The following is a 115,343-nucleotide window of genomic DNA, read 5'->3' as shown; positions in this document are numbered from 1 at the left end:
CAAAAATTGTTACAAATTATCATAGCGGCGGAACCCCTATGGCGCTGGAGCGGTTAATGAGCGACCATACCAACTCATCAGAGCTGACTGCGTTCAAAAACAGATTGAGAAAACTAAGTATTGCCATCGCAAAAAATCTCGAGGCTGCTTACCCTAGCATAAAAGAATTAGGAGTCGACATTGCAATTGATGCCAATCTTCATCCATGGATTTTAGAAGTCAATACATTACCTGATCCTTTTATCTTTCGAAAGCTGCCCGACCAAAGCGTATTTCATAAGGTATACCGCTATGCGGTTGCCTATGGCCGTTTCAAAAAAAGAAGCAGACGTCCATAATTGGCGGCTGCTTCTTTACCATTTACACGCTTTAGAAATCTAGATTCGTTACGTATCTAGCGTATTTCTGAATGAACTCACGGCGCGGTTCGACGTTATCACCCATAAGCGTATCGAAAACGACATCAGCTTCAATCGCATCTTCGATCGTTACCTGGAGCATCGTACGGCTTTCCGGGTCCATCGTTGTTTCCCAAAGCTGAATGGCGTTCATCTCGCCGAGTCCTTTATAACGCTGGACGTTTACTTTGACGCCTTCGCCAAATTCAGCAATAATCCGATCGCGTTCCTTCTCGGTTTGCGCGTAACGAATCACTTTATTGCGCTCAATTTTAAATAGCGGAGGCTGAGCAATATAAATATAGCCCGCATCTATAATTTGACGCATATAGCGATAGAAGAACGTCAGCATGAGCGTTCGAATATGAGCGCCATCGACGTCGGCATCAGTCATGATTATGATTTTGTGATAACGAGCCTTAGCCAAATCAAACTCATCGCTAATGCCCGTACCAAGCGCTGTAATGATAGCCCGGATCTCCGCGTTGCCCAAAATCCGATCCAAACGTGCTTTCTCTACGTTCAAAATCTTACCCCGAAGCGGCAAAATAGCTTGGAAGTGACGATCGCGACCCTGTTTAGCAGATCCGCCGGCAGAGTCACCTTCTACGATGTAGAGCTCACTGATTGAAGCATCCTTGGAGGAGCAATCTGCAAGCTTACCAGGCAATGATCCTACTTCGAGTGCACTTTTCCGTCGAGTCAGCTCACGCGCTTTGCGCGCTGCTTCACGGGCACGTGCGGCTTGTAAGCCTTTCTCTACGATTTTGCGTGAAACCGATGGGTTCTCCTCAAGGAATTCCTGCAGTTTCTCGGCAAAAAAGGATTCCACAATTCCGCGAACTTCACTGTTACCAAGCTTGGTCTTTGTTTGTCCTTCGAATTGCGGCTCCGGAATTTTGACCGAAATAATCGCAGTCAAGCCTTCACGCACATCGTCTCCGGAGAAGTTGGAGTCATTGTCTTTAATCAAGTTCGATTTGCGTGCATAGTCATTAATAATACGCGTAAGAGCACTCTTAAAGCCGGATTCATGCGTACCGCCCTCATGCGTATTGATATTGTTTGCAAAAGAATAAATGTTCTCTGTATAGCTGTCGTTATACTGCAATGCGACCTCTACATGGATATGGTCCTTCGAGCCTTCGACATAAATCGGCAGCTCATGAAGCGGCTCGCGATTGCGGTTTAAATATTTTACAAATTCGATGATTCCGCCTTCGTAAATAAACGTATTCGATACGCCTGTGCGTTCATCGGAAAGAACGATCTCAATGCCTTTATTCAAAAACGCCAGCTCACGAATACGCGACTGCAGCGTTTCATAATCATAAACGGTTGTTTCCGTGAAAATCTCGCTATCCGGCGTAAACGTGACCTGTGTGCCCGTTTCCGTCGTATCGCCAATTATTTTAATATCATACTGCGGAGCACCCTTGCGGTACTCTTGCTGATAGATGTGGCCCTCGCGTTTTACTTGAACAATGACGAGCTCGGACAGCGCGTTTACGACAGATACACCGACGCCGTGCAAACCGCCGGATACTTTATAGCCCTCACCGCCGAATTTACCCCCGGCATGCAAAACGGTCATAACGACCTCTAGTGTCGATTTTTTTAGTTTTGCATTCTCGCCTACAGGAATACCGCGGCCATTATCAATAACGGTTACGCTGTTATTCTCGTGTACGATAACCTCGATTCTTGAGCAATAACCAGCCAAAGCCTCGTCAATACTGTTATCGACAACCTCCCATACGAGATGGTGAAGACCTTTGCCACTGGTGGAGCCAATATACATCCCCGGACGTTTGCGTACCGCCTCTAATCCTTCCAAGACCTGTATCTGACTCTCGTCATACGTATGCTGCTCCAAAGACATGCAACTTCACTGCTCCTCTCAACTGCTGTTCCTGATCGCCTTCGCTCTAGCCGTTCGCCGCAAAATGATGGGCGCGTTTCTTCAACGTAGAGGATGAAATAGGCGAATAATATATTTTTTGCTTCGTTACAACGATCGATTTCGGATCTTCCTCGCCTATCGTTTCAACGTCCTTGCGCTTGCGTGCTCCTGCAACAAATTGCTTGGAAAGTTTGGAGGATTGCTCGATAGAAATATCAAAAATGGCCACCAGCTCCGCAGCCCTAATTATTTTCTCGCCGCCCAAATGGATGTACATGTCCTCTTCCTCACCTCTCCTATTCGCACCTAACGCGTCACTCGGCCGCCATGCACATGGTAGATGCCGGCATCCTGAAGCCTGCTTACATTCACGCTTTCAAGGCCGGTCGTTGTAATAAAGGTTTGTACTTTGCTTTGAAACGTCTCAATAAGCTGTGTTTGACGGTTCTGATCGAGCTCCGACAGCACATCGTCAAGCAGTAAAATCGGATATTCACCGATTTCCTCGTTAATGAGCTCTATTTCTGCCAATTTTAAAGATAAGGCCGTCGTTCGCTGCTGCCCTTGGGATCCGAATGTCTGTGCTTCTTTGCCGTTTATAAAAAACGCCAGATCATCGCGATGCGGCCCCACTAGCGTAACCCCTCTGCGAATCTCCTGATCTTTCACCTGTGTTAACTTTATCATAAATTGATCAAATAAAACAGGTTCATCTTGCTGGGCATCCGTATCGAAAGAAGGGCGGTACTCAATTGTGAGCTGCTCAGCACCGTTCGTTATGCCCGCATGGATTTGTTCTGCAAACGTTTGTAATTTATGTATGAAGTGTTTCCTTTTTTTCATGATTTTAACACCATGCTCTGCCAGCTGCATATTCCATACATCCAGCATCGTCTGATTTGCCCCTCCAGAATACGAAGCTTTCAGAAAATTATTTCGCTGCTGAAGCACCTTCCCGTACTGCTGCAGGGTATATAAATAGCCGGGCTGCACCTGACCGATTTCCATATCGAGAAACCGTCTTCGCACACCCGGCGTTCCTTTTACAATTTCCAGATCCTCCGGCGCAAACATTACAACGTTGACCGAACCGATAAAATCACTCAGCTTACGCTGCTCAAGCCCGTTAATTTTAGCCCTTTTCCCCTGTGCCGAATAGAGGAGATCGAGCTTAATCGATCCGTATTTCTTATCGACCTCACCTGAAATGCGCGCAGCATCGGCTTGCCAGCCAATGAGCTCTTTATCTTTGGAGGTTCGATGCGATTTCGTTAATGCCAGTACGAAGATGGCTTCCAGCAGGTTTGTTTTTCCCTGGGCATTGGGCCCGAGAAACACATTTACCTTATTGGGCGTTTGCAGATCAAGATCACTATAGTTCCGATAATTTTGCAGCTGTATGTTCGTTAAAAACACGTTTCGACCTCCCGGTCCATTGGTGCGCTACGCTTTACCGACCGTAAATACGCCGCAGCCTTCAACCTCTACTTTATCCCCAGCATACAACTTTCTGCCTCGCCGATTATCTGCTTCTCCGTTAATGATTACGGTACTCTCTTGAAGAAAAAACTTAGCGTGTCCGCCGGTTGAGATGCAATCGGACAGCTTTAGAAACTGCCCTAGCGTTATATATTCTGTGTTGATGCCAATTTCTTTCATCGAAAATCTCATTCCTTTCTTGGCCTGGACCTGGTATTAACCGGTTGTGCGGTAAGGCAGGATGACATACATGCTGAATGCATGATCCATAGGACGAATAATAATCGGGCTCATAGCCCCTGTAAAGCCGATGAACAACTGCTCGCTGTCAATAACTTTAAGAACATCAAGCATATATTTGGAGTTAAATGCGATTCTAAGCGGCTCGCCATTGAACTCTTTTGCTTCAAGCTGCTCCGTAACCCGGCCAAGCTCCGTGGAGCTAGAAGAGATTTCAATCGCTCCGTCTTCCAGTGTTATAAGGCGTACGATATTGGTTTTTTCTTCACGGGACATCAGATAGGCACGGTCGATCGCATCCATCACATTTTTTGTATCCAGAACAAGTTCTGTTTTGAAGGTTTGCGGAATAATCTTAGAAGTATCGGGATAGGTGCCGTCAAGAATTCGCGTATAGAACAATACGTTGCCAAGCTTAAATAGAACCTGATTGTCTGCTACAACGATATCTACAAGAGCGTTATGTTCCGGAACGAGCTTTGAAAGCTCAATGAGCGTTTTTGCCGAAATAACGACATTGCTGAATTTAAATTGTGCGTCCGTATCTACTTGAGCCGTGCGGCTTGCCAGCCGATGGCGGTCGGTTGCTACAAATTTGAGCTCGCCTTCGAGCAAGTTCCAAAGCACACCTGTCAAAATTGGCGTTTGTTCGCTTGCCGAAGCAGCTAGAACGGTTTGACGAATCATCGCTTTTAATAGATCGCCCGGCATTTGCAATAATTCATTTTGCTCAATGGAAGGCAGCACCGGGAATTCTTCTGGATCGAGTCCGACCATTTGGATTTCAGTCGAGCCGGAGCGAATGATGGTTTGATAAGTATTGCTTACGTCAATAACGACTTGCTCGGAAGGGAGCTTTTTTACAATTTCGACAAAAAACTTAGCTGGCAGTACTACGCTGCCGGGTTTATCCACATGTGCAATAACGAATTGATCTCTTTCCACAGGGATGAAGCTTTGAATGGAGATGTCCGTGTCGCTCGCGGTAAGTGTTACGCCAAGATGGGTAACCTCGATTTTGATACCGCCGAGAATAGGTATGGCAGGACGTGAAGAAGCAGCTTTGGCTACTTGCTGGATCGCATCGTTTAATTCATTTTTTGAGATTGTTAATTTCATGGTTTCACTCCTAGCGTTCTTATAAATTCATCCAAGTATGAGCTTGCACGAAACGATAGTTTTTAGAAAAGGCGTTTGCCGTTAATTTTGAAAAGATGATCATATTAATTTGAACGTTGTACAAAGCTTGTATAACGTCGCGAAACGAGCGTTTATCGCTGAAGGAAGGAATCTTCCGTTTACGCTTATTTGATGATGTTTTTTTAAAGATTTTTAGTAGTCGTAGTAGTAGGGGCCCTGAATATGTGGATAACCCCTTGGAAGACCGATAAAGCAAGCCTATCCACATGTGCATAGCGTGTGCATAGGCTTGCTTAGTTGTTCACATATGATTTTTGATTTTTTCGGTCAGGTTTTGGACGATTTTGTACAGGTCCTGATCGATCTTCAGCTGCTGCGTAATTTTCTCATGCGCATGAATGACTGTCGTATGATCACGGCCGCCGAATGCTTCGCCGATTTTGGGAAGCGAGAAGTCGGTTAGCTCTCTCGATAAATACATGGCGATTTGCCTCGGATACGCAACGGCTTTTGTCCGTTTCCGCGCTTTAAACTCTTCTAGCCGCAGCCCGTAGAATTCTCCAACCTTCGTCTGTATGTCATGCATCGTAATCATTCTAGGCCTGCTGGACGGAATAATATCCTTAAGCGCTTCTGCAGCCAAATGTGACGTAATATCCGCATTTATTAAGGAGGAATAAGCGACAACCCGTATGAGGGCGCCCTCCAATTCACGGATGTTCGTATCGATCTGGTTTGCGATATAGATCATCGCTTCGTTAGGGATATCTAAATTTTCAGCTCTAGCTTTCTTTCGCAGAATTGCAATCCGCGTCTCCAGGTCCGGCGGCTGAATATCGGTAATGAGCCCCCATTCAAAGCGTGAGCGAAGCCGTTCTTCCAACGTCGGAATTTCCTTTGGCGGACGGTCACTCGAGATGACAATTTGCTTACGTTCCTCGTGGAGTGCATTAAAGGTGTGGAAAAACTCCTCCTGCGTTTGTTCTTTCCCAGCGAGAAATTGAATATCATCGATTAGTAGAACGTCGATGTTGCGGTATTTTGTACGAAAGCTTTCGCCCCTGTTATCACGAATGGCATTAATGAATTCATTCGTGAATTTCTCTGACGAAATATATAGAACCTTCGTATTTGGGTTGTGATCCATGATGTAATGGCCGATTGCGTGCATTAAATGGGTTTTTCCAAGCCCAACGCCGCCATACAAAAACAATGGATTATAAGCTTTGGCCGGTGCTTCCGCTACCGCAAGCGATGCCGCATGCGCAAAACGGTTGTTTGCCCCGATGACGAATGTATCGAACGTATACTTCGGGTTAAGCATATGAGTAGGTGTCGCTTCTTCGTTCATAACAGGGGAATTTACCGTTTTTGGCTGGAACGTATAAGCTGGCTCCGCACCCTTAGGTTCCTCAATAGAGAAGCGAACATCGACTTGTCTGCCCAAAAATTCAAACAATGTTGTTCTTATTAGCTTCGTATAACGGCCTTCCAGCCATTCGGCCGCAAATGTTGTCGGCGCTGTTACTTCAAGCATAGAATCATCGACAAAAGAAGCCTTCGTTGCTTTGAACCAGGTGTCAAAGCTCGGTTTGCTTAATTTAGTCTGGATGATCGACAACACTTGCTGCCATAAATCATAGGTATGGCTGTCCACAGACTGTCACTCCTTATCCAATCGCCACGAATGGCGCAGTTGCAAGAAAAAATGTCGAAAATCAGGGTATTATAACGAAAACATCCACATTATACAGAATAATAATCGGATGAGTTATAAATAGGGGATGAGTTTGTTCACAATGTTATCCACAGGCTGTTGATAAAACTGAGGCAATAATGATCTAATCCACAATGAAAACATAATTATCATAGCAAAAGATCCCTTATATTTCAACGAATTCGCATATTTTATCCACATTCTCAACTGCTTGTGCATAAAAGTTATCTACACCACTACATATTGTTTATATCTTGTTAAGATTTCGACAAAGTTCGTTCAAGGTGCCTGTGGATTGTGCACATGTTATTAGTTTTTGATAAAAGGGGATATTTCATGCGCTTATCCACAGAGGTATCCGAAATACATTTATCAACAATTTGGCGTGAGACCTGATCATTGACTTTTGGCGGCCAACATGGTTTAATAAAAAAAGCGTTTTTTTAAATATAAGACTTTATAAGTAGCACACTTATATCGCTGCTTATATTACACCGCGAAACGATGCTGCTCCGTCCATTAAGACGGCGAGAGCCGTTTACGCTTAATTGGAAACACGCAGTATAGGAGGTGCAGAACGATGAGACCTACATTTAGACCTAATGTTAGCAAACGTGCGAAAGTGCATGGATTCCGCAAACGGATGAGCTCGAAGAACGGACGTAAAGTTTTGGCAGCGCGTCGTCAAAGAGGAAGAAAAGTACTGAGCGCATAAGCAGAAGACCACGTCCGGTGGTCTTTTTTTTTTGCTTATGAGGATGAGGAGTGGGTGAGCAGCTGCTTATGCTGCTCATTTGCTGGTGATACTTAGAAGATCAATGAGGGAACGGTGGCCATCAGTCGTGCATAGAAAATTGCGTCTTCGCAACCGTGAAGACTTTAGCCGTATTTATCGAGGCGGTAAATCGTTTGCGAATGGGCAGTTTGTCGTTTATTGGTCTAAGCAGCCATCGGCGGATCCTTTTCGTTTAGGTGTGTCCGCGAGTAAGAAAATAGGCAATGCGGTTGTCCGCAACCGGATGCGCCGAATGATAAAGGAAATCGTTCGTCATCAAGCAAATCGAATTGTTCCAAGGACTGACTTCATTCTAATAGTAAGAAAGCCAGCTACATTGATGAAGATGAAGGAAATGGAGAAAAGCGTTCTTCATGTATTGAAGAAAGCCGGTTTGCTGAAGAGCACAGCGAACACAAAGGAAAAGCAGGCAGATTGACGTGATTTTGCCGGCTTGCTTCGTGTGCTTAAAAAGTCTTCTACAACATGTGTAAAGAAAGCGGATGCAAGGAACGACTCGTTGTTTCTTTGTCCCATAAATTATGGTATAGTCGAGATTGAAAATGTAGTATTGTATAAGTTATACAATGCCTGTATTTTGTCTTGAATCAAATGCTGCGCCGCAAGGGTACGGACTTAGCCGTTAGAGCTTGAAATGTAAGAAAGGTATAAGCTTTTCTTCTATACATAACTTATGTTTCATTGCGATACGCGTTTTGCCGAAAGGACGGCATCAGCCGTTTACGCTTGATGTAATTGCTCTCAGAGAGGAGTTTTAATGTTGTTGTTTTGGACTAAAAACAAGAAATGGATTTTAGTGCTTGGTCTTGTTCTGCTTATGGGTGTGCTGGCAGGATGCGGCGCTCCAACAACCCAGACGACGGAGACCGCCGATTTATTGAAGGGCAACTTCTGGGAGAAAAACGTTGTCTACTATTTTGCCATAACGCTGGATACGTTCGCAGGCTGGTTTGGCGATTCCTACGGACTTGCTATATTGCTCCTGACGATTATTGTAAGAACGTTGATTTTACCATTAACGCTGAAGCAGTACCGAAGTTCCAAAGCGATGCAAGCTCTGCAGCCTCAAATGGCTGAGATTAAGAAAAAACACAAAGACAATCCGCAGAAGCAGCAAGAAGAGACCATGAAGCTGTTCCAAACCCATAAGGTAAATCCGATGGCGGGTTGCTTGCCGCTTATTGTTCAAATGCCGATTTTTATCGCTTTGTACAATTCCATTTACATGAATCCGGATATTCGTGAGCATACGTTCTTATGGCTTCAGCTTGGTGAGAAGGATCCTTATTATATTCTTCCGATTCTCGCTGCCGCTACGACTTTTGTTCAGTCCAAAATGATGCAAAAGCAACAAACACAAACCATGCCGGGTATGGGTATGATGCTGGCGATCTTCCCTGTGCTTATTTTTGTAATGGCACTTTCATTCCCAGCAGCACTGCCGTTATATTGGGTTTACAGCAACATTTACACGATTGTTCAAAACTACTTCCTGTACGTTCGTTCATCTGAAAAGGGTAAGGAGGTCCCTGCGAAATGAAGAAAATCGTCGCATCAGGGAAAACGGTAGAGGATGCTGTACGTAATGGATTAACACAATTGCAAGTCACTGAAGACCGCGTTAAACAAGTTGTGCTTGAGCAGCCCACAAAAGGTTTTTTTGGACTGTTTGGCGCAAAAGAAGCGAAAGTCGAGCTTGAGCTTATTCCCGATCCTATGCTGGAAGCGGAGCAATTTCTCCGTGAAGTAGCTGGTACGATGGGGCTGCAAGTAAACATCGATCGAAAGCAAACAAGAGAAGGAACCCACCTGTCCGTAACTGGAAGTGGCGACCTTGGTATGCTGATTGGACGTCGCGGACAAACGTTGGATGCATTACAGTACTTGGTTAATATTGTGGCTAATCGTTACTCTGACAGTCATTTGCGTATCGTGCTTGATGCAGAAGATTTTCGAGAGCGCCGCCGCAAGACGCTAGCGGATTTATCCGATCGTTTGGCGGGACGAGTCATTCGAACTAGGAAAGAAGTTGTCCTGGAACCCATGTCTCCGCATGAGCGCAAAGTCATTCATTCGCAGCTTCAGAATCACCCTAAGGTGAAAACGTTCAGTAAGGGCGATGAGCCTAACCGGCGAGTTGTCATCGCTTTGCGACAATAAGTTACACAACATAAATCAATACGAATCAATACGCTATCCACAGCAATGGCTCATAATGGTCATTGCTGTTTTTCCATTTGAGAGGTGCTGACAGCAATGGTACATGATACGATAGCAGCCATTTCGACAGCCGTCGGAGAAGGCGGTATCGCTATAATAAGAGTTAGCGGGCCGGAGGCAATTGCCGGAATCGCATCGGTTTTTCGTTCGAAAATCAATTTAAATGATGCGGATACGCATACGCTGCATTACGGGCACATCCTTGACCCTGCTTCAGGTGAAGAAGTGGAAGAGGTGTTGGTTACGCTAATGCGCGGACCACGTTCCTTTACTGCGGAGGATGTCGTTGAGATTAATGCACATGGCGGCGTCATTGCCGTTAAGAAGGTCCTCGATGTGGTGCTGCAGCTGCAGGGATACCGCACGGCGGAACCGGGAGAGTTTACGAAGCGTGCTTTTCTAAATGGGCGAATTGACCTCATGCAAGCAGAGGCGGTCATTGATTTGATCCGTTCCAAGTCGGATCGCGCTTTTTCGGTTGCAAGGAAACAAGCAGAGGGTATTTTATCGAAGCGGATTAAAGCTTTAAGGCAGACGGTTATTGAGCTGCTAGCCCATATTGAAGTGAACATTGATTATCCGGAGCATGACGTAGAGGAAATGACGAATTCTTTTATTCGTGACCAATGCGATTCTGCTATTGATGAAATAGATCGTTTGTTAAAAACCGCAAATGAAGGCAAGATATTAAGAGAAGGTATTGTAACAGCAATCGTGGGCCGCCCCAATGTCGGAAAGTCATCGCTTATGAATGTACTGACGCAAGAAAATAAAGCGATTGTTACGGATATTCCTGGAACGACCCGTGATGTCATTGAACAGTTTGTGGCGTTAAATGGCATACCGCTTCGGCTGCTCGACACAGCTGGTATCCGTGAAACGTCGGATGTTGTCGAACGAATAGGCGTAGAGCGTTCGCGTAATGCTCTTGAAGAAGCGGATCTCATTTTATTGGTGCTTAATTATAATGAACCGCTGCAAACGGATGACAGGGAACTTTTGCTCCAAATGAAGGACCGTCCGGTCATTGCGATCATAAATAAGACTGACTTGCCGCGTCAATTAGAAATTGAGGTGGTGGAGGAGTCGATTCCTGCGGATTCCATCGTAAAAATGTCGGTTCTTGAGGAAGACGGGCTTGATCGTTTGGAGAAGACGATAAGTGAGATGTTTTTTGAGGGTCAGCTCGAATCCGGTGATTTGACATATGTAAGCAATGTTCGACATATTGCTTTATTGAAGAGAGCGAGACAATCGCTTGTCGATGCTATTGAAGCATCAGATACCGGGATTCCAATCGATCTTATTCAGATTGATGCGAGATCCGCTTGGGAGTCGCTTGGAGAAATTCTTGGAGACGAGGCTGGAGACTCATTGATTGATCAGATATTCTCACAGTTCTGCTTAGGGAAATAGTTGGAAGTAGGCTTTTTTAGATCATTTGCATTATGCTTACTGAAGACAGTTGGGGATTAGTGGTTGTTATCATGCAAAACATTACAGCATTCGAGCTTTTTTTCCATAGAAATGTTCATCTTTAGTCTGAGCTATAGGAATGAAAGAGGCTATCAGGCTTACATTGAAAGCCTGATACATGCTTAAGAGGTTTGTTTTCTCGAAAACCTCTGCTTAAGCTTACGAAGTAGGTTTTCTTTGAAAACCTTTAGGAGGGTAAGGATAATGAGATATATTGCTGGTGAATATGACGTTATCGTCATTGGAGCGGGGCATGCGGGTTGTGAGGCTGCGCTTGCTGCTGCACGAATGGGATGCGAAACACTTCTGCTTACGATAAATTTAGACATGGTTGCATTTATGCCTTGTAATCCATCAATTGGCGGTCCGGCTAAAGGCCACGTTGTCCGTGAAATTGATGCTTTAGGCGGAGAAATGGGCCGCAATATCGATAAAACATTTATTCAAATGAGAATGCTTAATACGGGCAAAGGTCCTGCGGTACACGCCTTGCGCGCACAAGCTGACAAGTTTGATTATCAGCATTTAATGAAGAAAACAATTGAAGAAACACCGCAATTAACACTTCGCCAGGGTATGGCGGAGGAGCTTATCGTAGAAGATGGCAAATGCTTAGGTATAGTAACCAAGACAGGTGCAGAGTATCGTGCTCGCACGACCGTTGTTACAACCGGAACCTATTTGCGCGGTAAAATTATTATGGGCGAGCTGATGTACGAGAGCGGACCGAATAATCAACAGCCTTCGGTTAGGCTTTCAGCAAGCTTGAAGGAAAATGGCCTCGAGCTTGTCCGTTTTAAAACAGGCACACCGCCGCGTGTCCATAAAGACACCATCGATTTCTCAAAAACAGAGATTCAGCCCGGCGACGACAAACCTAAGTTTTTCTCTCATGAGACAGAGTCTTCTACCAATGAACAGCTGCCTTGCTGGTTGACGTATACTTCAGAAGCAACCCATAAAATTATCAATGACAATTTGCATCGTGCTCCGATGTTCTCTGGTGCGATTGAGGGAACGGGTCCACGTTATTGTCCATCGATTGAAGATAAAATCGTGCGTTTTGCAGATAAGCCTAAGCATCAAATTTTTTTAGAGCCTGAAGGCAAAAATACGTCCGAATACTATGTGCAAGGTCTATCGACAAGTATGCCGGAGGATGTCCAGCTCGGCATTTTACGATCAATTCCAGGTTTGGAAAAAGTTGAAATGATGCGTAACGGCTATGCTATTGAATATGATGCGGTTGTTCCTACGCAGCTGTGGCCGTCTTTAGAGACAAAGGTTATCGACAGTTTATTTACGGCAGGGCAAATTAACGGAACTTCCGGCTATGAAGAAGCAGCTGGTCAAGGTGTTATGGCCGGCATAAATGCTGCACGCAAGGTACAAGGAAAAGAGCCGATTATTATCGGTCGTTCAGAAGGCTATATTGGCGTAATGATTGATGACCTTGTAACGAAAGGCACTAATGATCCTTACCGTCTGCTTACTTCAAGAGCGGAATATCGTTTGTTGCTTCGTCATGATAATGCGGATTTACGTTTAACGCCAACCGGTTATGAAATAGGGCTTATTTCGGAAGAACGCTACAATAAATTTTTAAGAAAAAAAGAATTGGTTGAAATCGACATTGAAAGGCTGCGCGGAACAAAAGTGAAGCCTGATCAAGTGAACGATATGCTGATTGCTGCAGGAACTGCACCGATGGAGCATGGAACAGATGCGCTTTCCTTACTTAGACGTCCCGAGGTTACCTATGCGATGCTTGAGACGGTAGTGCCTTCCGTACCGGAAATGACAGAGGAAATGAAGGAACAAGTCGAAATTCAAATTAAGTACGCGGGATATATTGAAAAGCAGTTAGTACAAGTGGAGCGCTTGAACAAAATGGAGAAAAAACGGATTCCGGACGATATTGACTACAATGACGTACGCAGCTTAGCTTCTGAGGCAAAACAAAAGCTTTCTGTTATCCGGCCTTTATCCATTGGGCAAGCTTCCCGAATTGCTGGTGTAACGCCGGCTGACATTTCCATACTGCTTGTTTACTTGGAACACTATAATCGGGTGACTGCGGCGAGAGGTTCTTAATATGGATGAGACATTGCTCTGGTTTACAAAACGAATGGAGGAGAGCGGCATTCCGCTTTCCTCTGCTCAGCTTGAACAATTTGAACTGTATTATCGTTTGCTTGTTGAATGGAATGAGAAAATGAATTTAACGGGAATTACCGAAAGAGATGCTGTTTATGAAAAGCATTTTTATGATTCAGTATCGCTTTCCTTCTATATGAAGATGAATAGCGTTCGCAATATTGCAGACATTGGCTCGGGAGCGGGTTTTCCCAGTATTCCTTTGAAAATTTGTTTTCCTCATCTGAAGGTTATGATCGTAGATTCTTTAAATAAAAGAATTCAATTTTTATCTTTCCTTACAGAGCAGCTGGGTTTACATGATGTTTTGTGTTTGCATGGACGAGCTGAGGATATTGCGCAGTTACCTGAACATCGTGACAGCTACGATTTAGTAACAGCAAGAGCGGTTGCGCGTTTGAATGTGTTAAATGAGTTCTGTTTACCTTACGTAAGAAAAGGCGGCGTATTCGCTGCCATGAAAGGTTCACAATCGGATGAAGAAGTTGGCGAGGCAGAATATAGCCTAAGAGAGCTTAAAGGGAAAATCAAATCGCAGCATCAACTATCCCTTCCGAACGAACAATCAGAGAGGCACATTGTTTTAATAGAAAAGTTTGATGCTACTCCGCGTAAATACCCAAGAAAAGCGGGCACTCCACTTAAACAACCGCTTATGTAACAATCATTGCAATGTTCCACGTGAAACAAATGAGAGATTATATTAACAATTATCATTCATATATGAATCGCCATATTTATACAACAATTATTCATTCAGAACTAGTGTCAAGCAGGAGATCGTCCAGCTATAGTCGAATTCTTAAGATAGATGAAGAGACTGGACGACACCGTTAGGCAGCGAACAAAATAGCATGTCATGAAAAGGCAGCTGTTCGCAGCGCGGATAAATATAAGCATCGTATAAGTTACACAGCTATACTTGATTATATTTGAAACAAAGCCTCTCCTATCATTTCCGAATGAATTTTGTTATGGATGTTCGCCGTGCAGTTGACGATTATTACCTGAGATAGGTTCTCGTAACCGAATTAATCCAATTGGCAATGAACCAATCTTACTGCTGAAGCGTATTTATTGCAAAAACCTTGTAATTGCTTTTTAATAGAATAGCAGCCCTTCTTACTACATAACTGTCTGGGTGCTGCATTTTATATGAAACGCATGATTTCTATGACCTTTTGGAAAGAATGGTTTCATTTGAAGTGATTAAAAACAAGGTTTATCTCATGATCGGGTGGTAATTATCGATATGAAAGAACAATTTTCTCGATTGTTCGGCCTGTCCGAGCAGCGCATACCGCAAGAAGAAGTTCGACAAATACCGATTCAAGAAATTGACGCTAGTCCATTTCAGCCGCGTACAATTTTTGATGACGACCGAATTGAAGAATTATGTCAGACGATAAAAACACATGGTGTTATTCAGCCTATAGTTGTACGTATGCGAAACGGAAGATATGAAATTATTGCTGGGGAGCGCCGTTGGCGTGCGGTTACCAAGCTTGGTTATGATACCATCCCTGGTATCGTTCGTGAATTCAATGACTCGCAGACGGCATCTATCGCATTAATTGAAAACCTTCAAAGAGAAGGCTTGTCGGCTATTGAGGAAGCGATTGCATATCAGAAACTGATCGAGCTTCATCAATTAACACAAGAAAGTCTTGCCCAGCGACTAGGAAAGAGCCAATCCACTATTGCCAACAAATTGCGATTGTTAATGCTAAATGATACGATTAAGATGGCATTAATGGAACGCAAAATTACAGAACGACATGCTCGTGCATTATTGTCATTAGATAATGAAGAGCTTCAGCTTAAGGTACTAGAAGAGATTATCACAAAAGACTTAAATGTAAAGCAAACCGAGGTTCGAATTGCCTTCTTAAAGGAATCGACTAAATTAAAGAAAGCGAAGCGTATCTCTTTTACAAAGGATGTACGTTTGGCTCTAAATACAATTAGGCAATCGATTGAGATGGTTTCTGGCTCTGGTCTGCAAATTAAAACGAACGAAAAGGATCACGATGATCATTATGAGATTGTCATCAAAATCCCTAAACGATAGAATTAAATTAAGCATTTGCCATAATAAAACGTTTATTTTGTGCCGCCCTCACCGAGGGCGGCGATGCCATTTATAGCAGAAGTCATTTTTTAATAGAGTAATCATTTTAATATTGAAATCACTATTAAAATCAACGGGTATTGATATATCATATTTAAATCTTATCAACTTAGGTTTAGACTTTCTTATACTTCTTAGAAATAGCACATAAAAGCTGTACACATTGAGGTGAGCCGGTTTTGTCGAAAATTATTGCAATAGCCAACCAGAAGGGCGGTGTCGGAAAAACGACAACGTCTGTCAATTTAGCTGCTTGTCTAGCATCGCTTGGTAAAAAAGTACTGCTAGTCGATATTGATCCACAGGGGAATACAACGAGTGGATTAGGTATTAACAAGGGCGATGTAACGAACTGCATTTATGATGTGCTTATTAATGATGTCCATCCGAAGGATGCCATGTTTGAAACCAGTGTCCCTGGATTGAAAATCATTCCGGCAACCATTCAATTGGCTGGCGCGGAAATTGAGTTAGTTCCTACAATATCAAGAGAGCTTCGCTTGAAAAAATCCTTACATATGGTCAAGGATGATTTTGATTATGTTTTGATTGATTGCCCTCCTTCACTGGGTATTTTGACGATTAACTCGTTAACTGCAGCGGATTCTGTTCTTATTCCAATTCAATGTGAATATTATGCGCTTGAAGGGTTGAGCCAGCTATTGAATACGGTTCGACTCGTTCAAAAGCATTTGAATACATCTCTTCAAATCGAAGGTGTTCTTCTGACCATGCTGGATGCAAGAACGAACTTAGGCATTCAAGTAATTGAAGAGGTTAAAAAGTATTTTCAACAAAAGGTATATCAAACGATTATTCCACGTAATGTTCGTTTGAGTGAGGCGCCATCACATGGACAAGCTATTATCACATATGATCCACGTTCTAAAGGTGCGGAAGTTTATCTTGAACTCGCAAAGGAAGTGATTATGTATGAGCAAGCGGCTAGGTAGAGGGCTGGATGCGCTTATCCCATCGCTTTCTGTGAATGACGATGACAAAGTGATTGAAATTTCTTTAACGCAGCTAAGACCTAACCCGTATCAGCCAAGAAAAACATTTGATGAGGATTCCATAAAGGAATTAGCAGAATCCATAAAACAACATGGCATTATTCAACCTATTATCGTTCGTACCGTTTTGAAAGGTTATGAGATCATTGCAGGGGAGAGACGTTTTCGCGCTTCTCAATTTTGTGGAAATGCAACCATACCTGCTGTAGTTAGATCCTTCACAGACCAACAGGTAATGGAAATAGCTTTGATAGAAAATCTTCAGCGTGAAGATTTGAATGCAATTGAGGTTGCCGTTGCTTATCAAGCTCTTATTGATAAGTTCAAACTCACACAAGAAGAACTTTCGATGAAGGTAGGTAAGTCTCGCTCGCACATTGCAAACTTTGTAAGGCTGCTTTCATTGCCAACGGAAATTAAAGACAATGTTTCACGTGGAACAATTTCCATGGGACATGCAAGGGCATTGGTGGGTATCAAGGATGACAAAACACAGAAGGAATTAGCTGATCTGACCGTTTCACAAGAGTGGAGCGTACGTGATTTGGAAGAGGCTATTCAAAAACTCGATTCAAAGCAGCCTGAAGATATAACCAAGCCAACCCAACGGAAGCGTGATCCTTATATCGATCATCTTGAGGAATCATTGCGTGAACGATTTAAAACAACTGTTAAAATCAAACAGCAAAAAGATAAAGGCAAAATAGAGCTTCAGTATTATAGCAAACAGGATTTGGAAAGACTGCTAGAGCTGCTTCAAAATATGGCATAATCTATACCAAACAATGGCATACCTAAGTTGTAATCTTGCTTTTGAAAGATTAAACTAAGGTATGCCATTGTTGTGAAAAGATAGCTAGGAAAGGTGTGAATTTGTGATTAATAACGAACAATCGGTCATTTACTTAGATCATGCAGCAACCTCTTGGCCTAAACCGCCCGAAGTAACAGAAGCAGTCATTAATGCTATGTTGAATGACGCCGCTAATCCAGGTAGAGGAAGTCATGCTATGGCAGTGCGGGCCAGTCGTATTTTATTTGAGACGCGCAAGCATCTAGCTAAGCTATTCAACATAAAAAACCCGAATGATATTGCATTTACCTCCAACACAACCATGTCATTAAATATGGCGATAAAGGGCTGGCTAAAACCAGGCGACCATGTAATAGCAACTTCGGTTGAACATAACTCAGTAAGACGACCCTTATATTACCTAGAGCAAACAATCGGTATTGAAGTTACCTACGTGGAATCGGATGAACGTGGATTTTTGAACATTGATGATGTTGCCAGCGCCATACGTTCAAATACAACGCTCATCGTAGTTAATCACAGCTCAAACTTGCTTGGAACGATAATGCCTGTTGCAGAAATTGGGGAGCTTACAAAAAAACATGGCATTAAGCTGCTTGTAGATGCGGCCCAAAGTGCAGGTATAATTCCTATTGATGTTAGAGGGATGGGAATTGATATGCTGGCTTTCCCAGGACATAAGGGTTTGCTTGGCCCACAGGGCACAGGAGGGCTGTACATCAATCCGGAGTTTGATTTAGTGCCGTTATTACATGGCGGAACCGGGAGTCAGTCAGAGGCGCGTGAGCAGCCTCTAGTTAGACCTGATCGATATGAGGCCGGGACACAAAATACACCAGGTATAGCGGGACTCAAAGCCGGTGTTCAGTATGTTTTGAATGAGACGGTTGAGAAAATCCATACTAAGGAATGGACATTGACACAGCGGCTTTTGGAAGGTCTTAAGTCTGTTAATGGTGTCAAATTATTGGGGCCTGATCTTGGTGAGCAGAGAACAGGAATTGTGGCTTTTAACTTAGGCGGAGTTGATCCATCGGAGCTGTCATTTATTCTGGATCAGCATTACCGGATTGCCGTGCGAGCCGGCTTTCATTGTACACCGCTCGCACATGCTTGTGCTGGAACAACGGAGACGGGAGCTATACGTGCTAGTGTTGGTGTATTTACAACAAACGAGGAAATCGATGCTTTAACAACTGCCATAAAGGAAATCGCACAGCAGTATGGGGTATAGCAATGAATTGGGGGCGGATTAACAACGATGGAAGACTGGACATCAAATCCGATGAATGCTGTTACGGTGGGATTAGCTTTACTTGTCATCATATTATTTATTTGGATAGCAGTCATAGGCGGGCGGCTGAAAAAGCTGCGTAAGCAGTATACAGCGGTCATGGGGAACACAGGAGTAACAAATTTTGAAAATGTGATTGTTGAATTGAAGGAAGGCCTAGCTGAACAGCAACAGGAAAACAAACAATTAAAATCACAATTAACCGAAGTACAGGCAACTTTGCCTAATCAAAAAGGAAAGATTGGCGTTATTCGATATAATGCTTTTGCCGAGCAAGGCAGCGACCTTAGTTTTTCAATTGCCATTATTAATGATGAAAAGGACGGAGCCGTTTTCTCGGGTATACATAGCAGAGAAACTAGCTATGTGTATGCTAAGCCAGTGGAAAAAGGCGAATCGGCTTATCCTTTGACACCAGAAGAGCGTAAAGCCATTTTGGAAGCGAAGTAAGCAATCGGTAAGCAATCGGTTATCCTTAAATATTATCCGAGGCAGCGGTTTGTTCAAGAGCAGTATTGATAAGATGCGCGTTATTTGCAATCGCCGTAAAGAGACTAAGGGATATAATATCCGACATTTTCATTACAAGATGCAGACGTGTGTTCTGCAGCACGAAATATTCCATGAAGCCACCTACGTTAACGATGCCGGTAATATGAATATCGCCAACCGGAGGGAGATCTTTATTGACGCCTGCACCGGGACGCACAGGGCCGACACCCACTTGAATACTGCCTACGCTTGAGACTTGACCGAGGCAAGCATCGATACCGATAACAAAAGGTTTATGATAGCGACGATTGATCTCTATAAGCGTATCATCTAAATTCATGGCGTGGACAGGATTTTCTAATGTGCCGAATAATGAAAAATGAGGACTGCGGTATTTGGATAAATTCGTTCCAATGAGAGGCCCTAATGAATCACCCGTTGATCGATCTGTTCCAACGCATACGACCACGATGGGGCGGTTGCCGGCCATTTCTTCCAGCATAGCGGTTAAGCGATTAACAAGCATACCTATAACGTTAGCTGTAGTGTAAGGTACCTTCAAAGGCGTTTCTTTAATAAATGAAAGTTTCATAGAATCCCTCCGATAATACCGATATGTTACTAGTATATGGATGGGACAACCATTTTATACGTCAGATAGTTTTGATATTTTGTTTGCAAAATGGTTTGTCATCTGAAAAAATGGAGGTCTTGCACGTGTTAATTGCGTTTGACTCTACGCAGCAGGCATTGCGTGCGGAGATGCTGCTCGAATATGCTGAAATCGAAATTGATATTTGTCCAACGCCAAAAGAAATAACAGCTGGTTGTGCGTTGTCGATTCATTTTCCGGAAGAGGATTTATTGATGGTGAAGGAAGTCATCGTTCAGGAAAACGTAGAGGTTAGAGGCATCTTTAAAGCAATTGATTCCGGGTACGAGCAAGTTATGATGTAGCGCTAATCATGGTTAGATAAGGGAGGAAAAACGATGTCAACGATGTCAATCAAAGAACGATCTGATAAAATTGTTGCATGGTTGACAGATAATGAGTTATGGACTGCTTTCGGCAGCTCAGCCTTGCGCGTCATATTATTTTTGTTTATTGGACGATTAGTTGTATGGGTTATACATAAAACAATTGATCGGGTTATATTGGAACGTGAGAGTAAAAGGCCAGTTAGTCATACACGAAGAATGACAACTGTAGGCAAACTCTTGAAAAATGTAGCTTCGTATGTTGTTTATTTCATTTCCGTTATGCTGATCCTTTCTGAGTTTGGTATTAATTTAGGACCGTTGCTTGCGGGAGCAGGAGTGCTGGGGCTTGCGATTGGTTTTGGAGCTCAAAGCTTAGTAAAGGATATTATTACAGGATTTTTCATCGTACTGGAAGATCAATTTGCCGTCGGCGATGTCATTCAAACGGGACAGTTTAAAGGAACAGTGGAAGTTATCGGACTCCGCACAACCCGTATCCAAAGCTGGACGGGGGAGGTTCATATCGTTCCTAATGGTATGATTAATGAGGTCACGAACTTCTCGATTAATAACAGCATCGCTGTTGTGGATATTTCGATAGCCTTTGAAGAAGAGGTTGACCGCGCGCTTGAAGTTATTCGCCATACGATGATATCGATGCAGGACGAGAATTTAATTAATGCACCAGAGGTTCTCGGGATTCAGACCATCGCTCCTACTGGCGTGACATTGCGCGTTATTGCTGAATGTCGCCCCAATACTCATCCGGTTGTGGCTCGTAAATTAAATATGGAGATTAAGAAGTCATTAGATGCTAGCGGCATTGAAATTCCTTACCCGAGAATGGTTACTTATCATCGCAATGAAAAAGGGGGCGTGAAAAGTGGAGCGTAAGCAGTTTGAGCTGGGCGATGTTGTTCAAATGAAAAAGCAGCATCCATGCGGCTCTAATGAAATGGAAATCATTCGGATGGGTATGGATATTCGCATTAAATGTGTAGGCTGTAAGCACAGCGTTCTTATACCGAGAGCGAAATTCGAAAAAAACATGAAGAAGGTGCTTCGTTCCAAAGCAGCAGGCGAAAGCATGTCCGAAAGCTAGTAAGCATCAGTTGTTAAAAAAATCCGAATAAGTACTTGCATGAAGACAAGCTGTATGATAAAATAATTTTTACATGCGGAGAGGTACCCAAGAGGCCCAAGGGGGCTGACTCGAAATCAGCTAGGCGGGTCAAACCGTGCGTGGGTTCGAATCCCACCTTCTCCGCCATACAACAACAGTCAAACGATTCGATTGCCGAATCGTTTTTTTTTATTTATATGAGTTTTCGGGGAGGCCATTATTATTATGAGTGCACCCAGGCTGCCCTTAACGGATGATGAGCGCAGGCAATTAAGACAAGCAAAGATTAAGCTCATTGATTTTAAAGATTATTCCGCAAATGAACTAAGCGTCATATTAGAAATGCCCGTGAAGAGAGCCGAGCAGTTACTTGCGCTTGCTATCTTTCAAAGCGTGCCATCCATTGGGCCAAGACTGTCCGTTAATTTAGTTGAGCTGGGCTTTTATTCATTGGAACAGATTAAAAGCGGCGGGGAAAGCGGAGCACAGCTTGTGGAGCGTCTGGAGCGCCTGCACGGCGTTTGGATGGATCCATGCGTGGAAGATGTGATGAGACTTGCCGTGCATCATGCGCACCATCCAGGGAGCGATAAGCAATGGTGGGACTTTACGCAGGAGCGAAAGTTGTACCGAGCGCAGCATGGCTATCCTGCTGATCGCCCAAGTAAAGGCTGGCACGAGTAAAAATAGAGAAGAGGGCTCTCGTGAGCCCTCTTCTTGACGGTGGTTGATGGTTGAGTCGATCAATTCTCACGACAAGCATATGAAACCTTGGTTTCTTCATTCGTCAATCGGAGTAAATCAGCCAGGGCTTTCCTTTTGAGCACAATGTTAGGTGGCCGCTTGAACGGTTGTTCCTAACGATGCTCGAATGCGCATGTGTTACAGACATGTGTCTTTGGCACAACCCTCCGCTTCTATCCTGTGTGAACGAAATCCTCTTGAGGCTGTACTCGTTGCGAAACGAATGCTGATCCGTCAGAAGACGGGGCCGGTCGTTTACGCATGCCAAAATGGTTCAACGGAACCACACCTCTCTTACACCGTCGATAATTAGAATGACCAAGGAAGCCCTTCACCATTCATTAAAACAGAAAAAACTAATGCCCCATACGCTTCCATTTGCGTTCATGGTTGCTTGTTTCCGGAAAGCGTTCTCCCTTGTTAAGCCTAACTTTTTTCGGATTTTGAATGCCCATGTGAAATGAATTCACTCCATCCTCGATATAAGTGCCATCGTTCGGAGCTCTGTCTCCCGGCGAAAAGATTGTACCTTCACCCATCATGATCATCCTCCAGCATAATTTTGGCGCGTTATAGAGAAGCACGCTTCATCTGTCCGCTGGGGTAGTATTTGCAGTAAGGATGATTTGCATAAGTAGCAGATATCGGCTAAAAAGCGTATTTGAGCAAGATCTCTGTTATTTTTGCTTGTCATAGGCGTGTAGATTTGATATAGTATTGAGATGCGAGCAGAAGCTCGTTCCTTGCTCCATTTATGGGGCCGTTAGTCCAAGAGGAGGTGAAACAATATGCGCAAATATGAAGTAATGTACATCGTTCGTCCAGACGTTGAGCAAGAAGCCTTGCAAGCGATCGTTGACAAATTCCATGGCATTATCTCCAACGGCGGAGAGGTCACAAAGCAAGATGTGAGCGGAAAACGTCGTCTTGCGTATGAGATCAATAAGCTTCGTGATGGGTACTTTGTACTGGTACATTTCAACGCAACGACTGAAGTTGTGAATGAACTTGACCGCATCATGAAGATTACGGATGAAGTTATCCGTTCGTTGATCGTCAGAGACGTCGCTTAATCCACGCTGGATTGTTCGATTGGGAGGTCAGAAACGATGTTGAATCGTGTTATACTAATTGGTAGATTGACGAGAGACCCAGAGCTTCGCTATACGCCTGCAGGTGTTGCGGTTACACAGTTTACGTTAGCAGTAGATCGTCCGTTTACGAGCGGCGGTCAAGGCGAGCGTGAAGCGGATTTTATTCCGGTTGTAACATGGCGTCAACTGGCCGAGACTTGCGCCAACTACTTGCGTAAAGGCCGCTTAACGGCGGTTGAAGGACGCATTCAAGTGCGGAATTACGAGAACAACGAAGGCAAACGCGTCTACGTAACGGAAGTTATCGCTGATAACGTTCGGTTTTTGGAATCCAATAAAGACGGCGGCGGCTCGCGCGAAGAAGGCGGAAGCAGCTACAGCGGCGGTACAAGCAGCGGCGGCGGATCTTACGGCGGCAACGCTTCCCAAAGCGGCGGTAACCGGCCATCTGGCAATAACTCACGTAACGACAGCCGTGATCCTTTCCAGGATGACGGACGCCCGATTGATATATCAGAGGATGATTTGCCCTTTTGATATCGAAGGAGCTTCTACTTCGTGTATCAATGGAACGGTTATGCGGCCTTTATTGAAACATAGAGCAGCTGCGTAATTGTAAAATTTTCAACGATAAGGAGGATACCTATCATGGCTTTCAAGCAAAGAGATAACGGCGGCGACGAGCGTCCAGAACGTAAGTTCAGCGGACGTAAAGGCGGACGCAACAAACGCCGTAAAGTGTGTTTCTTCACTGTAAACAAAATCACTAAAATTGACTATAAAGATGTAGATTTGCTGAAAAAGTTTATCAGCGAGCGCGGCAAAATCTTGCCACGTCGTGTGACTGGTACAAGCGCGAAATACCAACGCTTGCTTACAATCGCAGTTAAACGTTCACGTCAAATCGCATTGCTTCCTTACACGACTGAATAGGTCGATAAGTGAATATGTACAAAACGGAGGAGCCTGTCACCAAGGGCTCTTTTTGTTTTATTTAGGGGCCTGTATGTATACAGGCCTTTTTTTGTTGCATGCTAATTCAATCGATATGGGAGGCGTACGTGTATGCAGTTTATATTTTATCTTGCTCTTATTATCGCAGCTACAAAGGCGGCAGGGCATTTGTCAGTACGATTAGGGCAGCCTGCAGTGCTTGGAAAGCTGCTCGCGGGGATTATCCTTGGGCCAGCCTTGCTCGGATGGGTACATCCTGATGATTTCATTGGTCATTTTGCAGAAATAGGCGTTCTTTTACTCATGTTCATAGCGGGTTTGGAAACGGATTTGGAACAGCTTCGAAAAAATTGGAAAGCATCATTTGCCGTTGCGATAGGCGGAATAATTCTTCCGTTTATTGGAGGGTATGCCATAGCCGCTGCTCTCGACATGTCAAATACAGAGGCATTATTTCTTGGATTGCTGCTATGTGCGACATCGGTCAGCATATCGGTTCAAACGCTGAAGGAAATGAACCAGCTTAATTCCAGGGAAGGAACGACGATCCTAGGGGCAGCGGTTGTAGACGACGTCGTAGTCGTCGTACTATTAGCTGTGATGATGAGCTTGCTTGGCGCTTCGGACGATGTATCAATACCGGCTTTAATTGGAAAAAAGGTCGTGTTCTTTATCATTATCGTAGTCATTTCCATTTGGGTCATTCCATTCTTTATGAAGCAGTTTGCTCGGTTTAGAATAACGGAAGCGGCTATGAGCGGTGCACTAATCGCCTGTTTCGCGTTTTCTTATTTTGCTGAGAAAATGGGGGTAGCCGGTATTATTGGCGCCTTTGCAGCGGGAATTGCCATTTCGCAAACCTCGTTTAAGCATGATGTGGAATCGAAGGTGGAGCCGATCGCCTATACGTTATTCGTGCCTGTTTTTTTCGTAAGCATCGGTTTAAATATTACATTCGTCGGAGTAGGCAATCAGCTCGTCTTTATTCTGCTGTTATCCCTTGTTGCGGTTCTGACGAAGCTGTTAGGCGGAGCCTTAGGTGCAAGATTGACAGGTTTCAATAATCACTCATCTATTGCAATTGGCGCTGGAATGGTATCAAGGGGTGAGGTTGCCCTTATTATTGCGGCATCAGGTTTGGAGTCGGGGTTACTGCTTCCGCAGTATTTTACGGCAGTGGTCATCGTGGTGATCTTGACGACGCTTGTCACGCCGCCAATGCTGAAATGGTTATTTAAATAGAAGAGCAGTATCCTATTTGGGATACTGCTCTTCCTTTGATTGCAATGGGGTGGTGAAGGGTCTTGTTTAACGCCTCCGCGTTATTCTGCTTTTTCCGGTCTTCACGGAAGGTTTTGATATACGCGGCTTTGTGTACACTTTATTTGATTTGCTTGATTTATTGGTTTCCCTTACAATTTTCCCCTTTGAGGAAGGCTTGGAAGTGATTGTATTTTTATCGGCATTCGTTGTCGTTGTTGATCCGACATTGGATTTGCTACCTGTTTGCGTTCCTGAACTTGCTGCCGCTGACGAAGCGGATGCGTTGGCATCCTTGGATCTTTTAAACACCGAGCCGGTTCGATTCACCGTAACGGGAGGTGCCAGCTTCTTATCTTCTACCGTAGGGGTTCGGTATGAGGTATTTGGCTTATATTTGTCCTTGGTTGTATATCCGCGATATTTGCCTTTGCCGTACTTGCCGTGGTCGAACAAGTCGTCAAGAACACTGGCAATGAGATAACCTTGGAGAAAGCTTGAACTGTAATTTTGACGTACATATTCGGTTGAGTTAATCTCGATGAGTGTGTCTGCCGGATCGTCAGGAGCTTGATCCAGTTGAATGACTTCATCCGAATAAACGAGAAACATCCGTTCCGTACTCACATCGCTCTGCTGCTCGGGCGTACGTTGATCGATGAAATTTTTAGCGACATCAGGAACAGAGATATTATCGGCACGATACACATAAGAGGTTTCGTTGCCGGAGCCGTTGACCGATTGTAAAGGATATTGATCCTTCACGCTATCCGAAACGGTGCAAGCTGTGAGAAGAGGGATGATAAAGCTCAGTAGAAGCAGGTACTTAATCGATTGATGCCACCATTTATTCATCCTATCCTCCTATCCGCCCCGCAGCACGCGTACATCGGCAGGCAGAACGCTTTCTCCTTCATAAAGCATGAAGCGTCCGTCTTGCCATTCGATACGAAGTAACCTCATATCATCTGATTGATATTGCCAGACATGCTGTTCGCCTCCCTGCATGTAAGGCGTTTTGCCGCTAGCCAAAATAATGCCGGAGAATTGCTCCTCCATGTGATAATTACGGTCATCTAGCTCCAAAATGGTTGGTACCTCATCAATGGAATCCAGCCGGCCGTCAATGGGATCATAGAGTGCAAATACCGTTTTTTCCCGTTCCTCTACAGTCAGGTAGCGGATGGTTATGCCGTCTTGCAGCGTAAGCACGATCGCATTGCGGGATCGGTTATGTGTTCGGCCTGTTACGTTATAAGTAATTAAGGAAACCTCGCACACATCGCCAGGAGACAGCGTCATAATGCTTTTCTCAGCAATGGGCGCTTCAACGGGAGTTAGCAGGTTTTTGATCCTTTTGAACAAGCTCATCTTATATGCTCCTTCATTTCATTAGATAGACCCGATGATTAGTGCGCCAGCAATATGCAGCGATCCGGCAAATAATGCGTATCCGATCTTGCCTTCATGTATCCCTTGCTCAAGCTTCATTCCGCTTATAGCAATGACAACCTTCTCCACGATCCACTCCAATACGAGCAAGAGGACAAAAGAGACGAGGGAGATGACAAGAGCTTCCCACATTTCACTGGATTTGCTGATGGATTGGGACAAAATGTACGCTTGAGCAAATAGCTTAAGCACAAAGCGAGTCGTTACGGCTGTATTCCCGTTTTTAATTTCTTGCAAATCGTTGTACTTCGTAAACCGGGAGTCCAGAAACATAATGATGACGAGTAAAAGGGCACCTGCGCCTGTCCAAACCGGAATACGGATAAGATCAATCCATGACATCGACAATTCCTCCAAGGTTTCTAATTTATAAAAATGACCGCTTTTTGTTAAAACCGGGGAGTCCGATTCCTAACACCAGCGGTCATACTATACAATATTTCCTAGTTTATTGGAAGAATTATTGTTTTTCGTACTGCTTCATCAGCGCGGCTAGCTCATCTTCGACTGCTTTGTCCTTGCCGAGCTTCTCAAATTCATCATCAAGCGATTTGCCTTTAGCGTTAATCTCATTACTTGCTTCGGCTTGAGCTTCCATTTGCAGCATTTTTTCCTCCATGCGTTTCATGCCAGCTGCAGCAGAATCGGTGCCAAAGCCCGACATCGCTTTATTGATTTCCGTTTGAGCCTTGGCCGCATTATAACGAGCCACGAGTGTTTCACGCTTGTTCTTCAGATCGGTAAGCTGTTTACGCATTTCATCAAGCTTGCCGCGCAAATTGTCTGCCAGCATTTTATTTTGGTCAAAGCTGGCTTTGTATTCAGCAGCCTTTTGTTCAGCGGATTTCTTTTCTTCCAGCGCGCGGCGCGCAAGATCGATATTTTGGGACTGTGCCGCAAGATGCGCTTGCTCACCACGCTTCTCTACAAGCTGTGCTTGCTCTTCATACAGCTGCTTGAACTTCTTCTCGATAGCAATTTGCGCGGCAACGGCTTTCTCTGCATCTGCAAGATCCTCTTGCATATCGCGAATATATTGATCGGTTAGTTTTATTGGATCCTCTGCTTTCTCGATTAGAGAGTAAACATTCGATAAAGTAAGGTCACGCAGTCTTTTAAATATAGACACTTGAATCCCTCCTAGGATGGTTGATCACATAAATAATGATACGCCAAATAAAGGGAATAAGTTGCAAGTAATAATCGGCCATCGTGTGATTCGCGTTTTTATTTGCAGTAATGCTACAATGAATCAAATTGATTACCTTTCGGAGAAGAAAGAGGGCATCACGATGGAAAATACCAAATCTGGAACAGAGCGGTTCAAACGATTTATTTTGAATAACAAATTCGTATTGTTTCTGCTCGTACTGCTGCTCGTTGGGCTCAATATCATGGTGCTGACGAAAATATCCTATATTTTCACGCCGGTTACGGTGCTTCTAAAAACCTTGCTGCTGCCTGTCATCTTAGCGGGAATCGCGTATTATCTCTTGAACCCCATTGTCGATTACTTGGATCGAAAGCATGTGAAACGAGTTTACTCCATAATATTGCTCTTTCTGGTGGGAGCAGGACTTATTACGATCTTGTTGGTCGCGGTAATCCCGTTTCTGAACGAGCAAGCGGTAAGCTTCGTTAATAATTTTCCTAGATACGGAGATCAATTGCAGCAAAACTTTGAGGATTTTATGGACAGCGCCGGTTTTATGCAAATTCAAGAATGGTTCAATATGAATCCGGCTGAGCTGTCTGGCAATATAACGGAGCAGGCGACTTCGCTGCTGAATGGGACATTGTCGAGCTTGGGCTCGTTTGTAGGGGCGCTTAAGGAGATTATATTAGCCATCGTAACGCTTCCGTTCATTCTTTTCTATCTGCTCAAGGATGGAAAGCAGCTGCCGCAAACGATTGTGGGGTTTCTACCGAATAAGCTGCAGCCGCAAACCAAACGGATCATGTCCGAAATGAATGGTCAAATCAGCAGTTATATTAGAGGGCAAATTATTGTGAGCTTCTGTATAGGCATGCTGTTGTACATAGGCTATTTGGTTATCGGACTTGAGTACTCTTTGGTGCTCGCCCTAGTTGCGGCCTGCACGAGTGTCATTCCATACCTAGGACCTGCAATAGCGATTACGCCTGCATTGGTTGTGGCGTTAGTTACTTCTCCTGTTATGCTGCTGAAAATGGTTGTCATCTGGACGATTGTTCAGCTTATTGAAGGGAAGTTCATTTCACCGCAGATTATGGGCAAAAGCTTGCAGATCCATCCGATCACGATTATTTTTGTTATTTTAACGGCGGGCAATTTGTTTGGGCTCGCAGGGATTGTGCTTGCTGTGCCGGGCTACGCGGTTTTAAAGGTTATCGTTATCCATTCGTATGAGTGGTTCAGAAGCCATTCATCGCTCTACCAAGAGGAGAAGAGGGACGAACAGCCTTTATAAACCTTATACAATTCGGGATCGCTCCAGCAGCTTAAAGTACAGGTATACGATGCTAAAAGCGAGTAAGTAAGACAGGAAGGTAAAGCCTACATTCCAGCCGTTGCCGTAGGTTACTTTACCAACGAGTATGCCTATATATTCTAGCAGCGTTGTACACAAAACAAACAAAAGCAAAACAAGCGCTGTTTTATTCCGGTGGGCTTGAATCGTCCAAATCAGGTAGCTGCCGAGTACGGGATAAAGGCCGACATCAAGCGGTAAAGCTGAAACGGATTCGTCATTGGGTATAAGCGGCGTGAAATCCCAGAACATCATTTGGAAGCCAAAAGAGTTGATGACTAAGGAAACGACTGCGCCAATGGGAGAAATGAGCAGTAAGGTTTTCGGTTTTTTCACAGCAATGGGAATGGCGGCAAGCCAAGGAATAATGAAACCACAAATGAGATTAATTACCATTTCATAATGCATCTCAAATTCCTTTCTTGTACATTTTTTTATTAAGGTGCCCCATAAACGACTTTGCATACCCATAAAAAAACAAGGCAGATGCCGTTGTGGCAACTGCCTTGTTTTTAGCTGACTTCCGGTTTCAGCAGATTCGTGGGCGGAGCTATCGTCAGCTCCACCTTATTAATCCGGTGCTTGCTTACTTCTCGGATGGTAAAGGTTAAATGATGGAATCCGAATTGTTTCCCGGGCTTTGGCTCTTCCATTTCACTGTACAGCCAGCCGCCGATCGTATCTACTTCTTCATGCGCGAGCTCCGTACCGATCAGGTCACCAAGCTCAGTCAGCGATACTTTGCCGTCGAGAAGATAAGACGTTTCAGACAGCATCTCAATGTCTTTACGCTCATCAGCATCAAATTCATCCCTAATGTCTCCGACAATTTCCTCTAATATATCCTCAATCGTCACTAGTCCGGATGTACCGCCGTACTCATCGACTACAATCGCAAAATGGACGCGCTCTTGCTGCATTCGTGTCAGAAGCGTTTTTACGGGCAGAACCTCAGCAACAGACATCACAGGCTGGATTAACGTTTGCATATCGATATCTTTATCCACATGATATTGCAAAAATAATTGTTTCGTATTGATCATGCCTACAATATTGTCTTTACTGTCACCTGCAACGGGGAAGCGGGTATACTGTTCTCGGCGAATAATTTCCATGTTTTGCTGCAGCGTGTTGTTCTTATATAAGACGGCCATATCCGTACGCGGGACCATGATTTCCTTTGCCAAAATTTCGTCAAATGCAAAAATCCGGTTTACGTAGCCATACTCGGTATTGTTGATTTTACCACTCTCGAGGCTGTCGCTTAAAATAATTTGAATTTCTTCTTCGCTGTGGGCATTCTCATGCTCCTTTGCCGGTTTCAAGCCAAACAGGCGGACTAAAGCATTAGCAGAACCGTTTAGAAGCCATATAAACGGGTACATGACTTTGTAGAAGAAAATGATCGGTTTAACGACAGCAAAGCTGACGAATTCGGCTTTCTGAATCGCAATACTCTTTGGCGCAAGCTCACCGATAACTACATGGAGAAAGGTTACACCGATGAAGGCAATGAGAAACGATAATATATGACTGATATCGCTGTTCAGCTGCCATTGATCGAAGAGCGGGAGAAGAAGCTTTTCCACTGTTGGCTCTCCCAGCCATCCGAGGCCGAGCGCCGTAATCGTAATACCAAGCTGACAGGCGGATAGATAACCATCTAAATTACTGACTACACGTTGAACGGCAAGCGCATTTTTCTTTCCTTCAACGACTAATTGATCGACTCGGCTGGTCCGAAGCTTAATAATGGCAAATTCCGTAGCAACGAAAAAAGCAGTCAGCACAATTAGTAAAGCAAATAATAATAGATTAAGTCCTATACCCATATGAAATCGTCACAATCCTTCTTATTTTTATTTTATTCATTTAATAATACGAACATTCTGTTGATTCATCAAACAGCTAGATTAAGGAATAAAAGTGTTGTATGGCCGATTACCTCCATATTGAGCGTTCAGCAGTTGGATATTAGCCTATATCTCCAGATTACGAGGCATTATGATTATGTATATGACAAGTTCTTTTGAACTTATTGTGAGAACAAAAAAAGAACGGCATAAGGCCGTCCATTTTTTGGAATATAAGAAAGTATAAATTTTAACCTTATACCATGCTTATATTTCACCGCAAATGAGCTTTTGCCGCCAAGGACAGCGTCAGCCGTTTACGCTTGGGCAGCAAGATTAAAACTTATTGGCTTGCTGCTCGGACCAGTCGCCGATAACGGGAAGCTTGTTCAGCTTGCCTTGCAGCGTCAACAGCATAAGGCCGATCCACAAGATGAAGCCGATCGGCGCAAGCAGCAATCCCAGCAGCCAGCCGATAACAGGGATAAAGCCGAATAAGATATTAAGGACGATGAGTGCAACAGAAACAACAATCGACTGAACAGCATGCAGTCTGACAAAGCGACTATTCTTCTCGATTACAAGAAATATAATGCCAGTTATGAAGCCTCCCAAGTAACATAACAAGCCTGCTACTTTTGGATCAAGACCGGTGGAGGAGCTGTCCGGTTTTAAGGATGGAGGTAGATTCAAACGTTTCACCCTTTCTATGCTTACATATTCTTGCAATGATTGTATTCGTCATTTGCTATTCATAGACCTTTTTATTTATATATAAGAATTTATATGTTTTCACATATAAATGTGCTTATATATCTCCGCGAAACGACTGCTTTTGCCACAGAGGACGGCGGCAGCCGTTTACGCTTGTATAAAATAATATCCAGAATTGGTATGAATACATTGTAAAAGATTTGTAACCTGTTTCGACAAATTATCGTCTAAAATAAGAATGCATATTTATAAAAGATTCGTTTCAGATAGGAGAAGTTATCATATTATGAATAAACGCAGATGGTTGTACGCGGCATCCGCCGCCGTCGTTATCCTTGTCGTTGCAGGTTTTTTTAATCGAAGTGCCTTGGCTATGCTGGGCTTTGATTGGTTCCTTGAGGGTCATGTAACAAAGCAGCTGGAGCAAACCTATAAACCGATAGATGGACGGGAGCCTATTCCGGTTAGTACAATAGATAAGAATCAGGATCCATTTTCCGTGCTTTTGCTTGGCGTTGATCAACGCGGCAAGGAGATTGGACGCTCCGATACCATGATTTATACGGTCGTTCGTCCGAATGACGGAGAGCTTCTTATGGTTTCGATTCCTAGAGACATGTATGTGGACATTGTCGGGAAAGACAAAAAGGATAAAATTACGCATGCTTACGCATTCGGCGGAGCAGGAATGGCTATGGATACCGTTGAAGAGTTTCTAGATGCTCCAATTCAATATTACGCTTCTATTAATTTCGAAGGGTTCCGACAAGCGATCGATACGCTTGGAGGAATATCGCTGCCCATTGAAGAGGACATGGTCAATGATGACCCTGACCATGAGAAATTCGTCATTAAAGCGGGTCAAGACAATTATAATGGTCAAGATACCCTAAACTACGTGCGTTACCGCGAGGATGCAGGCGGAGATATTAATCGTACTGAGAGACATCAAATCTTCTTGAATCTTCTGATGGATAAAGCGAAGCAAATGAATCAATGGTCAAAAGTACCTGAGCTTATGAATATTATGGGTGATAACTTTAGTACGGATATGCGTCCGCAGCAGCTTGTCGACTTAGGCCAAGGCTTGCTGCAGGCAAAAGAACGCCATATTTACAGCCACTCGCTGCTTGGCAACGGGCATCGCCTGAAAAGCGGGGGCGCTTGGTATTATTTTGCTGATGAAGATGATTTGGCGAAGGTACAGACGATGATTAAGAGTTGGTTAAATGCAGACACGCCTGCTTCCAGCCTTATATTGCCGGATAAGTACACAGTGAACAAGGTGAAAGAGGTAGGCACGCTTACAAGCAGCGAGGAAACCTCCAAGCAGTAATTGAACTGCTTGCTCCGATCCGTCTGCTGCCTTCGACCATAAGTAATGGAATGAGCAAACGGAACGGAGTTGTTGGTGAAAATGAATATCGCGTTTTTTTTATTGCCGAAGCAAGAGGTTGTTTGCCTCACACAGGATGCGACCTTAAGACAGACGCTGGAGAAAATGGAGTACCACCGCTATACGGCAGTGCCTATTATTAATGATGACGGCGGTTATGCAGGCACCGTTACAGAAGGCGATTTATTATGGTATGTCAAGGATCATGCCGATCTGACGCTGGATCAGACCAATAAGGTGAGGCTCATCGATGTGCCGCTTCGTATGAACAATAAGACCGTCCGGATCGATGCCAATATGGATGATCTCATCTCGCTGGCGAAGGTGCAAAATTTCGTGCCCGTCGTTGATGACCGGAACCGGTTTATCGGAATCGTGCGCAGAAGTGAAATTATCGACTACTGCCAGAAAATTATTATGGACCAGCATAATATTTTGCAGGATTAATAAGAAATATTAAGTATTCGGTACGTCAGCAGGTACTATTTTCAAATCGCCCAGGGCAAACTAAAAAGAACAGAGACGGAATGGAGTGACGGTTCCGTCTTTTTGTTTTTTTGGGAAGTGCAGTCGCAGGCGGGAATGTACGTGATATGTTTAGCTTTTATGCTATAATGAGTTGTAAAAGTTTCGTAAGAAACCAGATTATATGAGCAAGAGGTGAACGGTTTGAGAACCGGCTTGAAACCAGTGCTGTGGAGCTGTGCGGCACTCCTTTTATTATTGTCCCTTCTAGTACCGCTCTTAAATGTCATTACCATGCTGCTGCTTATGGTGCCTTATGTCGTGCTCTATACGACCCTGTCGCCAAAGGCGTTTGTACTGCATCTGCTTCCGGTATGGGTGCTGGCATTCATTATCGGTGGACCGGCCACGCTTATTATCGGGTTATTTTTTCTCATACCGTCTATCGTGATGGGTCACTTGTATATGAAGCAAGCACCCGCCTCAAAGGTTATTCGAACGGTTGGCGTTGTCGTTCTCGCGCAATTGATGCTTGAGCTGCTCATATTCGAGGTGTTCTTGGATATTTCACTCATTAAAGAGCTGAGCTCATTCGTTCGCGTTTCCGTAGAGGATCTCATGTCACAGAGCTACCTTCCAACAGAATGGGATTCAGAGCTGACGGATATCGTGATCCATACGATGGTGAACTCTATTCCGATCACCTTCATTATGATTTCACTCATGATCACCGTTGTTGGGCAGTTTGTGGCCCGCAGGGCGGTAAAGTGGAGCGGTGGACCGGATGTGCCAAGGTTTACACGTGCAAGAGAGTGGCGTTTGCCGCGTTTGCTGGTCGTATTGTACTTGATTTCTTACATCATGGAGATGTTCTCGTCAACGACAAATGATTCTTTTTTTGCTGTCGCATTGCTTAACCTGGTTCCGTTGCTTAGTTTTGTTTTTGCGTTTCAGGCTGTCGGATTTTTCTTTTTCCTTGCCCATCAGCGAGGATGGAATAAAGCGGTACCGGTTCTTATTGCGATTCCGGTGTTATTGATCCCGCCGTTAAGTTTAATTGGCGTGCTGGATACTGCTTTTCCAATCCGCAAGTCGTTTACGAAACCATAGCACAGGAGCGGATAGGAAATGCCGAAGTTTTTGGTTACACGTTGGCATGGCATGCATCAGGTATGGTCGTTTGTACTGATGGTGCTTATGTCGGTGACGCTTGCCTGGTTCGAGTGGCTGTTAGGCCTGCTCGGACTGCTGTTCACCGGCGGTGTTTTATTTTATACGGTAATGGCGGAAAAAGCCTTTCGCAAAGACCTTAAATCGTATTTGGGCACGTTGTCTTATCGAGTAAAGAAAGCGGGCAACGATGTTGTCAGCGAGCTTCCTTTCGGAATTATTTTATATAATGAGGATCGAATCGTAGAATGGCACAATCCTTATATTGCAGGCATGGCGAATCGGGAAACGGTCATCGGCATGCCGCTTGCGGAGCTCTTTCCGTCCCTGCAGCAGGTGAAGGAGCGGGAGGGTACCATTGAAGCAACGGTAGGTTCCCAAGTATACCAACTGATCTTCAAACCGAAGGAACGCATTCTATATGTCAAAAACATTACGGATCTTTGGCAGCTTGGCCGAAAATACGAAGATGAGAAGCTTGTTCTCGGCGTTGTGATGATCGATAATCTAGAGGAAGTTACACAGGGCCTGGATGATCACCAGCGCAGCTCGATGCTGGCGAAGGTCACCACGGAAATTACCGAATGGGCGCAAAAATTTCAAATTTATTTGAAAAGGCTCACCTCGGACCGCTTTCTTTTGGTGACCGATCAGCGAACGCTCAAACAGCTTGAACAGTCACGATTTGTCGTTCTTGACGAGGTAAGGGAGATTACCGGTGACCATAAAATCCCGGTTACGCTCAGTATCGGATTCGCGGCGGGGGCTGGGCATATTACCGAGCTTGGCCAGTGGGCGCATACAAGCCTTGATATCGCGCTCGGGCGCGGCGGTGATCAGGCCGCAGTTAAGGTCGGAAGCCGGCAATCCTTTTACGGTGGCAAGTCGAATGCAGTGGAGAAGCGGACACGCGTACGCGCGCGGGTCGTTGCCCATGCGCTTCGCGATCTGATTAAAGAGAGCCACAATGTGGTCATCATGGGGCATAAGATGCCCGATATGGATGCCATCGGAGCAGCGATCGGCGTGATGAAGGCTGCGCAGCTATTCGGCAAGGAAGCCTATATCGTGCTGGAGGGCGTTAACCCCGCCATTCAGAAAATGATGGAGCTTATCCGGGAAGACGAGAAGCTGTCTAAGCGGTTTGTTTCACCGGAGCAGGCATCCGCATTGATTACCCCGCAGACATTGGCTGTGGTTGTGGATACCCATAAGGTATCCATGGTGAAGGAGCCAAAGCTGCTTACGCAGACTGAGCGTATCGTCGTTGTCGACCATCATCGCCGCAGTGAGGAATTTATCGCTAATGCCATCTTAGTCTATATGGAGCCTTATGCTTCTTCGACTTGCGAGCTTGTTACAGAGCTGCTTCAGTATATTCATGACCGTGTCGTGCTTGATGTCAGGGAATCAACGGCACTCCTTGCCGGCATTACGGTCGATACCAAGAGCTTTTCACTTCGTACGGGAGCGAGAACGTTCGAGGCTGCATCATTCCTGCGCCGAAATGGCGCCGATTCGATGATGATTCAGCGGATGCTGAAGGAAGACCTTGAGGAATATGTGCGCAAGGCGGAAATTATCAAGCATGCCGAGGTGCTTTATGAGCATGTGGCTATTGCAGTAACAGAAACCGGTCGTAAATATTCGCAGCTGCTCATCGCCCAATCAGCGGATACGCTGCTGAATATGACGGATATCCTTGCTTCCTTCGTTATTGGGGAGCGGGCAGACGGTCTCATTGGCATTAGCGCTCGTTCGCTTGGCCATATGAACGTACAGGTTGTCATGGAAAGAATGGGCGGAGGCGGTCATTTGACGAATGCTGCCGCACAGCTTGAGGGGTCCGTAGTCGAAGTAGCAGAACGTCTAAAGAAGGTTTTGGACGAAATTGAAACGGAAGAGGGGTTATTTGAATGAAAGTGATCTTTTTGCAGGATGTTAAAGGACAAGGGAAGAAAGGGCAAGTGAAGGATCTTTCCGAAGGGTATGTACGTAATTTTCTATTGCCGCAAGGACTGGCGAAGCTGGCATCGGACGGCAACCTGAAGACGCTTGAGGTACAGCATGCTTCCGAACAGAAGCGTAAGGAAAAGGAAAAAGAAGACGCGCAGGCGCTTGGCAAGAAGATGGAAGAAATGACTGTCGTAATCAAGACGAAGGCTGGCGAGGGCGGAAGATTGTTTGGCGCCATCACGAGCAAGCAAATCGGCGAAGCATTGGCAGCGCAGGGCATTAAGATCGATAAACGCAAAATCGAGCTGGAGGATCCAATCCGTACGCTTGGCGTCACGCAGGTTACCGTAAAGCTGCACCCTGAAGTAAAAGCAAAGCTGAGCGTTCAGGCGGCTGAAGAATAGAAAGCGATTAGGCTTGTGAAGCAGCATTGCTACGCAAGCCTTCGCTTATGCTTAAGAAGCAAGTTTTTGTTTACGAAGGAGGTTCCCATGAGTACTGAGCTGATGTTTGACCGTGTTCCACCGCAAAACCTAGAGGCTGAACAAGCTGTCATCGGAGCTATATTGCTGCAATCGGAAGCGCTCATCACAGCGATGGAGCGGGTGCGCAGCGAAGACTTCTATAGCGGTCCTCATAGACAAATTTATGAAGCGATGGTCGAGATTGCCGAGAACAATCAACCGGTCGATCTCGTGACCTTGACCGCGCATTTGCAGGATCAGCATCTGCTTGAAGAAATCGGTGGAGTCAGCTATTTAGCGAAGTTGGCCAACTCGGTTCCAACGGCAGCTAACGTTGACTACTACGCACAAATCGTTGAAGAAAAATCAATGCTTAGGCGCTTGATCCGCACCGCAACGAACATCGTATCCGACGGTTACGCCAACTCGGAGGATGTAGGCGTCCTGCTTGGGGATGCCGAGAAGAAAATTCTTGAAATATCGAACCGACGCTCAGGCAGCGGGTTCATCTCCATTAGGGATGTGTTAATGGAGGTATTCGAGAAGGTTGAGCAGCTGTATCAGGATAAAGGAGGCACGACGGGTATTCCGTCGGGCTTTACCGATCTAGACCGAATGACAGCCGGCTTCCAACGAAGCGACTTGATTATCGTTGCTGCCCGTCCTTCCGTAGGTAAAACAGCATTCGCGCTTAACGTTGCGCAAAATGTCGGCGTTCGCGCCCGGGAGACGGTGGCTATCTTCAGTCTGGAGATGTCAGCGGCTCAACTGGTTCAACGTATGATCTGTGCCGAAGCGAATGTTGATGCACAGCGCATGCGTACAGGCCATCTGGAAGGCGATGATTGGGAAAAGCTGACGATGGCGATCGGCTCCTTGTCGGAAGCACAAATTTTTATTGATGATACACCGGGGATTACGGTAGCTGAGATTCGTGCCAAATGCCGTCGCCTGAAGAAGGAAAAGGGGCTTGGCATGATTATGATCGATTACTTGCAGCTCATCTCCGGCCGCGGTAAAGCGGGCGAGAACAGGCAGCAGGAGGTATCCGAGATTTCACGGACGCTGAAGCAAATCGCACGTGAGCTTGAGGTACCGGTCATTGCACTTTCGCAGCTTAGCCGGGGTGTTGAGCAGCGGCAGGATAAACGCCCGATGATGTCCGATCTTCGGGAATCGGGTTCGATTGAGCAAGATGCTGATATCGTGTCCTTCCTTTACCGGGATGACTATTACGATAAAGAGTCCGAGAAAAAAGATATTATCGAGATCATCATTGCCAAGCAGCGGAATGGGCCGGTAGGTACGGTCGAGCTCGTATTTCTCAAAAAATACAATAAATTCGTTAGCATTGACCGTGCGCATCAGGATCCGATGCAGGCATCTTGAATTTCCGAACAATTGCATGGGTAACTATGCAATTGTTCGTTTTTAGTTTGACTTCTCGCAGATGGACTGCTACACTATTAATGCTGTCTTTTGACTTGTATCACGATGCGATTGAATCCTTTAAATAAAGGAAATCTCGTGCTGCAGCATTTGAACGGTAATTTTCGGTGCTTATAAACACCGGACGGGGGTATAATTATGTCTACGGTTGTTGTTGTTGGTACACAGTGGGGAGACGAAGGTAAAGGCAAAATCACTGATTACTTGGCAGAGGGAGCCGACGTCGTCGCTCGTTACCAAGGAGGAAACAATGCCGGACACACGATCCTTATTGATAACAAAAAGTATAAATTGACGATGATTCCATCGGGTATTTTCAATCATAATAAAACTTGCGTCATCGGTAACGGAATGGTTATTAATCCGGAAGCGCTGATTGACGAAATTAACTATATCCATGATAACGGCTTCTCGACGGACAACTTGAAGATCAGTGACCGCGCGCATGTTATCATGCCTTACCACCTCGTGCTTGACGGGCTTGAAGAAGACCGTAAAGGCGATAACAAAATCGGTACGACACGCAAAGGGATCGGCCCTTGCTACATGGATAAAGCAGCGCGCAACGGTATCCGTATCGCTGATTTAATGGATGCAGAGGAATTCGAAGCAAGAGTTCGCAGCATCATTATCGAGAAAAACCAATTGATCGAGCAAGTATACGGCGGGTCGCATTTAGATGCGGATTCCATCGTGCGCGACTACCTTGGTTATGCGGAAATTTTGCGTAAATACGTAACGGATACATCGGTAGTTCTTAACGACGCTATTGATGCAGGACAGAAGGTATTGTTCGAAGGCGCTCAAGGCGTAATGCTTGATATTGACCAAGGAACATACCCATACGTTACGTCTTCTAACCCGTCTGCTGGCGGTGTATGTATCGGTTCTGGCGTGGGTCCATCGAAAATCAAACAAGTTATCGGTGTTGCAAAAGCTTACACGACTCGCGTAGGCGATGGTCCTTTCCCAACGGAGCAGGATAATGAAATTGGCCAATTGATTCGTGACAAAGGTCATGAATACGGCACAGTAACAGGTCGTCCTCGCCGTGTAGGCTGGTTCGATACGGTCGTGGTTCGCCATGCGCGCCGTGTCAGCGGAATTACCGGTCTTTCCCTTAACTCGCTAGACGTTCTTACAGGCCTTGAAACCGTGAAAATTTGCACAGGCTACAAATTACGCGGCGAAGTGATTGAAACGTACCCTGCAAGCCTGAAAATGGTTTCTGAGTGTGAAGCAGTTTACGAAGAACACCCAGGCTGGTCAGAGGATATTTCAGGCGCGAAAACGCTTGATGATCTTCCAGTCAACACACGCAACTATTTGAACCGTGTTTCTGAGCTTACCGGTATTCCAATTGCGATCTTCTCTGTTGGCCGTAACCGTGAGCAAACGAATCCCGTTCGTCCAATTTACGAATAGAATCTTTATTGAAAAAGGATGGCTCATTGGAGCTATCCTTTTTTTTGTTTCCTGCTTAGACAGATTGACCGTGCAGCAGGCTGATATTAGCAGGCAAAGAGGCAGACAGTACAGTAGCATGCAGTTGACGCTGTTTTGCAAGAATGGCTGTCAGCCTGTGATCAGGCTGCTGCTTTTCTTGTCCAGATTACTCGTTTTCAAATCATTCTCCCTCTTAGCCTAAACAGATAGATTGCACAGATGAGGCCCAAAACATGCAGACAATGGGAATATAATGCGGTGGAAGAGAATGTCTGCCCCTAATCTTGACCATAATGGTATATAACAGATTATGGTAACTACAGCTGATATTTTCCGTGGTAGAGGCTGTGGGACGAAGGGATTGTTGCTTATGTTAAAACGAGTGGGATGGCTGGCTAAGCTGGTTGCCTCAGGGCTGATTTTAAGCTTTTTGTGTATTTGGACAACGGGATATATTGTCACAAGCTATGTCGAAACGATATTAAAGCAATTCAATTTGCCGCTTGAGGTGCCGCCAATGGCCATGTCGGGTGTATGGGGTAAGCTTTGGGGTGCAGATCCGCTGGTTACAACCGATACGGCAGTGAAGGAAGAAATAAAAACGACTGACGAAAAAGAGCAGCAAACCAATGCGGAAGAGACCAGCCAAAGCGACCCTCCGGCCTCGGTAGACGCTTTTAGCCAGGCACCCGATCCTCCGCTTACCGATATCGGAATCGGCGGCGGCACCCAGGCGGGCAGCAGTGCTGCACCTGAGGATACCGGGAACGTAGAAGAAGGAACCTCGGGAGCAGAGGGTACCGAAACGGCGATGACGACAGAGGAATTAACGGAAGTAAAGGAACAAATGAGCGATGCCGACAAGGATGAGCTATTTGGACTATTAATGAGTAAATTGCCCCAGGAATCGTGGCAAACCATCTCTCAATATATCGAAAATGGGCTGACGGAACAAGAATTGACAGCGATTCAACAGATCATGGCACAGCATCTCGACAAGACGGAATATACCCAAATGATGGACATTCTGAAGAAATATTAATATTTTGAATGTTGTGTAAAGGTTGCCCCAATTGTTGGGCATATGTTAAAGTATTAGGCGAGCGATCCGACGGGATAATTCGCCTTTTTTTATTGTCGGAAGCCGGAAAAATAGTAGCATAAGCGCGAAAAGGAGACAATCATGACCGATTTCAGGGACCAAGGTCGGATTCAGAAGGTATGGAATCAAACGATCCAGTACTTTCGGCATGACCGATCGCAACACTTGAATGGCAAGACACAGCAACAACCCGTAAGCGATAAGGTCAAAACGCCATTTTGGCGCAAGAAACCGGTTCAGCTAGCGGGCGGAGCTCTCGTACTCCTCACAGTAGCTGGATTTAGCGGAATCCAATATGTCCAAGCAAACACAGTCGAATTTTATAACGTATATATGAATGGCACAGCAGTTGGAACCGTGAATGATCCACAGGAAGTAGAGCAGCTCGTTCTGCTGGAAACCGAAGTGGTTCAGCAAGCCAATCCTGGAATTAACATGGTGCTGGATACTGGAACAATAACATACGAAGCGGATCATGCTTTTAAAGGAACACCGGATACGGATGGTACGTTGGACAAGCTTGAAGGCTTGTTTGCTTCCCATGCGGTTGGTGTCGAAGTAAAGGTTGATGGTAAAGTCGTTGGGATTGTGAAGGATCAGCAGACAGCGGATGAGGTTTTATTGCGTGTGCAGAGTAAGTTTGCACCCGAGCTTGCCGCAGCGAAGAAAGATACAAAGGAAGTCAAATCTCTCTCCTTTGACGCCAGCAAAACCGCTGCTCCAGCGGCGGAGACTAAGCCGGCATCCAAGACACCTGGCCGCGAGGTCACCGAGGTTGAGTTCATTGAGGCAGTTATGACCGAGTCTATTGATACGGATCCCGAGCAGATCATGGAAGCGGAATCGATTTATAAGATGCTCGTGCAAGGCAGTATTCAGCCTACCAAATACACGGTACAAGCTGGAGACTGCGTAGGCTGTATCGCACAGAAGTTTGACATTTCCCCAGAGGTTATTTATAAGAACAACGCATGGATTAAGGATGATAAGATTACGATCGGCGACGTGCTTGATTTGACGGTGCTTCAGCCTGAGCTTACGGTGAAGACGACGGAAAACCAGGTGGAGATTGAAACCATCGAGCCGCCAGTTGAAATTAGGAAAAATGAGGATATGCGCGTAGGTGAGTCCAAGACATTATCTGAAGGAGCGTCAGGCTCGAAACGATTAACGTATCGCATCGTCAAGCAGAACGGTTATGTGGTCTCCGAAGAGCTTCTTACCAAAGAGGTCATCAAGGTAGCTACTCCGAAAATTGTCGTGCGGGGCACAAAGGTTATTATCGGCGAAGGAACGGGCAACTTTGCATTGCCGGTTTCCGGTTCGCGGCTAACCAGCAAGTTCGGTCAGCGTTGGGGCCGTATGCATAACGGCGTCGATTTAACAGGGAACAAGAACATTCATGCTTCCGATAACGGTATCGTCGAATTCGTCGGAACGAAGCCAGGTCTAGGCAATACGATTATTATCAATCATAAAAACGGTTATACCACGGTTTACGGCCACCTAAGCTCATACAAAACAAAGGTAGGCGCTGTGGTTGAGCAGGGCGACACGATTGGCATTATGGGCAGCACGGGAAATTCCACAGGCGTTCATTTGCATTTTGAAGTGCACAAGAACGGCGTTCTGCAAAATCCGTTAAAGTACTTATAATATATACCCAAATTAGATCAGGAAGAATCACTCTCGCATAAGGCGAAGCGGTTCTTCTTTTTTTGTATAACCCCGCGAAACAACAGCTTTTGCCGCAGAGGACATCGACAGTCATTTACGCTTGTTTGACCAAAGAGTGTCTTATATAAGATTAGAGGAAAAACCTTGCTAACATGAGGGAAGTTTCATTGTGAAGTAAAGGATAACGTGTGTTAAAATAGAAGTTACAAGCGTAAACGGCTGTCGCCGTCTTTTGGAGGTAAAGTTCGTTGCGCGGTGAGATATAAGAAGACAATAAGACGGAAAATTAAAACTTATCAATTCTTGTATTTTTACAAAGGACAAGCGACGGGCGGGTGTGGCGATGCACGGAAAAATATTAGTGGTCGATGACGAACAGCCGATAGCCGATATTATAAAGTTTAATTTAGAGAAGGAAGGGCATCAGGTCATCTGCGCTTTCGATGGCGGAGAAGCGGTGCGCCTTGCGTTTGAAGAGCTTCCGGATTTGATTTTGCTGGACCTCATGCTTCCGGTAAAGGACGGTATGGATGTTTGCCGCGAAGTGCGGGCCAAGCTGCAAATGCCGATTATTATGCTCACAGCCAAGGATACGGAAATTGATAAGGTGCTTGGTCTTGAGCTGGGCGCTGATGATTATGTAACAAAACCGTTCAGTACAAGGGAGCTGCTTGCCCGGGTTAAGGCGCATTTGCGCAGACAGCAGAAGCCGGCGGCGGGAGCAATCGGCGATGAGCATGCGAGTGCGGCAGGCGGGCCTGCTGAGCAGGAACAGCAGGGCTTTAAGCTGTTCAATCTGTTTATCGATACGGATATGTACGTGGTATACAAGGATGGCGAGCCGCTCGACCTGACTCATCGGGAGTACGAGCTCGTTTATTATATGGCTCGCAACAGCGGTAAGGTCATGACGCGCGAGCATTTACTGCAGGCCGTATGGGGATTCGAGTATTTTGGCGATGTGCGGACAGTCGACGTTACGATTAGGAGACTCCGTGAGAAGATCGAAGATGATCCAAGCCGTCCGGAGTACATTATGACCCGGCGCGGTCTCGGCTATATGATGCGCAATTCCAAGTCTGGGGGCTTCGCGTAGGATGAAGGGCAAGAGCTTCTTCCGAACCATTCAAGTTAAGCTGGTCATTATCTATTTGCTGCTTATACTCGTAGCGATGCAGCTGATTGGCGTTTATTTCATCAGCACGGTAAAAAACTCGCTGATCGACAGCTTCACCAAAAATTTAAAGGAGCAGGCCGATATTCTATCGAAGTTTGCTGCTCCGAGCTTAGCGGCTAAGCCGGATACCGAAGGCGATTCATCAGAAAGCACGACGGAGGATCTTAGTCTTGTGGTACGCAATCTGTTCAGTATCAGCGGCGCTGAGGTACAGGTGCTGGACTCGAACGGCAAGATGGTAGCAACTTCTGTCCAGGGCAACCAGTCATATATCGGCCAGAAGAACAAGTCGCTGGCCGTGAGCAGGGCACTCCAAAACATAACCGACAACGAACAAGAAATTATTGATGAAGATAATACGCGCAAGAAGATGATTGCGCAGCCGGTGACGATTAACGACAACAAGGTGGTCGGGGTCGTATATGTCGTAGCGTCTATGAATGAGCTCTATGAAACGGTGAACCGGGTCAATCAAATCTTTTTTTCGGGGACGTTGATAGCGCTGGGACTTACGGGTGTGCTGGGCATTCTGCTGGCACACACCATTACGAGTCCGATTCAGGGTCTGACGCGGCAAGCAGAGGCAATCGCGCAGGGGAAATTCGATCTTCAGGTTCCGGTGCTTGGCGATGATGAAATCGGCAGCCTGAGTGTCGCTTTTAACGATATGACGATTAGGCTGAAGGAAGCGCTGTCGGTTAATGAAGAGGAGAATGAGAAGCTGGCTTCCATTCTATCGAATATGAGCGATGGCGTCGTTGCGGCTGACGAGAACGGCAAGGTCATTGTATGGAACAGGCGGGCACTGGAGCTTCTTGATGTACGCACCTTTGAAGGGCTTTTATTATCTGAGCTTTTCGATTTGTCGGAGCAGCGTTTGGACGAGCTTCAGCAAGGGCGGGGCCAGACACTGCTAATTGAGCGGAATATGGATGAGCAGGATATGAACGTCAGCGACGAGGGACATCTGCGGGCGACTTTTACACCGATTCATCGCCGTGACAAGGGGATAACGGGAACTATTGCGGTACTTCAGGATGTAACGGAGCAAGAGAAGCTGGAGCAATCGCGACGTCAGTTCGTAGCAAACGTATCACATGAGCTGCGTACCCCTCTAACGACAATCAAGAGCTATGCAGAGGCTCTCAATGACGGTGCGCTCGAGGAGCGGGAGCTGTCGGAGCGCTTTGTCGGCGTTATCCGCAACGAGACGGAACGTATGATTAGGCTCGTTACCGATTTGCTGCATCTCTCGCGGCTTGATTCGAATCAAGCACCGCTCCGCCGGCGGCAGACCAATGTGCATGACATGCTGGACGAGGTAGCCGACCGGTTCTCATTCCAGCTTAGACAAAAGTCTATCAAGGCTGCGGTTCGCGTGGATTATGGGCTTGAATCAGCTTGGCTGGATCGTGACCAAATTGACCAAGTGCTAGATAATTTATTTTCCAATGCGATTAAATACACGCTGGACGGCGGCACCATTGAGCTAACGGCGATGACCCCGGCAGATTCGGCATTGCTGGCGATCAGCGTTAAGGATACGGGAATCGGGATCCCTAAAAAGGATTTGGATCGTATTTTTGACCGGTTCTATCGGGTGGATAAGGCACGTTCGCGCAATATGGGCGGTACAGGTCTCGGACTTTCGATTGCCCGGGAAATTGTGAAGGCACATGGCGGTACAATTTCGCTGCATTCCGAGCTTAATGAAGGAACAACGGTTACGTTCACACTCCCGCTGCTGCAGGAAGGGGGTGTGCCGGCATGAGGGAAAAAATAAAGACAACCATGCTTATTGTTCTTGTGGCACTGAGCCTTTTGCAAAGTTATTTGCTGGCTTACAGCATGCCCGGCCTCGGCGCAACGGTGAGAAGCGACCAGGATTACGTCAATTCCGAGCTGATAGGTACGGCAACGAGCGTAGAGAGCGTTATTTTTCCGGAGGAGCTTGTCATTCATTTGGGCGGAAATAAGCATACCGTTATTTATCCAGGCACACAGTTCTACGAGATGATTCTTAATCAGCGTATTCAGGGTAGAGAATTTAAGGGGTTCCAGCGGAGCCCGTCGGATGTGCTGGACTGGGAAGAAATTCGAAAGAATGATATCGGGATCGAGCTGCGGTTCGAAAACGGTATTCCGGTGGAGCTTCTGCAAAAGCTGTTGAAGCTGGAGGGAGATCTGCTGTTTTTGAACGAGACGATTGACCGGATCTGGATATTCAAGACGACCGGTACGGAGGAAATCCGAACCTTCTTCTTTAGTTCAGACGGCGAAATGGTCTACGAATCGGTTCGCGCGGATTTGACGGTACGTGACGTGCAGGATTACGTTGGCTTCGGGCAGTATCAGCCGAAATATTCCATGACGGGTGACGGCCTCTATATCCCGCTTACACCGCTTCAATCAACCGAAATGCTCTTTCCATACGAGACCTACTCGCCGGATTTGATGCAGCGAAGCTTGTTTTTTGATCCAAGCACGACAAGAGCGCTGGAAGACCGAGGTGGCTCACAAATTTACACAGATGGCAAACGTGGCTTGCAGGTTGAGCAAAACGGCAAATGGATCAGCTATACCGATCCGAGTGCGCCGCAAATTACAGAAAACCTGTTAAGCGATAATGTATATGCATCTGTGGACTTTGTAAACCAGCATGGCGGATGGGATGGCGTACACCGGTTCGTGAACGCGGTCTCTGGGGGCGAAGGCAAGGATATCAGGTTCAAGCAGTATGTGGAGCAGTATCCGGTTATTCAGACGCCGCCGTTCCGGTATGGCTATATGAAGCTTACTCTCCAGCAAGGCGTTGTAACGGAATATTCAAGATCGCTCATTACGCTGGGCCCGCAGTCGGAATCCCGAAGCGTGCGGTGGCTGCCGGGTGGCGATGAGCTGCAGGAAATTCTTAAAGCTTACAAAAACCGCAACGAGGTCACTGCCTTGTTCCCGGCTTTGCAAACAGCGCCGGTTGATGAGAAACAGCTCCGGCTCACTCCCGTTTGGGCAGTCCGCTTGAAGGATGGTACGGAAGAAATGCTGACAGCTGCGTATCCGAATGGCTACGAGCCGCCTGATCAGCAGCTGGATTCGTCTGCGCAAGGTTCGGTTGACGGCGGCAGCGCAGATACGGACTCGGCAACAGCAGCGCTCGGAGCGGGAGCAGCGGCATTGTCTGGCAGCGGAGCAAATCAGCGCTTCTTCGGAGATGGGAAATAGCGAGATTATGGACGGTCGGAGGTGAAGGCGGGTGGATTGGGGAAGAGCGAAAACCGTGCTTATTATTTCGTTTTTGCTGCTTAATATATTGCTGGGGTATCAGCTTTGGCTGGATATTAGAGAGCAGCTGAACGTGAACGTTAACACGGCAGAGCTGCCGCAGGATAAGGTGCTGCTTATGCAGCAAAAACGTATTTCGCTTGAAGCCAATCTGCCGCTGGAAACGCCGGAGCTGGGGGATCTACCCTACATTTTGCACTCCGACAGCCGAAAAAACGCAGAGCCGATTATTTTGGACAAGCCGGTAGACAGCACAATTATTTATTCGAAAAAAGAATTATTAAAGACGCTTGGGGATCATATCCCCGAGCTTGACCAATATGAGTTTGATTTGTTGAACAGCAGCGTGGATCAATTTGTCCTCTACCGGGTCGTAGACGGGCGTCCGATGTTTGATGTGAAGCTGATGCTGTATATCAGCGACCAAAAAATCATTTCGTTCCTTCAGGACCGGGTAGAGCTGCTTGGATCCGGCGAAGCGAAGCAGGTATTGCCTGCAGCGAAGGTCGTGGCGAGCTTGATTGAGACCTATTTGCCGGATGGGGCGGTCATTTCTGATATTCAGCTGGGCTATAAAGGTCAGATCTTTGATTCGGAGAAACAAGTATCCGCACCGTCATGGCGTGTCATGCTGGAGGACGGCCATTTATTTTATGTGCATGCGATTAACGGCGAGGTTGCAACGGATGAAGAGCAAGGGGAAGCGGCAGCGAACGGTTTACGTTAACGGGAGCGGGAGAAGGGACAGGAAAGAGCATTATGGGACTTCGATTTACGGTTTTGGGGAGCGGTTCAACCGGCAATGCGACAATTGTTCAAGGAAACGAGAAGATGGTCATTGTCGATGCAGGAATGAGCGCAAAGAAGCTGGATGAGCTCATGCGCGAGCGGGGAGTGGCGGGCCATCAATTGGACGCGCTGTTTGTTACGCATGAGCATTCCGATCATATTAAAGGCTTGGGCGCCTTTGCCCGCAAGTATGATTTACCGATTTATGCAAACGAGGCAACATGGGCCGCAATGGAAAGACATGTCGGCACGATTGCCCCAGAGAAACGCGTATTTATGGAAACGGGCGAAGAAGTAACCTTTGGTTCAATGGCCGTGCAGTCCTATCCAATCTCGCATGATGCGGCTGAGCCTGTTGGCTATTGCTTCGTTGAGAACGGCGAAAAGCTAAGTTTGGCGACCGATCTTGGCTATGTCAGCGAAAAGGTCAAGCGCCACATTATCGACTCGGATGTTCTGGTGCTGGAGGCGAATCATGATACCGAGATGCTGAGGATGGGCCGCTACCCCTGGAATACAAAACGCCGGATATTGAGCGATGTCGGCCATTTATCCAATGTGGCAGCAGGCGAAGCGCTGCTGGAGCTCATGACGGATCGAACGAAACGTGTCTATTTGGCTCACTTGAGCCTTGATCATAACTTAATGGATTTGGCGATGCTGACCGTGAATACTATCTTGGAGGATCACGGAATATTTTATAAGAAAGAGGAGCATCCGCTGCGGGCAACGTACCACGATAAGCCTACGCCATGGGATGAAGTGAAGCGGAAATAACCGATTCCAGCTGGGCATCGAGTGCATCGGCTTTGGCGCTTAGCTCTTCTCTAGTTAGAATGCCCTTATCTATGAATAACTCTAGCATAGCGCTTAAGGTCAGAACGGTACGATAATGGTCATCCTTCAAATCTGCTAGTTTTGCAGCAAGCAGCACATGCTCCCATGCAACGGGGGTTTTCGCTTTCATCTTAGCAACTCTCCTTTGGCGGATCGACTATTTACAAACAAAAAGAAATATTTTTTTTGCAACGTTCGAATCTATTATTATTTTAGTCATTTCTTCCGAAAACATTCCTAGATTGAAAAAAATAGTCTTGATGTCTCAGACATCGAGAGGAGCGATAGTCATGAGCTTATTCGACGACGATTTTTACTCGACCAAAGTTTCCAAGCGTGCAGCTCGCGAGAGTAAGAAGAGAGACTTTGTTTTTCCATATAGAAGCGGCGTGCGTAAATGGTCCAATGTCCGCATTGCGTTCGTATCCTCGATTACAAGCGCGGTTGCCGCTACGTTGTTGTTCGGCGTTGTTTTTGGAGGCGGCGGGGGTACCGGCAATGGCGCAGGTACAGTAGCGACTGCTGGCGGCGTTCAAGCGATTGATCCGCTCGAGCGTCCCATACAAGCTTCCGCGAAAGTAAGGCCGGCCGTCGTAAGCGTCATTAATCAACAGATGTTTGCACTAGGGATCGGCAATGGCGAGGCGCTTCCTGAGGGTTCGGAGGAAAAGGGGACGCTGCGTGAGGTGGGCGTCGGATCTGGCGTCATTATTAGCAAGAAGGATGGCAAAGCGATCATCATAACGAATTATCATGTCATAGACCAGGCGCATACGGTGACGGTCGTTCTTATGAGCGGCGAGGCCCGTGAGGCCCGCGTCGTCGGCAAGGATCAAATTACAGATCTAGCTGTGCTTGAGATTGATGGCAAGGATATAGATGTCGTTGCGGAAATTGGCGATTCATCCGCTTTGCGTCCAGCTGAATATATTATTGCGATCGGTAATCCATTAGGGCTAGGGGAGTCTGTTACAACGGGCAGTGTGAGCAAGATAAAACAAATCGTGCCGGTATCGCTGAATCAGGATGGCGTGTACGACTGGGAGCAAGAGGTTATCCAGATCGACGCTTCCATCAACCAAGGAAATAGCGGCGGGCCGCTTATTGATTTGAACGGACGCGTGGTTGGGATTAACAGCATGAAAATAGCTGATCTCGGCGTTGAAGGAATCGGCTTTGCCATTCCGATTAATCTGGCTATGCCTATAGTGGAATCCTTGATCAAGCTTGGCCATGTACCGCGTCCTTACCTTGGTGTCTATACGATGGATCTGGAGCAGTATTGGGAGCAGCAGGGCTTTGCAGACGCCGGTGAGGGAGAGCTGCCGGATGCTGAAGGCGGAGCGACGGAGGAAGACGCAGAGGGCGTTACGGAAGGGGCTCTGCCAGAGCTTAAACTGCCCGACGAGATCTATGACGGCGTTATCGTACTCGAAGCTGTGGGTCCCGCTAAGGATGCAGGGTTGTTGTTTAACGATGTCATCGTTAAGCTTGATCGGCAGTCGATCGCCAGTACGATGGATCTTCGCAAATATTTGTATGGACAGAAAAAGATTGGTGATGAAATCGAAATTAGCTTTTACCGGGACGGAGAGCTGAAGGTTACGCATTTCAAGCTGGGTGAGAAGGAAGAAGAGGAATAAGCTTTTCTAGATGCTGCAATGTGCGAATGGGCAACCGTTTGGGCACTGCAGCTTTTTTTTGTTTTTGGGTCGAGTGCGAAAATTGTCGTCTTCACATGGGGAGGCGTTTTCTGCTATGCTGTGTATAGATATTTTGGACAGACTGGTAAGACGGAAGCTTAAACAAAAACGTAAAAACAAATGCGCGGGTATGCGCGGTTTAGAGGAAATGGAAGACAATCAACTAGGATAGGAAGCGTGCAGACGATGTATTGTGTATGTAAAGAGCATATGGAAACGGCATTGGACCGATTTGTAGATGAGTATGAGGATGCGCCGGATGTTGTCGATTTAAAGGAAACCCAGTTCGCAGATTGGGATCCGCCGCGGAAATGCGACTTTTGTGTGGAGCCGGCTACTTTTTTGGTGGTTTAGGGAAGATGAAGCGGAATTATGCGTAAAGGCATGAGTGACGTGGAATAATGAGATATAAGAGATGTAGAACAAGGAATAATGAGACATAAGAGATGTAAAACAAAGAATAATGATATATAAATTAATGTAAGACATGGAATAATGACAGATGTAACGGATGTAAAAAATGAACAAATAGGTTAGTAGAATTTTGGAGCCAGCAAAAGGGAAGTGTCAGGTTTGCATATACAGATCGCTGCCGTCGGCAAGCTGAAAGAAAAGTATTTGGTGCTTGGCATAGCGGAATATGCCAAGCGGCTAGGGCCTTACGTGAAGCTTACGCTCACGGAAGTGCCCGATGAGAAAGCGCCGGAGACGATGAGTCCGGCGGAGGAAGCGATTGTGTGCGAGCGAGAGGGCGAGAGGCTTCTAGCGCAGCTGAAGCCTGATGCGCACGTAGTCGCGCTCGCGCTTGAAGGCGAGCTCTGGTCCAGCGAGGATCTCGCGGGCCAGCTCGATAAATTAGCCACGTATGGGCGCAGCCACGTGGCTTTTGTTATTGGCGGGAGCAATGGTCTTGCTCCCGCGGTGTTGAAGCGTTCCCAACAGAAGCTTAGCTTTGGGCGCATGACCTTGCCGCACCAGCTGATGCGTCTGGTGCTGGTGGAGCAGATTTATCGGGCTGTGAAGATAAATCGGGGTGAGCCTTATCACAAGTAGGGTGAAATTTTCAAAAATACTCGAATATACGCTTGGGGATTCCAAGCGTATATTTCTTATAACATGGCATTAACGAGCGCCGAGGCGGAGGTTTAGCCGTTAGATACAATAGCTTGTGTTCAAAATCAGGGGCGCAAAAAAATTCTGGTAGAGCGTCACGATTTCACTTGAACTTTACGTAATGTAATGTTTTACAATAGAGCTACCAATACATAGCTAGCGCCAAAGAATGGAGATGGTTCATGAAGAGACATTGGAAGGTAGGGGATATAGCCAAGCTGACGGGGCTTACCATACGAACCTTGCGGTTTTATGATCAAATCGGGTTGTTCTCTCCGTCGGGACAAACGGAATCCGGCCACGAATTTCGGGTAACGGCTACCTTTGAGGGCTTCGAAGGCCGCACCAGGGTCACCTTCCGTCAGCTTTTCAAGCCACTTATGTGATGACTCTAAAATTGTCGCCGTTCAAGATTCCTGTCGGGATTCGGACGGCGATTTTTATTTTAATAACGGGAGGACGGTGGTGGAGAGCTGGCAGCCTATCTAGGCAAGTTTTTCACCGATACTTCGAAAAGCTCTGCATGAATAATATTTGAAGCATTCCCAATTGTGCCATCCTTGTTTGTTCATAAAAAGTCAGCAAAGTGATAATAGAAAGTCAGTAAACCGTTAGAGACGATTTCGGCAATGCTTTATGATGAATACAGCTGGAACAGAAAGAAGGAACGAGGGGATTTATTTGACAGAAGCGACAGTCACGATTAATAATCGCAAAAAGCCGGCAAAGTTCAAAATGAGGGGATTCAAAAAGTTTATTCCGCTAACACTGATGACGATTCCTGGCTTGCTTTATCTCTTGCTCAATAATTATTTGCCTATGTTCGGAATCGTTATTGCTTTCAAGGATATCAATTTCTCTCAAGGAATATGGGGAAGCGATTGGGCCGGACTCAAAAATTTCGAGTATTTGTTTAAAACTTCGGACGCTTACATCATTACGAGAAATACGATTTTGTACAATGTGGTGTTTATTATTCTAGGGATGTCGCTGGCTATTGGGGTCGCGATTCTCTTGAATGAAATCAAAAATCGGTTCATGTCCAGGTTGTACCAGAGCATTATTTTACTTCCGTTTCTTGTATCTATAGTCATTGTCAGTTATTTGGCTTATGCGGGACTGAGCTTGGAAACTGGTTTTCTAAACAAAACGATACTTCCGCTTTTCGGAATGCAGGATATCAATTGGTATCAGGAATCCAAGTATTGGCCGTACATTCTGACGTTGGTTCATACTTGGAAAGGCATCGGTTTCAACAGCATTATTTTCTTCGCAGCCATCATCGGCATCGATGATGAATATTATGAAGCGGCGAGACTGGACGGGGCCGGCAAATGGAAGCAAATTCGGCATATTACGATGCCGTCGCTGATGCCGACGATTACGATGTTGACATTGCTCAGCATCGGAAAGATCTTCTACTCCGACTTCGGTTTGTTCTACCAGGTGACGATGAATTCAGGAGCTATCTATTCGACGACGAACGTTATCGATACGTATGTGTATCGGGGGTTGATGGGGCTCGGGGACATCGGAATGTCTGCTGCGGCCGGTCTATATCAATCGCTCGTGGGCTTTATTCTCGTCATTGCATCTAATTATTTAGTACGCAAAATCAACAAAGAAAACGCATTGTTCTAATAAGGTGAGGTGACTTCCATGAAAAATGAAAATAAAGCGATGCAGTGGTTCGGACATAGCTTCATGATTTTGCTTTCCTTGGCTTGCGTCATTCCTTTCGTGCTCTTGCTCATTTCCTCCATTACGTCTGAGAACGAAATTGTAAGCAATGGATATTCCTTTTTCCCGCAGGAGCTCAGCATGGAGGCATACAAGTATTTACTGGGAGAAGGCTCGGACATTTTCCGGTCTTATGGCATCACGATTCTGATTACGGTCGTCGGAACGTCGGTCAGTCTTGTGATTACGTCCTTATTGGCTTATCCGATTTCCCGCAAAGATTATCCGCTTCGCAACGTGCTGGCATTTTTCGTCTTTTTCACGCTGCTGTTTAACGGGGGGCTTGTGCCTACCTATATGATCTACTCGCAAATGCTGGATATCAAGAATACGATTTGGGCATTAATAATCCCGGGTTTGCTGATGAACGGCTTTAACATCATGCTGATGCGGACGTACTTTCAAACGTCGATACCGATGGCGGTAATCGAATCCGCGAATATAGACGGAGCAGGGGAAATTAGGACTTTCGCATCGATCGTGCTTCCGCTTTCCATGCCGATTCTGGCGACAGTCGGACTTTTCCAAACGATTGCTTATTGGAACGACTGGATGAACGGCATGGTCTATATAACGGATCCGCAATACTACAGCATTCAAAATTTGCTGAACCGCATATTGCAGGATGCCCAGTTTATGGCAAGCGGCCAGTTTAACAGCTCAGGCGCCAGCGCGTCAACGGAGGCGCTGCCTACTATGACAGTCAAGATGGCGATCGCGGTCATCGGTATTATTCCGATTTTGATCGCTTACCCTTTCTTCCAAAAATATTTCGTGAAAGGGATTACGATCGGAGCTGTAAAAGGATAACCTATGCGCTCTAGTACCCTGACATGGGAGAGGGATAGAAGAAGATGAATGAAGATTCTATCAGATATTTAAATCCAGCGCTTTCTGCGGAGGAAAGAGCGGACGACCTCTTGCGGAGAATGAGTTTGGAAGAAAAAATGGGGCAAATCGTCGGGTATCTGCCGATCAAAGACTCCTTGGAACAACTTGAAAATGACAATCCACAAGGCGTAGGCGAAGTTTCCATGTTGTTTGCCGGCATGTCGGGTGACAAAGATGTTGTCGTTGAGAAAGTCACTCGCATACAGAAGAAGATCATGGAACTGAGCGAGCACCATATTCCCGCTTTATTCCATATGGAGACGTTAACCGGCGCAATGATTCCGGGAGCGACAAGCTTTCCTTCCGGCATCGGGCAAGGATCAACTTGGAATCCGCAATTGCACAAAAAAATGGCGGTAATCGCGAGTAGACAAGCGCGTGCAGTCGGAGCCTCGCACGCATTCGCTCCGGTACTGGATATTTCGCGCGATTCTCGCTTCGGGCGCCAGGGAGAAGCCTATGGGGAAGATCCTGCCTTGGCGTCGGCTATGGCAACAGCTTATGTATCCGGCCTTCAGAACGATGGAGAGCTTAATGAAGGGGTTCTCGCTTGCGCTAAGCATTTTGTAGGTTATCATGCCGCACAGGGAGGCATCCATGCGGCATCGACTTCAATCCCCCCAAGATTGCTGAGGGAAATCTATGCCAAGCCGTTCCAAGCAGCCATTACGAATGCCAACATGAAATCCATTATGAATACTTATAGTTCGATTGATGGTGAGGCTGTGGCAGGATCCTCTAGCATGCTTACCGATCTTCTGCGAGGAGAAATGGGATTCGACGGCCTGACTGTATCCGACTACACATCGATCTTGGAGCAACATACGCGACTAAAAGTCTCGGCGAGCAAAACCGAGGCGGGCGAGCGCTCCCTAAGGGCTGGAATGGATGTGGAATTGCCCTCCAAGGAATGCTATAACGATGAACTGATGATGCGAATAAAGAACGGGATTGTCGAAATGGAAGTCCTTGATCGAGCTGTCCGAAATGTATTGATTGCTAAATTCGAATTAGGTTTGTTTGAAAATCCGTTTGCAAAGTCGAAAGAGGAAATCGAACTTATTTATACAGACCGCAATAATGAGCGGATTGGTCTGGAAATGGCTAGACAATCTCTGATTCTGATGAAAAATAACGGCGTGCTCCCGTTGAAGCGGGCCAAGCAGAAAATTGCCGTGATCGGTCATCACGCTTCTTCAACAAGATCGCTGTTCGGAGGTTATTCCTTCGCTACGTTGGCGGAGAATATGCTGGGTACCGGAAATACGATGGCAGGCGTCGATTTTGAGGAAATATCGAACCTGAGTTTAGACGAGTTTGGTGCAGGCCGAGATCATTTTACGTATCCTGGCAGTCAGGTGAAGGTTGAACTGTCCGCAGTAGAGGGCCAAATGAAGAAGTATTATCCGGGGGTCAATAATTTGTTGGAACAAATTATGCTTGCGTGCCCGGAGGCAGAAGTGACCTACTCTTATGGATATGCCTATGCGGGCAGCGATGCTTCCAAGCATGAAGAAGCCTTGGCAGTCGCGGCGAAAGCCGATCTTGTCGTATTGACTTTAGGCGGCAAGCATGGGTGGGGGATGTCCGCTACGACGGGTGAAGGAGTTGATTCTACCAGCATCCAGCTGCCAGAATGTCAGGAAAGCTTCATCAAGAAGCTTGCGGATCTGAACAAACCGACGGTTGCCGTTCATTTTGACGGCAGACCGATTTCAAGCGACATGACGGATCAGCATATCGATGCTATAATCGAAGCCTGGAATCCGGGACAATATGGCGCGATCGCGATTACCGACGTATTATTCGGAGATTACAACCCGGCAGGGAGGCTGCCTGTATCGGTAGCCTATAATGCCGGGCAGATTCCGATTTTTTATAACCATGATAACGGCTCCAGCTATAACGTAGGAACATCGAGCGATTTGAACGGTTATGTGGATTGTCCGCGTGAACCTAGATATTATTTCGGTCATGGGCTATCCTATACCACATTCGCTTATTCCAATCTGCGTATTAGTCAAGCCGAATATGAGCCCAACGAACAACTAAGAGTCTATGTGGATATTACGAATACAGGGGAGGTATTCGGGGAGGAAGTCGTTCAGCTCTATATTCGGGATTCCTATGCAAGCATGGTACGTCCGGTGAAAGAACTGGCTGGATTCGTCAGAGTTCCGCTGGGGCCGATGGAGAAGAAAACAATTGCTTTCACCATGGAATTGAGTCAATTCGCTTTCCTGGATGCGGATATGAAGTGGAAGATTGAATCCGGCGAAATGGGAGTCATGGTTGGGGCATCCTCCCAGGATGTCCGCGCATCAGGAAACTTTAGCATCGCTTCTGATTTGTTTATCGATGGAAAGACACGAGGGTTTTATGCAGAGGTTGAAGTATTAATCGATAAAGAATAACCGCCCGCGCTATACTATATAAATCAAGTCCATTATGATCAAGCTTTCACGAGCTTGATCATAATGGGCTTTCTTTCCATTAGGAGTGAGGTACGATGAACGCGTCAGATCTGAAAAGGAAGTACTCGTTTAATTCGATCCGGATGAAATTAATATTCGGCGTCGTTATATTAACGTTCCCGTTGATTGCGATATTGATTTATTACAGCGTGTATTCAACGGAGGTCGTTCGCAATCAGGTAGCGGATTCCTATAAGAACATGATGATTCTCTATATGAGCCAGGTGGATAATGCTTTGGAGGACATCGACAAGTATATGAATAACACGATGGTGGCCGATTCCGATTTTGTCTCCTATCAACTGGCGAATACGGATTATGACTATTATTTCAGCAAAATATTAATGTCCAATAAATTATCGAACGATATCGGCATGTTTAAAGCCGTTGATTCCTTTTTCTTATATGCTCCGAAGCGTGACGATCTGATGCGGATCACTCAGGAGAGAAGCACGGTTGAGGAGGAGGAGGCAATCTTCGCCGTTATCAGGCAAACGGCGAATGAGAATACGGATCCTAATCGGTTTAATAAAAAGAATTGGTATGTTCAGAAGATCGAAGATACGTATTACATGATGCACATTTATAAGTCTGGGGATGTCTATTTCGGCGCAGGGATCAAGGCTTACGAGCTGATGGTTCCGTTCAGAACGACTGATTTCGGCGCTAACGGCGGCGCTTTATTCGCGAAGCGAGACGGAATTCCTATGACAAACGTCGATCTTGTCAATCGGAATGAAGTACAGCTGAGATCAGGTATGGAAAATTATTATTTGTCAGGAAATCAAAGTCGTTTTTTGGTCGTTGGAGAATCATCCGCCAAGGGGGATTTCAACCTGGTCGCGCTCGTGCCCGACGAGAAGATTCTAGAAAAGCTGCCCTATTTGCAAATAATCGTAGCGCTTATTGCTCTGGCCTGTCTCATTTCGCTGCCGTTAGGGCTGTATTTGCTGCGTAGAACGGTATTGCTGCCGCTTAACCAATTGATGGCTGCGATGAAGCGTCTTCGAGGCGGGAATTTCGAAGCCCGGATTGAAGCGAAGCGCGCCTCAGATGAATTTATACTCGTGAACGAAACGTTTAACAATATGATGACGCAAATAAAGGAGCTTCGCATTCACGTCTACGAAGAGCAGCTAAGCAAGCAGAAGGAAGAGCTATTGCGGTTGCAGCTGCAAATTAATCCTCACTTTTTCATGAATTCATTGAACGTTCTGTACAATTTGGCCAAGGTGGGAAATGTCGAGTTGATGAAAGGGATGTCACTGTCCCTCATCCGGTATTTCAAGTACATGTTCAGGAGCAATCTGAGCTTTGTGAAGCTGAAAGAAGAGCTCGAACATACGAGAAATTATTTCCGTATTCAGGAGATGCGATATCCGGAAAGTTTAACCTGCGACATCCATGCGCCCGAGTTTCTAATGGACACTAATGTGCCGCCTCTTGTTATTCAAACCTTTGTTGAGAATGCGGTTAAGTATGCGGTTACGCTGGATGAGCCGACTAATATTTCAATCGCCATTGATGTCGTTGAGCTGGGGGGCGCTCCAAGTATGAATATCGTGATCCAAGATTCAGGCAAAGGCTTTCCTGAAGAAGTGCTGACTGTTCTGCAAAAAGGCGAAAGCCTATTCACGGAGGAAGGGGAGCATGTCGGCATATGGAACGTGCAGCGGAGATTGCGGCTGCTGTACGATCATGACGCGCATATCTCTTTCTCCAACGGTTCGCCGCGAGGGGCGGTTATTGAGATCACGATGCCGATTCATTCGAAACTATAAACGGGAGCTGCGAACGATGTACCGACTATTAATCGTCGATGACGAGAAACACATCATTGAAGGCATGAAGTTCGATTTGGATTTGAGCAAAAACGAAATCTCCAAGCTGTATACGGCAAACAATATGCGGCAAGCGATCCAAGTTTTTAACGAGCATCCGATCGATATTATGATTTGCGACATCGAAATGCCGCAGGGCAACGGCTTGGAGCTGTTGACTTGGGTTAGGGAGCATCACCCGGCGACGGAGACGATCTTCTTAACCGCTCACGAGGACTTCAAATATGCCAAGCAGGCGATTCAATTGGGAAGTCTGGAATATTTGATCAAGCCGGCGTTAGTCGACGAGCTGGAAGCGGCGATTGCAAAAGCGAAGCAGAAGATATCCAAGCAAAGCGAGCTTCATCATGTGAATCAGCTGTGGTCGCAAAATCATCCGTTGCTGGTGGAACGGTTCTGGATGGATTTGCTCGATCAAACGATCCCGTCCCATAAGAAGGTCATCCAGGAAGCAGCGGAGCAACGGAATCTCATCTACTCCGAAACGATGACGTTCCTGCCTGTGCTTATTAGCGTTCAGCGCTGGCATAAGCAAGTGAGTATGCGCGATGAAAAAATTTTGGAGTATGCGCTTAAAAATTCAGCGAAAGAAATGATCGTGCAGCAAGTGACGGACGGGCAACTGATTCCGGTAGGCAGAGGGAAAATTCTCGTTATCCTTTATTTCGAAACCTTTAACGAAGAAATCACGGAACATTTGGTTCGCTGCGCCGAAGCTTATATTGCGTCCTGCGCCCAATATTTTTATTGCGATTTATGCTGCTATATCGGAACTGACGGTTATATGCACGAGGTTATGTCTATCGTCCACGACTTGATCGCTCTGGATAACAACAACGTGGCATTTAATAACAAGGTTTTCTCTTTATTCGGGGAATCCGCCTCCTCCGTACAGATTAAATTGCCGGATATGCGAGTTTGGTCAGCCATGTTGAAGAAGGGAACAAAAGAAAAGATAATCGCGGAAGCGACAGAATTTCTGGAAAATTCAGTGCGAACAGAACATTTGGACGCGAACGCGCTGCGTCAATTTTATGAGGATTTCCTTCAGATGACGTATTTTGTGCTGAATCTGAAGGGGATACAAGCCCATCAATTGTATTGCGACGAGGTATCTTTGGCGCTATCCCGGAATGCTACGCGTTCGGTAACGGACCTGATCGCTTGGATTCGGCATACGGTCGAGAAAGCGAAGGATCAAGCGGAGGCGGTGGAAGAAGCGACCTCGGTTATTGAGAGCGTCAAAAAATATATTGCCGCACATTTGGCGCAGCTCGATCTTTCCCGCGAGGAGATGGCAGAGCACGTTTATTTGCATCCCGATTACTTGTCCCGTTTCTTCAAGAAAGAGACGGGCATGTCCATAACCGATTATTTGCTGAATGAAAGAGTGAATATGGCCAAGGAACTGCTGAGCAAGAGCGATATGGCGATCGGAAGTGTCGCATTATCTGTAGGCTATTCGAACTTCTCGCATTTCTCCAAAATGTTCAAGAAAGCCACGAACATGAATCCGAATGATTATCGTCAGCAGAGCCAGAAGGGATTGACGTTCGAATAAAGTCATAAAAGCGGTAACAAGAAAGTCAGCAAACTGTTAGATCGCTTTGGATCTATAGGCTATTATTTAAGCAAGCAACGCCAATCATCTTCAAAAAGGGGATAAAACATGAGAAAACAGACCAAAATCATTACGATAGTATTGTCCGTAATGATGGCAACGACGCTTTTCCTTTCGGCATGCGGAGGGGGAGGCAATAATATTAAGCCAAACGCCGAGTCCACGGACACGTCCTCTCCGGCTGCGAGTCCGGGAGCCGAATCGGCATCGTTAGAGCCGGAAGAGCTGACGATTGCATTTCCGATTTTCGGCGCTGTGCCAAAGGATATGAACCTCATTCAGGACGAAGTGAACAAAATCGCCAAAGCAAAAATTAACGCAACGGTAAAGCTCCTTCCGATTAGCTTCGGCAATTGGAATCAGCAGACGAATCTTATGATGACCAGCAATGAAAAGCTCGATTTGATGTTGATCCTCGGGACTTATACGTCGCAAGTGGCCAAAGGTCAACTGCTCCCGCTCGACGATCTCCTCGAGAAATACGGCGAGGGCATCAAAGCGGCGGTTGAGCCTGAATATCTCAAAACACCGCAAGTAGAAGGCAAAATTTACGGCGTTCCGACAGTCCGGGAGTTCGCCAGAAGCTTCGGATTTATGATGAGGAAGGACATTGCGGAAAAACACAATATCGATGTCAGCGCAATCAAAAATTTGGACGACGTCGAGGCGGTTCTGAAGGTTATTAAAGAAAAAGAGCCGAATATGACGCCAATTGCTCCAGGCGGCAGTAATACAACTTTCATGCAAACGTATATTCCTTATGACGGTTTGGGCGACGCTTATGGCGTACTGCCGAATTACGACAACGATTTGAAGATTGTCAATAATGTCGAATCCCCGGAATACGCGGCATACATGAAAAAATTCAGAAGCTGGTACACGTCCGGTTACGTGCTGAAGGATGCCGCAACGAACCAAACGTCGTCGGTTGATCTCGTAAAAGCAGGCAAGCTGTTCGGCTCGTTAATGCCGCTGAAGCCTGGTATCGACACGATGGAATCCCGAAACACGGGTTTCCCGATGGTTTCTGCGGAACTGATCGAACCGGTTGCGACGACGTTCACGACGACCGGCATTATGTGGGGAATTCCGCAACAAGCGAAAACGCCTGACCGCTCGATGATGATGCTTGATTTGCTTTACAAAGATAAAGATCTAATTAATTTGCTCATCTGGGGTATCGAAGGCAAGCATTACGTGAAAGTGTCCGATAATACGATTGACTTCCCTGAGGGCGTAAATATCAGCAACAGCGGATATTATATGCCGCTAGGCTGGATGTGGGGCAACCAATTCGTTTCGTACGTATTCAAGGGCGAAGATCCGGATATTTGGACGAAGACGGCGGAATACAACAAGAACGCCAAGAAGTCCAAAGCGCTCGGCTTCAGCTTTAATGCCGATCCGGTGAAGACCGAAATTACGTCAGTAACCAACGTTACTAACCAATATCAAAAAGGGCTTGAAACAGGCACGCTCGACCCGGATAAAGCGCTTCCGGATTTTATCGCCAAAATGAAGTCGGCAGGCGTCGAGAAGATTATCGCAGAGAAACAAAAGCAGTTGGACGAATGGGCGAAATCGAATAAATAAGCGAGTAACGACGACCCCAATCAACTCTCTGTAGTTGATTGGGGATCGTATTTTAGGCGGTATGTACGCAATCATCAGTTAGCAATTTGAAGGAGAGATACATCAATGAAGTATGTCAATCCCGTCATAAGCGGCTTCCATCCCGATCCGAGCATTTGCAGAGTGAACGAAGATTATTATTTGGTCACCAGTTCATTCGGATATTTTCCGGGAGTGCCGATATTTCATAGCCGAGACTTAATCAACTGGAACCAGATCGGCCATTGCTTAACGAGAGAAAGCCAGCTGAAGCTGACCGAAGGCAAGCAGCATAAATTTACTGCGGTTGGCTTTACGGGCATTTTTGCTCCTACTCTGCGTTATCATGAAGGCAAGTTTTACATGATTACGACGAATGTGGCAGTTGCTAAAAACTTCATCGTTTCGGCCGATAAACCGGAAGGCCCTTGGTCCGATCCGGTTTATTTGGAATGGCCGGGTATCGACCCCTCTTTGCTGTTCGATGAAGATGGCAAAGTGTATGTAACAGGAACAGCAGTAAATGACGAACCGACTGGCATTTATCAAGCGGAGATCGATCTGGAGACGGGCAGCCTGCTGTCGGAGCGCAGGAACATTTGGCAGGGGACAGGCGGCAGATTTCCCGAAGGTCCTCATCTTTACCGGATTGACGGCAAGTACTATCTGTTGATCGCCGAAGGCGGCACCGAATACGGCCATATGGTTACTATAGCGAGAGGCGATGCTCCTTACGGGCCCTTCGAGAGCTGCCCGCATAATCCGATATTAACCCATCGAAGCACGGGAAGCCCCATTCAAGCGACTGGACATGCCGATATCGTGCATGCGCATGACGGCAGCTGGTGGGCGGTCTTTCTCGGAATACGCCCTGTCGGGTATCCGTACCACCATCATCTGGGACGAGAGACGTTCTTGGCCCCGGTTACATGGACGGAAGAAGGCTGGCCGATCATTGGGCGGAACGGCCATGTAGACATGGAAATGGAGGCCCCTTCATTTGCGGCAACAGCGCAGTTATCGGATACGGGATTCGGTCGAGAAGATTTCGATTCGTTAGAATTGCCGTTTCAGTGGAATTTTATCCGAAGCCCCCGCGATGGCTCTTGGTCGCTTCAGGAACGTCCGGGATGGCTGACTTTATTCGGCCATGAAGTTAGTTTGAACGATCAGTATTCTCCGGCCTTTATCGGACGGAGACAGCAGCATCTAGATTGCGAGGCATCCGTATTCATGGAATTCGATCCAGCCGAAGACGGAGAGGAAGCCGGACTCACGGTTATCATGAACGAGTCCTCACATTATGAGATTGCAGTCATTCGAACGAATGGCCAAAGAAGGTTGATTTTCCGCCGGCGGATCGGAACGCTGTGGAAGATAGAGCGGGAAATCGAATATGAACAATCTGGCATTATTCTTGGCATCAAGGCAAATAGACAGTGTTATACGTTTACCTACTCGCACCCGGATGGAGAGCCTGTCGAATTCGGCAAAGGCGAGTGCAGCTATCTTTCGACGGAAGTAGCAGGCGGATTTACCGGCGTCTATATCGGCATGTATGCGACTGGCAATGGCGCCAGCTGCAAGGCTCCGGCTTACTTTGACTATTTTGACTATCGGTCCTTATAACATACAATTCATACAAGAAAAGAGGAAACACATATGACAATCAATAAGTTTTTCAACGCCCATCATTCGCCGATCGGCGCCTTCGCCAGCTTTACCCTCGGGTTTCCAGGAAGCGGCGGCGGGCTTGATCTCGAGCTCGGACACTCGCCACGCCAGAACGTATTCATCGGCGTAGAATCGCCTGAGCGAAGCGGGATTTATGAGGCTCTTCCGTTCTTTGAGTCTGCGGAGGACGAGAGCAAGCGGTATGACATTGAAGGCTCGCAGCATTTGAAACTTAAGCCGCAGATCATTAAGCCGTTCGCGAAAGAGGCGATTCAGCGCGATTTTCGGTTGGGCACGGATACTTGGCAAGCCGGCGATTTGACATTTACGATCTATACGCAAGCTCAGCCGGTGCCGGACCCAGCAACTGCGACCGATGAGGAGCTCAAGCTGGCGCTGATGCCGGCGGTGCTCGCAGAGCTGACAATCGACAATACTCGAGGCGACAGCAGCCGCCGGGCGTTCTTCGGCTATCAGGGCAGCGACCCGTACACTTCGATGCGACGTTTGGATGATACATGCGACGGGATCGCGGGAATCGGCCAAGGGCGGCATTCGGCGATCGTCTCGTCCGACCCGGGCGTTCGTTCGGCGAACTATTTCAGCTTGGAATATATTCTTACGGCTAAGCATGAAGAGAACTGGACGTTCGGCCTTGGACCAGTCGGCGCTTTGATCATGGACGTCCCTGCCGGCGAGCGCCGGACGTATCAGTTCGCGGTATGCTTCCACCGCTCCGGCATCGTGACGGCGGGAATGGATTGCTCCTACTGGTATACGCGTTACTTTAAAGATATCGAAGCAGTCTCTGCGTTCGCATTGTCGAATTTCGAAGCGGTTGCCGACAAAGCCCGTCAGTCGAATCGGATGATCGATGAAGCGGCGCATCTTTCGGATGATCAGAAGTTCATGATGGCGCACGCGATCCGTAGCTATTACGGCTCCACGCAGTTCCTTGATGCAGATGGCGAGCCGTTCTGGGTTGTCAATGAGGGCGAGTACCGGATGATGAACACGTTCGACTTGACCATCGATCAGCTGTTCTTCGAGTTGAAGATGAACCCGTGGACGGTCAAGAACGAGCTCGATATGTTCGTCAAGCGGTTCAGCTACGAGGATCGCGTCCGCTTTCCCGGTGATGAGACCGAATATCCGGGCGGGATCAGCTTTACCCACGATATGGGCATGGGCAATACAGTGTCGCGTCCTCATTACTCCTCGTATGAGCTGTATGGGCTGAGCGGCTGCTTCTCGCATATGACCTATGAGCAGTTGGTCAACTGGGTGCTCTGCGCGTCTGTATATGTGGAGCAGACCGGGGACCGGCAATGGCTCGAAGCGAACATGGACGTGTTCGTCCGCTGCTTCGACAGCATGCTGAACCGCGATCATCCGGATCCGGCGCAGCGCAACGGAATCATGGGCCTCGACAGCACGCGCGTCATGGGCGGCGCAGAGATTACTACCTATGACAGCTTAGACGTGTCGCTCGGGCAGGCGAGGAACAACATTTATTTGGCGGGCAAAAGCTGGGCATCCTACGTTGCGCTCGAGAAGCTGTTTGCGGAGAACGGAAGACCGGAGCTGTCGATGGCTGCAGGCGAGCAGGCGGAGAAATGCGCGGCAACAATCGTCAGCCACATGACCCCGGACGGCTACATTCCAGCGGTGATCGGAGAGGGGAACGACTCGAAAATTATTCCGGCGATCGAAGGGCTTGTTTTCCCGTATTTCACGAATTGCAAGAATGCGCTCGATTCGAACGGGCGGTTCGGACCGTTCATCCAAACGCTCAAGCGGCACCTTGATACGGTGCTGCAGGAAGGTATCTGTCTGTTCCCGGACGGCGGCTGGAAAATATCATCAACAAGCAACAATTCGTGGCTTAGCAAAATTTATTTAAGTCAATTTATCGCCCGGCAAATTCTCGGACTTCCAAAGGACGAGAAAGGTGCTGCAGCGGACGCCGCGCACGTGAAATGGCTTACCCATCCGACATTGTCGGTGTGGAGCTGGAGTGACCAAATCATCTCCGGCGAGATCGCCCTTAGCAAATATTATCCTCGCGGAGTCACGAGCATCCTTTGGCTGGATGAGAACTAAAGAGGAGGCCGATACAGATGGCACGAGACATTCATAATCTCATAAAGCAAATGACGCTGGAAGAAAAAGCGGGGCTGTGTTCCGGGCTTGATTTCTGGCATTTGAAAGGGGTCGAGAGGCTTGGGATCCCCTCGATCATGGTTACGGACGGCCCCCACGGCCTTCGCAAGCAAAGTCCTAAACCGGACGCCGAAGGCGATCATCTTGGCATACTCGCAAGCGTCCCGGCGACATGTTTTCCTTCCGCCTCCGGGCTCGCCAGTTCTTGGGACCGCGAACTCGTCGGCAAGGTCGGCACAGCGCTCGGCGAAGAATGCCAGGCCGAGGACGTCGCGGTGCTGCTGGGACCCGGAGCGAACATTAAGCGCTCACCGCTTTGCGGCCGCAACTTCGAGTATTTCTCCGAGGATCCGCACCTCAGCTCCGAGCTTGCCGCAGCCCATATTAACGGTGTGCAAAGCCAAGGCGTAGGCACCTCGCTCAAGCATTTCGCCGCCAACAACCAAGAGCATCGCCGCATGACCGGCAATTCGGTTGTCGATGAACGCACGCTGCGGGAGATTTACTTGGCAAGCTTCGAAGGAGCGGTCAAGAAGGCGCAGCCGTGGACCGTTATGTCCTCGTACAATCAGGTGAACGGGACGTTCGCTTCGGAGAACCATACGCTGCTCACCAATATTCTGAAGGACGAATGGGGTCATGCCGGCTTCGTCGTTTCCGACTGGGGCGCCGTTAACGATCGGGTGAACGGTCTCGCCGCCGGCCTAGAGCTCGAGATGCCTTCGAGCCGCGGGATTGGCGAACGAAAAATCGCAGAGGCGGTGAGGAGCGGGCGATTGGCCGAAGAAACGCTGGATCAGGCTGTCGAGCGGCTGCTTCGCATCATCTTCATGTCCGTCGACAATAAGAAGGCGGTCGCCAGTTACGACGCAGAGGCCCATCACCTGCTAGCGCGTGAGGTCGCGCGCGAATGCATGGTCCTGCTTCGCAACGAAGACGGCTTGCTGCCGCTTCCGAAGTCGGGCCGCATCGCCGTTATCGGCGCACTGGCGGAGGATCCGCGGTATCAAGGGGGCGGCAGCTCTCATGTGAACCCGACGAAGGTGGATCGCATCCGCGATGAGCTTGCGAGCGTTGCCGGGGCGCAAGCCGCGTTCACGTACGCGAAAGGCTACGATCTTGCGAGCGACGCTTCTGATGCGGCGCTTGTTCAGCAGGCGGTTGCCGCCGCCCGCACGTCCGACGTCGCAATCGTGTTCGCCGGATTGCCTGAGCGTTACGAGTCGGAATCATTCGACCGCGCTCACCTGCGTATTCCGGACAATCAGACGAAGCTCATCGAAGCGATCGCCGAGGTTCAAGACAACATCGTCGTCGTCCTGAGCAACGGCGCACCGGTTGAAATGCCTTGGCTGAGCAAGACGAAGGTGGTGCTGGAGGCTTACTTGGGAGGACAGGCGCTCGGCGGCGCGATCGCAGACATTCTGTTCGGCGATGTCAGCCCTTCGGGCAAGCTTGCCGAGACGTTCCCCGTTCGAGTGGAGCATAACCCTTCGTATTTGCATTTTCCGGGCGAGGGAAATACGGTCGAATACAAGGAGGGTCTGTTCGTCGGGTATCGGTATTACGATGCCAAGCGCATCGAGCCGCTGTTTCCGTTCGGACACGGGCTCAGCTATACGAGCTTCGCTTATTCGGACCTGCTGATCGACCGAAAGAACATGACGGACGAAGAGACTGTTCGCGTCAGCGTCAAAGTGAGAAATACCGGATCGCGTACGGGCAAGGAAGTCGTACAGCTCTACGTTGGGGATAGCGTCAGTGAAGTCGTCCGGCCCGAGAAGGAGCTGAAAGGCTTTGCCAAGGTCGAATTGCAGCCCGGCGAAGAGAAGGAAGTCACGTTCGAGCTGGACAAACGCTCATTCGCCTTCTACGACGTCCAGTTGAAGGATTGGCGCGTCGAGACCGGCGAGTTCGCCGTCCTGATCGGCCGCTCTTCGGCGGATATTGTCTTGTCGGACACGCTCGTCGTGCAATCGACGACGGTCATTACCCGAACGTATACGCGAAATTCCACCATCGGAGATTTGATGGCCGATCCGAGCGCCAGAGCTGCGGCAAGGGAACTATTGACAAATACCCCGTTGCCGATGCCTGCCGAAGGAAATGATGCTCAGAACGACATGTGGGCGGCATTTACCAAATATATGCCGTTAAGAACGCTGGTGGGCTTAAGCCGCGGCGTTATTACGGAGGAAGCCTTGGAAGGCTGGATAGAGAAGCTAAACGGTTCACAAACCGAAAATTGAAGGAGGAATCAGCAATGAACAAACAAGCCATCAGATGGATTTCAAGCACCGAGACTGCGCGTTGGACGGACAAACCGGTTTCCGCGCCTAGTGAGGCAACGGAAGCCGGCGCGGCAAGCCTGACGGTAGTCGCTGAGGATCGGCGTCAGAACGTGGAAGGGTTCGGCGGATGCTTCAACGAGCTGGGATTTACGGCTTTGAGCTATCTTAGCGACGAGCGAAGAGCCGAAGTTCTTTACGCCCTGTTCCACCCCGAGGGAGAGCAGCGGCTTAGCATTTGCCGTCTTCCGATCGGCGCGAGCGATTACGCCCATGAATGGTACAGCTTGAACGAAATGGACGGGGATTTGGAGATGGCGCATTTCTCTATTGAACGGGACCGTCAGTACTTGATTCCTTATATCAAAGAAGCGCTGAAGCTGAATCCGAATCTGAAATTGTTCGCGTCGCCGTGGAGCCCGCCGACTTGGATGAAGTTCCCGAAAGCATACAATTTCGGCACCCTCCGTTGGGAGAAGGGAATTTTGGAGGCGTACGCTCTCTATTTCGTGAAGTTCGTGGAGGCGTACCGCGAAGAGGGTATAACGATTCATCAGGTGCACGTGCAGAACGAAGTGGTCGCCAATCAGAAGTTCCCGTCCTGCGTCTGGACCGGCGAACAGCTTCGCGAATTTATCGCCGATTACTTGGGACCGGCGTTCGAGAAGCATGGGCTGGACACGGAAATCTGGCTCGGCACGATTAACTCGCCGGAGCCTTGGGACGAATGGCTGAAGAAAAAAACGGCGGACCACGACGCGTACGCGCATACGGTGCTCAGCGATCCGGAAGCGTACAAGTACGTTAAAGGCGTCGGTTATCAGTGGGCAGGCAAGTATGGCATACAGCGGACCGTGCTCAGCTATCCAGAGCTTCGGTACATGCAAACGGAGAACGAGTGCGGCGACGGGACGAATACGTGGGCGTATGCCAAATACGTATTTAATCTGTATCAGCACTATTTCACGAATGGAGTCAACGCTTACATTTATTGGAATATGACGCTCGAACCGAAAGGCCGCAGCACGTGGGGCTGGGAGCAGAACGCGATGATTACGGTAGACCCTTCAGCGCGGGAAGCCGTCTTCAATCCGGAATATTACGTAATGAAGCATTTCTCGCATTTCGTACCCGAAGGATCCAACCGGCTCGGAACGCGTGGACACTGGACTGGCAACGCGATCGCGTTCGAGACGCCGAGCGGTGAAGTCGTTGTTGCGATCGCCAACCCGTTCAAGGAATCGCGGATCGTTAGTGTATCGAACGGCGGAATGTTGCAATCGTTCGAGCTGGAGCCTGAATCGTTCAATACTATCGTATTCGGGAAGTCTTAGTGATAGATAAAGGACGGGGGAGAATGGTTGGAGTGCAACTGAATGGCGAGGAGGGAGAGATGCCGATGAACGCACCGGTTTATCTGTACCCGCAGCCGCGCCGGTATGAAGCTTCGGGCGGAAGTTCAACGGGGGCGGTACGGTTCAACATGCAGCCGATCGGGGACGAAGCTGCGCGTCTTGCCGCCAAGTCTGGAGCCGCGGACCGCCTTGCAGTGTCGCTCGCGTCCGCCGGCGGCGCGCGTCCGGAAGCGCGGCTGGGACAGGCCGCCACTCTGGCTCTCGTGGAATACCGCGCCGATCTTCATCCCCAGGGTTATATCCTGGAGTGGGGCGAGGACGGTCTGCATCTTACCGCCGGTACGGCGCAGGGCCTGCATTACGCGTTGCTGACGGCCGGACAGATGATGGACGGGCAGCGGGGGCTTACGGCGTGGGCGCACTGCCGGATCGAGGACGAGCCTGACTTCCCGGTCCGGGGGGTGATGCTTGACATCGGACGGAACAAAATCCCGAGGATGACGACGCTATTCGCTCTGATCGACCGGCTGTCCGAGCTGAAGTTCAATCATCTTCAGCTCTATATGGAGGGCTTCTGCTTCGATTACCGGTCGTTTGCGGCCCTTTTCCCTGAAGCGACACCGATCACCGCAGCCGAATACCTCGAGCTGGATGCCTACGCGAAGGCGCGCTTCATCGATCTCGTGCCGAACCAAAACTGTCTCGGGCATATGAGCTCGTGGCTGGCGAAACCAGAATTTCACGAGCTGGCCGAGCATCCGGACGGCCTGCCGACTTCGCTACCGTTGTCGTTCAAGCTGCCGTCGACGACGTTGAACCCGGTTGACCCGCGTTCCGTTGCGCTCGCCAAGGATCTATTCGACGAATTGCTGCCGAACTTCTCTTCTCCGTACGCCAATATCAACCTGGACGAGCCTTACGGCCTCGGAACAGGCAAGAGCAAGGAGACAGCAGACGATATCGGCGTCGGGGAGCTGTACCTGGCGTACGCGGAGCGGATGTTCGAGATCGTTCGCGGACACGGCAAGAAGCCCATGTTGTGGGGCGACGTGCTTGCTCATCATCCGGAGCTGGTCAGCCGACTGCCGGAGGACGTCACCGTGCTTCACTGGAACTACGACGCCCCGATTCCATACGGACCGTGGTGTCGAATGCTTCAAGAGAACGGCGTTTCGTATTTCGTATGCCCCGGAACGAGCTCCTGGTCCTCGCTATCGGGTCGTACGGACAATATGCTGGGCAACATCGTCGACGCGGCAAGGAGCGGCAAGGCATATGGAGCGCGAGGCCTGCTCGTTGCCGACTGGGGCGACGCCGGACACTGGCAGATTCCGGCCGTCAGCTATCCGGGCTTCGCCTACGCGGCAGGCGCGGGATGGCAGACGGAGGGCAATCTGGATCACATGGAACCGCTGGAGCATCATGTCTCATACCGGATGCTGCAGGATCGCAGCGGCGGCGGCGCGCGGTTTCTGATGGAAATGGGCCGGTACTATCATCTGGAGCGCAGCACGATAGAAAACATGACGTATACGAGCTACCTGCTGAGCCGCGGATTATCCGACCGGCAGAAGCTGGAGCAGGAGACCGCGGTCATGGTGGAATTGCTGAAGCTTCTAGGCGGCAGCGGAATGCCGTTTCGGATAGATTACCATTATGTGGAAATGGAAGAATGGCTGCAGCGGCGTCGCGAAGAGCTTGATCGCCTCGATCTCGCAGGCACGGACGCCGTTAATCTCCATGATGAGCTCGCGAACACGCTCAGCTTGATCGGGCAGGGTGCCGGTCTTCACCGCTATATTTACCGCCAGGATTTACCTGATAATGCGACGGAGATCCTTTGGCTGGAGCGGCTGCAGGAGCAACTGAAGACGGCAGCCTCGGAGTTCAAGCGCTTGTGGCTCGCGCGCAATCGCGAGGGCGGACTGGCTGCCAGCACGGCGGCGTTCGATAAGCTGCTCGGGCAATACGGGGAGCGTTTGCGGGAGCTCAAGTCGTAAAAGCCGTCTGCGGAGGGAACCCGTGAAGAAGATTTATAGCATCAAGGTTCCCCAACCGCAAGGCACGAAACCCGAAGTTCCATCCAAAAGGAATGACCCCGAGTTTCGGCTAGATAATCCAAAGAAAGCACGCAGAAAGGTTCCTGCGAAATAACAATTGGCAAAGCTCCCTTCGAACTGCTCGGAGGGAGCTTTCTTGCAATAATATAACGCTGCTCTGTTATAGTTATAGCTTCTGCGCAGCACATTTCGCGTGATAACGTTAAAGTTGGATTCTTCGCTCATGTGGGCAACTCTATATGTCCGTGCTAGACCAAGTTCCGAATGAGGATATGTTTCCGAAGATCCCGGGCTGGACGGAGGAAGCGCAGGGCAAACCGCGCAGGGTGCAAGGATCAATTTAAGCCTCATATAAGGTTGTAAACTCATGATTTCTTGACACCGAATCGCCAGCTTGCCGTGCAGATTATGAAAATAAAAATCCATAAGAACATCAATAAAGGAGCATGCCGCAGCATGCTCCTTTCGCATTTTTCGCCGATAGACCGGTTAAGCTGAACCGTATCACAAATAGGGCGAAATTTTGGGGCTAGTGAATCAGAAGGTATTTCGACTTGATCGGATAATAGTCGGGTCCAGTCATGTCCGCTGCGGTTTTTTGTAATACTGCGCTTATACTTATTTGTATAATCAGGAAAGATGGTGACAAGGAAGTATGGAAGGAGAAATGCTAGATGGATACATCCGAGCAATCAGGATTCATCGATTTTACTAATCCTGCAGACTGGGAAGCATGGCTCGCGAATCATTACGATCGACAAGAAGAGGTTTGGCTTAGAGTCGCCAAGAAGGATTCGGGGATCGTGTCGATCACGATTCCAGAAGCGCTGGATGTAGCCCTTTGTTATGGTTGGATCGATAGTCACCGTAAAGGATTCAACGAGGCGTATTACTTGCAGCGGTATTCACCGAGGCGGCCGAAGAGCCCTTGGTCCATGATTAATGTGAAAAAGGCTGAGAAACTAATGGAGTCCGCACGAATGAAGGCTCCTGGTTATGCTGAAATACGCCTGGCACAGGCGGATGGAAGATGGAAAGCGGCCTATGAATCGCAGAAGAGTGCAACAATTCCGCCCGCCCTTGCGGCAGCGCTTGAGGAGCATGGACAGGCCAAACAAGCTTTCATCCAGCTCGACAAGACTGCTCAATATGCCGTTTTCCTGCCGCTCCTGAAAGCAACAACAGCAAAGAGTCGGGTGACTCAACTGCAAAAAGCGATAGCGAAACTGGAAGCCGTTCGATGACTTTGTTATTTCAATGCTTGCAAGCTCAGTTCTTTCTTGTATTGCAACGGTGTTTTGCCAAGCACGCGTTTGAAGTCGGTAATAAAATGTTGTTGACTGCTGTAACCAAGATCATAGGCCATATCCGCCCAATCGGGGTTATCACGTTCACGAATGAAGCTCGCTGCCGCAAGCAGTTTATTCCTCTGAAGCTGCCACTTAATCCCGATCCCCACATACTCTTGAAAAAGCTGCTGGAGCCAACGCTCGCTTTTGCCAACCCACTGTGCGACATCCTTGACGGTCTGCAAGCTCTCGGTCTCAAACGCGGCGATGATGTTGTTTATGATCTCTATGTTAGGGTCAACTTGCGGGTTTTGTGCTTGAAAGAGTTCGGCTAGAGCGCCAACAGCAGCGTCGTCATGTAAGGCTAGCGTGTTCTCGATAAAATGTTGGTCTGCTTCAGGAAACACTTGCTGCAAAGCAATCGTTTCATTGTGCAAGCCTGCCAAGGAAATCACGGTTTCCACCGTGACTTTTGCATGGGCTTGCCGCTGAGGTGTTTTTTGTTCGTCAAACCCTATATTATAACGGTCATAATGCCTTTAGTATCAAGGCTCTAGAGTTGTTTTGGCTCTGCGAAAGTTGAGTTATAACGTCTAAAGCAGAGAACAGTGTGTGACACTAATGTCGGGTGACAAGATCATTATCTCATTAAATGCCGCGTAAATCGCGGTTTTTTTGTTTTATGGGATAAAGTTGTTGTCACGACCAATTGACAAGAACTTTATCCCATTCCCGATTTTGACAAGAACATTATCTCATTCCCGACGATCGACGATACAGCAATCAATTTTGAAGGGAGCCTTCTGTGGTCTTATCGCCGTTGCGCCGCAAATGTGGTCAGACATATTACGCATTTTAGATCTTAAGTCTCTTCATAGTTGAATAAACCAGGGTATTCCCTTATTATTCCAATATAAATATGGTTGATTATTGGAAATGAAAGTACAGAAAATAAAGGGATTTTCAACCCTATTTATTCACTCAATAAAATTGTTTTGATTACGCATGATAGGTTGATTGCGAGGCAGGCAAAGCGCATTATTAGTTTTAGAGATGGGCGAATGTATGAAGAATAGGGGCTGGCGAATGCCTACCGTTAGAGCCAAGAGCCAACCACGACATGCTCATGGCGAGGATCGCGCGGAAAGTGACGAACAAGCGCGTCCTTAAACTGATTCGGGCTTACTTAAACACAGGGGTCATGGTGGATGGGGCAATTAATTCCAGACGGGATGCCTGGGAAATGTCTCGAAACACAAATAACGCCCTTCCGACTTCCTATTGGGAAGCGAAAGGGCTGAAAAGTATGCTCTCTCATTACTTGTGCCAACCCTCATTTGATCAACAGGAGGCTTTCTTGTTTGCTTTTAAAAAAGTCAGCAAAGCGATAACGAAAAAGTCAGCAAACTGTTAGTGACGGTTTCAGCATTGTTTTATGATAAGCATATAGAGAAACAAAGAAAGAGGGAATGAGGGGATTTACTTGGCAGAAGCATCAGTCATAATGAATGAAGAAAAACAGACGAAAAAGATAAAAAAGAGAGGTTTCAAAAAGTTTATTCCGCTTACACTAATGACGGTACCGGGATTGCTGTATCTTGTACTCAATAATTACCTGCCTATGTTCGGAATTGTTATTGCTTTCAAGAATATCAATTTTTCCAAAGGGATCTGAGGCAGCGATTGGATAGGTTTCAAAAATTTCGAGTAGGCGTTAACCGGTGCGTTGATGCCGGAAGCGACAAGCTTTCCTCCGGTATCGAGATTGGCTCGACATGGAATCCGGGATTTCACAAAGAAATGGCGGAAATCGTGAGTAAACAGGCACTAGCAGTAGGAGCTATGCATTCATTCGCTCCGGTACTGGATATTTCGCGCGATTCACGCTTCGGGCGTCAGGGAGAAACCTACGGGGAGGACCCTGCATTGGCATCGGCAATGGGGACGGCCTATGTATCCGGGTTGCAGAATGATGGAGAGCTTAAAGAAGGGGCGAACCGATCTGGTGATTGAAGTAGCGGATAACGGGCCGGGCATTCGTCCTGACCGTCTAGCGGAGATCAACAGTATGCTGACTCTGCTATCAGAAAATGCCCAGCTTGGGTATGGGAGACAACAGTCACTAGGTATTGCTAATGTACATGCACGGATTGTTTTGCAGTATGGAAGTCAATACGGGGTGCGCAAGGATTCATTCGAAAGCCGCGGTACGGTAGTCTCTATTCGCTTGCCATTAAATATGCTCCAGATACATTCAGATAAATAGACAATTCTTGAAGGTGAGGGAATACGATGAAGGCTATTATGCTTATGTTTGACACGTTGAATAGACACATGCTTCCTCCTTACGGATGCGATTGGATTCATGCACCGAATTTTGCAAGGCTGGCCGAGAAAACCGTTGTTTTTGACCAGGCTTATGTGGGAAGTATGCCTTGTATGCCTGCGCGACGGGAGCTTCACACGGGGCGATACAACTTTCTTCACCGCAGTTGGGGCCCGATAGAACCTTTCGATGACTCCATGCCAGAGTTGCTCAAGAAGAATGGTGTTTACTCGCATCTGGTAACCGATCACCAGCACTACTGGGAAGACGGTGGCGGCACCTATCACACCCGATACAGCTCATATGAGCTGATTCGCGGGCAGGAAGGCGATCCATGGAAGGGGGAGGTAGCCGATCCGCAGATACCGGAGATGATCGCCACGAAGCAAAAGGACCAGTGGATGCGGCAAGATTGGGTTAACCGTAAATATATTCGGGAAGAGCAGGATTTTCCGCAAGCGCAAACGATGGAGAAGGGCTTGGAGTTTATACGGACGAACCATATGGAGGACCGATGGTTCGTCCAGATAGAAACATTTGACCCGCACGAGCCTTTCTATGCGCCGCAAAAATATCGCGACTTATATCCGCATAAGTACGAGGGAAAACATTTTGATTGGCCTCCTTACGGCCCAGTAAAAGAAACGAAGGAAGAAATCGAACACGTCCGGTTTGAATATGCGGCCCTACTCAGCATGTGCGACCACTATCTCGGCAAAGTGCTTGATACCATGGATGAATTGGATCTGTGGAAGGACACGATGCTTATAGTAAATACCGACCATGGGTATTTACTAGGGGAACATGATTGGTGGGCCAAAGTAATCATGCCGTTCTACAACGAGATTGCCCATATGCCACTTTTCATATGGGACCCGCGAAGCGGAAGATGCAATGAACGCAGGAACAGCTTGGTGCAGACCATCGATTTAGCTCCAACTTTGCTTGAATTTTTTGGACTGGACATTCCTGTGGATATGCAGGGGAAGGTTCTTAAGGAAACGATAGCCAGTGACCTTCGGGTACGCGAGGCCGCTCTTTACGGAGTGCATGGCGCACATGTGAATGTGACGGACGGCCGCTACGTCTATATGCGTGCTCCGGTTTCTAAGGATAATACTCCGTTATACAACTACACTCTGATGCCGACTCATATGCGCAGCAGGTTCTCATTGAAGGAGCTGCAGGAGATCAGTTTACAAGAGCCGTTCTCCTTTACGAAGGGAATACAAACGTTGAAGGTTGAGTCAGCCGGGCATGGCCATTTCCATTCCTTGGGAACATTGCTATTTGACGTTAACGAGGATCCGTTTCAGCAACATCCTATTCAGGATCAGAATGTCGAGACAAACATGATCGGAATGCTCAAGCAGCTTATGGAAGCAAATGAAGCTCCGCTTGAGCAGTATGTTCGATTAGGTTTATAGGGGGAAAGTGAGGCCATGAATATGACAGATCCGCTTAAGCCTTCTTGCTGCTCTGTTTCCCGAACTCAGGCTTCCTTGACGTCCATTTTTGACAGAAGGGAAAAAACGAATGAAACGAATCCGGGGTCTCTTTTAACACAACCTGTCAAACAAAATATGATTTACTTGCCGGGCGGGGAGTTTCTGATGGGTACTGACGATCGAGAAGGTTTTCCTTCCGATGGAGAGGGTCCGGTGCGGGCCGTCACTGTGGCTCCATTTTATATCGATCCGTATACGGTAACGAATTTGGAATTCAAGATATTTGTAGACGCAACCGGGTATGTATCGGATGCGGAGAAGTTCGGATGGTCGTATGTTTTTCATCTGTTTGTGCCCGAAACCGGAGTCAAGATCATAGGCTCGACCAGGCAAACCCCGTGGTGGCTGGCCGTCGTAGGCACCAACTGGCGCGCTCCGGAATGGCCCGGCTCCGGAATCGAAGAAAGGCTCGACCACCCGGTCGTTCATACCTCTTGGAACGATGCGGATACTTACTGCAGATGGGCAGGCAAACGGTTGCCGACGGAGGCGGAATGGGAGTTTGCAGCCCGGGGAGGTCTCGTTCAGAAACGATATCCATGGGGAGATGAGATCAAACCCGACGAGAAGCACATGTGCAACATATGGCAGGGGAAATTCCCGAAAAAAAATAACGCCAGTGACGGATACGTCGGGACGGCACCCGTACAAGCCTTTGAACCGAACGGATATGGCCTGTACCATATGGCCGGTAATGTCTGGGAGTGGTGCGCGGACTGGTTCAGCCCGGCCTTTCATGTGAACGGGCAGCGGGTGAACCCAATCGGTCCGTCGAGCGGAACAAGCCGTGTGATGCGCGGCGGATCCTATTTATGTCACATATCCTACTGCAACCGCTACCGTGTAGCTGCCCGCAGCCAGAATACACCGGACAGTTCCACGGGTAATATGGGCTTCCGCTGTGCCGCCGATGCTTAAGCTATGATCTTTAGTTCATACAGAAACTCAAATCAGCAGTCAACGATAAAATTATCGCAGAAAAGCAAAAGCAATTGGATGCATGAGCCCAATCCATACTTTGGAGCCGGTAGGGCTCAGCTTCGGGGACGGATCGGACACCCATACAATGCCTCCGTTTTCCTTAACCGCTTTCTTATACCACGATTCAGCCTTAAGAGAATCAAGGCCAATCTTTCTTCCCTCATATAGCGTGTGCAATTCGAACCCGTTCGTTCCGAATAAGGTTGTATTGTAATCCATCCATGTGTAGGCGTATTTATAATTGATCATCGTCGTGGTCAAGAAATCGCGTTTGGCTTTCTCTTCGTAGATCCCCAGCCCATTAGGCGGTTTCAATAGTTCATACAGATTGCTGTTGGCGAAATAAAGATTGGAGATGGCCGTCAGATTAGATGCCATAATGTGTAGTTTATCCGAAATCAAATCAAGCATACTTAGGTTCGAGGCAGTCGCCTTCTCCCTGATTGTATCCTTAGAAATCGTTAGGGAGACATAACCGAATAATACGAGAGGAAACATGATCAAGCACAGGAAGGAGAGCAATATCTTTCTTTGAACGCTGCTTTTTTTGATAATCAAACTTTTCCACATTTTCTTCCCTCTTGTCGAAGTTTTACTTGAAATAGTTCCCCGTTTGATTGACCGTTTCGATCACTTCCTGGAGCGATTTATATCTTTCGTATTCGGATATACGAGCGTCATTGCGAAGCCAATCGCGTATTTTGGAATCCAGAAAATAAATATTCGATACTGACAGCATGTTCTGATTGATCGCTTCCAGCTTCTCTGACACTTGCCGTAATATAAGCAGCTATGATTGAATAACTCGAAATCCGCAATTCCCGGTAGAGCTGTCCGGCGTATTCGAGCTTCGCGCCGCAACCCTATAGCGGTTGCAGTAGGAACGGTGGCATAGGTACGAGCCCCCGCGCATCGACCGTCTCCCTGTAGGCTGGTTGAACAGCGGATTTGTCCCGGAGGATTGCCGGTGATATGCAGGACTGAACCAATCCTGGCACCACTCCCACACATTACCAGACATATTGTAAAGGCCGTAGCCGTTCGGTGAATAGGCATGTACAGGGGCAGTCCCTACGTAGCCGTCGCTTGCGTTATTCTTAATCGGAAACTTTCCTTGCCATATATTGCAGCGATGCTCGCTGTCAGGCTTCAGCAAGTCCCCCCATGGATACGTTCTTCTCTCCAATCCCCCGCGCGCCGCGTACTCCCACTCTGCTTCCGTAGGCAGACGCACCCCCGCCCAGCGGCAATAAGCGTCCGCATCATTCCAAGATACATGAACGACCGGGTGATCCAACCGATCAACGATACTGGAATCGGGCCCCTCGGGAGCAGCCCAATACGCTCCCTTGACGGCCAGCCACCAAGGCACGGACTGCGGCACGTCCGTGACTCGCGCTCTCGTCTCTTCGGATGCTAATAAATGAAAAACGTAAGACCAGCCAAATTGCTCCGCTTCCGTCACATATCCGGTAGCATCCACGAATAGCTGAAAATCGGCGTTTGTAACCGCATAAGGCGATATCTGAAAACCATCGACCGTTACCTGGCGCATCGGACCTTCTCCATCAGCAGGAAATCCGTCCCCAGCATCGGTCCCCATCGTGAAAGTTCCCTTTGGTATGGTTGCCATAGTGTCCCACGTCGGCTTATCGAAAACCTCAGGCTTTTTAACATGGAATTGTATCTTTTCTTTTTTTGCATGCGAAGCTTCCCTGGCTGCTACGCAGCATGATGTTTTTTTTTCCAACTGTCTGACCCCCAATGGCAAATGTTTCAAATGTCGGAGACGTCTATACCGGCTTGTCCTGACACTATAATAATGTAAATAGTTTGTATACGGAAGCAAGCAACGCTGAAGGTGGCGGAATTAGCTTTCTCAAGCTCTAGCTACCGACAAAAAATTAGGTTATGATAAGAATATAAATAATTCCCCCCAAAATAAATGGGATAAGTAAGGATAAAAATGGATAACCAATTATTCAGGCAAACTTTTAAAAAAAATCTTTATCAGCGTATAGCCGAGCAGGGAGTCGTATCAAAAGCTGATCTCCTGTCCTTTTATAAAATAACAACCAGCACGATGAATCGGTTCCTCGAGGAACTGCTTGAGGATAACCTGATAGAGGAATCTGGCCTTGGCCCTTCTAAAGGAGGGAGAAAACCTATCCTTTTTCAGATCAACCCCTTTTATGGATATTTTTTTGGATTGGAGATATCACGGTTTTATTCCTCTTTGGGCTTGTTTGATATGCAAATGAATCCCAAATCCTTCATACGGTGGAGGATGGACGATGACATGACACCAGAGCTATTCGTCAAATACGTCTCGAAGCAAATGCTGTCGCTGTTAAAAGATCATCGGCTCGAAAAAAGTCAGGTCATTGGCATCGGCATTGGTGCGGTAGGTCCTCTCGATAGAGAAAAGGGCATTATTAAGAAACCACTCTATTTTCCCGCCAACGGATGGACGGATGTATCAATTTGCAGCCTTATCAAAGAGGCGACCGGCATTCCCGCTTATTTGGATAATGGTGCGAATACAGCTCTCCTTGGCGAGCATTGGGCTATGCGCAGTGAGCATGTACAACATATGCTTTACGTACATGCAGGAGTCAGCTTGCGATCTGCTATGATGTCTTACGGTCGAATTGTTCATGGAACGGTCGATATGGAAGGCTCGATTGGTCAAATGATTATTCAAACAGACGGTCCCAGATTGCAGGAGCATGGGAACTATGGCGCATTGGAAGCTTTTGTCTCCGTACAAGCACTGGAGAAGCAAGCGCGTTCCGAAGCCAAGATGGGAAGAGATGAACTTGTATCTCGTTACCATGTCGCTCCCGATAAGATTCAGTATGACATGCTGCTGAGAGAATTATCCCAGAACAGCCCTTACGCTATAGAATTATTCCTTCGAGCTGCGAGACATTTCGGCATTGGACTGGCCAACTTAATTAATGTGTTTCATCCTGAGACGATTATACTTGGCGGCACGCTGGTTAATTCTCATGATCTTTTCTTCCAGATCGCCGTTGAGACTGCCCAAAAGAATACGTATTATTTTCCTGAGTATGTTCCCGTATTTTCCAAAGGGCTGTTGAAAGAGGATGCCGTAGCGACCGGCGCGGCGCTTATGGTGTGGAAAGCAATGGACATATTTTAAAAAATAACAATGCCAATAACCCCTGACAGCAAAATAACGATAAACGGATGCAGCTTGAACTTCAGTATGCCGAACACTGCCCCTGCGCATAGCATTAAGGTTGCTATTGATGTCCAGCCTATCGACTGTCTATCCATCTCGGTCAAGCCAAAATGGATAGCCGCATACACGATTAACCCGACAATAATAGGCCGTAGACCATAAAAGGATGACTTCACCCATTTATTCTGATTCATTCGGTAGAACAAACCCGCAAGGATGATAATAACAAGCAATGAGGGCAAAATGATGCCCAACGTGCTGGCAATGGCTCCCCAAATCCCATACGTATGATAACCGATTAACGTAGCCGTATTCGTGGCGATTGGGCCTGGGGCCATTCCCGCCAATGAAACAACCTCTTGAAATTGATAGCTCGACATCCAATGCTCTTGTTCAACTTTATATTGAATTATTGGAATGACCGCATAACCGCCTCCGAATGAAACAAATCCGATTCTAAGAAAGGTCAAAAACAACTCCCATAACAGCATACTTGCCTCCTTAAATATAATACTCCGGATAGACCAGCTCGGTCTTGCGGACGTAAGCCAGCGGCTTCTCGGTATTCACCTTTACCCCAAGCCATTCCTTTGCCTTCACGAGTATGATGCCAATAAACAATCCAGCAATAATAACCAAAGTAGGATTAATATTTGCGAATAGCAGGACCGCTAAGGTGATGACGGCAACCCCTGCCGTTGTTTTGTCAATCAACGAGGTGCGTGCCAGCCTATACGCAGCGACTAGAATCAATCCAATGACAGCAGCATGTATGCCTTTGAGCGCAGCGATGACTTTAGGATATTCATCCAACCATCCATATACAAAACTGAGCATAAATACGATACCAAAGGTAGGAAGAGTTATGCCGGTAACGGCAGCAATAGCTCCCAATACGCCTCCTATCCGATAGCCGATAAAAGCCGCTGCATTAACGCCTACGCCCCCTGGCGCTGAGCCTGCGAGAGAAAGGATATCATTCATTTCACTGCTGTCCAACCAACCTCGCTTACCGACAATCTCCCTTTCAATAATCGGTATCATCGCATATCCGCCGCCAAGGGTAGATGGTCCGATGCAAAAGAACGCCCAAAACAATTCCAGCAGCTTTCTCCCCAAACTCATGCGATTTCTGATCATGGAGACCACCCTCCAATAATAATATAAGATTAGTATAGCATCTTTTTTTCATTTTGGAATTATGTTTTCGTCTATTCATTTATAAAGATTTATTATCGGCATTATTCACCTTTCGTTTATTTCTTTTTGAATAAAAGTTAATGTTATAAGTCAGAGGGTACTGCAAGCGTTGAAGCTGGAATGGATCACTTATCGCATTGGACGTCCCGACGCAAATTATTGACGGAAGCACAATGGTGCCCCTGCGCTTTGTCGCGGAAAATAGCGGGTTCCAAATTTCGTACACCAACGCAAACGGAACGATGACGATTCAACGCGGAGGAAGGCGGCAATCCAAAGCCTTCTCAAGAGCCGACGGTCGAGAAGGTTGAGCCTTACGTTGTCAAAGGCCACGTTCATGACGCGCTAGGCCGTCCGATAGAGGGAGCTGTCATTTACGCTGACAACTGCGTTAAATGCGTGCCGATCGGCCGATATAAGGTAACAGCCAGATGGCTGCCGGAAGGCTACGAGCCGATCCCGATGCAAATCCGGCTCAAAACGTCGGTACCTACGCGGAATACGCCGAAATCGAGTTCTATGAATCTCGCGATCAACATCCAACTATATCAGCGAGGTCGAAGTGAGGCTCCCGGGCATTTAATGTGACAAACGGCATTTTATATGATAGCTGCAGCGAGATCTTTTCCGGACGGAGTCAATTTGATTGAGATGCTGTAACAGCCAGGAGTAGCTACAATATTCCAACAACGAAGGGTACCTAATTGGGTACCTTTAAATTTCGCCTTCAGAGTGATACGCTGAACCGTATCACAAGTAAGGCGAAATTTTCGCAGAATCCACAGCCGTATCGGGCTGTGGATTTTTGCTATTTCGCTTTTACAGGAAATCCTTTGCATGATCGCTTTCGGTGTAGATGGATATGAGAACAATTGCAGTTTCCTCGCTTATATTTTTCACGAAATGGGGCGTACAGGCATTCCAACTAAAAGAGTCGCCCTCTCCAAATTCAGACTTATCCTCTCCTTGCTCTGCGTAAATTCTTCCTTTCATGACAAAATGAACTTCTTCGCCTTCATGTGCATGCGGAACAACGCCTGTTGAAGCACCGGGAGGGATTTCGACGATCATCATCCTCACATTTTTGGTAGAGCTTAGGTGCTCCACTTTTAAATGTTCAACCCCGCTTTTCGTGATCCTTCGTTCTTCTTTGCGGACAATATTCATGCGTTCCTCTTGTCGCAGCAGCAAGTAAGCCAAGGGTACCTTCAAAGCTATAGCGATGCTTTCCAACGTAGCGATAGACGGTGAGGTTTTATTCGTTTCAACTTGGCTCATGAAGCCTTGGGATAAGCCGGTTTCTTCGCAGATTTGAACGATGGTAATGTTTTTGCGTTTGCGGATTGTCCGTATGGTGGAACCGATATTCATCCCGTTTTCACCTCACAAGAATATTTGTAATACAAAATATATATTAATAATAACAATATTTTTGTTGACATGCTACATCGCCGTGTCTTATATTAGTCATACAAAATAAACATTATTATTACTTATAATTTGAAAGAGGAGAGGGAAAAGAATGACGAAAGTAAACGTTGTATCGACTATAATGCGTGTGGTGTTGGGAATATTATTTTTAGCCCATGGAATTAGTAAAATGCAGATGGGTCTAGGTAATGTTGAGGCTTGGTTCAGCTCCATTGGTGTTCCCGGAGTATTGGCTTATGTTGTTGCGGTTCTCGAACTTGTCGGGGGAATTTTGCTGATTGTGGGCCTTTTTACCCGCTATGTATCGGTTTTATTTGTTATCTTGCTTATTGGCGCGATTTTTTCGGTGAAGCTTCCCGCAGGATTGCTTGGAAACAGCCAAATGGCAGGTTATGAGCTGGATCTGAGCCTTATTGTAGTAGCGCTATATTTGATTTTTTCTGACCATTCGCCACTATCGGTCGATCATGCAATATTTAGAAAACGCAGAGCATAACGAAGTGGAGGAGTGTTCCTATGAACCCGACTTATCAATATGACATTCAACTTCCATCTCATATGGATCCGGACAAAAAATACCCGACAATCTTCACGCTTCATGGAAAAGGGTCTAACGAGAAAAATATGTTAGGTCTAGTGGCGCCTGTATCCGATGATTTTATTATTGTCGGTATTCGCGGTAATCTTATACTAGGTGCCGGGTTTCAATATTACGAGTTAAAAAGCCTAGGCAATCCCATTAGGGAAATGTTCGACCAAGCGGTTCAGCAACTGGAAGTATTTATTCATTATGCTACGGAAAAGTACCCGATTGATGCGACAAAACGTTATTTGCTGGGGTTCAGCCAAGGCGCGATCTTGTCCATGGCATTGGCGCTTACGATGGGGAACCAGTTGAAAGGAATCGTTGCGTTAAACGGTTATGTTCCTGATTTTGTAAAAATAGAGTATACTCTGAGGAGCATACATGATGTATCGGTGTTTGTTTCACATGGGGAATTCGACTCCGTTTTCCCGATTCGGATCGGTCACGAAACAGCGGCTTATTTTGAAAATCAAACGTCTCACTTGACTTTCAAGACTTACCCAACCGACCATGGCGTCTCCGAGGAGAATCAACGGGATTTCGTGAATTGGCTTAAAAAAGATGCCGGAGTGCATTCATAAAAGGAGTGAATAAATAGATGATACCTTCTTATTTTTTCGCACACGGCGCACCCTCGATCGTCTTAGAACATAATGAATACACGGATTTTATCAAAAATTTTGCGGCGGGTACGCCCAAGCCAAAAGCGATCGTGCTTTTTTCGGCACATTGGGAACAATCCATGCAGACCATCAGCGCGGCCGATACGTACAGCACGATTTACGATTTCTCGGGCTTCCAGGATGAGCTTTACCGAATGACCTATCCGGCTAAAGGAGAGCGTTCCATTCGCGAACAAATTCATTCGCTGTTTGCGAAGCATGGCATACAGAGTGTGTTAGATGAAGAAAGAGGGCTGGACCACGGCGCTTGGGCTGTCCTCAAGCTGATGTACCCCGATGCAGATGTTCCGGTGGTTGCTCTATCCGTAAACCGATATCTAACCAATGAGCAGCAGTATCAAATAGGCAAAGCTTTGTATGAGCTCAGGGAACAGGATGTCCTTATTATAGGCAGCGGCGGGACCGTTCATAATTTACGGAGGTTAAAGTGGCAGGGGGAAGGGATCGACGAATGGGCTGAATCGTTCGATAACTGGCTGCAAAACGTGTTAGAAACTTGGGATATCAATACGCTGTTTAATTATAGGGAATCAGCTCCTAACGCTGAGGAGGCTGTACCGACTAACGAACATTTTATTCCTTTATTGCTTGCGATGGGGGCAGGAGACAAGAATCGTCAAGCGAAACTGCTTCACCGGAGTTATCAATTCAGCAACTTAAGCTTGAGCTGCTGGCAATTTAATTGATGATCTCGAAAAAGATTACTCTTACAGTAAAATCAACTATAGAACGGACGATCATATTCTCGCTTGCTGCCGTGTTTATCGCACAGCAGCTTACGCATTGGGAACCGCTTTCCTTTATGCTGGGCAGCTTAGTGTTTATTGCGATAGCCTTGCTGCTGCCCCAGCTAAGAGGGATGACGTTATGGCTTACCGTGTCCTTTATGGCCGTGGGAGTGCTGCTCCTTCTCCTTCAGAAGGCGGAAACAAGATTCTGGTTTGAAGCAGCCGGTATCAACGTGACCCTTGTCACCCTGTTTGTTTTCGCACCTTTGTTCGGAATCCCGGTTCGGATTCCGGATTATATCGAAGCTTTGAATCGGTTCTATGAGACGAAAGTACGCAGTAGGTCAGTCCTGTTCACCGGTACGCAGCTTTTGACCCAAATCATGGGTGTTTTCCTCAATGTAGGGTCCATACCCGTAGTTTATCATGTCGTTTTTGTTAAACCCCATCCAGGCATGTCACGGCTGCTTGCGAATGCACTGAACCGTGGATTTGCGGGGGCGATTTTTTGGTCTCCCTACTTTGCCGCCATGGCAGTCGTGGTCTCATCGCTTTCGTTAAACTGGTCGACACTTCTTCCCTACATGCTCGGTTTGTCGGTGATCAGTCTCTTTGTGAGTCTAGCCGTGGATTATAAAGGGCTGCGAAATGCTGAGATTAATCCTCGACCATCGGAAGGAGAGGTCATCAGGCAAGCGGAACAAGCCGCAAACACGGGTAAAACAGCGTTCCCGGCAGGGCTCGGCGTTTATTTAGCATCTGCTATTATCGTCATCTTAGTATTGGAGCAATTCGTCCAGCTGCCGATGGTACTGATCACCTGCATGGCAGCAGTTCTATTCCCGTTGGTCTGGTGTTTGTCGAAAGGGGAATTTGCGACATACCGTCAAGGATTGGCGAATCATGTCACGGTTACATTGCCAGCCCTGAAAAAGGAGATAACGCTATTTCTGGCAGCGGGTTTTTTCAGCGGTTCAATCGGCACAACAGGGTTCGGGGCGTCCGTCCCCGTTCTGCTAGAGTTGATGCCAATTCCGATTTCGTTATCCTTTTCTATTTTTACGGTAGCGCTTATAACGGTTACGTCTATGCTGGGCCTTCATCCGATTGTTCTTGTTACTATTCTTGCAACCGGTATCGATCCGGAAGCGGTTCACATCAGTTCGAACTATTTTGCGGTGCTGCTGCTTGGAAGCTGGGGGATATCCAATACCGTGTCGCCGGTATCTGCTGTTAATAATTTGCTGGCGGCATTATTTAAGAAGCCGGTACATGAGCTTGCATTGCCGAATTATAAATTCGCCGCCTGTATGGCGGTCATGCTGCTCCTCTATTTAGTGGCTGTAAAGATCTAGATTCAAAATCGCATATACAATAAAACAAAGGTACTCTTTGATAAGGGTGCCTTTGTTTCGCTTTTCGGGTGATTCGCTTCGCGACGGTAGAGGGATGAAAATTTGTGCTTCCGGGCATGTTAGGGAAAAGACAACAAGGGAGTGCATCAGGATGGCAAGAAGAAGGAGAAGGTATGCGGTGCCAGGGGTAGAACAAGGGATGCAGGCTTTCAAAGCAGATGTAATGAAACGCGAAGGATATGCCGTTGATCCGAATCGGCCGGATGACGTCAAATACGAAGTGGCTAAGGAGCTTGGCGTACCTCTGCAGCCAGGTGACAATGGCGGTCTGACTACGGAAGCGGCGGGCCAAATCGGCGGAAAAATTGGCGGCTCCATGGTCCGGGAAATGATCCGTCTCGCCCAAGAGCAAATAGCGAACAGGGAGTAACCATAAAGTATTCTATCCATAAGGGCACACCGAATGCATTAATTCCGTGTGTCCTTTAAATTTAGCACTTGACTGTTGCAAAAATCTTGTCTAAGAAAATCATTCTTGTATTCCTTCTCCTTGATGACACATCCTACAAGAAGGAACCTACCACCCGCCGAATGGAGGGTTTGGACTTCCACTACTCTCACGTCAACGGCAAAAGCGTTTGGTCCCATTGTATCGTCACCACGCATGTCGTCTCCGAAGGGCAATCCTATGCTTGGGATTATCGCCCGTATTTCCGGGAGAAGTATTGCAAAGCGCAAAAACTCAAATTCAAAAGCAAAAACGATTTAGCCATGGAGATGATTGAAGCTTTTCCAGTGAATGATGACGAGACCGTCTATGTGCTGATGGATAGCTGGTACACAAGTCAGAAAATGTTGGATACCTGTAATGCCCGGGGTTTTCATGTGATCGCCGCCGTAAAAGCAAACCGAACCATTTGTCCTGCAGGTATTCGGATGTCCATGTCCGACTTTGCCGCAGAGTATGTGGGTAACAATGATCTCCGCTCCGTTACCGTGGAGAACAAGCGTTACCGGGTCTTTTCGTATGAGGGGCCACTTGCAGATACAGAGAATGTTCAAGTATTGCTTTCTTGGGAAGATAGGTTTGAGGCTGCTCGTTCCCCGTTTTGCATACTGTGCACGGATCTTAGCTTGGATCCCGTTACCATCCTTAGCTATTACCGTGTCCGTTGGCATATTGAAACGGGTTACCGCTACTTTAAAGAACTACTTGGGTTTGATCAATACCAGTTGCTTTCGTTCAAGGGCATTGAGCGATTCTGGGCCATTCAATTCCTCACACAGAATATATTAGAATTTCAGCGGCAGGAATGGTCTAAACCTTCAGCTAAATTAACACTAGGTGATGTCGTGAGACGGATTCGCTACGAGCACAAAGGTCAATTACTTCTGTATGTCTATGAACAAGCTCTGCAAAAGAAGCCGTTATTCGACATTTTGCGGGAACTAAAGATGCCCTCATAACCGCTGTAAACCAATGGTACCACCCGTCTGTCCTTTTTTAAGGTCGGAAGGTTAAATCTGCAATAGTCAAGTTAATATGTGCATGACCGAATAAGAAAAAACCTTCCAACACGGATGGATTTATTCCATCGTACTGAAAGGTCTTTTATTTCTTTATTTATTATTTGCTGCGCGCCATTCGTCGAGCTGCTTCTGAGCTTCAGCGATGATCTTTTCGATACCTTGTGCTTTCAGCTTCTCAACAGCTTTTGGCAAAATTTCTGCCGGATCAACAGAGCCGGTATTAAGAGCTGGACCGAATTCGTCAACGGCGTTTTTCACGTTAGCGATTTCGGTCATTACGCTCGATGGATCGAATTGGAATCCAAGCAGCGGTGCATTGGTTGAGTTATCGTTAAACACTTTATACTGTTCCCATTTATCTGCAGGGTCTTCCTTCAGTTTATCAAGCAGGAACATGTTTCCAAGTGTAAACGCCGCCATACCGTAACCGGAATCTGGAATCGGCTCGTAAACACCCTCGGAAATCTTATTGTAATGAACGCCTTCAATACCGTTGTTCATTAAATTACGCAAATAAGCATCGGTATTAAGCAGATTCAAAAATTGCATCGCTTGCTCTGGATATTTCGTTTGCGCCGAGATCGCTTGCATCGAGCCCGTAACGGACCAATTGAAAACCATCGGCTCGTGCATTGGCGTGGACACAACTGGATACTTCAAGCTATTCGACCATAGGTTATCCGCGAAAGGTACTGTATGCTGCTTGTCCACAAACCATTTGCCAGCCAGCTCATGCTCATTGCCTTGTTTAGTCGCAACGTCCGGCGGCAAATAGCCCGCTTGGTAGTATTTACGCATCGTTTCGAATGTTTGCTTTGCTTCTGGGGTATCCCATACATTGACCATTTTAAGCTCCGAATCATTCAAGGACACGCCGACTGGAATGCCTTCCAACGCAAAATCGTATGGCAGGAATGGTCCGATATTCACTTGAATCGGATACATATCCGGCTCGTTTTCTTTAATGACTTTCAGCATCGGCTCAAGGCTCTCGAGCGTAGTCGCATCCGTAACGTTCAGATTATATTTGTCGAGCAGCTCTTTGTTAAAGCGCCAAACCGCTTGAGCTGGCAGCTCTTTATTGGTTGGAATCGCATAGTTGTGGCCGTCAATTTTAGAACCTTCCAGGAAGGCTGGGTTCAGCACTTTTTTGATACCTTGGCCGTGCTGCTCTAGCAGCTCATCAAGCTCATAGAAATAGCCTTTTCTTGCGCCTTCCACATAGTTAAACGCCCATGAAGAAGTAAAGGCGAGGTCAAACGGCTCTCCGGAAGCGGCGATAACCTGCATTTTTTGGTTGTAATCGCCCCAATCGATTAATTTAATTTCGATCGTAGTGTTTATTTTCTCTAACAAATATTTGTTGGCTTCCTCAACGACTTTGTCTAAGTCCTTTTGAGCTCCACCGATTGTGTACCATACCAGATTAACCGGCTCACCTTTCTCGGCTTGTTGATTATTTGCTCCTGCTGCCGGAGTTTCTCCAGTTCCCTTATTATCCTTATCGCTCCCGCAGCCAGCCAAAACTAAAACCGCGGACAGCACGAAGGATAATACGATAAGCATGCTTTTCCTTTTCATTTCTGTCTTCCTCCCTTTTGTCTAAATCATTTATATTAAAACGCTGGATCCGAAGGCTCGAACCCCTCGTCCTAATAACGACTTATGGAATGCAGATGTTTATTCTTTCACCGATCCAACTGTGAGCCCTTGCACGAAATAACGTTGGAAGAACGGATAGGCAAAGACAATTGGTGCTGTGGCAAGGACAACCATGGCCATCCGTGTCGTTTCAGCCGGCAGCGATCTCGCAATGGCCGACCGCTCCGTGGAATTAGAGATAGTCGAATTCTGAAGAATAAATTGAATGTTCGTTTCCACCTTCATCAAGAGCGATTGCAGCGGAAGCAGTCTGGCGTCATCAATATAAAGCAGAGCATTAAACCAATCGTTCCAGTACCCTAAAGCGCTGAACAACCCGATAGTGGCAAGCCCAGGAAGCGAGACGGGAAGCACCAGGCTGAAAAAAACCCGAAACTCGCTCGCTCCGTCGATCTTCCCCGATTCGATAACGGCGTCGGGAACCGTCGTTTTAAAAAATGTTCTCATGATCAAAATCGCGAAGGCACCCATAGACATCGGAAGTATCAAAGCCCATATCGTATCCTTCAAATGCAGCACTTGCGTCGTCACGATATAAGAAGGCACCAAACCTCCTCCAAAGAGCATCGTGAAAAAGGCAATGAAGGAGAAAAAGCCTCGGAAATGGAAGTAGCTTCGTGAAATCGCATACGCATAAAGCGATACGAGTGCAATGGAAACCAAGGTTCCAACGACCGTAATGAATATCGTTACACCATATGAGCGAAGAAGCTGATCACCGGTCTGGAAAATATACGAGTACGCCTCCAAGGACCATTTTTCAGGAAAAATACTGTATCCGTTTTGAGCGAGCGCCTGCTCGTCCGTAAAAGAAAGGACAACGACAAACAGAAACGGATAGACGCAGGAAAAGGAAAATACTCCAATAAGCACATGGGAGAGCGCATTCCAGAACGGAGGCAAATGGTGGATGTCACGCATCTTCTTCTGTTTCACTGGTTTGCTCATTTGTTGTTCAATGACGGCGCCGTTTTTCAAGCGGAAGCCCCCCTTTCTACTAGAACAATGCTTGTTCCTTGTTAATTTTTCTGATGATAAAGTTTGTTGCGAGAACAAGCACAAGTCCTACTACGGCTTGGTACAGGCCTGCCGCCGTACTCATTCCGATATTTCCGGTAACCTTCAGTCCCCGATACACAAAGGTGTCAATAACGTTCGTTACAGGATAAAGCGCGCCGGTATCGCGGGGAACCTGGTAGAACAGTCCGAAATCCGCTCTGAATATGCCTCCGACCGCAAGAATGAACATAATCATAATGATTGGCATAATCATGGGGATCGTTATTTTTCGAATTTGCTGCCATTTGCTTGCTCCGTCGATCATAGCTGCTTCAAAGTAAGATTTGTCTATGCCGACGATCGCCGCAAGGTAAACAACGCTGCCGTACCCGACTCCCTTCCACAGGTTAACGATGGTGAGGATATAAGGCCAATACTTTGTTTCTGAATACCAGTATATCGGATCGACCCCGAAATATTGGAGCAACTGGTTAAGCACCCCTTTGTCGACACTCAAGAAGCTGAATACAAAGTAGCTTACAATAACATAGGAAAGAAAATGCGGCAAAAACATGCCCGTCTGATAAATTTTTGCCATCTTCTTGTTTGCAATTTCATGAATAACGATGGCAACGGTTACAGCCAAGGTCGTTCCAAGAATGATGAAGATTGAATTATAGAGCAGCGTGTTGCGGACGATAATGTAGGCGTCCTCCGTCTTGAATAAGAACTCAAAGTTTTTAAACCCCAGCCACTCACTCTGTATGATGCTTGCCAGAAACCCGTCACGGCTAAACTTATAATCTTTGAATGCGATTATAGCTCCCGGCATCGGCAAGTAACTAAAGAAAAAAAACCATACGGTTCCCGGAAGAACCATTAACAATAAAGCCTTATTGCGGCTTACAAGTTTAAGCCAGCGTTCCAAACCCGCCATGATGTCCCTCCCAAGCTCGATTTATAGGTTGCACAATTAACTTTAGCTCATTGAAAGCGTACCCAAAAGTGAAAAAATCAAATATATAGTGTACAAAACAAAGAAACCTACATTTTATATCCCCTATTAAGTTAGCTTTATGGTAGTCTTATTTGTAGAAAAGACAAAGTAGTCCATTAAATGAAAGCGTATACTTTATTTCTTTGATCACCAAAAAAGGATGAATGGCTGGCATGAATAGAATCGTCAATTTTTACAATAAACATTTCAAGCAAAAGCTGTTCAACAAAATATTAATGCTCTATTCCATCATTACGGTTCTATCGCTTGCTACCTTATCCGGATTTGTCTACACCTATCTGAGTAACACGCAGGTGCAGAAGGAATTGGATTTGAATAAGCAGGTTTTAAACGGTATCGGAAACCATTTGGATATGAAGCATGCGACTTCTCAGAAAATCATTCAGGAGGTTTATCGGGACGGATCGTTGACGCTGCTTGATGATGTCAATTCCTTCTTGCAAAATGATTATTCCCAGTATTTAAATGACCGCCTTCTGCAGTACATCGACAGAGGTGTCCGCACGCCGGATATTTTATCTTTTCTGCGCTTGCAATTGACCAATAATCCGGATATTCGCACGATAGCGCTGTATAGTGCAAATAAGAAATTTCTCTATTTTCTGACGCAAACGGCACAGAACTATTATCAGATCAACACCGATCTTCAGACCGCATTAAACAAATATGTCATCACTGAAAAAAGCATCACGACAGTCAGCAACATTACGAGCATGAACAAGCTCGAAAACGTCGGAAACCTCATTATCGATTATGATACGGACGGCATATACCGGTCATTCCAGAGCAATCGCGATGAAATGAAGGGTTATGTTGTCGTATTAACACCTGAGGGCAACGTCGTTTTCGATTCCTCAGGCCGGTATTACGGACAGAAATATCCTTATGTCTCCCTGCTCGGCTCCGCCTCCTCCATTGAGCGGTTGGAGGATGAATCTTATGTTCATTCACAAACGGCAAACCGGTTCGGCTATTGGATTGCCGGAGTCATTCCTAAATCGGAAATAAACGGAGAACTAATAGGACTCAAGAACACACTGCTCTTAGTGACCACTGTTTGCATCGCCGGAGCGATGGCCTTGACTTACTTCACCATCGTAAGCTTCTCTCGGCGGACAAAGGTGATTGTACAGGCGATGAAAAAGCTGCAGGATGGAGACTTGTCCGTTAGAATTCCTATGGAAAAGCAAGATGAATTGTTCCAGATCTCGAAACGCTTCAACCAGATGTGCGAGGATTTGACGCAATATATCGATCAGGTATATAAATCCGAAATTAGGCAGAAGCATGCTGAGCTAGTGGCATTGCAGGCCCAGATCAATCCCCACTTTCTTTACAATACGCTTGAGGCCATTCGAATGAGGGCGCTTTACAAAAAAGCCGACGATGTCGGTGAGATGATTTATTTATTGGCGACCATGTTCAGATATTCCGTTAAGAGCGAAACGATCGTGACGCTATCGGATGAGATGGAGTACTGCAGGCTGTACCTTGATTTGTTCCGAATCCGATACATGGACAACTTTTCATATGAAATGGATATCGAACCCGAATGGATGAACGTTCCGATCCCAAAGCTGTCGATTCAGCCGATTATTGAGAATTACGTTGTACACGGTTTGATCATGTCCCGCTCCGACAATCAGCTTTGGATTCATGCGGCATTGGACGGCGATGATTTACTGATTACCATTCGCGATAATGGAAGCGGAATCAAGCCGGAGAAATTGGAGCAGCTGAGGCATCGTTTGATTGAATCGCCCTTGCACGCATCTGGCTCGATTGGCCTGATTAACGTCAATGAAAGAATCAAAGTTTGCTTCGGCGCCGAATATGGGCTGCGTATCGAAAGTGATCCTGGTCATGGCGCTCTCATCATCATGAAAATACCCGCGGGTAGAGGGGGACAATCACTTGCGTAAATTGTTTATTGTCGACGACGAGCCGTTTATATTGGAAGGCCTGTCGTCTGTCATCGACTGGGAGGAATTCGGGATTACATTATCCGGGAAAGCGTCTAACGGTCTGGATGCCTTCGAGGCTTTGAAGCAATCAGGGGTCGATATCCTCATTACGGACATCAGGATGCCCGAAATGAACGGTCTGGAATTGATCAGACGGCTTAAGCCGCTATATCCGGATATGAAGTTTATTGTTTTGAGCGGCTACAACGAATTCGATTATGTACGAGAGGGTATGCGACTGGGAATCGAAAATTATTTATTGAAGCCGATCAATATAAAAGAGCTGACCGAAACGGTCTCGAGCACGATGCAAAAAATAGAAAATGCGGATCGGTACGCCTACCTCAACCGCAATCAGCTCGATATTTTACGGAACAATGTCTTTAACCGTTGGTTGACCGGGAAATTTGACCCCCTGGAGCTGAAAAACCGGCTGCAGCTGTTAGAAATTCCGACGGACAATTCGTTCTATACGGTAGCCGCCATCAAGACTGTGCTGGACATCAATGGCTCCAGCAACAGATCCATGCTGTGGGAGCAAGAGAACGGAGACGTGTACTCGCTTTGCAGAGAACAGGCTGAAAGGACAGATAGCTGCTTCTGCTTCAACGACCTGGACGGAGACATCATTCTAATATTTACTGGGTCTGATGCCCATTATGAACAGACGAAAGCCCTCGCTCTGCTCTCTCACATCAGGAATGAGTTGAAGCATTCGCTCGGTGTGCAAGTTCTGATCACGCTTGGCAGTCAAGAGTCCAGTTACTTGGATGTGTCCCAAAGCTGCCATCACGCAAAGCGGCTGCAGGAGTATTTCCTGACGAATGCGGAGGATGAGATTGTCCGCTACGATCAAATGCTCGGGGACGCTTCACGCTTTCCGGAATCGATTCCCGTAGATTGGTTTGAATACGAGCAGCTTCTTCATAGCAAAGACAAGCAAGCGCTCTATGATTATATTGACGAGTTGTTCACAAAGCTTCAGTCGGTGGACGCGATCTCGCCGGGCCAAATTCATAACTGTGCGATTGATTTGATCTTGTGTACCAAACAAGCGGTGAAAGAAAATAAGCTTAGTCATGAGCTGGCTGCCAGCAGTTATAAACAACTGTTTACTGCTTTATTCAGAGCTCATACGATCGGACAATTAGCAGCGCATGTTAAATGGATCGCCGGCACCGCGGTGGACTATCTTTCCACCCAGGATGATGAGTTCAGCCCGGTTGTAAAGCAGGTCATGCATCAGATCCAGACAAGGTACGCAGATGAGCTGTCGTTAAAAACATTAAGCCTAACCTTCAATATCCATCCGTTCTACCTCGGCCAATTGTTTCAGAAGGAAACGGGCGAAAGCTTCTCCGATTATTTGAATTCGTACCGAATTAAAAAAGCGCAAAAGCTGCTGAAGACGACCACGATGAAGGCAAGTGAAATTTCGAAGCATGTCGGTTATTGGGAGCCTGGTTATTTTTATAAACAATTTAAAAAATATACCGGTGCTTCGCCTACCGAGTATCGCGGCGGACGAACTTGAACAATCAAAACGCAAGCGGCAGACCTAAGCGTGCTACTCATGCTCAGGTCTGCCGCTTGTTTATTAGGCTGGTTCGTCTGCAGGCTCAAGGCTCGCCGTCGGGCCGAAAAATTCAAAGTTAGTATCCGAGGCAGAGATGCCCCATTCCAGCAAGGCGCTGTTGATCGTCCGCATAAACGGTACCGGGCCGCAGAAATAATAGTGTGCATTCGGGTCTGCGATAACGGATTTCAGCCAAGGCAGATCGATGTAGCCTTCTTTGTGAAATGCCCCAAAATCACGATCCTTATCTGTCGGATGCTGGTAACAATAGTAAACCGACAGCTGCGGATGCTTCTCAGCCAGTTGGGTAACATGCTGCTCCATGGCATGGACTTTGCCGTTTTGCGCGGCATGAATGAATGTTACCGGACGCTGCGGATATTTGTCGATGATTGTATTCAGCATGTATGCTAACCTTTACCTTCATCCGTCAATCCTATCCTTTATCAGAATCCGGCCTTGTTTCCGGGTTTGCGAATACAGGCGGGTTTCTGAGTGCTGTTTTGCTTCCAACCCTTTTTGGAAGTGTATTGGACCATTTTCAGGCTTCAGGAAATATAAGTGCTGGTTACTACTAGAGCGCAATGCCTTTATTCTTGCGATACATCGTCGGCGACATGTTCATCCGGGACTGGAATACGCGCGCAAATGTGGAATACGACTTGAAGCCCGCTTCGTAAGCGACATCCGTAATTTTGAGCGAGGTGCTGACGAGCAAGTTGCAGGCATGGGCGATGCGAATCCGTTCAAGAATGGAGTAATAGTTCTCTCCGGCCAGCTGTTTAAAGGTGGCGCTGATATACGAGACGCTATAGTTAAACTTCTTGGCTAACATTTCGAGCGTAATATCTTCTTTAAAATGAAGGTACACATACGAGATGATCTCCCGCATCCCTTTGGATAGCGCGACAGCTTTGAGATTGGCATCATCAGGGGCAAGATGACGCTGTCTGAATCGGTTGAACAACACGAATACTTGTACAAGCTTCGCAATGAACATTTCCCGGTTCCATGGCTGCTCTTCCTGATATTCTGCGTACATCTGCTCGAACAGACGCTTCACTTCGGCAGCCGTCTCTTCATCAAGCCGGTAGGTCGTATTTGAATCGAATTCGGCCCCCCGCAGCAGACGATGCAGATCAAACAGCGTGTCGCCGCCGAAAAAAGCCTTTAAGCCAATTGCCCCGACATACAGGAACAGCTCTTCACCCGGTTCGATCCCAATCTCGTGAACTTGATGCGGGAATAAGAGCGAAAACGTGCCGGGCACCAGCTCTTTACTTACGCCGTCGATGATCTCGACGCCACTCCCTTGAATGACGTAAGTAAATTCGATGAATTGGTGGACATGGGCGGGGATATGCGTATCGAGATGATGGATTTTTAAGGTAAACGGAAATTCGCCGTGAACTTCATCATCGCCTTGCAGATAGTAGGGAAACATCATAAATTCCTCTTTCTGAGCAATAATAAGAATGATTAGCTTCCCTATTTTAGCATGAAAAGTGATAGATACTCTAAAAAATTGATAGGCGGCCTGACGGGTTCATTCATTACAATGATATATGTCAGGATTGAAATCATCCAAGGAGTGATCTTATGAACAATATTCATTACGTGAATCCCCTGCAAGGGACCGATTCCATTTATCCATATTCGAACGGCAATACACTGCCGTTGACCTCGCTACCATTCGCGATGAACGCTTGGGCGCTTCAAACCTCTGAAGCCGGCGGCGGCTGGTGGTTCAGCCCGAATCATAACCGGATGGAGGGCTTCCGCCTAACGCATCAGCCAAGCCCATGGATTGGCGATTACGGACATCTGACCTTCATCCCGCAGACGGGACCGCTCAAGACTTCTGCGCATGACCGCTCCTCCTCCTTCCGCAAGATGGGCTTCGTCGTGCGTCCAGACTACATGAAGATTCATCTGCTTCGCTACCAGACGACGATGGAGCTGGCGCCGACAACACGCTGTGCAAGCATCCGCCTGACGTATAAACGCCTCGATGAAGCTCGATTCATTCTAGCACCGTTCCCGGGTGAATCTTCGATGAAGATCGATACAACGAACAACACCTTGACGGGATATACGACGGCCAAAGCCGGCGGCACACCGGAGGACTACCGGATGTATTTCGCCATTCGTTTTGGCTGCGCGATTGCTGGCGAACATAGCGGGATGTTCGACGTGAAGCATAACACCAACTCGGCTCTAAGCGGGACAGGCGAGCGTCTCGGCGCTTATGTCAGCTTCAAGCTCCCGGCAGACGGCATTGTTGAAGCGAGCTTCAGCACGTCCTTTATTAGCGAGGAGCAAGCCTTCACGAATCTAGATCGCGAGATCGGCGGGCAGTCCTTCGATGAGATTCACCAAGCGGCTACAGCGATCTGGGAGAAGCAGCTCGGCGTGATCGAGGTTGAGAGCGAAGATGAAGATAAGCTCAAGACTTTCTATACCAGCTTATATCGTACGTCCCTGTTCCCGCATGCGATCCACGAATATACGGCAGACGGAGAGCAGGTTCACTTCAGCCCATACAACGGCAAGATTGAGCAAGGTCCGCTCTATGCCGATATCGGCTTCTGGGACACGTACCGGACATCCTTCCCACTGTATAACTTGCTCTATCCATCCTTTGTGAACGAGATGATGCAAGGGTGGGTCAATGCCTACAAGGAGACCGGCTGGATGCCCAAGTGGGCATCACCGGGCGAACGTAGCATGATGCCGGGCACACTGATCGATGTGTCCTTCGCCGATGCGATTGTTAAAGGCAACACCGGATTCGACGTCGAGACTGCCTTCGAGGGACTTTATAAACATGCAACGACCGTATCGCCGGATAAACGTTACGGCCGCAAAGGCATGGGCGAATATCTGAAATACGAATATATGCCTGCCGATATTCACACGCACGAGAGCGTATGCAATACACTAGACTATGTCTATGGCGATTTCTGTATCGCGCAAGTCGCGAAACATCTAGGCCGCGAAGAAGAGTACAAGCAGCTCATGAAGCGTGCAGAGCAATACAAGCATCTCTACGACTCTTCAGTCGGCTTCATGCGCGGCAAGCTGCAGGACGGAAGCTGGCTTGAGCCGTTCGATCCGACCATGTGGGGCGGGCCATATACAGAGGGCGGCGCTTATCAGAGTAACTGGGCGGTTCAGCATGACCTGCTCGGACTCGCGGATTGCATGGGCGGTCGTGAAGCGGCGAAGAAGCGTCTCGATGCATTATTCGCTGCCGAGCCTGAGTTCAAAGTCGGCTCTTACGGCTTTGAAATTCACGAGATGTCGGAAATGGCCAATGTCGATTTCGGACAATTCGCGATCAGCAACCAGCCGAGCTTCCACTTCCCGTACATTTACACGGCACTCGGTTATCCGGCGTTAACGCAGCATTGGGTGCGCCGTACGATGGACGAGTTATTCAGCTCCCGCCCAGATGGCTTGCCAGGCGACGAGGATAACGGCAGTCTATGCGCATGGTATGTGTTCGGCGCAATGGGCTTCTATCCATTGAGCCCAGGCGTGCCTGAATATGTGCTCGGCACACCATACTTCAAGAAGATGACCGTCCATCTGGAGAACGGCAAACAGATTGTGATCGAAGCTTCGAACTACGCAGACGACCGCAAATATGTATCAAGCGTCCTGTTCAACGGGGAATCCATATCGAAGCTCTACCTTAATCACGAAGAGCTGGCGAATGGCGGCGTGCTTGCCTTCGATATGAGCAACCAGCCGACAGCCGAAGTGAGCGAGCTGGATAAGCTTCCATACGCGATGTCTAAGAACAAATAACATCTTAGCCACACATACAAGCGTAAACGGCTGTCGCCGTCCTCTGTGGCAAAAGCAGTCGTTTCGCGGAGATATATAAGCACATTTATATGTGAAAACATATAAATTCTTATATATTGAATAAGCCCTGCGTGCCTTATAACGTTAAGGTACCAGGGCTTATTTCGGTTTTGCGATATTTTCTCCGGCTGAACTGTAAACGATTCCGAACTTCTTCATCATATCGAACGAAGATCCGTAAGATGGAGAATTATGATCAAAGTAATTGTTGTTGTACATATCCTGTGCTTTGACCATAGCCATTTTTGATAATTCACTATTCATACCGAGGGAGCGTAATGACATTTTCAGTATATAACTTATATCTTATGGATGGAGAAAATCCGGTACTCAAAAGAGCCCAGTGTGAACTGACACAAAAGGTGATGTCGTGGGACGGATTCGCTACGAGCACAAAGGTCAATTACTTCTGTATGTCTATGAACAAGCTCTGCAAAAGAAGCCGTTATTCGACATTTTGCGGGAACTAAAGATGCCCTCATAACCGCTGTAAACCAATGGTACCACCCGTCTGTCCCTTTTTAAGGCCGGAAGGTTAAATCTGCAATAGTCAAGTTTAGCACTTAAGATAATACGGAATGCTGTACTGCTGTAAGTTGTGGTAAAGCGTAGGTTTGATATAACATTCTGGTCTACAATTTTTCATCAATCATGTAGAATAGATTTACGGGACTTTAAAAAGGGGGTAAAGATATTGAAGCAATGGTCTAGAGAAATTGAAATAAACGCACCAATTGAACATGTATGGTCGTATCTAGATGGTTCGTTAGAACAGATGCAAAAGATTATGCCTCAAGTGGTGGAGAATAAACCTGTCACCATAACGAAAGAAGTTGTCGGCAGTATCTACCGTCAAAAGTATAAAGAAGGCAAACGCATTGAGGAATATGATGTCCATACGCTTGAATATTCAAATCACTTGAACGATAAGAAAGTGAAGATTGGTTTCACGCTGGCTAACTGCTTTGAAATCACGGCTTTATATGAATTGCATCGGATTAATGATCAGAAAACAAAGCTAAGATACACAGCAACCAATAAAGCGTTGAAGTGGTATGTGAAGCTGTTTATGATCTTTGCTAATGAAAAGGTCGTTATTAAATTTCTGGAGAAAGTAAAAGAGGTTGCTGAAGCAGAAGCCAAAACCGGCTTTTGAAAGTAGGAAATCCGTTCGACTAAAGGTCTCCCGAATGGGGGTGACCTTCCAACTCTTTTGAAAGAAGTTACGCTAAGATTAGCTCCTCAAGCGGAACTCAGGAATAAGATTCTATCGTTCCCGCACCAAATCCGCCATTCGGAGCGCGGGTGATTTTGCTGGTCTTTCTGATAAAAGATGGATGGTTGGAACTTATTGTAAGGTTGCCTTTGCCCGTTCGGCAGGGCTGCAGCTAACGATTGTTTCCCAAACATAGAGGCTAGAATCGAATAGAATAAAACAAATGTTGTATCCTTATCAAATAGTTTGATAGTGGCCATTCTGATTCCCATTATAAGATTCAAGAAAAAGAAGAAAATTGTTTTCATATCTTCATTCCCCCCAGTTTTTAATTGGCCAACCACGTTACACCTACAACCTTTCACAGTCTATGTCCTGTTATGTTTGTGGCCTTGAGGGCGTCCTAACCCGTACCTATATCGTTAAGCGGAGTTCTGGAATAGCATTCTATTATTCTCGCACCAAATCTGCCAATCGGTACGCGTGGTGCGGGGTGGGCTTTTCTGTATGGGGTTGCTTGACTGCAGTGGCTCAATATCCTTTTGCCTATCAGGCAAGACGGCTACCGATTGCTTCTTAATCAAGTACGCTTCAAACGAATAGACTCTGCCTAGACATGCGGGTTTACCTTTATCTTTCTGAGTTTCAGTACTCCGTTTGACTACCATCATAAGATTCCAGATGAACAATAAAATAGCTTCCATTCTACTATTCCCCCCAACCTAGTATTAAGAGTTAACTAGATTATAGCAAGCATATAATAGAATTACTGTCGAGTTGTAAACCAAGTACATAAAAATATTTAGACAAAAATTTTTGTCCGGATGTCGACCTTTAAACAGGGCTGCCGGCTTTCTAAAAGTGACAGACAATAGGCGGAAACCTCTTAGTTTTGTTGACTTTCAGATGTTTCACGAACGATTAACATTGACGCGCAGACCGCTAATAGCTTGGAGGGTTTGGAAGTATTTAAAACAAAAATCGGGATCTTGATGTAGTAATGTGTTGTAACTTTATGTTGGAAAAAGAGTGATGGAATTCCCTGCTAAATTATTGACGAACAAGATTGGAAACAAAAATACGCTTGCATATTAAATGCTGGGAACAGCAGCAACGGGGTCCTAAGTAAAAACAAACAGACCGCAGCGAGCTGCTGCGGTCTGTTTGTTTTTTATTCGTCTAAGCTTTTGTATACTTAACAATTAAATCGGCAAGCTCGCTCCAATGCTCGCATTGATCCCAGTGGAAGGATTCCGGGAGCTCATAGATTTCTTCCCACGTTCGTTTTTGCAGGTATGGCTTTAATATCTGCTCCACGCAAATGACCTGCATAATCGTTCTCATTCGGAATTGCAAAGGATAACGCTGTTCAATGGAAATAGGCTTGAAATAGGTTTCAGCCATGTAATCCACTAATGCTTCGCCCTTCTCCTGCTCCTTATGCTGATTCCATACTTGTTTTATCTCTTCGGTTAATTGGCGCCAAGGCGTTTCTTCCCGAGGATAGACAATGCCCATCGTTGCAGCATCCTTATAGGTCCATAAAGCCCAAGAGACATCATTTGCCTCACATAGATCCAGCATATCTTCTATGATCGTCATTTGAAAATCAATTTGTTCTTTCTCAAACACCAAGCCAAGCTCGCCGCACCAAAGCGGACGCTTATATTTTTCGCGAATGCTAACTAGTTGCTCGAAGGCGTCTTTAAATATTTCTATGCGCCTTGCGCGATCCATCTCGGGGGTTAATACAGCCGGCTCATCGACAAATGGATAGAAATGAAACTCGTAAGCGACTTGCGGATCATCAATCGGATCAATCATCGTAAAATCGGTTGTAAATTTGTTGCCTTCAATGAAAATAATGTGATGTTGGTCATACTTACGAATTTCCGTAATTACTTTATCGTAAAACTCATTGAATACATTGGCATTCGTAACCATCGATGGTTCATTGACAATATCGTAGGCCGCAATCCAGGGCTGATCTTTGTAATAGTGAGCGATATGGCCCCAGAGTCCAATGACGCTGTCGCGTAAAGCGCCGTATTCCCAAAATAAAGGAAGACCTGAATTGGTATCGCAATGCCAATCTGGATTTTGTCCGCCCGGAACGGAGTGGAGGTCTAAGATGGCATAGATCTCGTATTTTTCGCATAAAGCAACGATATGATCAAGATACGCAAAGCCTTCGTTTTTATAATGATTTGGATGCTGATCATCAATAAAGTATTTATAGTTGAACGGAATACGCAAAGAGTTTACGCCTATTTTTTTCAAAAACTCAAAATCTTTCTCATCTACGAATTCTAATAAGAACCGGTCAAAGAAGGCATGACTGCGTTCCTCGCCATAAACTTCAGCAAATGCATTTTTAATCATGGTGTCCGTGCCGGGCAAACCGATCATAAAATGCTCAAGGTTCATCCAAGAACCTAAACCGAACCCTCGAAATACAATTTTTTCACCGTTAACTTTAAAATCTTCACCGCTGACTTGTACGAATTTATCCAAATGAAGGGTCATAACTGAGTCCTCTTTTCTTTTGCTAGTTTTTCATCCCTGTTGTTGCAATGCCTTGAATAAAGAATCTTTCACCGATAAGAAAAACAATGACCATCGGAACGGTAGCAAGCACGGTTCCCGCCATCAGCAAACCATAGTCCATCGTATGCTCGGTTTGGAACGCTTTTAAGCCTAACTGGAGCGTCTTTAATGCATCGTCATTAAGGTAAATCATGGGTGCCAAATAGTCATTCCACATAAATGTAAAAGTAAATATGGCGAACGTAGACAGGCTTGCCGCCGATAATGGCATAATGATTCGCCAAAATATTTTCCATTCGTTAAAGCCATCCACTCGGGCGGCTTCGCTCAGTTCATGAGGCAGGCTCATAAAAAATTGGCGCATGAGGAAAACGCCAAAGCCGCTGAACAATTGAATTAATATATAGCCGCTGTGCGTGTTATATAAGCCTAAGCTGCTGATCACTGAAAATTGCGGCACCATGATGGAGTGCCAAGGCATCATTAAATTAGCCATAAATAATATAAAGACCGTGTTTTTGAAGGGCACTTTTAGCTTTGCGAAGGCATAGGCAGCCATAGAGCAAATCATTACTTGTAAAACGGTGATGACAGCTGACAGCATGATTGTATTTAAGAAATATTTAGCAAAAGGAATGATTGTCCATACCTCTTTGTAGTTGTCTAGATATAATGTTTTTGGAATCCAATTCATCGGATTTTTGAATAGATCCACATCCGTTCGAAGGGAAGTAGAAATCATCCATAAGAACGGAAAAAGAGTTGCGATCGAAAAGGCAATTAAAACAATCAGCAAAAGATAGTATGCGAGTTTGTCCGTTTTCGATTTAGCGATATGCATTATTGGTATCTCTCTCCCTTCTTAGTAAGTCACCCATTTTTTCTCCAGTTTAAATTGAACTAATGATATCACCATAATAATAAGGAAAAGTACGGTAGACATCGCTGCAGCGTATCCCATTCGATAGTTAATAAAGGCTTCCTGGTAAATTCTAAAGACGATTACATTGGTCGAACGGCCAGGCCCGCCGTTTGTCATCACGGATACTAAATCAAACACCTGGAAGGAGTTAATAATGGTCAAGACCAATACCATAAATAGCGTTGGCGAAAGACTCGGCAGGGTAATGTATAAAAACTGTTGAAGTTTGCCTGCACCGTCCAGCCTAGCAGATTCATATAAATGCTCAGGAATACCTTGAATGCCTGCGAGCAATATGATCATGTAATAACCAAAGCTTTTCCAAACAGCTACGAGTATGATGGCCATCAGCGCCCACTGAGAGGACATTAACCATTCAGGCGGATGTGATATACCCATGGCTTCTAAAATATGATTAATAGGCCCGGATAACGGGTTAAACAAAAGTCCCCAAACAATGGCAACGGATACCATAGACGTAATTTGCGGAAAGTAAAAGGCCATACGCAAATATTTACGAAGATGCAGGATATGGTTTAAGGCAATGGCTGAAAGCAGGGCGAACAGCATCGTTAAAGGGACAAATAACAGCGTATAAATAAAATTGTTTTTGAGTGAAATACGAAAATATTCGTCCTGCAGCAGCTTGGCATAATTGTCAAAGCCGATAAAATGGGGTTTCATATTAAAACCGCCATAATCGGTAAAGCTCATGGCAAGTCCATAAATTAATGGAATAAAAATAAATACTGCAAATAAGACGAAGGCCGGAAGAATGAAAAACGTCCCTGTCATGTATGATTTGTAGTGAAGCAGACGTTTGCTCGTCATCAGATCAACCTCCTTATAGAATGTATGAAGCGATGAATACAAGAGCGGCTTCCGTCGTAAAAGCGGAAGCCGATTGCTTAGCGATCATTACGGATTAAGAACGGATTGACGCTGCTCTAAGAAGTTTTGGATGGCCTTTGCAGAATCCTGTTCTTGGAACAAGAATAGATCTCGCTGCTCGCCATATACGCGATTAATCTCATCAATTTGTGCAATGGGTTGGTTTTCGACAACCGTGTTGGCTTCGAAGAAGTAGCTGCTGCCTTGGATCCCGGTTGCATTAAGGAATGATTCTTTTGTTTTGTCGCTGGCGTATGCCGGCAGGACACTGGATTCGGCAATGATAGATTCGCCTTTTTCACCTGATACAAATTGAATGAATTTGAACGCAGCATCAATGTTATCGCTTGCCGGATTAATGCCGATAAAAGTGCTTACTCCGCCGACCGTAATGGACTCCTTGGTTCCTTCTGGCAATGGAAGCGGAGCCATATCAAATTCGATGTCGGTCTTACCGTCTGCAATATCAGCCTTAAGCATATTGATGGTCCATTCGCCGTTGACGAGCATAGCGACATTTCCATTTTCAAATTGTTTAATCCAGTCCGTGCTTTGGGATTTCATTTGTTTATAGCTCATATGGGATTGATCCTGATAGTAGATGCGGTCTAAATAATCCAGCCAGTTGGCAACCTCATCTAAATGATCATCTAAAACCGTTGTTCCTGCTTGAAGGGCGCCAAGCGGTGCAGTAATCCAATCTGCATAGTAACCACCCCATTGTTTGTCAGATCCTTCTCCTTTGGTCAGACTCTTCGCTAACTCTGCATACTTCTCCCAAGTCATTTGTGTAGGATAGGGAATGCCTTCACGATCAAAAATAGATTTGTTGTAGAACAATGCGTACTGAGAAGTACGATAAGGAAGCGCGAAATATTTGCCTTCTGTCAGTACCTCGGTAATATCTTGAAAACTAGGCCCATATGCGCCTACGTCTAAATTCGCCTCTTTAATTCGATCCGTAATATCTAGAACTTGATTTTTCGATGAGTACAAGCCTAGGCTGCTTGTCCCGTTAATACTATAAACATCCATTTTGGAGCCGCCTGAGAGATTAGTCATAATCTTGGTATTATACTCATTTGAATTATTGCTAATGGTGTTTAATTGCACCTCGATGTCACCATTTTGGGCATTAAAGGCTTCAACGACCTTTTGCATATATTCTTCTTCATCTGTCCATGTGTAATATTCCAAAACAACCTTTTCGTTACCACTTGTACCGCTCTGTGTGTTCGTGTTGTTTGAGCTGCATCCAACGATCGTAACAACAAGCGTTGCAATCAGTAACAGTCGAAGGTAACTAAGCTTTTTATTCATGTGAACCCCTCCTGTATCTTTGTTATGCTTTCATACTAAAGGCATCTGTTATTTCACGTAAGGTTGAAAATTTATCATCGCTTTAATATAGCCTGGATAGGCTAGATCGTATAATTAAAGGGGAATATAGAGGATATATTTACGCTCATCTGGGAGCTGCATCAATGTAGGGTGTATAAAACTTCAACCTTTACAGTAAAACGCGCATCGAATAAAATCTGTTTTATTTGATTGGAAAGGATGGCTTCCATGTTTATTTTCTTTGTGTTTATTTTATTTATTGCTATCGCGATTTTCTGTCTAACACAGCAAAAATATACAAAAGCCACTTTATTTATGTTACTGATGGGATTTTCCTATCTGATTGTTGTTTCTTGTATCATTACCTACATGTCCAAGGATGCCTATTATTATTACAGCCTTGATGATTATTTCGGCATAAAACAAGCACTGCAAAATCAATTGATGTTTCTGCCTGTCTCTCGATTTGCATTGATACGAATGTTTACCCTTTTTACTGTGATGTTTCTTTATACTGGACTTTGCTCCGCTATTTATTTCGCTTTTAACCTTTCTTTAAAACGCGGAAAGCTGCTCATCACTCTGTTAGCCATTCCGTGTATCCTTCAAGTGGTTTTATACGACCCATCCTTTTATGCGTACATGTACTATAAGCTGTATCCAGACTATATGACGGTGCAAGGGTTTGTTTCTGCATATGAATCCATTCATGCCATTACTTTTCTAATCAATACCCTATATATTGCTGCAGGAATTATTTTCTTCATTTATGCTTTATATGATGCCCCTAAGGTTCGTCAAATCCGGAGCAATATGTTCATGATTTTTATTTCTTATATTTCCGTTCAAATTACGTATTATTATATGAATTATTGGGCGCCTGACATTTTAATTAAAGTTTCAAAAGCAGTACATTTTATAAGGTTTAAACCTATTAATTTAGTGGGCAATCCATCCATTTATACGTTATTGCCTTATATCGCGGGTTTTTGTTTGCTTGTCAGCTTGTATAGCATCTATAAATACGCACGAATACAAAATAGCATTAAAAACCAAGAATCGGTCATTTCGCATAATATCGATTCAGCATTGTTAACATCGCGCGTTTTTAGTCACTATATAAAGAATGAATTGTTAGCCATTATGGCGCAAACGGAGTTTTTGGAAAGCATGTGCGAGAAATCGCCTGCTGTTATTGAGGAGATTCGCGTCATTGAACAGCGCTGCCAAAAGGTGTATGATCGCTTGGATGCCGTGCATCAAAAAAACCTAAAGTCTAAAATAGAGCTGGAGCCTGTCTTTTTGGATGAGCTTTTGGATAAGCTCCTAAATGATATGAGTATGGAATTGAAGTATATTAACGTAAATTACGCAAAGCTTCAAAGACGGCTTGTCATTATGGCTGACCCTTACTATTTTTCGCAGGCCGTTGAAAATATTTTATCTAATGCAGTGGATGCGCTGGAATTTGTTCCTGAGAAATCCAGGCAAATGGATATTGCAATCAATCTCAAGAATAAGTGGGTAGAATTAGTCATTCAAGATAACGGCAGCGGCATTGCGGAAGAGAATTTGATCCATATTTTTCAGCCTTTTTACTCATCCAAACCTACGGCTACGAATTGGGGGATGGGATTATCTATTTGTCATACGATTATTACGGCGCATGGGGGGAAAATTAGTGTGAAAAGCAAGAAAGGCGAAGGCAGCTCCTTTCACATCATTATGCCTTTACTTTCGACGGATAGTAATGAAAGGAGATGAGACTGCTTGAGTACTCCAAAGATTAAGGTTCTTATTGTGGAGGATGATCACTTAATTGCAAAGCGATATCAAATGATTCTTTCAAAAGATGAGCAAATGGAATGTGTCGGGCGGGCATCCAGCGGATACGAAGGAACGATGCTGGCTGCAATTAATAAACCGGATATTATTTTAATGGACATTGAGCTGGAGGATAAGCAGGCGGGACTCCGAGCAACATCCGAAATTTTGAACTATATGCCCGAGGTTAAAATCGTAATGCTGACCGTGTGTGAAACGGACGATACCGTCTTTCGGGCATTTGAGCTTGGCGCAACGAATTATTTATTGAAAAACATGCCTGCGGATGCCATTTTGGAAGCTGTAAAGGATGCTTATTATGATAGGCCTTCCTTGCATGCGAATATCGCTGGTAAAATTACGCGTGAATTCAAACGAATTAAAACAACGGAGGATAGCTTACTTCATAATTTTTATATTTTGACGCAGCTTACGCCTACGGAGCTTGAGGTTTTAGAATTATTAATGAAGGATTATACTCGCCAGGAAATATGTAAGCTAAGACAAGTAGAAGTTTCAACCTTAAAATCTCAAATTAACAGCATTTTGAAAAAATTTAATAAAAGCAGCGTTCAGGAGATCGTGCCTGTATTACGCGAGCTGCATATTCCGCAAATTCTTGCGCAAAGAAAAGGAAAATTGTAAATAGGGTCAAATTTTAGAAGGGGGTTGGAATCATCATTTCCAGATTGAACGGGAAGATTTTCTGACGATTTCCCGTGCAATGCAAGGCGATAGTTAAAACAGCTAGGTATACACAATTTATTGGTTTATTATAACAATTATTATTTTATAGCTGAGAGCGTTTTTTAATTGGTGGGACCCGTTGGGTCTCTATTTTTTTGTCTGTAAAAGTATGATCTACCCCTCACTAACTAAGTGCGAGAGACCGCTTTGCTCCTGCAAATTCCACTCTTGGAAACAAGAATGGTCCCCCGTTCACCGTCGTTTATCTTCTAATTTTAACCTGTAAAATGTTGTTGAAAACCTTTCTCAAGAAAAAAATGCAATAATAAAAGGAAATCGATAGATATTGTAGAACTTTGTAGAATATTAATATATCGTTCATTACTAGAGATGACACAAGGAGTGAAACAATTGCTTGAGGATTTAACTTGGGAGCAGGGGGGGCAGATCATGTTTAAGGAACAAATGAGATATTCACGTCTAGCGCATCTAACCAAATTGATCAATACAAAGCTGGAATTGCGTGAAGTATTGCAGCATGTGACGACGGCGATATCCGAAGAGATTGTCCAATGTAATTCGGTAGGCATTTATTTGCCGCAGGAGGACGGAACGTTCAAAGGGTACGTCGGCAAACCGCAGGTCATTAACGGATGGACGCTGGATATGCATGTCATTGATATGGATATGGACTTACTGGCAAAAGAGGTCATTGAAACAAGGAAAACCGTGTACATCCCGGACACGTCTAAGGATAATCGACCAGACCCGAGAGCAGTAGAAGGATTTCATATTAAATCTTTACTCGTTCTCCCCATCTCATTTGAGCAAGAATTATTCGGTCTTGTGTTTTTGTTTGACTACGGCATTCCCATGAACCTGACAGAGTCGGAAATTCAAACGGTCGAGGCTTATGTGAATATGGCAGCAGTAGCGATACAAAACGCAAGGAACTTAACGCAAAAAGAGAATTTTATTGCCGAAAAGCAAATGCTACTTGACGTGACCCGTGATTTAGCGATGTGCTCTACGCTGCATGAAAGTTTAGACAGCTGCTTTTTCTACTTGGGAAAAGTTTTGAACAACTATAATATAGGCGTTCATTTATTAGACCCTATTACAGAAAGACAAATTATGCCGGCGAAGTTAAGCAAGGATAGTGATTGGACAGAAGAAGACTGGATGAAGACACATGGAAAGATCAGGATAGATGAGAGTAATGATGCTGTGTTCCAAGAGGTCATAAGAACCAAAAAAGCGATTCTCATTCCGGATGTCTTTGCAGATGAAAGGCCTAACCATGACCTTTGCCGTAATTTTGGCATAAAGGGCATGCTTATGCTCCCGCTTGTTTCAATGGGCGAGGTGCTTGGCGTCATACCGGTTGTGGATCTGGATGAAGGAAATCGTGTCTATTCGATCGCTACGATGCAGCTTGCGCAGTCTATTGTGGATGCAACAGCCTCAACATTATCCAACTTATTATATATGGAAAAGCAAGAAATTATCATTGAAGAGAGAACCTCAGAAATTACGGTGAAAAATAAGGAGCTTCAAAAAGTAATCACGGAGCTTCAGCAGCTCAGCCGAGAGAAGGAATTGATTCTCAACTCGGCGGGAGAAGGGATTTTTGGTTTAGACCTTGACCGTAAAATTACCTTCTGCAACCCGGCAGGCGCCTCCATGCTTGGCTACCGCACGAAAGGTGAATTGATCGGACAACCGGCAAGCCTTATTTTTTACGGGAAGAATCAGGCGGGAGAAAAGGTTGCGCCAGCCAATAGTAATAACAATTGGAGCCAGTATGACCAAGATCATACATTTTACCGGCATGATAATTCCAGCTTTCCGGTTGAATACGTCATTTCCTCCATAAGGGAGAGCGGCGAAATTGTTGGGGAAGTTGTCACCTTCAAAGATATAACGCAAAGGAAGCAGATGGAGGCAGAAATAAAATACCATGCTTACTTTGATAGTTTAACTGATTTGCCTAACCGGGTTCTTTTAAAAGACAGGCTTACACAAGGAATAACGCATGCGCAAATCCATAATGAGAAGCTGGCTGTTCTATACTTGGATTTAGACCGCTTTAAGTTGATCAATGATTCTTTAGGACATAGTTTCGGAGATCATTTATTGCGCCATGTAGCGAAGCGGCTCAGTCTCTGTGTTCCGAAGGGGGCGACGGTATCAAGGCAAGGCGGAGACGAGTTCACTATTTTTTTGCCGAATATCAAATGCGAGAACGAAGTGCTGAAGGTTGTTCATCTTGTTGTAGATTCCTTTAAAGAACCTTTTCAATTATTAGAAAATGAAATCTATATCAAAACGAGTATCGGGATCAGTTTGTTTCCGGATAATGGGGATACGACCGAGACGTTAATCAAAAACGCGGATACTGCGATGTATAAATCAAAAGAAATATCGGGTAACAGCTATCATTTCTTTAGCGAAGGAATGGATACGAGAACCTTCGAAAGCGTTAAGCTCGAGAACGCTTTGTATAGAGCTTTGGATCATGAGGAGCTCGTCATCCATTACCAGCCTCAAGTCGACTATATCACGCATCAAATCGTAGGGGTAGAGGCGCTGCTGAGATGGAATCATCCGGAAAAAGGATTAATAGCGCCAGATCAATTTATTCCGATAGCCGAGGAAACAGCCTTAATCATACCTATAGGCGAATGGGTGCTAAGAGAATCATGCAGGCAATTAAAAGAGTGGCAGGACCAAGGATACCCTTTATTTAGTGTATCGGTTAATTTGTCGGCTCGACAGTTTGAACAAAACAATTTATTTGCGATGGTAACCAGCGTATTAGATGAAGTGGGGTTGTCTCCTGAATATTTGCATTTGGAGCTTACTGAAAATTTAATTATTAAGAATAAGGACTTAACGTTAAAAACGATGAAGGAATTAAAAGGCCTGGGTATTAAAATCGCGGTTGATGATTTTGGGACGGGCTATTCATCGCTGGGTTACTTAACAAGTTTACCGATTGATACATTAAAAATTGATAAATCCTTCTTACAGGATGTTACAAACGATGATGATAATGCGGCAATTACAAATACCATTATTTCATTGGCTCAAAATTTAAATCTTAGCGTCATTGCCGAAGGTGTTGAAACCAAGCAGCATGTAGAGTTTTTATCAGCCAGAGACTGTTATTTGATGCAAGGTTATTACTTTAGCCGACCGATGAAGGCAGAAGATATAACGAAAGATTTTATATTGAATAGTGACAATTCTAAATTTGGGGGAATTCTTTCATGAAAGCGGCACGTGCGGTATTAGAATTTTTAAAAGGCAGCGGGGTTAAGCATATATTTGGCATTCCTGCAGGCTCCGTTAATGCGTTTTTTGATGCACTGTACGATATGCCTGAAATAGAACCGGTTGTAACCAAGCATGAAGGAGCCGCCTCCTATATGGCAGCGGCCTATGCCAAATACACCGGTCAAATGAGTGTAAGCATCGGCTGCAGCGGGCCTGGGGGAACCAACTTGGTTACCGGGGCGGCAAATGCCATGCGCGAACATTTGCCTGTCTTATTTCTCACAGGTGCTGTTCCTGTAAACACAATGGGATTGAATGCCTCCCAAGAATTAGATGCCGTTCCGGTTTTCCGCTCCGTTACAAAATACAGCGTTATTGTGATAGAGGCAAAGGATTTATTGCCTGAAATCATTAAAGCTAGCCAAATCGCAATATCCGGCGTGCCGGGTCCCGTTCACATCGCGATTCCGATCGACGTTCAACACGCCGAAGTTGGAAATCTTGATATACCGGTTCTCCAGGAAAGAAAGCCGATGATTCCGAACCCCGAAACCATACAATCCGCAGCCAAAGCGCTGCTGAAGAGGAAAGATGGCTGCATTCTTGTCGGTCAAGGCGTTAGAGGCGCTGTTGATTCCTTAATCGAGCTGGCAGAAATGCTGAATTGGCCGATCCTCACAACTCCGCAGGCAAAAGGGTATATTCCCGAAAACCATCCGCTTCTTATCGGCGTTTTTGGGTTTGCGGGCCATGAAGCCGCATCGAATCTTATTAATGAAGGTGCTGGTCAAGCCCTGTTAATTGTGGGTTCCAGCTTGGGCGAAACTGCCACGAATAATTATAATCAAAATCTAACAAAAAACCGTTTCACGGTACAGCTTGATTTTGACCAGACGGTATTTAATCGGAAATATGAGATCGATATTCCTGTATTAGGCGATATCCATTTGAGCTTATTGATGATGATCGAAGATTTGAGGGTGTTGGGCTTATCGAGGGGAACTGTCCACCTTGCCTTTGAAGAAAGTGCCGTGGCCGTGGAAGAGAACGAACCGCTTACTCAGGACTTGGAGGAGTACAACACGAAGAATGTCCTGCTGAACATTCAAAAAATGCTGCCATCCAACACGCGGTATACCGTTGATATTGGCGAATTTATGGCTTATGTTATTCATCACATGAAGGTCCTCGATTACGATTCTTATAACATCAATGTTCATTTCGGAGCAATGGGTGTTGGGATCGGATCAGCTATCGGCTCCAAGCTAGCTGAACCTGAGCGTCCTGTTGTGTGCATTACAGGCGATGGCTGTTTCTTCATGCACGGAATGGAAATATTAACGGCCAAAGAACTGGGCTTGCCCATTTTGTTTATAGTAATGAATAATGCACGCTTAGGAATGGTCTATCACGGGCATTCATTGCAATTTAAGAGAACCCATCCTTCCTTTGAACAGGAATCAGTCAATATTGCAGAGATGGCCGCGGCTATGCGTATTCCAAGCTTTAGAGTTAACGGTATGGATGAAATTAATTCAGATATGATTAACAAGCTATTGCGTTCAAACGGGCCGGCAATATTAGAGGTGGCTCTGAGAGACAACAATAACCCCCCAATGGGGGATCGTGTCAAATTTTTGTCGTCTTTTGGAAAATAATTGTGATCTTACAAATGAGAGTAGGAATGATGGATGACTCTTTTAATCGCCATCATGGTTTGTCCCTTAAAGGCATCTGGTACCGGCTCGCCCATGGGATTGGAGAAATAGTAGCTTCCTATGTTCTCCTCGTAGCGGTACCCCAAAGTGATTAAGGCGTTAATTAAATCATGGGGCAGTTCTCCGGAACCCGTTTGCGCAATGAAATAGTTGGTCGGGGAGATTTTTACATCAACATCTCCGGTTCCGGTATGTACCTCAAACAAGTCCTTTTCATGCTGAACCATCCATTGATTTTTGGAAAACAAGGAGATTTTGGCCCCTTCCAATGCAGATAGGGCGTCTAAATTAATTGAAAAAGCTTGATTGACCATTTTGCGAATTTCTGCGCCTGTGACTTTGTTTCCGCTTTGCTCCAAGTATGCATCCATGGCTGCTCGGGGCATAACCGGTGCAAGAGTCGATTCCAAATCAAATTTATAAACTTGGCGTATGATATTAAAAACCTCCGAGCTGCTGATTCCTTCTAAGTAAGATTCCATAAGATTGTCCATGGCTTCTGCCTTCGACATTAAACCATTCGGATTACTCATTAACAATTAACACCCCCATCATAAATACAAACCCATTATACGGCAAATAAATCCAATTATAAATATCATAATATGGATTCGTTTATTATCTAGAATAGGGACGGAAGACGGTTCGTAAGGGAGAATATTTGATGCAAATTCAGCAAAAATCCCTTATGGGCGCATGAGTGCTCATAAGGGATTTTTCATGGAAAAGCGTATGCCTTGACTGATGAGTAGAGGTAAGACGGAAATATGGCTTTCATCCTCAAACCGTTTAAATGAAACAGAGAACCTCTATTAACGGTTTTAGCTCATTTTCAATGAAGCTTAGAAATGCAGCCGAGCCGCCTATTGATACTTAGCATGCGCAATTTTCCTCCCTGCTCATGCTCATCGTTATTTTATAATTTAGCGCCGAAAAACCCCTTGCTTTAGCTATGGGGATGTAAGGTGCTTCGGGTGAAGGGCGGCTAAAGCCGCCTTAATCATCCGACATTAGATCTACTGTTTTATGGTATAATTTTCTTGGGATGAATCGATGTCACAGCGAGAAGTGGAAAGTAATCACAATGCAACATTTGACTGTAAGTACCATATTGTATTTTGTCCAAAATATAGACGCAAAGTTCTAATACCTCCTATAGATGCAAGATTAAAAGAACGGTTCTAGCTTAAATCAGAAGAACTTCGAGCTGAGATTGTGGAAATGGAAATCATGCCTGATCACGTCCATCTACTCATCAAGTGCGACCCGCAGTTCGGCATCCACCGTGTAGTTAAACACTTG

Annotated in this window: 102 protein-coding genes, 1 tRNA gene and 7 pseudogenes (1 of these 110 running past the window's edge); 76 read left to right on the top strand and 34 right to left on the bottom strand. The window is 46.3% G+C overall.

The annotated features are described in order from the left end of the window. Positions 1–338 carry the final stretch of a YheC/YheD family protein gene (locus tag RCO25_RS18955; RefSeq protein ID WP_308997695.1) on the top strand. 436 nt of this gene lie to the left of the window's left edge, so the window shows 338 of its 774 coding nt (coding positions 437–774); its start codon lies beyond the left edge, outside the window; its stop codon occupies positions 336–338. A 31-nt stretch (positions 339–369) separates the two neighbouring features. Here the strand turns inward: RCO25_RS18955 and gyrB are convergent, their stop codons facing one another. From gyrB to dnaA, 6 genes are all read right to left on the bottom strand, one after another. After that, positions 370–2,280, bottom strand: coding sequence for a DNA topoisomerase (ATP-hydrolyzing) subunit B (gyrB, locus tag RCO25_RS18950; protein ID WP_308997694.1), 1,911 nt, complete (start codon positions 2,278–2,280; stop codon positions 370–372). Between the two features lie 46 nt (positions 2,281–2,326). Then, positions 2,327–2,578, bottom strand: a complete 252-nt coding sequence (gene remB, locus RCO25_RS18945) for an extracellular matrix regulator RemB (RefSeq protein WP_056637846.1) — start codon at positions 2,576–2,578, stop codon at positions 2,327–2,329. 29 nt (positions 2,579–2,607) lie between these two features. Next, positions 2,608–3,717 carry a DNA replication/repair protein RecF gene (recF, locus tag RCO25_RS18940; RefSeq protein WP_308997693.1) on the bottom strand — a complete coding sequence of 370 codons (1,110 nt, stop codon included), beginning with the start codon at positions 3,715–3,717 and terminating at the stop codon, positions 2,608–2,610. A gap of 27 nt (positions 3,718–3,744) precedes the next feature. Next, on the bottom strand, positions 3,745–3,960 hold the full coding sequence (yaaA, locus tag RCO25_RS18935; RefSeq protein ID WP_308997692.1) for a S4 domain-containing protein YaaA: 216 nt from the start codon (positions 3,958–3,960) through the stop codon (positions 3,745–3,747). A gap of 36 nt (positions 3,961–3,996) precedes the next feature. Continuing rightward, entirely contained in the window at positions 3,997–5,139 is a 1,143-nt protein-coding gene (gene dnaN, locus RCO25_RS18930) for a DNA polymerase III subunit beta (protein ID WP_308997691.1), read from the bottom strand. 322 nt (positions 5,140–5,461) lie between these two features. Continuing rightward, on the bottom strand, positions 5,462–6,817 hold the full coding sequence (gene dnaA / locus RCO25_RS18925) for a chromosomal replication initiator protein DnaA (RefSeq protein WP_308997690.1): 1,356 nt from the start codon (positions 6,815–6,817) through the stop codon (positions 5,462–5,464). A gap of 640 nt (positions 6,818–7,457) precedes the next feature. Between dnaA and rpmH the strand changes: the two genes are divergently transcribed. The 12 genes from rpmH to RCO25_RS18865 all read left to right on the top strand — a co-directional run bounded on the left by rpmH (position 7,458) and on the right by RCO25_RS18865 (position 19,228). Further along, the gene (rpmH, locus tag RCO25_RS18920) at positions 7,458–7,592 is read left to right on the top strand and encodes a 50S ribosomal protein L34 (protein ID WP_308997689.1); all 135 of its coding nucleotides are present in this window, start codon (positions 7,458–7,460) and stop codon (positions 7,590–7,592) included. Positions 7,593–7,719: 127 nt separating this feature from the next. After that, on the top strand, positions 7,720–8,091 hold the full coding sequence (gene rnpA / locus RCO25_RS18915) for a ribonuclease P protein component (RefSeq protein ID WP_308997688.1): 372 nt from the start codon (positions 7,720–7,722) through the stop codon (positions 8,089–8,091). A gap of 339 nt (positions 8,092–8,430) precedes the next feature. Then, on the top strand, positions 8,431–9,213 hold the full coding sequence (locus RCO25_RS18910) for a YidC/Oxa1 family membrane protein insertase (protein WP_308997687.1): 783 nt from the start codon (positions 8,431–8,433) through the stop codon (positions 9,211–9,213). Beyond that, entirely contained in the window at positions 9,210–9,833 is a 624-nt protein-coding gene (gene jag / locus RCO25_RS18905) for an RNA-binding cell elongation regulator Jag/EloR (RefSeq protein WP_308997686.1), read from the top strand. The genes RCO25_RS18910 and jag overlap by 4 nt, the downstream gene beginning before the upstream one ends. A 96-nt stretch (positions 9,834–9,929) precedes the next feature. Continuing rightward, complete coding sequence (gene mnmE, locus RCO25_RS18900; protein WP_308997685.1) at positions 9,930–11,309, top strand: tRNA uridine-5-carboxymethylaminomethyl(34) synthesis GTPase MnmE; 1,380 nt, start codon at positions 9,930–9,932, stop codon at positions 11,307–11,309. A 264-nt stretch (positions 11,310–11,573) separates the two neighbouring features. Further along, the gene (gene mnmG / locus RCO25_RS18895; protein ID WP_308997684.1) at positions 11,574–13,463 is read left to right on the top strand and encodes a tRNA uridine-5-carboxymethylaminomethyl(34) synthesis enzyme MnmG; all 1,890 of its coding nucleotides are present in this window, start codon (positions 11,574–11,576) and stop codon (positions 13,461–13,463) included. A 1-nt stretch (position 13,464) separates the two neighbouring features. Continuing rightward, a complete protein-coding gene (rsmG, locus tag RCO25_RS18890) occupies positions 13,465–14,187 on the top strand; it encodes a 16S rRNA (guanine(527)-N(7))-methyltransferase RsmG (protein ID WP_308997683.1) in 723 nt (240 codons plus the stop codon). A 591-nt stretch (positions 14,188–14,778) separates the two neighbouring features. Continuing rightward, positions 14,779–15,597: a nucleoid occlusion protein gene (gene noc / locus RCO25_RS18885; RefSeq protein WP_308997682.1), complete on the top strand. Its 819-nt coding sequence runs from the start codon at positions 14,779–14,781 to the stop codon at positions 15,595–15,597. 239 nt (positions 15,598–15,836) lie between these two features. Next, positions 15,837–16,610: a ParA family protein gene (locus tag RCO25_RS18880; protein ID WP_308997681.1), complete on the top strand. Its 774-nt coding sequence runs from the start codon at positions 15,837–15,839 to the stop codon at positions 16,608–16,610. Continuing rightward, on the top strand, positions 16,591–17,442 hold the full coding sequence (locus tag RCO25_RS18875; RefSeq protein WP_308997680.1) for a ParB/RepB/Spo0J family partition protein: 852 nt from the start codon (positions 16,591–16,593) through the stop codon (positions 17,440–17,442). Before RCO25_RS18880 ends, RCO25_RS18875 begins: the two co-directional genes overlap by 20 nt. Before the next feature lie 106 nt (positions 17,443–17,548). Next, positions 17,549–18,718: an aminotransferase class V-fold PLP-dependent enzyme gene (locus RCO25_RS18870; RefSeq protein WP_308997704.1), complete on the top strand. Its 1,170-nt coding sequence runs from the start codon at positions 17,549–17,551 to the stop codon at positions 18,716–18,718. A gap of 27 nt (positions 18,719–18,745) precedes the next feature. Beyond that, entirely contained in the window at positions 18,746–19,228 is a 483-nt protein-coding gene (locus tag RCO25_RS18865; protein ID WP_308997679.1) for a DUF4446 family protein, read from the top strand. A 25-nt stretch (positions 19,229–19,253) separates the two neighbouring features. Here the strand turns inward: RCO25_RS18865 and yyaC are convergent, their stop codons facing one another. Beyond that, positions 19,254–19,862: a spore protease YyaC gene (gene yyaC, locus RCO25_RS18860; protein ID WP_308997678.1), complete on the bottom strand. Its 609-nt coding sequence runs from the start codon at positions 19,860–19,862 to the stop codon at positions 19,254–19,256. Positions 19,863–19,972: 110 nt separating this feature from the next. Between yyaC and RCO25_RS18855 the strand changes: the two genes are divergently transcribed. The 5 genes from RCO25_RS18855 to RCO25_RS18835 all read left to right on the top strand — a co-directional run bounded on the left by RCO25_RS18855 (position 19,973) and on the right by RCO25_RS18835 (position 22,058). Next, the gene (locus RCO25_RS18855) at positions 19,973–20,227 is read left to right on the top strand and encodes a putative Se/S carrier protein (RefSeq protein WP_308997677.1); all 255 of its coding nucleotides are present in this window, start codon (positions 19,973–19,975) and stop codon (positions 20,225–20,227) included. Positions 20,228–20,269: 42 nt separating this feature from the next. Beyond that, positions 20,270–21,145 carry a mechanosensitive ion channel family protein gene (locus RCO25_RS18850; RefSeq protein ID WP_308997676.1) on the top strand — a complete coding sequence of 292 codons (876 nt, stop codon included), beginning with the start codon at positions 20,270–20,272 and terminating at the stop codon, positions 21,143–21,145. Next, positions 21,135–21,353 (top strand): DUF951 domain-containing protein, encoded by a 219-nt coding sequence (locus RCO25_RS18845; protein ID WP_308997675.1) that lies wholly within the window; start codon positions 21,135–21,137, stop codon positions 21,351–21,353. The genes RCO25_RS18850 and RCO25_RS18845 overlap by 11 nt, the downstream gene beginning before the upstream one ends. Positions 21,354–21,430: 77 nt before the next feature. Further along, positions 21,431–21,521 (top strand) — tRNA-Ser (locus tag RCO25_RS18840). Between the two features lie 78 nt (positions 21,522–21,599). Continuing rightward, a complete protein-coding gene (locus RCO25_RS18835) occupies positions 21,600–22,058 on the top strand; it encodes a helix-hairpin-helix domain-containing protein (protein WP_308997674.1) in 459 nt (152 codons plus the stop codon). Between the two features lie 416 nt (positions 22,059–22,474). On the opposite strand, the gene RCO25_RS18830 is transcribed toward RCO25_RS18835, so the two are convergent. Next, positions 22,475–22,657, bottom strand: coding sequence for a YjzC family protein (locus RCO25_RS18830; RefSeq protein ID WP_308997703.1), 183 nt, complete (start codon positions 22,655–22,657; stop codon positions 22,475–22,477). A gap of 249 nt (positions 22,658–22,906) precedes the next feature. Here RCO25_RS18830 and rpsF point away from each other — a divergent pair, with 249 nt between their 5' ends. From rpsF to RCO25_RS18810, 4 genes are all read left to right on the top strand, one after another. Then, complete coding sequence (gene rpsF / locus RCO25_RS18825) at positions 22,907–23,191, top strand: 30S ribosomal protein S6 (protein ID WP_053373427.1); 285 nt, start codon at positions 22,907–22,909, stop codon at positions 23,189–23,191. Between the two features lie 36 nt (positions 23,192–23,227). Continuing rightward, a complete protein-coding gene (gene ssb / locus RCO25_RS18820) occupies positions 23,228–23,749 on the top strand; it encodes a single-stranded DNA-binding protein (protein WP_308997673.1) in 522 nt (173 codons plus the stop codon). 111 nt (positions 23,750–23,860) lie between these two features. After that, complete coding sequence (gene rpsR, locus RCO25_RS18815; RefSeq protein ID WP_053373429.1) at positions 23,861–24,145, top strand: 30S ribosomal protein S18; 285 nt, start codon at positions 23,861–23,863, stop codon at positions 24,143–24,145. A gap of 132 nt (positions 24,146–24,277) precedes the next feature. Next, positions 24,278–25,408, top strand: coding sequence for a cation:proton antiporter (locus RCO25_RS18810; RefSeq protein ID WP_308997672.1), 1,131 nt, complete (start codon positions 24,278–24,280; stop codon positions 25,406–25,408). A gap of 66 nt (positions 25,409–25,474) precedes the next feature. Here the strand turns inward: RCO25_RS18810 and RCO25_RS18805 are convergent, their stop codons facing one another. From RCO25_RS18805 to RCO25_RS18790, 4 genes are all read right to left on the bottom strand, one after another. Continuing rightward, the gene (locus RCO25_RS18805) at positions 25,475–26,281 is read right to left on the bottom strand and encodes a DUF4247 domain-containing protein (RefSeq protein ID WP_308997671.1); all 807 of its coding nucleotides are present in this window, start codon (positions 26,279–26,281) and stop codon (positions 25,475–25,477) included. Positions 26,282–26,290: 9 nt separating this feature from the next. After that, positions 26,291–26,797, bottom strand: a complete 507-nt coding sequence (locus RCO25_RS18800; protein WP_308997670.1) for a DUF4178 domain-containing protein — start codon at positions 26,795–26,797, stop codon at positions 26,291–26,293. 21 nt (positions 26,798–26,818) lie between these two features. After that, positions 26,819–27,220 carry a DUF350 domain-containing protein gene (locus RCO25_RS18795; protein ID WP_308997669.1) on the bottom strand — a complete coding sequence of 134 codons (402 nt, stop codon included), beginning with the start codon at positions 27,218–27,220 and terminating at the stop codon, positions 26,819–26,821. 118 nt (positions 27,221–27,338) lie between these two features. Continuing rightward, the gene (locus tag RCO25_RS18790) at positions 27,339–28,007 is read right to left on the bottom strand and encodes a PspA/IM30 family protein (protein WP_308997668.1); all 669 of its coding nucleotides are present in this window, start codon (positions 28,005–28,007) and stop codon (positions 27,339–27,341) included. 163 nt (positions 28,008–28,170) lie between these two features. Here RCO25_RS18790 and RCO25_RS18785 point away from each other — a divergent pair, with 163 nt between their 5' ends. Then, entirely contained in the window at positions 28,171–29,328 is a 1,158-nt protein-coding gene (locus RCO25_RS18785) for an AI-2E family transporter (protein WP_308997667.1), read from the top strand. Positions 29,329–29,331: 3 nt separating this feature from the next. On the opposite strand, the gene RCO25_RS18780 is transcribed toward RCO25_RS18785, so the two are convergent. The 3 genes from RCO25_RS18780 to RCO25_RS18770 form a co-directional block, all read right to left on the bottom strand. Further along, positions 29,332–29,796 carry a CBO0543 family protein gene (locus RCO25_RS18780; RefSeq protein ID WP_308997666.1) on the bottom strand — a complete coding sequence of 155 codons (465 nt, stop codon included), beginning with the start codon at positions 29,794–29,796 and terminating at the stop codon, positions 29,332–29,334. 104 nt (positions 29,797–29,900) lie between these two features. Then, positions 29,901–31,220, bottom strand: a complete 1,320-nt coding sequence (locus RCO25_RS18775; protein WP_308997665.1) for a hemolysin family protein — start codon at positions 31,218–31,220, stop codon at positions 29,901–29,903. A 357-nt stretch (positions 31,221–31,577) separates the two neighbouring features. Continuing rightward, positions 31,578–31,934 (bottom strand): DUF4870 domain-containing protein, encoded by a 357-nt coding sequence (locus RCO25_RS18770; protein ID WP_308997664.1) that lies wholly within the window; start codon positions 31,932–31,934, stop codon positions 31,578–31,580. 307 nt (positions 31,935–32,241) lie between these two features. On the opposite strand from RCO25_RS18770, the gene RCO25_RS18765 reads away from it, so the two are divergent. The 14 genes from RCO25_RS18765 to RCO25_RS18700 all read left to right on the top strand — a co-directional run bounded on the left by RCO25_RS18765 (position 32,242) and on the right by RCO25_RS18700 (position 49,105). After that, the gene (locus RCO25_RS18765) at positions 32,242–33,291 is read left to right on the top strand and encodes an LCP family protein (RefSeq protein WP_308997663.1); all 1,050 of its coding nucleotides are present in this window, start codon (positions 32,242–32,244) and stop codon (positions 33,289–33,291) included. A gap of 81 nt (positions 33,292–33,372) precedes the next feature. Next, positions 33,373–33,798: a CBS domain-containing protein gene (locus tag RCO25_RS18760; protein ID WP_308997662.1), complete on the top strand. Its 426-nt coding sequence runs from the start codon at positions 33,373–33,375 to the stop codon at positions 33,796–33,798. A gap of 222 nt (positions 33,799–34,020) precedes the next feature. Beyond that, positions 34,021–34,926 (top strand): DUF2232 domain-containing protein, encoded by a 906-nt coding sequence (locus RCO25_RS18755; RefSeq protein ID WP_374992132.1) that lies wholly within the window; start codon positions 34,021–34,023, stop codon positions 34,924–34,926. Positions 34,927–34,944: 18 nt separating this feature from the next. After that, entirely contained in the window at positions 34,945–36,906 is a 1,962-nt protein-coding gene (locus RCO25_RS18750) for a DHH family phosphoesterase (RefSeq protein ID WP_308997660.1), read from the top strand. Next, a complete protein-coding gene (gene rplI, locus RCO25_RS18745) occupies positions 36,903–37,346 on the top strand; it encodes a 50S ribosomal protein L9 (protein ID WP_308997659.1) in 444 nt (147 codons plus the stop codon). Before RCO25_RS18750 ends, rplI begins: the two co-directional genes overlap by 4 nt. Before the next feature lie 87 nt (positions 37,347–37,433). Then, positions 37,434–38,795, top strand: coding sequence for a replicative DNA helicase (dnaB, locus tag RCO25_RS18740; RefSeq protein ID WP_054025738.1), 1,362 nt, complete (start codon positions 37,434–37,436; stop codon positions 38,793–38,795). Between the two features lie 198 nt (positions 38,796–38,993). After that, on the top strand, positions 38,994–40,280 hold the full coding sequence (locus RCO25_RS18735; RefSeq protein ID WP_308997658.1) for an adenylosuccinate synthase: 1,287 nt from the start codon (positions 38,994–38,996) through the stop codon (positions 40,278–40,280). Positions 40,281–40,671: 391 nt separating this feature from the next. Further along, on the top strand, positions 40,672–41,343 hold the full coding sequence (locus RCO25_RS18730) for a hypothetical protein (protein WP_308997657.1): 672 nt from the start codon (positions 40,672–40,674) through the stop codon (positions 41,341–41,343). Between the two features lie 141 nt (positions 41,344–41,484). Further along, entirely contained in the window at positions 41,485–43,059 is a 1,575-nt protein-coding gene (locus RCO25_RS18725) for a peptidoglycan DD-metalloendopeptidase family protein (protein WP_308997656.1), read from the top strand. Between the two features lie 364 nt (positions 43,060–43,423). Continuing rightward, positions 43,424–44,176 carry a response regulator YycF gene (yycF, locus tag RCO25_RS18720; protein ID WP_308997655.1) on the top strand — a complete coding sequence of 251 codons (753 nt, stop codon included), beginning with the start codon at positions 43,424–43,426 and terminating at the stop codon, positions 44,174–44,176. Between the two features lies 1 nt (position 44,177). Further along, complete coding sequence (gene walK, locus RCO25_RS18715) at positions 44,178–46,028, top strand: cell wall metabolism sensor histidine kinase WalK (protein WP_308997654.1); 1,851 nt, start codon at positions 44,178–44,180, stop codon at positions 46,026–46,028. Beyond that, positions 46,025–47,479, top strand: a complete 1,455-nt coding sequence (locus RCO25_RS18710) for a YycH family regulatory protein (protein WP_308997653.1) — start codon at positions 46,025–46,027, stop codon at positions 47,477–47,479. The genes walK and RCO25_RS18710 overlap by 4 nt, the downstream gene beginning before the upstream one ends. A gap of 31 nt (positions 47,480–47,510) precedes the next feature. Next, a complete protein-coding gene (gene yycI, locus RCO25_RS18705; RefSeq protein ID WP_308997652.1) occupies positions 47,511–48,266 on the top strand; it encodes a two-component system regulatory protein YycI in 756 nt (251 codons plus the stop codon). Between the two features lie 32 nt (positions 48,267–48,298). Next, positions 48,299–49,105 (top strand): MBL fold metallo-hydrolase, encoded by an 807-nt coding sequence (locus RCO25_RS18700; protein ID WP_308997651.1) that lies wholly within the window; start codon positions 48,299–48,301, stop codon positions 49,103–49,105. Here the strand turns inward: RCO25_RS18700 and RCO25_RS18695 are convergent. After that, on the bottom strand, positions 49,074–49,295 hold the full coding sequence (locus RCO25_RS18695; RefSeq protein ID WP_308997650.1) for a hypothetical protein: 222 nt from the start codon (positions 49,293–49,295) through the stop codon (positions 49,074–49,076). The genes RCO25_RS18700 and RCO25_RS18695 overlap by 32 nt on opposite strands. Before the next feature lie 160 nt (positions 49,296–49,455). Between RCO25_RS18695 and RCO25_RS18690 the strand changes: the two genes are divergently transcribed. The 16 genes and pseudogenes from RCO25_RS18690 (at position 49,456) to RCO25_RS18610 (ending at position 72,943) form a co-directional block, all read left to right on the top strand. Continuing rightward, the gene (locus RCO25_RS18690) at positions 49,456–50,808 is read left to right on the top strand and encodes a S1C family serine protease (RefSeq protein WP_308997649.1); all 1,353 of its coding nucleotides are present in this window, start codon (positions 49,456–49,458) and stop codon (positions 50,806–50,808) included. A gap of 246 nt (positions 50,809–51,054) precedes the next feature. Continuing rightward, on the top strand, positions 51,055–51,222 hold the full coding sequence (locus RCO25_RS18685; protein ID WP_183563336.1) for a CxxH/CxxC protein: 168 nt from the start codon (positions 51,055–51,057) through the stop codon (positions 51,220–51,222). Positions 51,223–51,441: 219 nt separating this feature from the next. After that, positions 51,442–51,921 carry a 23S rRNA (pseudouridine(1915)-N(3))-methyltransferase RlmH gene (gene rlmH, locus RCO25_RS18680; protein WP_308997648.1) on the top strand — a complete coding sequence of 160 codons (480 nt, stop codon included), beginning with the start codon at positions 51,442–51,444 and terminating at the stop codon, positions 51,919–51,921. A 242-nt stretch (positions 51,922–52,163) separates the two neighbouring features. Beyond that, positions 52,164–52,283, top strand: a pseudogene (locus RCO25_RS18675) (MerR family DNA-binding transcriptional regulator); the annotation flags it as partial. A gap of 433 nt (positions 52,284–52,716) precedes the next feature. Then, the gene (locus RCO25_RS18670) at positions 52,717–53,622 is read left to right on the top strand and encodes an ABC transporter permease (RefSeq protein WP_308997702.1); all 906 of its coding nucleotides are present in this window, start codon (positions 52,717–52,719) and stop codon (positions 53,620–53,622) included. 18 nt (positions 53,623–53,640) lie between these two features. Next, positions 53,641–54,531, top strand: coding sequence for a carbohydrate ABC transporter permease (locus RCO25_RS18665; protein WP_308997647.1), 891 nt, complete (start codon positions 53,641–53,643; stop codon positions 54,529–54,531). Between the two features lie 44 nt (positions 54,532–54,575). Further along, positions 54,576–57,026 (top strand): glycoside hydrolase family 3 N-terminal domain-containing protein, encoded by a 2,451-nt coding sequence (locus RCO25_RS18660; protein ID WP_308997646.1) that lies wholly within the window; start codon positions 54,576–54,578, stop codon positions 57,024–57,026. Positions 57,027–57,121: 95 nt separating this feature from the next. Next, the gene (locus RCO25_RS18655; RefSeq protein ID WP_308997645.1) at positions 57,122–58,867 is read left to right on the top strand and encodes a sensor histidine kinase; all 1,746 of its coding nucleotides are present in this window, start codon (positions 57,122–57,124) and stop codon (positions 58,865–58,867) included. A 16-nt stretch (positions 58,868–58,883) separates the two neighbouring features. Beyond that, positions 58,884–60,488 (top strand): response regulator, encoded by a 1,605-nt coding sequence (locus RCO25_RS18650; RefSeq protein WP_308997644.1) that lies wholly within the window; start codon positions 58,884–58,886, stop codon positions 60,486–60,488. 108 nt (positions 60,489–60,596) lie between these two features. Beyond that, the gene (locus tag RCO25_RS18645; protein ID WP_308997643.1) at positions 60,597–62,141 is read left to right on the top strand and encodes an ABC transporter substrate-binding protein; all 1,545 of its coding nucleotides are present in this window, start codon (positions 60,597–60,599) and stop codon (positions 62,139–62,141) included. A 105-nt stretch (positions 62,142–62,246) separates the two neighbouring features. After that, positions 62,247–63,788, top strand: coding sequence for a glycoside hydrolase family 43 protein (locus RCO25_RS18640; RefSeq protein ID WP_308997642.1), 1,542 nt, complete (start codon positions 62,247–62,249; stop codon positions 63,786–63,788). A 33-nt stretch (positions 63,789–63,821) separates the two neighbouring features. Continuing rightward, a complete protein-coding gene (locus RCO25_RS18635; RefSeq protein ID WP_308997641.1) occupies positions 63,822–65,936 on the top strand; it encodes a glycoside hydrolase family 52 protein in 2,115 nt (704 codons plus the stop codon). 17 nt (positions 65,937–65,953) lie between these two features. Further along, positions 65,954–68,245 carry a beta-glucosidase family protein gene (locus RCO25_RS18630; protein WP_308997640.1) on the top strand — a complete coding sequence of 764 codons (2,292 nt, stop codon included), beginning with the start codon at positions 65,954–65,956 and terminating at the stop codon, positions 68,243–68,245. Between the two features lie 14 nt (positions 68,246–68,259). Beyond that, positions 68,260–69,618 carry a glycoside hydrolase family 30 protein gene (locus tag RCO25_RS18625; protein WP_308997639.1) on the top strand — a complete coding sequence of 453 codons (1,359 nt, stop codon included), beginning with the start codon at positions 68,260–68,262 and terminating at the stop codon, positions 69,616–69,618. Between the two features lie 23 nt (positions 69,619–69,641). Beyond that, the gene (locus tag RCO25_RS18615; RefSeq protein WP_374992131.1) at positions 69,642–71,639 is read left to right on the top strand and encodes a beta-N-acetylhexosaminidase; all 1,998 of its coding nucleotides are present in this window, start codon (positions 69,642–69,644) and stop codon (positions 71,637–71,639) included. A 734-nt stretch (positions 71,640–72,373) separates the two neighbouring features. Then, entirely contained in the window at positions 72,374–72,943 is a 570-nt protein-coding gene (locus RCO25_RS18610) for a YdeI/OmpD-associated family protein (RefSeq protein ID WP_308997638.1), read from the top strand. 5 nt (positions 72,944–72,948) lie between these two features. On the opposite strand, the gene RCO25_RS18605 is transcribed toward RCO25_RS18610, so the two are convergent. Beyond that, positions 72,949–73,443: a helix-turn-helix domain-containing protein gene (locus RCO25_RS18605; RefSeq protein WP_308997637.1), complete on the bottom strand. Its 495-nt coding sequence runs from the start codon at positions 73,441–73,443 to the stop codon at positions 72,949–72,951. A 764-nt stretch (positions 73,444–74,207) separates the two neighbouring features. On the opposite strand from RCO25_RS18605, the pseudogene RCO25_RS34885 reads away from it, so the two are divergent. The 5 genes and pseudogenes from RCO25_RS34885 to RCO25_RS18575 form a co-directional block, all read left to right on the top strand. Beyond that, positions 74,208–74,312: pseudogene (locus RCO25_RS34885) on the top strand (group II intron maturase-specific domain-containing protein); the annotation flags it as partial. A gap of 359 nt (positions 74,313–74,671) precedes the next feature. After that, the gene (locus RCO25_RS18590; protein ID WP_308997636.1) at positions 74,672–75,001 is read left to right on the top strand and encodes a glycoside hydrolase family 3 N-terminal domain-containing protein; all 330 of its coding nucleotides are present in this window, start codon (positions 74,672–74,674) and stop codon (positions 74,999–75,001) included. Then, positions 74,994–75,254 (top strand): sensor histidine kinase, encoded by a 261-nt coding sequence (locus RCO25_RS18585; protein WP_308997635.1) that lies wholly within the window; start codon positions 74,994–74,996, stop codon positions 75,252–75,254. Before RCO25_RS18590 ends, RCO25_RS18585 begins: the two co-directional genes overlap by 8 nt. Before the next feature lie 26 nt (positions 75,255–75,280). Then, positions 75,281–76,741, top strand: a complete 1,461-nt coding sequence (locus RCO25_RS18580; protein ID WP_308997634.1) for a sulfatase — start codon at positions 75,281–75,283, stop codon at positions 76,739–76,741. 15 nt (positions 76,742–76,756) lie between these two features. Next, positions 76,757–77,740, top strand: a complete 984-nt coding sequence (locus tag RCO25_RS18575) for a formylglycine-generating enzyme family protein (RefSeq protein WP_308997633.1) — start codon at positions 76,757–76,759, stop codon at positions 77,738–77,740. A 51-nt stretch (positions 77,741–77,791) separates the two neighbouring features. On the opposite strand, the gene RCO25_RS18570 is transcribed toward RCO25_RS18575, so the two are convergent. The 3 genes and pseudogenes from RCO25_RS18570 to RCO25_RS18560 all read right to left on the bottom strand — a co-directional run. After that, positions 77,792–78,373, bottom strand: coding sequence for a hypothetical protein (locus RCO25_RS18570; RefSeq protein WP_308997632.1), 582 nt, complete (start codon positions 78,371–78,373; stop codon positions 77,792–77,794). Positions 78,374–78,395: 22 nt separating this feature from the next. Continuing rightward, positions 78,396–78,575, bottom strand: coding sequence for a hypothetical protein (locus RCO25_RS18565; RefSeq protein WP_308997631.1), 180 nt, complete (start codon positions 78,573–78,575; stop codon positions 78,396–78,398). Positions 78,576–78,593: 18 nt separating this feature from the next. Next, positions 78,594–79,427 (bottom strand): annotated as a pseudogene (locus tag RCO25_RS18560) (formylglycine-generating enzyme family protein); the annotation flags it as partial. A 675-nt stretch (positions 79,428–80,102) separates the two neighbouring features. Here RCO25_RS18560 and RCO25_RS18555 point away from each other — a divergent pair. Then, entirely contained in the window at positions 80,103–80,969 is an 867-nt protein-coding gene (locus RCO25_RS18555; RefSeq protein WP_308997630.1) for an ROK family protein, read from the top strand. Here the strand turns inward: RCO25_RS18555 and RCO25_RS18550 are convergent. Both RCO25_RS18550 and RCO25_RS18545 read right to left on the bottom strand, forming a co-directional pair. Continuing rightward, the gene (locus RCO25_RS18550; RefSeq protein WP_308997629.1) at positions 80,966–81,502 is read right to left on the bottom strand and encodes a chromate transporter; all 537 of its coding nucleotides are present in this window, start codon (positions 81,500–81,502) and stop codon (positions 80,966–80,968) included. The genes RCO25_RS18555 and RCO25_RS18550 overlap by 4 nt on opposite strands. Before the next feature lie 10 nt (positions 81,503–81,512). Then, positions 81,513–82,151 (bottom strand): chromate transporter, encoded by a 639-nt coding sequence (locus tag RCO25_RS18545; RefSeq protein WP_308997628.1) that lies wholly within the window; start codon positions 82,149–82,151, stop codon positions 81,513–81,515. Positions 82,152–82,339: 188 nt separating this feature from the next. Here RCO25_RS18545 and RCO25_RS18540 point away from each other — a divergent pair. Then, positions 82,340–82,522 (top strand): annotated as a pseudogene (locus RCO25_RS18540) (stalk domain-containing protein); the annotation flags it as partial. Between the two features lie 508 nt (positions 82,523–83,030). Here RCO25_RS18540 and RCO25_RS18535 read toward each other — a convergent pair. Next, complete coding sequence (locus tag RCO25_RS18535) at positions 83,031–83,582, bottom strand: helix-turn-helix domain-containing protein (RefSeq protein ID WP_308997627.1); 552 nt, start codon at positions 83,580–83,582, stop codon at positions 83,031–83,033. Between the two features lie 151 nt (positions 83,583–83,733). Between RCO25_RS18535 and RCO25_RS18530 the strand changes: the two genes are divergently transcribed. From RCO25_RS18530 to RCO25_RS18505, 6 genes are all read left to right on the top strand, one after another. Then, the gene (locus RCO25_RS18530) at positions 83,734–84,138 is read left to right on the top strand and encodes a DoxX family protein (protein WP_308997626.1); all 405 of its coding nucleotides are present in this window, start codon (positions 83,734–83,736) and stop codon (positions 84,136–84,138) included. Between the two features lie 20 nt (positions 84,139–84,158). Next, on the top strand, positions 84,159–84,809 hold the full coding sequence (locus RCO25_RS18525; protein WP_308997625.1) for an alpha/beta hydrolase: 651 nt from the start codon (positions 84,159–84,161) through the stop codon (positions 84,807–84,809). A 17-nt stretch (positions 84,810–84,826) separates the two neighbouring features. Then, positions 84,827–85,597, top strand: coding sequence for a DODA-type extradiol aromatic ring-opening family dioxygenase (locus tag RCO25_RS18520; RefSeq protein ID WP_308997624.1), 771 nt, complete (start codon positions 84,827–84,829; stop codon positions 85,595–85,597). After that, positions 85,594–86,994: a hypothetical protein gene (locus RCO25_RS18515; RefSeq protein ID WP_308997623.1), complete on the top strand. Its 1,401-nt coding sequence runs from the start codon at positions 85,594–85,596 to the stop codon at positions 86,992–86,994. The genes RCO25_RS18520 and RCO25_RS18515 overlap by 4 nt, the downstream gene beginning before the upstream one ends. A gap of 151 nt (positions 86,995–87,145) precedes the next feature. Then, a complete protein-coding gene (locus RCO25_RS18510; RefSeq protein ID WP_308997622.1) occupies positions 87,146–87,424 on the top strand; it encodes an alpha/beta-type small acid-soluble spore protein in 279 nt (92 codons plus the stop codon). An 86-nt stretch (positions 87,425–87,510) separates the two neighbouring features. Next, positions 87,511–88,461 carry a transposase gene (locus RCO25_RS18505; RefSeq protein ID WP_308997621.1) on the top strand — a complete coding sequence of 317 codons (951 nt, stop codon included), beginning with the start codon at positions 87,511–87,513 and terminating at the stop codon, positions 88,459–88,461. Positions 88,462–88,614: 153 nt separating this feature from the next. On the opposite strand, the gene RCO25_RS18500 is transcribed toward RCO25_RS18505, so the two are convergent. The 3 genes from RCO25_RS18500 to RCO25_RS18490 form a co-directional block, all read right to left on the bottom strand. After that, positions 88,615–90,105 carry an ABC transporter substrate-binding protein gene (locus RCO25_RS18500; protein ID WP_308997620.1) on the bottom strand — a complete coding sequence of 497 codons (1,491 nt, stop codon included), beginning with the start codon at positions 90,103–90,105 and terminating at the stop codon, positions 88,615–88,617. Between the two features lie 99 nt (positions 90,106–90,204). Continuing rightward, positions 90,205–91,134: a carbohydrate ABC transporter permease gene (locus tag RCO25_RS18495; RefSeq protein WP_308997698.1), complete on the bottom strand. Its 930-nt coding sequence runs from the start codon at positions 91,132–91,134 to the stop codon at positions 90,205–90,207. A gap of 49 nt (positions 91,135–91,183) precedes the next feature. Then, the gene (locus tag RCO25_RS18490) at positions 91,184–92,122 is read right to left on the bottom strand and encodes an ABC transporter permease (RefSeq protein ID WP_308997619.1); all 939 of its coding nucleotides are present in this window, start codon (positions 92,120–92,122) and stop codon (positions 91,184–91,186) included. A 233-nt stretch (positions 92,123–92,355) separates the two neighbouring features. Here RCO25_RS18490 and RCO25_RS18485 point away from each other — a divergent pair, with 233 nt between their 5' ends. Both RCO25_RS18485 and RCO25_RS18480 read left to right on the top strand, forming a co-directional pair. Continuing rightward, positions 92,356–94,125 (top strand): sensor histidine kinase, encoded by a 1,770-nt coding sequence (locus tag RCO25_RS18485; RefSeq protein WP_308997618.1) that lies wholly within the window; start codon positions 92,356–92,358, stop codon positions 94,123–94,125. After that, positions 94,118–95,701, top strand: coding sequence for a response regulator transcription factor (locus RCO25_RS18480; protein WP_308997617.1), 1,584 nt, complete (start codon positions 94,118–94,120; stop codon positions 95,699–95,701). Before RCO25_RS18485 ends, RCO25_RS18480 begins: the two co-directional genes overlap by 8 nt. Before the next feature lie 63 nt (positions 95,702–95,764). On the opposite strand, the gene RCO25_RS18475 is transcribed toward RCO25_RS18480, so the two are convergent. Continuing rightward, a complete protein-coding gene (locus tag RCO25_RS18475) occupies positions 95,765–96,148 on the bottom strand; it encodes an NO-inducible flavohemoprotein (RefSeq protein WP_308997616.1) in 384 nt (127 codons plus the stop codon). On the opposite strand from RCO25_RS18475, the pseudogene RCO25_RS18470 reads away from it, so the two are divergent. Continuing rightward, positions 96,139–96,318: pseudogene (locus RCO25_RS18470) on the top strand (MFS transporter); the annotation flags it as partial. The gene RCO25_RS18475 and the pseudogene RCO25_RS18470 overlap by 10 nt on opposite strands. Here the strand turns inward: RCO25_RS18470 and RCO25_RS18465 are convergent. Continuing rightward, positions 96,318–97,190 carry an AraC family transcriptional regulator gene (locus RCO25_RS18465; RefSeq protein ID WP_308997615.1) on the bottom strand — a complete coding sequence of 291 codons (873 nt, stop codon included), beginning with the start codon at positions 97,188–97,190 and terminating at the stop codon, positions 96,318–96,320. The pseudogene RCO25_RS18470 and the gene RCO25_RS18465 overlap by 1 nt on opposite strands. A gap of 152 nt (positions 97,191–97,342) precedes the next feature. On the opposite strand from RCO25_RS18465, the gene RCO25_RS18460 reads away from it, so the two are divergent. Then, positions 97,343–99,556, top strand: coding sequence for a GH92 family glycosyl hydrolase (locus RCO25_RS18460; protein WP_308997614.1), 2,214 nt, complete (start codon positions 97,343–97,345; stop codon positions 99,554–99,556). A gap of 168 nt (positions 99,557–99,724) precedes the next feature. On the opposite strand, the pseudogene RCO25_RS18455 reads toward RCO25_RS18460, so the two are convergent. Continuing rightward, positions 99,725–99,904, bottom strand: a pseudogene (locus tag RCO25_RS18455) (CAP domain-containing protein); the annotation flags it as partial. A 406-nt stretch (positions 99,905–100,310) separates the two neighbouring features. Between RCO25_RS18455 and RCO25_RS18450 the strand changes: the two are divergent. Beyond that, the gene (locus RCO25_RS18450) at positions 100,311–100,772 is read left to right on the top strand and encodes an SRPBCC family protein (RefSeq protein WP_308997613.1); all 462 of its coding nucleotides are present in this window, start codon (positions 100,311–100,313) and stop codon (positions 100,770–100,772) included. Positions 100,773–102,011: 1,239 nt separating this feature from the next. Here the strand turns inward: RCO25_RS18450 and RCO25_RS18445 are convergent. From RCO25_RS18445 to RCO25_RS18430, 4 genes are all read right to left on the bottom strand, one after another. Continuing rightward, a complete protein-coding gene (locus tag RCO25_RS18445; protein WP_308997612.1) occupies positions 102,012–103,358 on the bottom strand; it encodes a glycoside hydrolase family 5 protein in 1,347 nt (448 codons plus the stop codon). Between the two features lie 22 nt (positions 103,359–103,380). Beyond that, positions 103,381–104,220 (bottom strand): carbohydrate ABC transporter permease, encoded by an 840-nt coding sequence (locus RCO25_RS18440; RefSeq protein WP_308997611.1) that lies wholly within the window; start codon positions 104,218–104,220, stop codon positions 103,381–103,383. Positions 104,221–104,241: 21 nt separating this feature from the next. Continuing rightward, positions 104,242–105,132: a carbohydrate ABC transporter permease gene (locus RCO25_RS18435; protein WP_308997610.1), complete on the bottom strand. Its 891-nt coding sequence runs from the start codon at positions 105,130–105,132 to the stop codon at positions 104,242–104,244. An 87-nt stretch (positions 105,133–105,219) separates the two neighbouring features. Further along, positions 105,220–106,512 carry an ABC transporter substrate-binding protein gene (locus tag RCO25_RS18430; RefSeq protein ID WP_308997609.1) on the bottom strand — a complete coding sequence of 431 codons (1,293 nt, stop codon included), beginning with the start codon at positions 106,510–106,512 and terminating at the stop codon, positions 105,220–105,222. Positions 106,513–106,761: 249 nt separating this feature from the next. On the opposite strand from RCO25_RS18430, the gene RCO25_RS18425 reads away from it, so the two are divergent. The 4 genes from RCO25_RS18425 (at position 106,762) to RCO25_RS18410 (ending at position 113,981) form a co-directional block, all read left to right on the top strand. Continuing rightward, positions 106,762–108,297 carry an ATP-binding protein gene (locus RCO25_RS18425; RefSeq protein WP_308997608.1) on the top strand — a complete coding sequence of 512 codons (1,536 nt, stop codon included), beginning with the start codon at positions 106,762–106,764 and terminating at the stop codon, positions 108,295–108,297. Between the two features lie 6 nt (positions 108,298–108,303). Then, a complete protein-coding gene (locus RCO25_RS18420; RefSeq protein ID WP_308997607.1) occupies positions 108,304–109,002 on the top strand; it encodes a response regulator transcription factor in 699 nt (232 codons plus the stop codon). A 492-nt stretch (positions 109,003–109,494) separates the two neighbouring features. Continuing rightward, positions 109,495–112,320: a bifunctional diguanylate cyclase/phosphodiesterase gene (locus RCO25_RS18415; RefSeq protein WP_308997606.1), complete on the top strand. Its 2,826-nt coding sequence runs from the start codon at positions 109,495–109,497 to the stop codon at positions 112,318–112,320. Beyond that, entirely contained in the window at positions 112,317–113,981 is a 1,665-nt protein-coding gene (locus RCO25_RS18410) for a thiamine pyrophosphate-binding protein (RefSeq protein ID WP_308997605.1), read from the top strand. Before RCO25_RS18415 ends, RCO25_RS18410 begins: the two co-directional genes overlap by 4 nt. A gap of 8 nt (positions 113,982–113,989) precedes the next feature. Here RCO25_RS18410 and RCO25_RS18405 read toward each other — a convergent pair whose 3' ends face one another. After that, entirely contained in the window at positions 113,990–114,574 is a 585-nt protein-coding gene (locus tag RCO25_RS18405) for a hypothetical protein (RefSeq protein ID WP_308997604.1), read from the bottom strand. Between the two features lie 520 nt (positions 114,575–115,094). Between RCO25_RS18405 and tnpA the strand changes: the two are divergent. Beyond that, positions 115,095–115,343, top strand: a pseudogene (gene tnpA / locus RCO25_RS18400) (IS200/IS605 family transposase); the annotation flags it as partial.

Origin of the sequence: Paenibacillus sp. LHD-38, assembly GCF_031157315.1 — a bacterium.
Lineage (GTDB): Bacteria > Bacillota > Bacilli > Paenibacillales > Paenibacillaceae > Pristimantibacillus.
The sequence above is the reverse complement of the archived record's forward strand: the minus strand, read 5'-3'. Positions and strand labels throughout refer to the sequence as shown.

Bases quoted from the DNA above. Each gene is read 5' to 3' on its own strand.
- yaaA (WP_308997692.1), bottom strand. From the start codon at position 3,960: ATGAAAGAAATTGGCATCAACACAGAATATATAACGCTAGGGCAGTTT.
- RCO25_RS18750 (WP_308997660.1), top strand. From the start codon at position 34,945: ATGCCGAAGTTTTTGGTTACACGTTGGCATGGCATGCATCAGGTATGG.
- RCO25_RS18575 (WP_308997633.1), top strand. From the start codon at position 76,757: ATGAATATGACAGATCCGCTTAAGCCTTCTTGCTGCTCTGTTTCCCGA.
- dnaN (WP_308997691.1), bottom strand. From the start codon at position 5,139: ATGAAATTAACAATCTCAAAAAATGAATTAAACGATGCGATCCAGCAA.
- walK (WP_308997654.1), top strand. From the start codon at position 44,178: ATGAAGGGCAAGAGCTTCTTCCGAACCATTCAAGTTAAGCTGGTCATT.
- mnmE (WP_308997685.1), top strand. From the start codon at position 9,930: ATGGTACATGATACGATAGCAGCCATTTCGACAGCCGTCGGAGAAGGC.
- RCO25_RS18405 (WP_308997604.1), bottom strand. From the start codon at position 114,574: ATGAGTAATCCGAATGGTTTAATGTCGAAGGCAGAAGCCATGGACAAT.
- RCO25_RS18550 (WP_308997629.1), bottom strand. From the start codon at position 81,502: ATGCTGTTATGGGAGTTGTTTTTGACCTTTCTTAGAATCGGATTTGTT.
- RCO25_RS18415 (WP_308997606.1), top strand. From the start codon at position 109,495: ATGTTTAAGGAACAAATGAGATATTCACGTCTAGCGCATCTAACCAAA.
- RCO25_RS18735 (WP_308997658.1), top strand. From the start codon at position 38,994: ATGTCTACGGTTGTTGTTGTTGGTACACAGTGGGGAGACGAAGGTAAA.
- RCO25_RS18635 (WP_308997641.1), top strand. From the start codon at position 63,822: ATGACAATCAATAAGTTTTTCAACGCCCATCATTCGCCGATCGGCGCC.
- mnmG (WP_308997684.1), top strand. From the start codon at position 11,574: ATGAGATATATTGCTGGTGAATATGACGTTATCGTCATTGGAGCGGGG.
- RCO25_RS18630 (WP_308997640.1), top strand. From the start codon at position 65,954: ATGGCACGAGACATTCATAATCTCATAAAGCAAATGACGCTGGAAGAA.
- RCO25_RS18555 (WP_308997630.1), top strand. From the start codon at position 80,103: ATGACACCAGAGCTATTCGTCAAATACGTCTCGAAGCAAATGCTGTCG.
- RCO25_RS18510 (WP_308997622.1), top strand. From the start codon at position 87,146: ATGGCAAGAAGAAGGAGAAGGTATGCGGTGCCAGGGGTAGAACAAGGG.
- RCO25_RS18430 (WP_308997609.1), bottom strand. From the start codon at position 106,512: ATGAATAAAAAGCTTAGTTACCTTCGACTGTTACTGATTGCAACGCTT.
- RCO25_RS18425 (WP_308997608.1), top strand. From the start codon at position 106,762: ATGTTTATTTTCTTTGTGTTTATTTTATTTATTGCTATCGCGATTTTC.
- RCO25_RS18855 (WP_308997677.1), top strand. From the start codon at position 19,973: ATGGAGGTCTTGCACGTGTTAATTGCGTTTGACTCTACGCAGCAGGCA.
- RCO25_RS18710 (WP_308997653.1), top strand. From the start codon at position 46,025: ATGAGGGAAAAAATAAAGACAACCATGCTTATTGTTCTTGTGGCACTG.
- yyaC (WP_308997678.1), bottom strand. From the start codon at position 19,862: ATGAAACTTTCATTTATTAAAGAAACGCCTTTGAAGGTACCTTACACT.
- RCO25_RS18500 (WP_308997620.1), bottom strand. From the start codon at position 90,105: ATGAAAAGGAAAAGCATGCTTATCGTATTATCCTTCGTGCTGTCCGCG.
- RCO25_RS18830 (WP_308997703.1), bottom strand. From the start codon at position 22,657: ATGGGTGAAGGTACAATCTTTTCGCCGGGAGACAGAGCTCCGAACGAT.
- RCO25_RS18850 (WP_308997676.1), top strand. From the start codon at position 20,270: ATGTCAATCAAAGAACGATCTGATAAAATTGTTGCATGGTTGACAGAT.
- RCO25_RS18460 (WP_308997614.1), top strand. From the start codon at position 97,343: ATGAACAATATTCATTACGTGAATCCCCTGCAAGGGACCGATTCCATT.
- RCO25_RS18665 (WP_308997647.1), top strand. From the start codon at position 53,641: ATGAAAAATGAAAATAAAGCGATGCAGTGGTTCGGACATAGCTTCATG.
- RCO25_RS18700 (WP_308997651.1), top strand. From the start codon at position 48,299: ATGGGACTTCGATTTACGGTTTTGGGGAGCGGTTCAACCGGCAATGCG.
- RCO25_RS18780 (WP_308997666.1), bottom strand. From the start codon at position 29,796: ATGCATTATGAAATGGTAATTAATCTCATTTGTGGTTTCATTATTCCT.
- RCO25_RS18835 (WP_308997674.1), top strand. From the start codon at position 21,600: ATGAGTGCACCCAGGCTGCCCTTAACGGATGATGAGCGCAGGCAATTA.
- rplI (WP_308997659.1), top strand. From the start codon at position 36,903: ATGAAAGTGATCTTTTTGCAGGATGTTAAAGGACAAGGGAAGAAAGGG.
- RCO25_RS18465 (WP_308997615.1), bottom strand. From the start codon at position 97,190: ATGATGTTTCCCTACTATCTGCAAGGCGATGATGAAGTTCACGGCGAA.
- RCO25_RS18810 (WP_308997672.1), top strand. From the start codon at position 24,278: ATGCAGTTTATATTTTATCTTGCTCTTATTATCGCAGCTACAAAGGCG.
- RCO25_RS18475 (WP_308997616.1), bottom strand. From the start codon at position 96,148: ATGCTGAATACAATCATCGACAAATATCCGCAGCGTCCGGTAACATTC.
- RCO25_RS18490 (WP_308997619.1), bottom strand. From the start codon at position 92,122: ATGGCGGGTTTGGAACGCTGGCTTAAACTTGTAAGCCGCAATAAGGCT.
- RCO25_RS18640 (WP_308997642.1), top strand. From the start codon at position 62,247: ATGAAGTATGTCAATCCCGTCATAAGCGGCTTCCATCCCGATCCGAGC.
- RCO25_RS18625 (WP_308997639.1), top strand. From the start codon at position 68,260: ATGAACAAACAAGCCATCAGATGGATTTCAAGCACCGAGACTGCGCGT.
- RCO25_RS18800 (WP_308997670.1), bottom strand. From the start codon at position 26,797: ATGAGCTTGTTCAAAAGGATCAAAAACCTGCTAACTCCCGTTGAAGCG.
- RCO25_RS18530 (WP_308997626.1), top strand. From the start codon at position 83,734: ATGACGAAAGTAAACGTTGTATCGACTATAATGCGTGTGGTGTTGGGA.
- remB (WP_056637846.1), bottom strand. From the start codon at position 2,578: ATGTACATCCATTTGGGCGGCGAGAAAATAATTAGGGCTGCGGAGCTG.
- RCO25_RS18690 (WP_308997649.1), top strand. From the start codon at position 49,456: ATGAGCTTATTCGACGACGATTTTTACTCGACCAAAGTTTCCAAGCGT.
- RCO25_RS18660 (WP_308997646.1), top strand. From the start codon at position 54,576: ATGAATGAAGATTCTATCAGATATTTAAATCCAGCGCTTTCTGCGGAG.
- noc (WP_308997682.1), top strand. From the start codon at position 14,779: ATGAAAGAACAATTTTCTCGATTGTTCGGCCTGTCCGAGCAGCGCATA.
- RCO25_RS18485 (WP_308997618.1), top strand. From the start codon at position 92,356: ATGAATAGAATCGTCAATTTTTACAATAAACATTTCAAGCAAAAGCTG.
- RCO25_RS18610 (WP_308997638.1), top strand. From the start codon at position 72,374: ATGGATACATCCGAGCAATCAGGATTCATCGATTTTACTAATCCTGCA.
- RCO25_RS18730 (WP_308997657.1), top strand. From the start codon at position 40,672: ATGTTAAAACGAGTGGGATGGCTGGCTAAGCTGGTTGCCTCAGGGCTG.
- RCO25_RS18495 (WP_308997698.1), bottom strand. From the start codon at position 91,134: ATGAGCAAACCAGTGAAACAGAAGAAGATGCGTGACATCCACCATTTG.
- RCO25_RS18865 (WP_308997679.1), top strand. From the start codon at position 18,746: ATGGAAGACTGGACATCAAATCCGATGAATGCTGTTACGGTGGGATTA.
- RCO25_RS18765 (WP_308997663.1), top strand. From the start codon at position 32,242: ATGAATAAACGCAGATGGTTGTACGCGGCATCCGCCGCCGTCGTTATC.
- RCO25_RS18670 (WP_308997702.1), top strand. From the start codon at position 52,717: ATGAGGGGATTCAAAAAGTTTATTCCGCTAACACTGATGACGATTCCT.
- RCO25_RS18525 (WP_308997625.1), top strand. From the start codon at position 84,159: ATGAACCCGACTTATCAATATGACATTCAACTTCCATCTCATATGGAT.
- ssb (WP_308997673.1), top strand. From the start codon at position 23,228: ATGTTGAATCGTGTTATACTAATTGGTAGATTGACGAGAGACCCAGAG.
- RCO25_RS18655 (WP_308997645.1), top strand. From the start codon at position 57,122: ATGAACGCGTCAGATCTGAAAAGGAAGTACTCGTTTAATTCGATCCGG.
- gyrB (WP_308997694.1), bottom strand. From the start codon at position 2,280: ATGTCTTTGGAGCAGCATACGTATGACGAGAGTCAGATACAGGTCTTG.
- RCO25_RS18570 (WP_308997632.1), bottom strand. From the start codon at position 78,373: ATGTGGAAAAGTTTGATTATCAAAAAAAGCAGCGTTCAAAGAAAGATA.
- RCO25_RS18725 (WP_308997656.1), top strand. From the start codon at position 41,485: ATGACCGATTTCAGGGACCAAGGTCGGATTCAGAAGGTATGGAATCAA.
- RCO25_RS18695 (WP_308997650.1), bottom strand. From the start codon at position 49,295: ATGAAAGCGAAAACCCCCGTTGCATGGGAGCATGTGCTGCTTGCTGCA.
- RCO25_RS18760 (WP_308997662.1), top strand. From the start codon at position 33,373: ATGAATATCGCGTTTTTTTTATTGCCGAAGCAAGAGGTTGTTTGCCTC.
- RCO25_RS18805 (WP_308997671.1), bottom strand. From the start codon at position 26,281: ATGAATAAATGGTGGCATCAATCGATTAAGTACCTGCTTCTACTGAGC.
- yycF (WP_308997655.1), top strand. From the start codon at position 43,424: ATGCACGGAAAAATATTAGTGGTCGATGACGAACAGCCGATAGCCGAT.
- RCO25_RS18615 (WP_374992131.1), top strand. From the start codon at position 69,642: ATGGTTGGAGTGCAACTGAATGGCGAGGAGGGAGAGATGCCGATGAAC.
- RCO25_RS18650 (WP_308997644.1), top strand. From the start codon at position 58,884: ATGTACCGACTATTAATCGTCGATGACGAGAAACACATCATTGAAGGC.
- RCO25_RS18785 (WP_308997667.1), top strand. From the start codon at position 28,171: ATGGAAAATACCAAATCTGGAACAGAGCGGTTCAAACGATTTATTTTG.
- RCO25_RS18440 (WP_308997611.1), bottom strand. From the start codon at position 104,220: ATGCATATCGCTAAATCGAAAACGGACAAACTCGCATACTATCTTTTG.
- RCO25_RS18580 (WP_308997634.1), top strand. From the start codon at position 75,281: ATGAAGGCTATTATGCTTATGTTTGACACGTTGAATAGACACATGCTT.
- RCO25_RS18685 (WP_183563336.1), top strand. From the start codon at position 51,055: ATGTATTGTGTATGTAAAGAGCATATGGAAACGGCATTGGACCGATTT.
- rpsF (WP_053373427.1), top strand. From the start codon at position 22,907: ATGCGCAAATATGAAGTAATGTACATCGTTCGTCCAGACGTTGAGCAA.
- RCO25_RS18795 (WP_308997669.1), bottom strand. From the start codon at position 27,220: ATGTCATGGATTGATCTTATCCGTATTCCGGTTTGGACAGGCGCAGGT.
- RCO25_RS18410 (WP_308997605.1), top strand. From the start codon at position 112,317: ATGAAAGCGGCACGTGCGGTATTAGAATTTTTAAAAGGCAGCGGGGTT.
- RCO25_RS18520 (WP_308997624.1), top strand. From the start codon at position 84,827: ATGATACCTTCTTATTTTTTCGCACACGGCGCACCCTCGATCGTCTTA.
- RCO25_RS18775 (WP_308997665.1), bottom strand. From the start codon at position 31,220: ATGGGTATAGGACTTAATCTATTATTATTTGCTTTACTAATTGTGCTG.
- RCO25_RS18910 (WP_308997687.1), top strand. From the start codon at position 8,431: ATGTTGTTGTTTTGGACTAAAAACAAGAAATGGATTTTAGTGCTTGGT.
- jag (WP_308997686.1), top strand. From the start codon at position 9,210: ATGAAGAAAATCGTCGCATCAGGGAAAACGGTAGAGGATGCTGTACGT.
- dnaB (WP_054025738.1), top strand. From the start codon at position 37,434: ATGAGTACTGAGCTGATGTTTGACCGTGTTCCACCGCAAAACCTAGAG.
- RCO25_RS18645 (WP_308997643.1), top strand. From the start codon at position 60,597: ATGAGAAAACAGACCAAAATCATTACGATAGTATTGTCCGTAATGATG.
- RCO25_RS18445 (WP_308997612.1), bottom strand. From the start codon at position 103,358: ATGACCCTTCATTTGGATAAATTCGTACAAGTCAGCGGTGAAGATTTT.
- RCO25_RS18875 (WP_308997680.1), top strand. From the start codon at position 16,591: ATGAGCAAGCGGCTAGGTAGAGGGCTGGATGCGCTTATCCCATCGCTT.
- RCO25_RS18535 (WP_308997627.1), bottom strand. From the start codon at position 83,582: ATGAATATCGGTTCCACCATACGGACAATCCGCAAACGCAAAAACATT.
- rsmG (WP_308997683.1), top strand. From the start codon at position 13,465: ATGGATGAGACATTGCTCTGGTTTACAAAACGAATGGAGGAGAGCGGC.
- rpmH (WP_308997689.1), top strand. From the start codon at position 7,458: ATGAGACCTACATTTAGACCTAATGTTAGCAAACGTGCGAAAGTGCAT.
- RCO25_RS18435 (WP_308997610.1), bottom strand. From the start codon at position 105,132: ATGACGAGCAAACGTCTGCTTCACTACAAATCATACATGACAGGGACG.
- rpsR (WP_053373429.1), top strand. From the start codon at position 23,861: ATGGCTTTCAAGCAAAGAGATAACGGCGGCGACGAGCGTCCAGAACGT.
- RCO25_RS18545 (WP_308997628.1), bottom strand. From the start codon at position 82,151: ATGATCAGAAATCGCATGAGTTTGGGGAGAAAGCTGCTGGAATTGTTT.